The organism is Actinoplanes sp. CA-142083, from assembly GCF_050942195.1.
GTDB lineage: Bacteria > Actinomycetota > Actinomycetes > Mycobacteriales > Micromonosporaceae > Actinoplanes.
The window spans coordinates 7,841,837-7,954,810 of sequence record NZ_CP192076.1 but is presented as its reverse complement, the minus strand read 5'-3'; the positions used below and the strand labels follow the sequence as shown (position 1 = coordinate 7,954,810).

The window sequence follows — 112,974 nt, the reverse complement described above, 5'->3', positions numbered from 1 at the left end:
GACGGCTGGTTCGTCGATGGAGGATCTTGATCCGGTCTCCAAACCGCGTGGCGGATTCCGCTTGTCGCGCGTGGCTGGCGGCGGAAAGCGCCCTCATCGTGCCGCTGGCTGGGTCTTTTGGCCCGCGCTAGCCGATCGTGGGAGCCGTCAACAAGACTTCTCGAAGGAAGTAAGACCCATGCGCAAATGGTGGCCGCTGGTGACCGTGTGTCTCGGCACCTTCATGCTGCTCATCGACGTGACCATCGTGAACGTGGCGCTGCCGCAGATGGCCACCGACCTGAGCACCTCGTTCAGCTCGCTGCAGTGGGTGGTCGACGGCTACGCCCTCGCGCTCGGCGTGCTCCTGCTCGGCGCGGGCGCGCTCAGCGACATGCACGGGCATCGCCGCTTCTACGTCGGCGGCCTGATCGTCTTCGCGCTGGCGTCGCTGGCCTGCGGTCTCGCCGCCGATCCCGCGCTGCTGGTCGCCGCCCGGGTGGTGCAGGGCGCCGGCGCCGCCGCGATGTTCACCACCACGTTCGCGCTGCTCAACAGCTCCTACCAGGGGCGTGACCGCGGCATCGCGTACGGCGTCTGGGGTGGTGTCTCCGGCGCCGCCACCGCGATCGGCCCGATCCTGGGCGGCCTGCTCACCGAGGCGTTCAGCTGGCGCTGGATCTTCCTGGTCAACCTGCCGATCTGCGTGGCCGCCGTGATCATGTGCTTCACCACCCTGCGCCGCGACGGCGCCCGTGGCCAGGGCCGCTTCGACCTCCTGGGCACCGTGACCTTCACGATCGCCGCCGCCGCGCTGACGTTCTCGGTGATCCGCGCCAACGACGAGGGCTGGTCGTCGATCCGGACCTGGGGCCTGCTCGCCGTCTCCGCCGTGGCGCTGGCCGCCTTCGTGCTGATCGAGTGGCGCTCCGCCGATCCGATGTTCGACCTGCGCCTGCTGCGCAACCGTTCCTTCACCGGCATCCTGATCGCGGGCCTGCTGGTCAACTTCGCCGCGTTCGCGGCCTTCACCTACACGTCGATCTGGCTGCAGTCGGTGACCGGCCTCTCCCCGCTGCGCGCCGGCCTGGTCGGCCTGCCCATGTCGATCGCCGCGATGCTCGCCTCCGGCATCGCCGGCGCCCGCCTGCACGGCAAGTCCCCACGCCTGATCATCGGCGGCGGCATGGTCCTGATCGGCCTCGGCAGCCTACTGCTGGCCCTGCTGGTCGGCCCCGACTCGGGCTGGCCCGCGCTGCTCCCCGGCTACGCGGTGATCGGCCTCGGCGTTGGCCTGGTCATGCCCTCCCTGGCGTCCTCGGCGATGGCCGCGGTGCCGCACCAGCGCGGCGGCATGGCGGCCGGCGCGCTGAGCACCGCCCGCCAGCTGGGCTTCGCGATCGGCATCGCCGTCCTCGGCACCCTCTTCGCCTCGCGGGCCGCCGACCACCTGGGCTCGACGGAGGCCGCCCACGCGGTAGCCGCCGGCCAGGCCGGCCGCTTGGCGGGCGCGATCCCCGAGTCCGCGATCCGAGCGGCCTCGGCGGCAGGCCTGGACGCGGGCTTCCTGATCAGCGGCGCCGTAGGCCTGCTGTGCGCCGCGGCGGTGTTCTTGCTGGTACGCCCGGCGCAGACCCCGGAGCCGGCCACCCGCGAACTCGTCGAGGCCGCCTGAAGCCCGCCGCCCACGCAGCGCGGACGCTTGGGTCGCGCCGCCCCACAGTTGGGGGCGGCGCGACCGGCTTGCGCGTGTCGCCGCCAGGCCCGCCGAGACGACGCAACCGGCGGCGAAGCGTTGCGGCTGGCGGCGGGGCGTTGCGGCTGGCGGCGGGGCGTTGCGGCTGGCGGCGGGGCGTTGCGGCTGGCGGCGGGGCGTTGCGGCTGGCGGCGGGGCGTTGCGGCTGGCGGCGGGGCGTTGCGGCTGGCGGCGGGGCGTTGCGGCTGGCGGCGGGGCGTTGCGGCTGGCGGCGGGGCGCTGCGGCTGGCGGCGGGGCGCTGCGGCTGGCGGCGGGGCGCTGCGGCTGGCGGCGGGGCGCTGCGTCGCCGGATATTTCCCGATATTTCGGGCGCTTGCGCGTTGAGCGGTGCCGCGTTGATGAGTTTCCGTTCGCCGCGGACTGGGACTTATCAAGATCTGTGAGGCGCCGGGTGCCAGGTCCGCGCCCGCCTAGGTTGTGCGGCGGGCGTACACCTCTATCTCGATCTTCATGCGGGGGTCGGAGAGGCCGCACACCATCATGGTTGCGGCTGGGCGAACCTCGCCGAACGTGCGGCGTAGCGCCGGCCAGCAGGGCTCGAAATCGGCACGGTCGGGAAGCAGGTAGCGGACCCGGACCACGTCGGCGAAGGTGCAACCCGCCTCTGCCAGCGCGGCGCCCACGTTGCGTAGGCACTGCTCCGCCTGTTCCACGACGTCGTCCGCGATGGTCATCGTTGCGTAGTCGAAGCCCGTGGTGCCTGACACGTGCACCCAGTCGCCGTCGATCACCGCCCGGGCGTAGCCGATCTGCTCCTCGAACGTCGAACCACTCAAGATCGCGCGTCGCTCCGTCACGAGGACGACCCTAAGGGTTTGCCGGCGGGAGTAACGTCCGATTTGCCGATGTCGATCTGAGGGGGAGATCATGCGTCTCGTCGGGATCACCGTGGTCGTGGTTCTCGTCGCCTTTGCGGGGGCCGCGCCGGCCCAGGCCCGGCCGCGCGACGCCATCCCGGTGATCTACGACAGCGACATGGACTTCGACGACGCGTCGACCCTGGCCTACCTCTGTGAGGAGCACAAGCTCGGCCGCATCGACCTGCGGGCGGTGACCGTGGCCGAGGACGGCTTCGGGGTGCCGTCGCGCACGCTGCGGCACGCCCACAGCGTGCTCGCCCAATGCGGCCTGCCGGGGGTGCCGATCGCGGCCGGCGCGGCCGGCGAGGGAGTGCACCCGGCCCCGGCCGAGCTGGTCGCGACGATCGAGACGGTGCTCAGCGGGGCGCTGGGCGACGGCGACCTGCCGCCGGTGGTCTCCGAGCTGACGGCCACCGAGCTGATCGCACGCACGGCGCGGCGCTCTCCGGTCACGATCCTGGCCACCGGCCCGCTCACCAACGTCGCCGCCGCGCTCGCCGACCCCCGCACCAGCAGGCGGATCACCAAGGTCCAGCTGATGGGCGGCGCGCTGCACGTCCCCGGCAACCTGTACGGCTCGGCCCTGCCCGGCTACGACAACTCGCAAGAGTTCAACATGTGGATGGACCCGGCGTCGGCCCGGGACGTGCTGCGACGCGCAGCGATCCGGATGGTCCCGCTGGACGCCACCGCCGCCGTGCCGATCACCCAGGACTACATCGCCCGGATCGGCGCCGATCAGCAGGCCCCCGGCGCGCGCATAGTCCACCGGATCGCCACTCAGCCCGACCTCGCGGCGCTGATCGACCTGGGCATCATGTACTGGTGGGACGCTCTGGCCGCGGTCTCCCTGGCCCACGACGACGTCACCACGTTCCGCCCCAGCCGCATCGACGTCGTCCAGGAGGGCGTCCAGTCCGGCCGCACCGTGGTGACCCCGCACGGCTATCCGGTGCGGGCCGCCCAAGAGGCCGATCGGGCCGCCTTCGAGCAGCGCTTCCTGGACTCGCTCAACGGCCGGCGGTGACCAGGGCGGCGCCGGTGCGCTTCGCCTCGTACATCGCCTGGTCGGCGCGGCTGATCAGGGTGGCGGGGTCGCCGCCGGCCACGCCGATGCTGGCCCGCGCGCCGAGCCCGTCCGGAGTCGGCACCCGGGCGAGTCCCTCCTGCAGGCGGGCGGCGACCTGCTGCGCCCCGGCGACCGGGTCGGCGCCGCGGACCAGCACCACGAACTCGTCGCCGGCCAGGCGGCACGGCAGATCGTCGGTGCGGACCGCGTCGCGGATCGCGCCGGCCACGCCGGTCAGCACCTCGTCGCCGGCCTCATGGCCGTAGCGGTCGTTGATCGCCTTGAAGCCGTTGAGGTCGACGAAGAGCAGCGCCGCCTCGCCGGTGGTCTCGCGCAGCGCGCGGTCGAGGACCCGCCGGTTGGGCAGGCCGGTGAGCCGGTCGTGGCCGGCCATCCGCTCCAGCTCCTCGCGGGCCGCGCGCAGCACCTCGGTGCGCCAGGCCAGGACCTCGCCGACGGTCACGTAGAGCGGCACGGCGTAGATCACCGAGAGCAGCGCGGGCGCGGACGCGCCGGTCAGGACCAGTGGCAGCAGATAGCAGGCGGCGACGAACGGGGCCAGCTTGACGCTCCAGCCGCGGCGCTCGAACAGCCCCAGCCAGAGGAAGATCATGAAATAGAACATGCCGTACTTGAACGGGTCGAGGCCGGCGGCGATGTTGTGCCAGGTGATCAGCAGCGCGGAGGCCGGGCCCAGCAGGAGCCGCGGCCAGTCCGGGAGCCGGTCCCACGGGGTCAGCCAGACGGCGGCGCTGCCGACCAGGGCGACGATCGCGACCAGCAGCACGGAGAACGCGTGGAAGCCGTCGGGCCGGGGCAGGACCAGCGTGAGAAGCGTGTACACGCCGCAACAGGCCATGATGATCGCGCCGGTGTGCCCGGCGCTCAGCGCCGGGTGAGCCGTCTTGCCTGTCGCCTTCATCGCCGTTCCATCGACGCGACTCCGGCGAGCTTGAGCATTTCCCCGTGGTAATGCCCGGCGGTCGCGCTACGGCCTTCCGCGGCAAGAGGTCGCGTGGCGCGGCGGCGACGGTCGCCCTGCGTTTTTCAAAGGCGCTTTCCTCGTACGGGATGAGGAAGCGTGAGAAAGCCGCCGCGAGTGACCAAACGGCGGCTTTCCCCTTCGCGGTGATGACCTACTTGAGGAGGCGCTTGTCGGGGTGCAGCGAGCCCGGCAGGTCGATGGTGATCCACTCGTTGTTGTCGGCGACGTTCGCGGTGCGGCCGCTCGAGAACGGGAAGTTGTTGTCGTTCAGGACGGCGATGGTGTTCTCGTCGAGGATCACGACGTCCTCGATGGTCTGGAACGGGAAGGTGAACGTCGTGCCGAAACCGCCGAGGCGGCGCGGGTTGGCGATGTTCATGAGGTCGACCACGAGGGTCTTGTCCATCAGGCCGTCGTGGTTGCGGTCGCGCTTGTCGGCGAGGTAGATGCGCTTGATGACGGCGGTGCTGCCCTGGCCGCCGTCGCGCTCGATCACCAGGAAGCGGTTCTCGTCGACGGCGATGGCGTCACCGATGGCCAGCGAAGGGTCGCCGAGCTGGTAGAGGTAGCGCTTGCCGGTGAACTTGCCGTAGCGCTTGTCGAACTCGTTGAAACGCAGTTGCCCGGCGGTGTCGCCCTGCACGGTGCCCTCGAGCAGGCCGTAGAGGTAGCGGCCGTCGGGGGTGGCGGCGAGGCCCTCGAAGCCCTTGCTGCTGATCGTGGTGGCCGGGACGCCGAGCAGGGCCGCCTGCTCGGGGGCGATCACGCCGGGCGTCGGGACGGGCGCGTCGAGGAGCTGGCCGCCGCGGTCGAAGTGCAGGATGTAGGGGCCGAACTCGTCGCCGATCCAGTAGGTGCCGTCGACGCCGCGGGTGATCGACTCGACGTCGAAGTCGGAACCGGTGAGGACCCGGTCGGCGCGGGTCAGCGGCCAGGTGACCTTCTTGTTCGGGTCGCTGAGCGTGATGCCGCCGACGACGTCGACCGTGCCGGTGGCGAAGGCGGGCGCGAGCCGCTGGACGCGCAGCAGGAAGTCCCCGGAGTTGGCCTGGTTGCCGTAGCCGTTGTCGGAGAGGACGTCGTAGCTGCCGTCGCCGTTGTCGAGGATGCCGGAGAAGCCCTGGATCGGCTGGTCGGCGAACGGGACCGGGTAGCCGTTGGTGTTGCCGGTGACCTTGGCGCCGGACGGCTCGCTGCCGAGCACGAAGGTGGCGGCGGGCAGCGCGGCGAACCCGGTCAGGGTCGGGGTCTTGATCCGGTCGTGGCCGCCGGCGACGGACGCGGTGCCGGCCAGGGTGAGGGTCAGCGTAAGAGCACCGGCCATCGCGAGGCCGGATTTGATCTTTGCCATGTAGGCCGACGTTAGGCACCGTCGATGAACCTGGATCGACGCCGCCCGAAACAGCGTGCGGCAACGGGCTAGCGTGGGGGCTCGCGCACGAGGCCGCCGATCATCAGCGAATGCGACTGCTTCACCCGGGTCACGTGCGGGACGATCTCCACGTTCTGGATGCCCTCGATCGCCGCCACCTTCGTGGTGATGTAGCGGTACAGCGCCTCGGCGTCGACGGCCCGGGCGGCCGCCATCAGGTTGGCTGTGCCGGTCGTCGCGGCGACGAACGCGAGCTCGGCGTGGTCGGCCAGCCGCGCGCCGACCGACTCCAGGTGCGCCGGCGCGACGGTGAACCACAGGTTGGCCGCCGACCCCATCCCGACCAGCGCGTCGGCGATGTCGAGGTGGTAGTAGATCGCGCCGCTGGCGACCAGCTCGCCGACCCGGTGGGCGACCTGCCGCTGGCTCCAGCCGGTCGCCGCGGCCAGCGACGCCCAGCTCGCCCGGCCGTCCCGCTCGAGCGACTCGATCAGCGGCACGTCGGCGGTCTGCAGGCGGGCGTCGCCGACCTTCGTCGTGGCCGTGCGCTCGGTGCCGTCGGCCAGGAAGTGCCGCTGCTCGGCGGTGACGTCGTTGTCGGGCAGGATCCAGTCGATCTCGCCGCGGCCCGGGAAGTGGTGCAGCATCTGGTGGGCGCCGAAGGTCAGCACGTTGGAGGCGCGGGGCACGTGGTCGAGCAGGCCGATCTGGTCGCTCAGGATCTCGATCTGGCAGGTGATCTCGGCGCCGCCCGCGCCGATGCTGATCCACGACGTGTCGGGGCGCCGCGCGAGCGCCTCGGCGAGGGCGGTGGCGGTGCCCGGGCGGCAGCCGATGCGCAGCGACCAGTACGAGCCGTTGGGCCGATGGGTGACCTGGGGCCGGGCCGTCACCCGCACGATGCCGTTGCCGCGCATCCGCTGGTAGCGCCGGGCCACGGTCTGCTCCGAGACGCCGAGCACGGTGGCGATGCGGGCGAAGGGCGCGCGCGGGGCGATCTGGAGCGCGTGGAGGATCTGGCGGTCTATGCGCTCGAGCGTGTGGGATTCCGGCGCCATCTCGCGAGTCTACGGCGGAGTGGTCCGCAGGTGAGTCCCCTCGGCGAGGGATGGGATCAAGCGATGAGGCTATATATCCTCCTGTTCACGCCTTTGCCGGACAAAACCCCGGAGCCGCCTCATGTCCGTCTTCCGCGCCGCGAACAACCTCAACAAAGGGCCGGGCGACCGCTCGTACGCGATCAATCACTCACCCCGGGACGAGACCATCCCGGACGGACCCACCGAGCGCATCCACGATCGGAAGTCCCGGCTCCGCCGGGACCGTCTCGCCTGGCTCGGGGTGGTCGTCGCGGTCTTCGCGCTGATCACCTCGTCGATCGCGGTGCTCGCCTCGTGGCGCGCGATGAGCGTGGCCCGGCTGGTCGCGATGAGCATGCCCGCCGTGGCCGGCGCCACCGCGCCCCCGACCACCACCGGCTTCTCCGTCACCTACGCCCAGGAGCCGCTGCGCGTGCAGGTCGGCTGCTCGGCGGTGCTCTTCGTCGACCTCGACGAGCCGCGGGCCAACGCCGACGAGAAGCTCAGCGACCTGCGGTACGACAGCCGCTGCGGGCAGGACGTGCCGCGGCTGACGCTCGGCCCGGGCGCGGCGGCCGGCGCGCAGGTGAAGGACTCCGACACCGACGCCGTCGGCTGCCAGCAGGCGATCCGGACCACCCCGATCGGGCCCGGCGGCGGCGTGCAGGTGCGCAAGGGCGCGGTGCTCTGCGTGCTGACCGCGGCCATCCCGGCCTCGATCTCGCTGGTGGAGATCACCGACGTGGGCACCACCGGCACCGCCGGCATGCGGGCCACCTCCTGGAAAGTGACCGGTTGACTCCTGACAGAATGGCCGTTGCGCCTTTGATTCATCTGTGAGGAGACGAGTTCCCGATGATCCGTACCCATGACGCCGGCAGCCTGCGCGCGAGCGACGCCGGCACGACGGTGACGCTCGCCGGGTGGGTGGCCCGCCGGCGCGACCACGGCGGGGTCATCTTCGTCGATCTGCGGGACGCCTCCGGCGTGGTCCAGGTCGTCTTCCGCGAGGAGGACGCGCACGCGCTGCGCAACGAGTTCTGCATCCTGGTCACCGGCGAGGTGTCAGCGCGTCCCGAGGGCAACGAGAACCCGGAGCTCGCCACCGGCGCGATCGAGGTGGTCGCCCGCGAGCTGACCGTGCTGAGCGAGGCCGCGCCGCTGCCGCTGCCGGTCGACGACGCCATCACCGCGTCCGACGACCTCCGGCTGAAGTACCGCTACCTCGACCTGCGCCGCTCGGGCCCGGCGAACGCGCTGCGCCTGCGCAGCCGCGCCAACCAGATCGCCCGCGAGGTGCTGCACGCGCGCGACTTCAACGAGATCGAGACGCCGACCCTGACCCGGTCGACGCCCGAGGGCGCCCGCGACTTCCTGGTCCCGGTCCGGCTGCAGCCCGGCACCTGGTACGCGTTGCCGCAGTCCCCGCAGCTGTTCAAGCAGCTGCTGATGGTGGCCGGCATGGAGCGGTACTACCAGATCGCCCGCTGCTACCGCGACGAGGACTTCCGCGCCGACCGGCAGCCGGAGTTCACCCAGCTCGACATCGAGATGTCCTTCGTGACCCAGGACGACATCATCGCCCTCGGCGAAGAGATCGTGTCCCGCCTGTGGGCCTCGCTCGCCGATTACGAGATTCCGCGCCCGATTCCGCGGATCACCTGGCATGACGCGATGAACCGGTACGGGTCGGACAAGCCGGATCTGCGCTACGGGGTGGAGCTGGTCGAGCTCACCTCCTACCTGGCCGGCACCTCGTTCCGCGTTTTCGCCGGCGCGATCGACGCGGGTGGTTACGTCGGGGCCGTGGTCATGCCGGGCGGCGCCTCGCAGACCCGCAAGGAGCTCGACGGCTGGCAGGACTGGGCCAAGGCTCGGGGTGCTCGCGGCCTGGCCTATGTCGTGCTCGACGCTGAGACGGGCGAGCCGCGCGGACCGGTCGCGAAAAATCTTTCAAATGAGCATTTGTCCGGATTGGCCGACGCGGTGGGCGCCAAGCCGGGCGACGCCATCCTCTTTGCGGCGGCGGGCGAGCGCCGCGAGGCGCAGGAACTGCTCGGCGCGGCCCGCATCGAGATCGCCAAGCGCTCGGGCCTGATCGACGAGTCCGCCTGGGCGTTCTGCTGGGTCGTCGACGCCCCGATGTTCGAGAAGACCGAGGAGGGCGGCTGGACCGCGGTCCACCACCCCTTCACCTCGCCGAACGCGGAGTGGATCGACAACTTCGAGACCGCGCCCGACCAGGCCCTGGCCTACGCCTACGACATCGTCTGCAACGGCAACGAGATCGGCGGCGGCAGCGTCCGTATCCACCGGGCCGACGTGCAGAGCCGGGTCTTCGACCTGCTCGGCATCACGCCCGAGGAAGCGCAGGACAAGTTCGGCTTCCTGCTGGAGGCGTTCAAGTACGGCCCGCCGCCGCACGCCGGCATCGCCCTCGGCTGGGACCGCACCTGCATGCTGCTCTCCGGCAACGAGTCGATCCGCGAGGTCATCGCCTTCCCCAAGACCCGCGGCGGCTACGACCCGCTGACCACCGCCCCGACCCCGATCACCGCGCAGCAGCGCCTCGAGGCCGGCATCGACGCCAAGCCCAAGGCCGCGGCCGGCGCCCCCGGCACCGGCGGCCAGGCCGCCCCGGTCGAGCACTCCAACTGATCCCTTGGTCTCCGGGCAGGAGCCTTCCCGCCGCGACGACGCCGACGACACGCGGCCGGCCTGGCGGCGGCACACCGATGCCGAGCGCCGCTGGCCGGCCGCGGTCGCCATCGCGGGCCTGATCGCGCTGCAGTGGCTCCTGCCCGACCGGCTCACCCCGGGCCCGCGCTGGCTGCTGCCGGGCGGGCAGTTTCTGCTGGTGGTCGTCCTGCTGGCGGCCGATCCGGGCCGGATGAAGAAGGACACCCCGACGCTGCGCATGGTCGCGCTCGGGCTGATCGCCGTGGCCAGCCTGGGCACGGCCTGGTCGGTGGCGATGCTGATCCGCGACATCACCACCGGCTACGACACCGGCAGCGCCGCCCAACTGCTCGCGACCGGCGCCGGGATCTACCTGATGAACGTGCTGACGTTCGCGGTCTGGTTCTGGGAGCTCGACCGCGGCGGCCCGGTCGCCCGGGCGCAGGGCACCGACCCGTACCCGGACTTCCTCTTTCCTCCGATGACCTCGCCCGACATGGCCCACAAGGACTGGGAACCCCGGTTCGGCGACTACCTCTATGTGTCCTTCACCAACGCGACCGCGTTCAGCCCGACCGACACCCTCCCGATGACCCGCGGGGCCAAGGCGGGCATGGCGCTCGAGTCGGCGATCGCGCTCGTCACGGCCGCCCTGGTGGTGGCGAAGGCGGTCAACGCGCTCGGGTAGATCCAAGGTGGAGTTTGGCGAACGCGTGCCTCTGGGTATCTCGCACCCATCCAACCGCCCCGCCCACCACCCAAAGCTCGACTAAAGGCTTCCCCAAGGCTCTTACCCCCGGAGGATCCCCATGCTTGCCATCGCCGCAGCGATCGTTTTCGGTATCTGGCTCGTCCTCGACCTGCTCGACACCAACCTCGGCGCCCCCGACCTGTTCAACTTCCCGACCATGGCCTCGATCGGCTTCCTGCTGCTCTCGCTGTACCTGGCCGGCATCGGCAGCGGGCCGCGCACCGGCTCGGGCTCCGGCCGCCGCTTCTACGGCCGTCGCCCCGGCCGCGGCTGATCCTGTACAGGCCCCGGCCCGCCTCTGACGTCGCATTTCGGGCATCGCGGGGCGGGCCGGTACTGTCGGTGCCGATGGAAATGGACGGGCTTTTCTCGCTGACTCAGCCGGGTGGCGTTCAGGTCGCATCGCCGGCCGCGGCCTTCACCCCGCCGTCAGCCGATTCGCCGTTGCCCGTCCGCATGCGCCCCGCCGGCCTCGACGAGCTGGTCGGCCAGGGCCATCTGCTCGCGCCCGGCAGCCCGCTGCGCCAGCTGGTCACCGGCGCCAGCCCGATGTCGGTGATCCTGTGGGGCCCGCCCGGCACCGGCAAGACCACCATCGCCCACCTGGTCGCCGCCGCCACCAACCGCAAGTTCGTCGCGATGTCGGCGCTCTCGGCCGGCGTCAAGGACGTGCGCGCGGTGATCGACACGGCCCGCCAGGAGCGGCGTCGCGGCGGCCCGCCCACGGTCCTGTTCATCGACGAGGTCCACCGCTTCAGCAAGACCCAGCAGGACTCGCTGCTGGCCGCCGTCGAGGACCGCACCGTCACGCTGCTCGCGGCCACGACGGAAAACCCGTACTTCTCGGTCATTTCGCCTTTGCTCTCGCGCTGCGTCCTGCTGACCCTGCAGGCGCTCGGCGACGAGGACGTGCGCCAGCTGGTGCGCCGCGCGCTCACCGATCCCCGCGGCCTGGGCGGTGCCGTCACGCTTTCCGACGAGGCAGAGGACCATCTCGTACGCCTGGCGTCGGGCGACGTCCGCAAAGCACTCACCGCTCTCGAGGCCGCCGCGTCCACCGCCCAGGCCCAGGGCACCCCGGAGATCGACCTCGCCACGGCGGAGAAAGCCGTCGACGTGGCGGCCGTGCGCTACGACCGCGACGGAGACGCCCACTACGACGTGATCAGCGCCTTCATCAAGAGCATGCGCGGCAGCGACCCCGACGCCGCGCTGCACTGGCTGGCCCGCATGCTGGTGGCGGGGGAGGACCCGCGCTTCATCGCCCGGCGCATCGTCATCTTCGCCAGCGAGGACGTCGGCATGGCCGACCCGCAGGCCCTGGTCGTGGCCTCGGCGGCGGCCCAGGCGGTGCAGCTGATCGGCCTGCCCGAGTGCCAGCTCAACCTCGCCCAGGCGGTGGTGCACATGGCGACCGCCCCGAAGTCCAACGCGGTCACGACGGCCCTGGGCGCCGCGATGGCCGATGTGCGCGCGGGTCGCGGCGGCGCCGTGCCCACCCATTTGCGCGACGCCCACTATCCGGGCGCACGTGGTCTTGGTCACGGTCGCGGCTACAAATACCCGCACGACGACGCACGGGGAGTAGTCACCCAGCAGTACGTGCCGGACGACCTGACAACCGCGGAGTACTACCGCCCGACCGACCACGGCGCCGAACGCGCAGTCAGCGAGCGTGTCCCGCGCCTGCGCCGCATCGTCCGGGGCCTGCCCGCACCCTCATCGGCGGGGTCGGCGGCCGCCGGTGGGCCACGCACACCCGACCGCGCGGCGGGTGGTGGATCGGCCGCCGATGCGTCACGCTCTTCGGTTAGCACCGGGCCAACAACGCCCTCCGGCGCCGCTGAAGAGCCGCAGCCAGCGGTTTCCGCGGTTCAGCCGTCGTCGCAAGCGGTAGCGGCAAGCGAAGAGCCGCCGTCGCCGGTACCGTCGACGCCGGCCCGCAACGAGCCGTCACCGGCCGAGCCGGTAACGGTTGGTGAAGTGTCGTCGCCGTCCGTGGCGCTAGCCGCAGCGACGAGCGGCGAATTTTCGCCGCCCGAGTTGGCGGACGGCGAGTCGTCGTCGAGGCCGTCGGCTTCGGCGGGCAAGAAGGCGTCGCGGTCCCGGACCGCGGCGGGCAAGAAGCCGTCGCGCGCAGCGGCGGCCGGCGAGGACGAGCCGTCGGCGACGCCACCGGCGGGGGACAGGAAGACGGCGGCCGGCAAGGCCGCGGGCAGGGCAGACGACAGCGGCGACGCCGCCGGAGAGGAACAGCCGTGAATTCGCGCGGTGCCGAACGGCCCGACGACGAGGCCGACCTGCGCAAAGACACCGGTTCCCGGAAGGGACGCCGGTTCGGACGAGGCCGTCCCGAGCCGGAGGTGCCCGAAGAGGTGCCCCAGGAGGAAACCGGCTGGCTGGACGACCTCCGCACCGCCAAGCAGCAGCGCGGCGCGATCGGCCCCGGAACCTTGGCCGGCGAGACCCGCTTCAGCAAGAGCGGCCGCCTGGCCCCCGGCCCCGACGACCACCCCAGCGACGAGGACCTCCCCTTCGGCGGAGGCGCCGCCGGCTGGCAGTCCCCGAGCGGCGCCTACCCGTCCGGCGTGGCCCCCACGTCTCCCGCGCAGCCGACCCGCCCCGTCAGCGGCCCAGCCAACCCCGTCAGCGGTCCAGCTCACCCCGTCAGCGGTCCGGCTCAGCCCACCTACCCCGGCCCGGCTCAGCCCACGCGGCCGGTCAGTGGCCCGGCCCAGCCCATTTACCCCAGCGGCCCGGCCCAGCCCACCTATCCCGGCCCGGCTCAGCCCGCTCGTCCGGTCAGCGGGCCGGCCCAGCCCACCTACCCGGCCAACGGCCCGGCCCAGCCCGGCCGCGCCGTCCCGCCGCAGGCCTCACCTGGTCGCGCTGTCCCGCCGCAGGGTCAGCCCGGTCGCGCGGTTCCGCCCGCGCAGCCCGGTTGGCAGTCGCCGAGTGGCGCTCACCCGGCGGCCCACTCCGGTCCCGCGCAGCCGCCGACCGGACGCCCCGCGCCCGGTTGGCAGGACGGCAGCGGCACCCACCCCGCCACCGGCTGGCGCGACGACGCTCCGCCCGCTCCCGGCCCGGTGAGCCCCGCGGGCGGTCGAGGTGGCCGTTCCGCTCCGGTGCCGCGGCAGGCGTCCTCGTCGCCGGTGTCCCCGGCACATCAGAACCCACCCGGCCGCATGGCGCCAGGTCAGCACTCGGGCCCGGCAATTCCGGGTCAGCAGTCCGGACCGGCGGCGGGTCAGCGGTCTCGACCGATCGCGCCGGGTCAGCAGTCCGGACCGGCGGCGGGTCAGCAGTCTCGACCGATCGCGCCGGGTCAGCAGTCCCGACCGATCACGTCGGGCCAGCACTCCGGACCCATCGCGCCGGGTCAGGCCCCGGGCCCGATGGGTCCCGGCCAGTACCCGCCCGCAGGCACACCGCAGGTGCCCGGCCAGGCGCGCGGGCGTGCCGATCAGGCGGCCTACGCGACCCGGCACGGCGCCGCCGAGGAGGGTCGTCGCCCACTCGACCCGTCGACCTCCGGCCCGATCCCGTCCGTGCCCCTCTCCGGCAACGCGCCTGAGGTGCCGATGCCGCGCCCGGTGTCCCCGGCGTCGCGCCCGGTGTCCCCGGCCTCCCGGCCCACGTCGTCGGCAGGCCCGCGCGACCGCTTCCGCACCGAAGGCCCATCCGGCGGCGGCGCCCCGATGCCTTCGTCGCCGGCCGGTCCGCCTCTTAGGCGTTCTCCCGGTGCCGCGACGCCTTCGTCGCCCGCTGGTCCGCCTTCTGGGCGTTTTCCCGGTGCCACGGCGCCTTCGTCGCCTGCCGGTCCCCCTCCTGGGCGTTTCGCCGGCGGCGCGGGCGGCCCGGCCTTCTCCGGCGGCGGTCCCGGCTACCCGGGCGGCGAGCAGACCGGTCGGCATGGTGGCGGCGGTCCCGGTTACGGCGACTCGGCTGCCCGGCACGGCGGTGACGGCTATCCCGGTGGCGAGTCCACCGGGCGGCATGGCGGCGACGGCTATCCCGGCGAGTCGACGGGCCGCCACGGCGGTGGCGACTTCTCGAACGATGACCCTGCTGGACGGCGCGCAGCCGACGGTCAAGGCGGTGGGCCGGGTTTTTCCCGGGGTGGCGAGTCCACCGGACGGCATGGCGGCGACGCGGGTGACTTCCCCGGCGAGCCCGGATATCAGAGCGAATCGACCGGACGGCACGGCGCGGCCGCACGTCGCGGCGAAGGCGGCCGGCGCGGCGCCGACGCGGGCGAGGGCACGGGCCGGCGTGGCGACGCGGGCGAGGGCACGGGCCGGCGTGGCGACGCAGGTGAGCGCACAGGTCGGCGTGGCGACGCGGGTGAGGGCACGGGCCGGCACGGCACGCCCGACGATGGTCGCGCGGGTGGTCGCCGGCGACCACAGGATCTGACCGGCGCCAACGGGCAAGGGCCGCGTGGCCGTGGTGGCCGCCCCGCGCAGGGCGCCGACAACGGTGACACGACCGGGTTCCGCGCGGGCGGTCCAGGCGCTGGTGGGCCGGGTGGCCCGGGTGCGGGTGGCCCGGGTGGCGGTCCTGGTGCGGGTGGCGGTCCTGGCGCGGGCGGGCCGGGTATGGGCTCGGCGCCCAGTTCGGGTGGGCCTGCGGGTGGTCAGCCTGTTCGCGCGGCGGCCAAGGTCGTGGTGGTGCCGGGGCGTCAGGGTGCCCGCACTCCGGCTGTCCCCGGTCGTGCCGGTGCGATGGCGGGCGGGGCTGTGCAGCGGCCCGGCGAGACTTCCGGTCCGATCAACCCACCGCGCGGCGGGCGCGGCCCGCGCAACGGGTCGGCGACCGGCGCGATGCAGGGCGCGGACGGTATGCCGTCCGGTCCGATCGGGCGGCCGGGATCCGACGAGATGCCCTCCGGGCCCATCCGGCGTGGTCCCGCGGGGATGCGTCCAGACTCGGATGACATGCCTTCCGGCCCCGTCGAGCGGCCGGGTCCGGGTGGGGTGCGTCCCGGTGTGGATGACATGCCTTCCGGGCCGATTGGTCGGCCGGGTCCGGGTGGGATGCGAACCGGTGTGGATGACATGCCGTCCGGTCCGATCGGGCGGGGTGGGATGCGGTCCGACGTGGATGACATGCCGTCCGGGCCGATCGGGCGGGGTGGGATGCGGCCCGACGTGGATGACATGCCGTCGGGGCCGGTTGGGCGCGGTGGGATGGCGCCCGGGCCGGTTTCGCCGGGGCGGCCGCCTGCGCCGGGGGCGCCGCAGCACAGCCAAGCTTTGCCGGCTCGGCCGGTTTCGGGGCCTCAAGGGCAGCCGCTGCCGGGGCGGGTCGGGGCGGCGCAGGCCGGGCCTGGTCCGGCCGGGCGTGGACACGGCGCCGGGCCTGGGCGTAACGGCGGGCCCGGTGGCGGATCGGGGCCGATGGGGGCCGCGTCGGTGGGTTCGGCTTCGCTGGGTGCGGCCTCGGGTGCTGCCTCGGTGGGGAGTGCCGCTGCGGCCGGGTCGGCGTCGATGGGAAGTGCTTCCGTAGGCGCTGCCTCGGTGGGCGCCGCGTCTGTCGGCGCCGCTTCCGTGGGCGCTGCCTCGGTGGGTGCCGCGACGGGCGCCGCGAGTGTCGGCGCCGCGAAGGTGGGTTCCGCGTCAGTGGGCGCCGCCGGCGTGGGTGCCGCATCCGTTGGCGCCGCCGGCGTGGGAACTGCCAGTGCGGGAGCTGCCGGCGTCGGGGCCGCCTCGGTGGGCGCCGCCAAGGTCGGCGCGGCGGCGCGGTCGGGGACGCTCAACGGTGCGAACCCGCGTACGAGTGCTTCAGGCGTACCCCCAAGGGGTGAAGAACGTGCGGCAGCTCCTGTTGTGGGAGCAAGGGCCGGCGCGGCGAAAGCCGCCGCCGGGCCGCAGGAGAACGCGGCGGGCCTTCGTGGCGCGGGCAGCGAGCTTCGCAACAAGATGCGGACCCAGCGCCGGCTTCGGGTGGTGACGCTGCTCTCCCTCGCGGTTGTGGTGCTGCTGGTGATGCCGGCGTTCTTCGGGCTGCGGTCGGCCGGCAGCGATCCGGTGTTCGGCTCGCTGGACTCGCTCGGCGTGCCCTCGTGGGCGGCGCAGGACGTGAAGGACAACGGGAGCGGTAGCCGGTGGTGCTTCATCGATTGCCGGTTCCGGGAGCGGGTCGCGCAGTCCTCGAAGCCGATCAAGGAGACCGCGGGGGCCTATTCGACGGCGCTCGCCAAGGCGGGCTGGGCGTCCTGGAAGGTGAGCGAGTGCCCGGAGACGCCGGTCGAGGGCACGTATACCTGCTGGAAGCGGGACGAGCTCACATTGGACCTCTGGGTGCGGCAGCCGGAGTGCGCCGTGGACCAGGTCGCCGCGCAGGATCCGACGGCGGTGCTGCCCTCGTCGGCGGTCACGCCGGCGCCGAAGAACTGCGAGGGGTCGACGATCAGCATCAAGGTCTACAACGCGATCTCCGACACCCGCGGCAAGACCGAGCCCAAGCAGGACAAGCCGCTGGTCGGCGAGACGCCGGAGCCGGAGCTGTCGAACGATCCGCTCTTGGAGCCGACACCCGCGGCGTCGTGAAGCGGGGCGAGGTCACGGACGGTAGGGTCTGCACGTTGACCCGCCACCCGTAGAGGAGTTGCGCCAGATGGACGCCGGAGAAATCGCAGGACTGATCGCGGCGGGCGCCTTCCTGATGCTCGTCATCGTGCTGGCCGTGCCGATCCTCAAGCTCGGCCGGACCGTGGACGCCGCGACCCGCGCGATCAACGACCTGACCGACCGCACCGGCCCGCTGCTCGGCAACGTCAACGAGACGGTGGAGAATGTGAACACCACCCTCGGCCAGGTGCAGGTCTCTTTGGACGGTGTCAACATCCAGCTCGCCAAGGTCGACACGATCACCGAGCACGCCGCCCACGTCACCGCCAACGTGGCCAACCTGTCCACCGTCGTCGCCGCAGCCGCGGCGAACCCGCTGGTCAAGGTGGCCTCGTTCGGGTACGGCCTGCGCAAGGCCGTGAACAACCGGCGCCGTGCCGAGGACGACCGCGAGGTCCGCGAGACGATCAAGCAGCGCCGCAAGGCGCGCCGCTAACACACCGGAGGGGCACTAAAGATGAAGCGCCTGCTGTGGCTGGGCGTCGGCCTGGCCGTCGGCGCCCTCGTCGTTCGCAAGCTCACCCGCAAGGCGAACGAATTCACCCCGTCGGGCATCGCGACGTCCCTGTCGCAATCGGCTGGCGGCCTGGTCGAGTCGATGCGTAGCTTCGTGGATGACGTCCGCGACGGCATGACCGAGCGGGAGGAGCAGATTCACCAGGCGTTCGCCGAGGGTGAGCTGTTCGAGGACGGGCTGACTGAGCTCAATCAGGACGGCCAGGAGGGGAACCGATGAAGACGGCGGAAGTCAAGCGGCGCTTTCTCGCGCATTTCGAGGCCAACGGGCACACGGTGGTCCCGAGCGCCCCGCTGCCGGCCATCGACGACCCGAACCTGCTGTTCATCAACGCCGGCATGGTGCAGTTCGTCCCGTTCTTCCTGGGCCAGCGCACCCCGCCGTACTCGCGTGCCGCGAGCGTGCAGAAGTGCATCCGGACGCCCGACATCGACGAGGTCGGCAAGACGTCGCGGCACGGCACGTTCTTCCAGATGAACGGCAACTTCTCGTTCGGCGACTACTTCAAGGCGGGCGCGATCCCGCTGGCGTGGGAGCTGTCCACCAAGCCGGTGGAGCAGGGCGGCTTCGGCCTCGACCCGGAGAAGATCTGGGCGACCGTCTACCTCGACGACGACGAGGCCATCGAGATCTGGAAGCAGACCGGCATGCCGGCCGAGCGCATCGTGCGCCGCGGAAAGAAGGACAACTTCTGGTCGATGGGCATCCCCGGGCCGGCCGGCCCGTGCTCGGAGCTCTACTACGACCGCGGCCCCTCGTACGGCCCGGAGGGCGGCCCCGAGGTCGACGAGGACCGGTACCTGGAGTTCTGGAACCTGGTCTTCATGCAGCACGAGATCACCGACGTGAAGTCGAAGGAGGACTTCACGATCGTCGGTGACCTGCCGAAACAGAACATCGACACCGGCATGGGCCTGGAGCGGATCGCCTCGATCCTGCAGGGCGTCGACAACCTGTACGAGATCGACGAGGTGCGCCCGATCCTGGCGCGCGCCGCCGAGATGACCGGCAAGAAGTACGGCGCGCACAGCGGTCACGCGGCCAACCAGAGCCACCCCGACGACGTACGCCTGCGGGTGATCGCCGACCACGTCCGCACCGCCCTGATGCTGATCGGCGACGGCGTGATCCCCTCCAACGAGGGCCGCGGCTACGTGCTGCGGCGGATCATGCGCCGGGCGATCCGGGCGATCCGCCTTCTCGGCTGGCAGGCGCCGGCGCTGCCCGAGCTGCTGCCGGTGGCCCGCGACTGCATGGCGCCGTCCTACCCCGAGCTGGCGACGGAGTTCCAGCGGATCTCCGACTACGCGTACGCGGAGGAGGACTCGTTCCTGTCGACGCTGCGGGCGGGCACGACGATCCTCGACACCGCGATCACCGACGCTCGCCGCGCCGGGGAGAAGAGCCTGTCCGGCTCGCAGGCTTTCCAGCTCCACGACACGTACGGCTTCCCCATCGACCTCACCCTGGAGATCGCGGGCGAGCAGGGCCTGTCGGTGGACGAGGACGGCTTCCGGCGGCTCATGGCCGACCAGCGGGCCCGCGCGAAGGCGGACGCCGCCGCGCGCAAGACGGGCCACGCCGACCTCAGCGCCTACCGAGGCGCGCTGGACGAGGGCGGCCCGGTCGAGTTCACCGGCTACCAGGAGGTCACCCGCGAGTCGCGCGTGCGCGCGCTGCTCGGCGACGGCGGCCGCTTGCAGGCGGCGGGCGAGGGCGACTTCGTCGAGATCGTCCTCGACACCACCCCGTTCTACGCCGAGGGCGGTGGCCAGCAGGCCGACACCGGCATCATCCGGGTCGGCGGCGGCCAGCTCGAGATCGTCGACGTGCAGCAGCCGCTGCCCGGCCTGATCGTGCACAAGGCGCGCGTGATCCGCGGCGAGGTGCGCGCGGGCGAGTCGGCCGAGGCCGAGATCGACGTGACACGGCGCAAGGCGATCTCGCGCTCGCACACGGCGACCCACCTGATCCACCAGACCATGCGGCACTTCCTCGGCGAGTCGGCGACCCAGGCGGGCTCGCTCAACGCGCCGGGCCGCCTGCGGTTCGACTTCAACACGCCGGGGGCCGTCTCGCCCGCGGTGCTGCACGACGTCGAGCAGCAGGTCAACGAGGTGCTCCTGCGCGACCTCGAGGTGCACGCCTTCATCACCTCCCAGGACGAGGCGCGCCGGCTCGGCGCGATGGCCCTCTTCGGGGAGAAGTACGGCGATGAGGTCCGGGTGGTTGAAGTCGGCGACTACGCGCGTGAGCTCTGCGGCGGCACGCATGTGGCCCGCTCCGGCCAGCTGGGCCTCGTGAAGATCCTCAACGAGTCGTCGATCGGCTCCGGCGTGCGCCGGGTCGAGGCGCTCGTCGGCATCGACGCGTTCGGCTTCCTCGCCAAGGAGCACCTGCTGGTCACGCGCCTGGCCGAGCTGTTCCGGGTGCCCGGCGACCAGGTCGCCGAGCGGGTCGAGCAGACCGTCACGGCGCTGCGCGACGCCGAGAAGGAGCTCGAGAAGATGCGGGCCCAGATGGTGCTCGGCGGCGCGGGCGCGCTGGCCGGCCAGGCCCGCGATCTGCACGGCGTGGCGTACGTCGGCGTCGAGGCACCCGAGGGCGCCGCGGGCAACGACGTGCGTACCCTTGCCCAGGAGATCCGAGGCAAGATCGACTCCGCTCGACCGGCGGTGGTCGCGGTCGCGTCCCGGGCCAACGGCAAGGCGTCACTTGTGGTGGCCCTTAATTCTTCGGCGATCGGCCGGGGGATCTCGGCGGCCGATCTGGTCAAGGGAGCGCTGTCCGGCCGGGGTGGCGGCAACAAGGAGCTTGCGCAGGGTGGCGGCGTTCCGGCGGACCAGGTTGCGGCCTTGCTGGCGGCCGTCGAGAAGGCTGTGGTGGACACGGCGGCATAACGGGGACTACGGAGGGTGGCCGGATGAGCGCGCTGTCGCGGGGTAGGCGGCTGGGCGTCGATGTCGGTAAGGTGCGCGTCGGGGTCGCCATAAGCGACCCTGACGGGATCCTGGCCACCCCCCTGGTCACGGTGCCCCGTGACATGGGCGCGGCACCCAACGCCGTGCCTGGCGACATAGCCGAGCTCGTTCGTCTCGTGGGGGAACACGAGGCGGTCGGGATCGTGGTGGGGCTTCCCGTGCGCCTCAACGGCGCCGAGGGTCCTGCCGCCATCGACATTCGTGCGTACGCTGGGCGACTGGCGGAGGCGGTCGGCGAGATGCCGGTCGTCCTGGCGGACGAAAGGATGTCAACCGTGGTCGCAACTCGACGGCTCGCCGAGCGTGGCGTCCGGGGCAAGCGGCAGCGGGCGGTCGTCGACCAGGCGGCCGCGGTGGAGATCCTGCAGAGCTGGCTGGACGCGCAGCGGAGGCAGAGATGATCGACGAGCTGGACCTGGCGTTCGACGAACACGCCGATCGCACGAGGCCGCGCCATCGGCGGGGCCGCGGTGGCAAGAAAGGCTCGGGTAAGTCCGGCGTCGCCTTTTTGATGGCTTTCATCCTTTTGGCCGTTCTGGGCGGCGGCGTCTACTTCGGCTACAGCAAGGTGAAGGACTTCTTCGTCGCGGCCGATTACAGCGGGGAGGGAACCGACCCCGTTCAGGTGACGATCGCCAAGAACTCGACGCTCACCGAGATCGGCAACACGCTGGTCGATTCGGACGTCGTGAAAAGCACCAAGGCGTTCGTGAATGCGGCCGGCGAGAATCCCCGCGGAAAGAACATCCAGTCCGGAACGTACAAGTTGCGCAAGCAAATGGCGGCGAAGAGCGCGGTTACCCTGCTGCTCGACCCGAAGTCGCGCATCACCTCCGGCGTCACGATCACCGAGGGCCAGACCTCGATGCAGATCTACGCGACGCTGTCGAAGGCGACGAACATTCCGGTCAAGGATTTCCAGGCCGCGGCCAAGAAGCCGGTCGAGGATCTCGGTGTGCCCGATTACTGGTTCAAGCGGCGCGACAACAAGCCCGCGGCGACCGGCAGCATCGAAGGCTTCCTGTTCCCCGATACGTACGAGTTCGACCCGAAGCTGAACGCGGAACAGATTCTCAAGGTCATGGTGGACCGGTTCCTGACGGTCACCGGGGACATGCAGTTCGCCGACAACGTGCAGAACAATCTGTCCGTTTCGCCGTACGAGGCGCTGATCGTGGCCTCCCTCTCGCAGGCCGAGGCGGGCGTCCCCAAGGACCTGCCCAAGATCTCCCGGGTGGCGTACAACCGGGCCTACAAGGCGAACATGCCGCTCGAGTTCGACGTGACGGCCAACTACTGGCTGGAGCTCAACGGCAAGGGCGCCAAGCATTCCGGCAAGCTCACCGCGGCCGAGATCGACGACCCGAAGAACCCGTACAACACCAAGAGCAAGCGCGGGCTGCCGCTCGGGCCGATCGACAACCCCGGTCAGGCGGCGCTGCAGGGCGCCATGCAGCCGGCCGCGGGCAACTGGCTGTACTTCGTGGCGATCGACAAGGCCGGCAACTCGATCTTCACGAACGACTACGCGCAGCACCAGAAGAACATCACCCAGGCCTGCAAGAACGGCGTGCCGCTCTGCTGAGCCGCTCGGCTACCGTGTGTCGGTGACTTCCGCCGACACACGGACACGCCGGGCCGCCGTGCTCGGCCGGCCGATCGCGCACTCGCTCTCCCCGGTGATCCACAACGCGGGCTTCGCGGCGGCGGGCCTCACCGGCTGGAGTTACGTGGCGATCGAGTGCGGGGTCGCCGGTCTCGCGGGTCTGCTCGACGGTCTCGACGCCACCTGGGCGGGCCTTTCGCTGACCATGCCCCTCAAGGAGGAGGCGCTGCGCCTTTCGGCGACAGCGACGAGGGTCGCGCAGGCGACGGGTGCGGCCAATACTCTCGTACGCCGTGGGCACGGCACCTGGCACGCCGACAACACGGACGTCGCCGGCATGGTCCGGGTCCTCCGCGACGCGGGCCTCGGCACGTCGCCGTCGGTGACCGTGCTCGGCGGCGGCGGCACTTGCCGCGCGGCGCTGGGCGCGGCGTCGCAGCTGGGCGCGACCGAGGTGACCGTGGTGACCCGCCGCCCCTCGGTGCGCGAGGAGTTGGAGCCGGCCGCCGACGCTCTCGGCATCAAGCTGCTCGGCGCGTCCTGGGACGAGGCCGCCTCGCTGTTCGCCGCGGATGCCGTGATCTCCACAGTCCCCAAGGGCGCCGCCGACCACCTGGCCGCCGAGGTCACGTGGCGGCCCGGCACGGTGCTCTTCGACGCGATCTACGACCCGTGGCCGACCCCGCTCGCCGCCGCGGCGACCGCCGCCGGGGTGCCCGTGGTGTCGGGTCTCGACCTGCTGCTGGGCCAGGCGCTGAGCCAGTTCGAGCAGTTCACCGGCGTCACGCCCGCTCCCGAGGCGGCGATGCGAGCCGCGCTGTTCGAGGCGGCCAGCCGCCGCTGAAGTCCGGAAGGCGGGACGCGGGCGGGGCCGCGGCCGGGTGAAAGACGAACGTGGGAGACTTGCGCCGTGTTGCGCTGGCTTACTGCAGGTGAATCCCATGGACCGGCGCTCGTCGCGATGCTCGAGGGCGTGCCCGCCGGCGTCGAGGTGACGAGCGCGGAGATCGGCCGCGATCTGGCTCGGCGGCGGCTCGGCTATGGCCGGGGTGCGCGCATGTCCTTCGAGCAGGACGTGGTCGAGGTCATCGGGGGGATCCGGCACGGCGTGACGCTGGGTAGCCCGGTGGCGCTCCGCATCGGGAACTCGGAATGGCCGAAGTGGCAGACCGTGATGGCGGCCGACCCGGTCGACCCGGCGGAGCTGGCCGCGCAGGCGCGCAACGCGCCGCTGACGCGCCCTCGTCCGGGGCACGCCGACCTAGCCGGCATGCAGAAATACGGGCACACCGACGCCCGGCCGATCCTCGAGCGTGCCTCCGCCCGCGAGACCGCGGCGCGGGTGGCCGTGGGCGTGGTGGCGAAGGCGCTGATCAAGCAGGCGCTCGGCATCGAGATCGTGTCGCACGTGATCGAGCTCGGCTCGGTGGGAGCCAAGACCGGGCTGATTCCAAAGCCCGAGGACGCCGAGCGCATCGACGCCGACCCTCTGCGCTGCCTCGACCCGGAGGCGAGCGCGCGCATGGTCGCCGAGGTCGACGCGGCCAAGAAGGACGCCGACACGCTGGGCGGCATCGTCGAGGTGCTGGCCTACGGCGTGCCGCCGGGCCTCGGCTCGCACGTGCAGTGGGACCGCAAGCTCGACGGCCGGCTCGCCGCCGCGCTGATGTCGATCCAGTCGGTGAAGGGTGTGGAGATCGGCGACGGTTTCACCCAGGCCCGCTCGCGCGGCTCGGTCGCCCACGACGAGATCATCCCGACCGCCGACGGTGTGCGGCGCGTCACCGACCGTGCCGGCGGCCTCGAGGGTGGCATCACGAACGGTGAGCCGCTGCGGGTGCGCGCCGCGTTGAAGCCGATCTCGTCGCTCAACCGCGCCCTGCAGACCATCGACGTGACCACCGGCGAGCCGGCCACCGCGATCAACCAGCGCTCGGACGTCTGCGCCGTCCCCGCGGGCGCGGTCGTCGCCGAGGCGATGGTGGCGCTGGTGCTGGCCGAGGCCGCGGTCGAGAAGTTCGGCGGCGACTCGGTCGCCGAGATCCGCCGCAACCTCGAGGGCTACCTGTCGACGCTGGTGATCCGCTGATGGCGCCCGTCGCCGTGTTCGTCGGCGCGCCCGGCGCCGGCAAGACCACCATCGGCGAGGCGGTGGCCGGGCTGCTCGGCGTGCCGTTCAGCGACACCGACGCCATCATCGAGGCCCGCGCCGGCAAGCCGATCCCCGAGATCTTCTTCGACGACGGCGAGGACGCGTTCCGCGCTCTCGAGCGGGAGGCGATCGCCGCGGCGCTGGAGGAGTTCGACGGGATCCTGGCCCTCGGCGGCGGCGCGATCCTCCACGAGGGCACCCGCGAGCTCTTGAAAGACCACACCGTCATCTACCTGTCGGTGGAGCTGTCGGACGCGGTGAAGCGGGTCGGGCTGGGCAGCGGGCGCCCGCTGCTGGCGGTCAACCCGCGGGCGACGCTGAAGTACCTGCTCGACCAGCGGCGGCCGCTGTATGCGTCGGTGGCCACCCACACGATCGTGACCGACGGCCGTGAGCCCGAGGAGATCGCCGCCGAGGTAGCGGCCCTGCTGAAGGTGTGACGGACGAGACCGCCTAGGCGGCGCCCCGGCGGGTTAAGACTGACCGCATGACACGAGCGGTGCGTTTCGATCAGTACGGCGACGTCGACGTTCTCCGGATCGAGAACGTCGAGCGTCCGCAGCCGGCGGCCGACCAGGTCCTCGTCGAGGTGGTCGCGGCCGGGATCAATCCCGGGGAGATCGCCATCCGGAGCGGGCTCATGCACGACCGGTGGCCGGCGACGTTCCCGTCCGGCCAGGGCAGCGACTTCGCGGGCCGGGTGGTCGAGGTGGGCGGCTCGGTCACCGAGTTCGCGGTCGGTGACGAGGTGCTCGGCTGGTCCGACGAGCGGTCGTCGCACGCCGACTACGTTCTGTCGCCGGCCGACCACCTGACCCGCAAGCCGCTGGCGCTCGACTGGATCCGGGCCGGCGGCCTTTTCGTCGCGGGCGTGACCGCCTACGCCTCGGTGCGCGCCGTGCAGCCGGTGGCTGGCGAGACCGTCGTGATCAGCGGCGCGGCCGGCGGTGTCGGCTCGATCGCGGCGCAGCTGGCCCGCAACACCGGCGCCGACGTCATCGGCATCGCGAGCGAGAGCAACGCGGCCTGGTTGCGCTCCGTGGGCGTCACGCCCGTCGCCTACGGCGACGATCTGGGGGCGCGGTTGCGCAAGGTGGTTCCGTCCGGCATCGACGCCTTCATCGACACGTACGGCAATGGCTATGTCGATCTGGCCGTCGGGTTGGGTGTGGACCCGTCCCGGATCAACACGATCATCGACTACGCGGCCGCCCAGAAGGCCGGCGCCAAGGCCGAGGGCAGCTCGACGGCGAGCGACGCCGAGGTGCTGGCGTTCGTGGCCGGCGAGATCGCGTGGGGGCGGGTCGTGCTGCCGATCGCCGCGATCTACCCGCTCGAGGCGATCCGCGAGGCGTACACCGAGCTGGCCGCCCGCCACACCCGCGGCAAGATCGTCCTGTCGACCGAGCTGCCCTCGAACGCCGGTCGCCAGCCCGCGCAGTGATCAAGCAAGCGGAGTGGCCTTCTCGACCTTGACCGACGGGGGAAGGCCGCTTCGCCCGAGCACCCGCTGCCTCGGTCCGACGACGACCCGCAGCGGGCCACCGGTCCGGCGACGCAGGGTGGAGAGATCCACGGCCGTGCCGGCGCGCGAGAGGTCGACCGACGTGACGCCCGGGTGGGCGGACAGTGGCGCGAGGTCGAGCCGGTCGAAGTTCACGATCTCGATCGTCCGGAGGCCGGCCGGGCTGCGCAGCGTGCCGAGCCGGGCCGCCATCAGACCGTCGATCCGCAAGGTGGTGAGGTCGGCGAAGTCACCCACCAGGGCCAGGCTGTCCGGCCACCGCACGTTGTGCAGTTGCAGCCACTGCAGCCGGGGGAAGACCTCCGCCAGGTCCTTCGTGCCCGCGCGCGGCGGCTCCTCCAGGTCGACGAGACCGAGTCGGCCGATCGGCAGGCCCGCGAAGGCGTCGAACGAGTCGACCCGGCCGTCCTCGACGTACAGTGCCCGCAGCTGCGGCATGCCCGCCAGCATGTCGATGTCGGTTGCGTCGCCGAGTCTGATCCGGACGTCGCCGACCTGGGTGAGGGCGGCCGTCGCGGCCACCACGTCGTCGTCCGCGCCACAGCCGGGCGCGATGTAGAGGATCCGGAGACCGCGCAGGTGCCGCAGCCGCCCGATCTCCCCGGCGGTCACCTGACGATGCGGCGTGACCAGCTCCAGCCATTCCACCCGGGTAAACCGTTGCAGCGTGCCGAGGTCGCCGTCCCAATCCCGGCCCAACGCCAGCATGGTGAGGCGCGGCTCGTCGGGCAGCTCGGTCAGATCGACCTTCGTGCCGAAGTCCCCGAAGATCTCGGACACGTGGCGAAGGTGCCGGGCCTCGACGAGGAGCGCCGGCTCCTCGATGGTGATCCGTCCCTTGGCGAGCGGCGCGTCGGCGAGGACGTCGCGCGCATATTCCGCGGGGTCGAAATGGCGCCAGGCCCGCAGCAGCTCGCGCTGCACCTCGAGCCTCGTGTCGTGCGCGTAACCGGCGATGAGCCGCATGGCGCGCGGCCCGTTCACCAGGGCCGCGGTCCGGACGACGGCGGCCGCCTGGTTCTCGGTGAGGCCGGACGGATCGCCGGGGAGCCGGCTCAGCACCGGCTCGCCGAGCGCGTGCAGCGAGGCGGCCTCGGCGAGCGACCGCGGCGGCACGACCCGCGTCAACCGGCGGTCGATCTCGGCCAGCAGGGCCGGGTCCAGTGACGGCATCGTCTCGAGGCAGGCGCCGGCCAGCAGCACCAGCGCGCGCCGCCGGCGGGGCTCGCGGTCGGCGCGCCGGAGGAGGCTTTCGATCAGGTCGGCGCGCATCGGGCTGTTGCCGTGGCCCGCGGCCATGATGATGATCTCGCGCCACGTGTCGAGATGGGCGTGGCCGGCCAGCATGCCGCCCATGTTCTGCTCGGCGGCCTCCCGCGCCGCGAGGTATTCCTGGAACGTACGGTGGACGAAGTCGATCCGGCCCGCCGCCGGCTCGCGGAGGATGCCGCTGCGCTCGACCAGGTGGGTGAGGACGTCCTCGGCCGAGGCCGGCACGCGGGGCATGCCGGGGAGTCGCCGCGCCAGGAAGGCCTCGGCATCCGGCCGGGTCAGCTCGGACTTGCCGTTCAGCGACAGCCGCCACGCGAGGTCCTGCAACAGCTGCAGGCGTTCGCGGGCCGCCATCGCGGGCATCGTCGACGACACGCCGCGCTCGGTGTCGCGGCGCTGCAACAGCATGTCCACCGCCGCCTGATAGATGCCCATGCGGTCGGGCGGCAGGTGGGTCTCGCGGTCCAGGTTCAGCGCGCACAGCATCGCCGCCATCAGCGGGTTCCCGGCCAGGCGGTACAGGTGACGGTTCGCGGCGAGCTGGGTGAGCAGCGACTGCTCGTACCGCTGCAGCTCGTGCGGCGGGCAGGGCAGCGACGGCGACGTACGGGCGGCCCGGTGCCATTGGTCGATCAGCGCGCGCACGTCGGCGGGCGTCAGCCGCTCCAGAGTGAGCGACTCGAACCCCTCGGCGTCGAGCCACCGCACAGGCGCCGCCGGTGGGCGTGAGGTCACCACGACCAGCGACGACGGGTACGTGTCGAGCAACTCCTTGAGCCAGGCCCGGACCCGCGGCCGGCGCTCGGCCGGCAGCTCGTCCACCCCGTCGACGAGCAGCAGGCCGCGGCCCTCCTCGAGCTGCCGGTGCACCCAGCCGGGCGGCATCGTGCCGGCGATCGGATCGGCCACTCCGGAGAGGAACTGCTCGGGCGCGGGCAGAGCCGCCGGCCAGCTGCGCAGCTTGATCAGGAACGGGATGCGGCCGTTCCACTCGGAGAGCGCGCCGGTGAACCCCCGCCGCGCCGCGTTGACCGCCAGCCAGCGCAGCAGCGTCGACTTGCCGGCGCCGGCCTCGCCCCGGATCAGCGTGCGGGTGCGGCGGGCCAGCGCCTGCTCGACCCGCGCGGCCCCGGCGTCGACCCGGGCGTGCCGGAGCAGGCTCGGGTCCCACATCGACGACCGCTCCCGGGTTGTGCCGTCGCCGGTGACCGAGAGGCTGACGTAGGCGACGCTCAGCGTGGTGCGCGGCCGGAACTGGGTCTCCACCCCGACCAGCTCCAGCACGTTGAGCTTGTTGGCCAGCACCTCGGCGTACCGGGGGAGGAACTCGGCCGGGGCCAGGCCGGCCACCGCGAGCTGCCGCAGGACCGCCGACATCTGGCCGGTCAGGTCGGTGAGGCGGCTCAGCATCTCGACCGAGGCGCGGTTGGCGAACGGCGCCGTGCGCACGACGAACTGGGTGAAGCAGCGGCTGCAGTCCTCGAGCGCGAGGTCGTACAGCCGCTGCGCCAGCTCGGACAGCGCGGCCGGCGGGGCGGCGGCACGCAGGTGCTCGGCGAGGCGGCCCGGGTCGACGTCGGCCGCGAACAGCGCCTCGTCGGAGAGGTCAGCCCGGCGGAACGTGTCGGCCACCGCGTCGAGAGCGGCCACCGCCTCGTTCGCGGGCAGGGCCGCGAACCGGGTGGTGATCAGCGGCTCCAGGCGCTCGGCCACCTCGTCCACGACGGACTCGATCTGACGCTCGCCCCGGCGCCTGGTGAACTCGTCGGCCGCCTTCTGTTGCAGCAGCTCGCTCAGCGGCAGGGTGCGCTCGCGAGCCTGTCGCCGCCCGCCCAGCCAGCGGGTGACGAACGGCGTGACCACCGCGCGGCCGACATTGAGCAGTGCCGTCTCGATCCCCGTCAGAGTCACCACCCCCCCACCGTGGACGGTAGCTAATTCGCCCGGCTTTCCAATCGCTCGATGCGCTGGATCAGCGGGGTCAACTCGGCGCGGAAAGCTGCCAGGACGGCCGGGGGAATGGCCGGCGCGCCCGCGGTGGCGCGCAGGTGGGCGTAACCGGCGAGGGCGGCCGCGACGGCGCGCCGGGTGGAGCGGGCGTCGGCGCCGCGGGTGCGGAGCAGCTCGCCGGCGGCGCCGTCGGGCTCGGCCGCGAGGGCGATCAGCATGTGCTCGCAGCCGACGTAGTTGTGGCCCAGCCCGATCGCCTCGCCGACGGCCAGCTCCAGCGCGACCGCGGCCGCGTTGCTGAAGCGCAGGCCGGGCTCGGCCGGGCCGGGCTCGGCGGCGGCGGGCACGTCGAGGGCGCCCGGGTCGATCTCGAGGGCGCCGAGGATCTGCAGGGCCAGGTTGCCGCCCTCGGCAAGCATGCCGGTGAGCAGGTCGGCGGTGGTGACGTGCGGGTTGCCGGCCGACTTGGCGCGATCGGCCGCCAGCGTCACGGCGGTGACCAGCCGCGCGGTGAAGCTGGGCAGGCGGGCGGTCAGCTGATCCGGCCGGACGTCGTCGAGCAGGGCCTGGCGGATCGCGGTGGTGCGGCGGACGGCCTGCTCCAGGGCGCGCTGGCAGATGTTCGAGACCGGCAGGCCCGCGTCGCGGACGGCGTCGGCCAGATCGTCCGGCAGGTACACGTTGATTTTCGGCATGGCACAGTTATAACCCGTATGGGGGTAGAAGAATATAACCCCAAAAACCGCCGATAGGGTTGCGGCTGTGGTGACACGCATACATGTGGGCGGTGACCGGCCGTACGAGGTGCTGGTCGGGCACGACCTGGCCGGGGAGCTTCCGGGGCTGGTCGGCGACGCCGCGCGGGTCGCGGTGCTCTACTCGGCGCCGTTGCGTTCGCGCGCCGAGGCGATCGCGGGCGCGCTCCCGGCCAAGGTCACGCCGATCGAGGTGCCCGACGCGGAGAGGGGCAAGACCGTCGAGGTCGCGGCCCGGTGCTGGGACGCGCTGGGCGAGGCCGGCTTCACCCGCTCCGACGTGGTGGTCGGCGTCGGCGGGGGAGCGGTCACCGACCTCGCGGGCTACGTCGCCGCCTCCTGGCTGCGCGGGGTGCGCTGGGTGCCGGTGTCGACGTCGCTGCTCGGCATGGTCGACGCGTCGGTCGGTGGCAAGACGGGGGTGAACATCGCGGCCGGCAAAAACCTCGTCGGCGCGTTCCACCCGCCGGCCGGGGTGCTCTGCGACCTCGACGCGCTGGCGACCCTGCCGGCGGACGACCTGACGGCCGGCATGGCCGAGGTGATCAAATGCGGCTTCATCGCCGATCCGCGCATTCTGGAGCTGGTCGAGGAAAGCGGGACGGCCCAGCTGCGCGAGCTCGTCGAGCGGGCGATCCGGGTCAAGGCCGAGGTGGTCAGCGTCGACCTCAAGGAGTCGGGGCTGCGCGAGATCCTCAACTACGGGCACACGCTCGGCCACGCGATCGAGAAGCGCGAGAAATACACCTGGAAGCACGGGCACGCGATCTCGGTGGGACTGATCTTCGCGGCCGCATTGTCGCGGCTGTCCGGGCGGCTCGACGACGCCACGGCGGCGCGGCACCGGACGGTCCTGGAAAAGACGGGGCTCCCCACGGCGTACGGGAAAGACGCCTGGACCGATCTCCTGGCCGCCATGCGCGTCGACAAGAAGGCGCGGGCCGACACCTTGCGGTTTGTTGTTCTTGACGGCCTGGCCAAGCCGGGCATTCTCACCGGCCCCGACGAGGGGCTGCTGCGCGAGGCGTACGCGGAGGTGGCGCGATGATCTACGTGCTGAACGGGCCGAACATCGGACGGCTGGGCACGCGGGAACCGGAGATCTACGGCCGGACGACCTACGCCGACCTTGTCCAGCTATGTCAGGACACGGCCAAGCAACTCGGCCAGGAGGTCGAGGTGCGGCAGACCGAGGCCGAGTTCGAGATGATCCGGTGGCTGCACGACGCCGCCGACGAGGGCGCCGATGTGGTGATCAATCCGGGCGCCTGGACGCACTACAGCATCGCGGTCCGGGACGCCTGCTCCATGCTGCGCGGGCGCCTCATCGAGGTGCACATCTCGAACATCCACCGGCGCGAGGAGTTCCGCCATAAATCGGTCATCACGGCCGTCGCCACCGGCGCGATCATCGGCCTGGGCGTGGACGGTTACCGCTTGGCGCTGGAGCACCTGGCCCAGGTGGGCGACGGGGCGTAGCCGCCGGTAAGCTCATCCGGTCACCGATACGTACTTGATGAAGGCAGACAGGGCTTAATAACAAATGGCAACCACGAACGACCTGAAGAACGGCCTGGTGCTCAACCTCGACGGCGATCTGTGGTCCGTCGTGGAGTTCCAGCACGTCAAGCCCGGTAAGGGTGGGGCGTTCGTGCGCACCACGCTGAAGAACGTGCTCTCCGGCAAGGTCGTCGACAAGACCTTCAACGCGGGCACCAAGGTCGACACGGCGACGGTCGACAAGCGCACGATGCAGTACCTCTACCTCGACGGCGAAGACTTCGTCTTCATGGACCTGGACACCTTCGACCAGATCACCGTCCCCGCCGGCACCGTCGGCGAGAACGCGAACTACCTGCTGCCCGAGGCCGAGGCCACGGTCGCCACGCACGAGGGCGTCCCGCTGTACATCGAGCTCCCGACCAGCGTCTTCCTCGAGGTCACCTACACCGAGCCGGGCCTGCAGGGCGACCGCTCCACCGGCGGCACCAAGCCGGCCACGGTCGAGACCGGCGCCACGGTCAACGTCCCGCTGTTCATCACCACCGGCGAGAAGATCAAGGTCGACACCCGCGACGGCCGCTACCTCGGTCGTTCCTGACCATGGCGGAGGCCCCCAAGACGCAGATGCCCGCGCGCCGTAAGGCACGCAAGCGGGCGCTGGATGTCCTCTACGAGGCCGACCTGCGCGATCTGCCGCCGAGCGAGGTGCTGCGGACTTACCTCGACCGCATCGAGAAGCCGCGCCCCGACCACATGGACTACGCGATCAGCCTGGTCGAGGGCGTGGCCAAGAACCTCGACCGGATCGACGAGCTGATCGCGAGCTACGCCGAGGGCTGGACCCTCGACCGCATGCCCGTGATCGACCGCAACCTGGCGCGCATCGCCGTCTTCGAGCTGCTCTACGTCCCCGAGATCGACGACCCGGTCGCCATCACGGAGGCCGTCGAGCTGGCCAAGCAGATGTCCACCGACGACAGCCCGCGCTTTCTCAACGGCATCCTCGGCCGCATCGCGGAGTTCGCCACCCGGTAACGCAGATCACGTCAAAGCCGCCCGCCGTGGTTGAGGTGGGCGGCTTTGTTGCGCTTTTTCCAATCCCCATCGGATACGGCTCGACGACTCCGCAAACCGCACAAACGCCACAACCCGGCTCCGCCGCTGCCACGGCGACGTAGCTGCGGCCGCACGGCCGTAGCGCCCGCCCGGCCCGCCGGCCCCTCACGGCCTTGATGACTTGCCGCGCGTGGCGTGCCGCAGTTCACCAAGATTCGCGCGCTTCGCCCGCCGCCGCGCGCTTCGCCCGCCGCCGCGCGCTTCGCCCGCCGCCGCGCGCTCCGCCCGCCGCCGCGCGGATCTTGATGACTTGCCGCGTGTTGCTCGCCGTATGTCATCAAGGTCTGGGGGCGAATGTGAGGGGCGGGTTTGAGTTTTCGCGTTCGCTCACTGTGCGAAAACGGGCGATGGTGTGTGGGTGCGAAACGTCAGTCCGCACGGTCGGTGATATCGAGCATCGTCGGGTCCGCGGCAGGGTCACGGGCAGTGGCCGAGGCACGCGAAAGGCCCGCGGGATGACCGCGGGCCTTTCGGTGAAAAGGGACTTCTGAGTCAGAGGTCAGCTGGCGAAGAAGGCGCGCGGGTCGGCCACCAGGACACCCTGCTCGGTCAGGCGCTCGATCAGGCCCGAGGGCGAGATGTCGTAGACGATGGCGAGCGCGCGCAGGTCGTCGGCTCGGATGGAGAGGACGCGGCCGTTGTAGTCGCCGCGCTGCTGCTGGATGGCCCGGGCGTACCGTGCGACGTAGGCGAGGTCCTCGCCGGTGGTGTCGTACAGCTTTTCCAGGTCGAGCACGATCTTGTTGGTTGCCTCGAGGCGGACGCCGCTGCCGTCGGGCAGCAGCTCCGAGACGGGCACGCGGTAGAAGTCGGCCAGCTCGGCGAGGCGCGAAACGGTGACCGCGCGGTCACCACGCTCGTACGAGCCCACCACCACGGCCTTCCACCGGCCGTTCGACTTCTCTTCCACACCCTGCAGGGACAGGCCCTGCTGCTGGCGGATGGAGCGCAGGCGGGCGCCCAACGACTTGGCGTACTCAGACGGCATTCGGAACACTCCCATGTGCTGGCCCGGAGGGTTCTTCCTCCGCGATCGCTACGCAGCGTGACGGTACGCAGTGTGAGTCCGCCGGTCAAGTGTTGGTTACCGATGAGTCGTGCGGCCCACGGGGGTTCTGCCGGATTCGTCCCACTGATCCCAGGGGTTGGGCAGGTCACCATGGTCATCGGGGCCGCCGCTGGTAACGTAGCGTCAGCCATCGGGCAGCCTCCCCTGGAGGGTTCCCGTCGACGTCCTTTAACGACCCGTCCCGTGAGGCGGGGAAGGAGGTCCGCCGTGGCGTCGCCGCGCGCTGACACGAGTACGAAGATCATCTTGACCGGGTCCGACCTGCATCGGGTCGTCGACCGGATCGCTCACCAGATCCTCGAGAAGACGTCGGGCGCCACCGGCACCGTGCTTCTCGGCATCCCCACCCGCGGCGTCCCGCTCGCGAAGCGGCTGGCCGCCCGCATCCACGCCTTCGAGGGCATCGACGTGCCGGTGGGCTCGCTCGACATCACGCTCTACCGGGACGACCTGCGGCTGCACGCCACCCGCGCGCTCGGCAAGACCGAGCTGCCCGGCGGCGGCATCGACGGGCGTCGCGTCATTCTGGTCGACGACGTGCTCTTTTCCGGGCGTACGGTCCGGGCCGCGCTCGACGCGCTGAACGACGTCGGCCGTCCCAGCTCCGTGCAGCTCGCCGTCCTGGTCGACCGCGGCCACCGCCAGCTGCCGATCCGCGCCGACTACGTGGGCAAGAACATCCCGACCGCGCTGACCGAGAGCGTGCGGGTCTCGCTGACCGAGACCGACTCCCTGGACGAGGTCAAGCTGACTGGGGGCGACAGGTGATCAAGCATTTGCGATCGGCGGCCGATCTCGACGCGGCCACCGCCACCCTGATCCTGGACACCGCCGGCGAGATGGCCGCGCTGGCCGGCCGCGAGGTCAAGAAGCTGCCGACGCTGCGCGGCCGGACCGTGGTGAACCTCTTCTACGAGGACTCGACCCGGACCCGGATCTCGTTCGAGGCGGCGGCGAAGCGGCTCTCGGCGGACGTCATCAATTTTTCCGCGAAAGGCTCGAGCGTCTCGAAGGGTGAGAGCCTGAAGGACACGGCTCTCACCCTGCAGGCGATGGGCGCGGATGCCGTGGTGATCCGGCACTCCGCGTCGGGAGCGCCGCACCGCCTCGCCGCCTGGGTCGACGGCTCGGTCATCAACGCCGGGGACGGGACGCACGAGCATCCGACCCAGGCGCTCCTCGACGCGTACACGATGCGGTCTCGTCTTGGTCGTCTTGACGGCCTGAAAGTCGCGATTGTCGGCGATGTTCTGCACAGCCGAGTCGCGCGCTCCAATGTGCTGCTGCTGACGACGCTGGGCGCGCACGTGACCCTGGTCGGGCCGCCCACGCTGATCCCGGTGGACATCTCCGCCGCTCTCTCGCCCGCCACAAAAGTGTCGTACGACCTCGATAGCGTTCTGCCCGACATGGACGTCGTGATGATGCTGCGGGTGCAGACCGAGCGCATGCAGGACTCGTACTTCCCGTCTGCCAGGGAATACAGCCGGCGCTACGGTCTCGATCTCGCGCGCATGCGCAAGCTGCCGGAGCACGCGATCGTCATGCACCCGGGCCCGATGAACCGGGGCATGGAGATCACGCCCGAGGTCGCCGACTCGTCCCGTTCCACGATCGTCGAACAGGTCGCCAACGGGGTTTCCGCCCGCATGGCGGTGCTTTATCTGCTGCTTGGGGGGAAGGCATGAGCTCGTATCTGCTTCGCGGCGTCTCCGTTCTCGGTGGGGCGCCGACTGACCTGGTGATTCGCGACGGGGTGATCTCTTCCGAGGCCGCACCGGATGCCGAGGTGATCGACGCTGCCGGGCTCGTCGCGCTGCCGGGCCTGGTCGACCTGCACACCCACCTGCGCGAGCCGGGCCGCGAGGACGCCGAGACCGTCGAGACCGGCTCGCGGGCGGCGGCCCTGGGTGGTTACACGGCGGTCTGCGCGATGGCCAACACCTCGCCGGTCGCCGACACCGCGGGCGTGGTCGAGCAGGTCTGGCGCCTGGGCCGCGAGGCCGGCCTGGTCGACGTGCAGCCGATCGGCGCGGTGACCGTCGGGCTGGCCGGCAAGCAGCTCGCCGAGGTGGGCGCGATGGCCACCTCCGCGGCCAACGTGCGGATCTTCTCCGACGACGGCTTCTGTGTCGCCGACCCGCGCCTGATGCGCCGCGCCCTGGAGTACGTGAAGGCGTTCGACGGCATCATCGCCCAGCACGCCGAGGAGCCGCGCCTGACCGAGGGCGCGCAGATGCACGAGGGCGAGGTCAGCACCCGCCTGGGCCTCACCGGCTGGCCGGCCGTCGCCGAGGAGGCGATCATCGCCCGCGACGTGCTGCTGGCCGAGCACGTGGGCAGCCGCCTGCATGTCTGCCACGTCTCCACCGCCGGTTCGGTCGAGGTGCTGCGGCAGGCCAAGGCCCGCGGCGTCCGGGTCACGGCCGAGGTGACGCCACACCATCTGCTGCTCACCGACGAGCTGGCCGCGTCCTACGATCCGGTTTTCAAGGTCAACCCCCCATTGCGTACGGCCGCGGACGTGGCCGCCCTGCGCGAGGCGCTCGTGGAGGGGGTCATCGACGTGGTGGCGACCGACCACGCCCCGCACGCGGTCGAGGACAAGGAATGCGAGTGGGCGTACGCCCGGCCCGGCATGCTGGGGCTGGAGACGGCGCTCTCGATCGTGATCAGCGTCCTCGGCGAGCGGTGGGACCTGATCGCCGACCGGATGTCGCGCACCCCGGCCCGCATCGCCGGGCTGACCGGGCACGGCACCGACCTCGCGGCGGGCTCGCCGGCCAACCTCACGCTGGTGGACCCGTCCGCCCGCCGGGTCGTCGACCCGAGCGAGCTGGCGAGCCGCAGCCGCAACACGCCGTACACGGGCACCACCCTGCCGGGTCGCATCGTCGCGACCTTCCTCCGGGGAGAGCCGACGGTCCTCGACGGGAAGGCTGTGAAATGAGCTCTATACCTCCTCTTGCAGTGCGGCGAAGCCGCCTTGGTGGCTCAGCGATCCTCGTGCTCGAGGATGGGCGGACCTTCTACGGGAATGCCTTTGGCGCTCTCGGAGAGACGTTCGGGGAGGCGGTCTTCACCACCGGCATGACCGGCTACCAGGAGACGCTGACCGACCCGTCCTATCACCGGCAGGTCGTCGTGCAGACCGCCCCGATGATCGGCAACACCGGGGTGAATGACGAAGACGACGAGTCCTCCCGCATTTGGGTGGCCGGCTATGTCGTACGGGATCCGGCTCGTCGCCCCTCGAACTGGCGCTCCACGGGAGACCTCGGTGAGCGGCTCGCCGCCGAGGGCGTGGTCGGGATCAGCGGAATCGACACCCGGGCGCTGACTCGGCACCTGCGGTCGCGGGGCGCCATGCGGGTGGGCATCTCCAGCATGGATCTTGACCCTGCGTCGCTCCTCTCCCGAGTTGTTGACTCGCCGCAGATGATCGGTGCCGACTTGTCCGCCGAAGTCACGACATCGGCGAAATACACGGTCGATGCGGTCGGCGAGCACCGGTACACGGTCGCGGCCCTCGACCTCGGCATCAAGCGCAACGTGGCCCGCCGGCTCGCCGCGCGCGGGGTGACCACGCATATCTTCCCGGCCTCGTCCTCGATCGAGGATCTGCTCGCCGTCAGCCCCGACGCGGTCTTCTTCTCGCCCGGGCCCGGCGACCCGGCCACCGCCGACGGCCCGGTCGCGCTGGCCCGCGAGGTCATGCGCCTCCGCAAGCCGCTGTTCGGCATCTGCTTCGGCAGCCAGATCCTCGGCCGCGCGCTCGGCTTCGGCACCTACAAGCTCGGGTACGGCCACCGCGGCATAAACCAGCCGGTGTTCGACAAGACCACCGGCAAGGTCGAGGTCACCTCGCACAACCACGGCTTCGCGGTCGACGCCCCGCTGAACACCGTGATCGACACCGACTTCGGCGGCGTCGAGGTGTCGCACGTCTGCCTCAACGACAACGTGGTCGAAGGGCTGCGGGGGATCGACGTCCCCGCGTTCACCGTCCAGTACCACCCCGAGGCCGCCGCCGGCCCGCACGACGCCGACTACCTGTTCGACCGCTTCGTCGAGCTCGTGGAAAAGAAGGGCTGACCACACATGCCTAAGCGCGAAGATCTGAAGCATGTGATGGTGATCGGCTCCGGGCCGATCGTCATCGGGCAGGCCTGCGAGTTCGACTACTCCGGCACCCAGGCGTGCCGGGTGCTGCGCGCCGAGGGGCTGCGCGTCTCGCTGGTCAACTCCAACCCGGCGACGATCATGACCGACCCCGAGTTCGCCGACGCCACCTACGTCGAGCCGATCACCCCGGAGTTCGTCGAGCTGGTCATCGCCAAGGAGCGGCCCGACGCGATCCTGCCCACGCTGGGCGGGCAGACCGCGCTGAACACCGCGGTCGCCCTGCACGAGAGCGGCGTGCTGGACAAGTACGGCGTCGAGCTGATCGGCGCCAACATCGACGCGATCCGCCGCGGCGAGGACCGGCAGCTCTTCAAGGACATCGTGGCCAAGGCCGGTGGCGAGACGCCGCGCTCGCGGGTCTGCCACTCCATGGACGAGGTCTTCGCCACGGTCGAGGAGCTCGGCCTGCCGGTGGTCATCCGGCCGTCGTTCACCATGGGCGGGCTCGGCTCGGGCATGGCGCACACCCGCGAAGACCTGGAGCGCATCGCCGGCTCCGGCCTCGCGGCGTCGCCGGTGCACGAGGTGCTCATCGAGGAGAGCGTGCTCGGCTGGAAGGAGTACGAGCTCGAGCTGATGCGCGACAAGCACGACAACGTCGTGGTCGTCTGCTCGATCGAGAACATCGACCCGATGGGCGTGCACACCGGCGACTCGGTCACCGTCGCGCCGGCCATGACGCTGACCGACCGGGAGTACCAGGCCCTGCGCGACCTCGGCATCGCCGTGCTGCGCGAGGTCGGCGTCGACACCGGCGGCTGCAACATCCAGTTCGCGGTCAACCCGCGCGACGGCCGCCTGGTCGTCATCGAGATGAACCCGCGGGTCTCGCGCTCGTCGGCGCTCGCCTCCAAGGCCACCGGCTTCCCGATCGCGAAGATCGCGGCCAAGCTGGCCATCGGCTACACGCTCGACGAGATCCCGAACGACATCACGCTCAAGACGCCGGCCGCCTTCGAGCCGGCGCTCGACTACGTGGTCGTGAAGATCCCGCGGTTCGCGTTCGAGAAGTTCCCGGGCGCCGACCCCGAGCTCACCACCACGATGAAGTCGGTCGGCGAGGCGATGTCGCTGGGCCGCAACTTCGCCGAGGCGCTGAACAAGGCGATGCGGTCGATGGAGACGTCGGCGGCCGGCTTCTGGACGGTTCCCGATCCGTCCGATTCCGTCGAGTCAGCTTTGTCGGATTTGCGGATTCCGCACGACGGCCGGCTCTACACCGTCGAGCGTGCCCTGCGTCTGGGCGCCACCATCGACCAGGTCTTCGAGGCCAGCGGCGGGATCGACCCTTGGTTCCTGGAGGAGATCCAGGCGCTGGTCGATTTGCGTCGGGACATTTCGGACGCGGCGGTGCTCGACGAGGAGCTGCTGCGCCGGGCCAAGCGCTCCGGCCTCTCCGATCGGCAGCTCGCCGCGCTTCGGCCCGAGCTGGCCGGCGAGGACGGCGTGCGCACGCTGCGGCACCGGCTCGGCGTCCGGCCGGTCTACAAGACCGTCGACACCTGCGCCGCCGAGTTCGAGGCGAACACGCCGTACCACTACTCGTCCTACGACGAGGAGACCGAGGTCGCGCCGTCGGACCGGCCCAAGGTGCTGATCCTGGGCTCGGGACCGAACCGGATCGGCCAGGGCATCGAGTTCGACTACTCGTGTGTGCACGCGGTCATGGCGCTGCGGGGCGTCGACTACGAGACCGTCATGGTCAACTGCAACCCCGAGACCGTGTCGACCGACTACGACACCGCCGACCGGCTCTACTTCGAGCCGCTCACCTTCGAGGACGTCCTCGAGGTGTTCCACTCGGAGGACTCGTCGGGCAAGGCGGCCGGCGGGCCCGGCGTGGTCGGCGTGATCGTGCAGCTGGGCGGACAGACCCCCCTCGGCCTCGCGAACCGGCTCAAGAAGGCCGGCATCCCGATCGTCGGCACCTCGCCCGAGTCGATCGACCTGGCCGAGGACCGCGGCCTGTTCGGCGCCGTGCTGCACAAGGCCGGCCTGCGCTCGCCCGACCACGGCACCGCCACCAGCTTCGACGAGGCCAAGGCGATCGCCGACACGATCGGCTACCCGGTGCTGGTCCGCCCCTCGTACGTGCTCGGCGGCCGCGGCATGGAGATCGTGTACGACGAGCCGACGCTGGCCGGGTACATCGAGCGGGCCACCCAGATCTCGCCCGACCACCCGGTGCTGGTCGACCGCTTCCTCGACGACGCCATCGAGATCGACGTGGACGCGCTCTGCGACGCCACCGGCGAGGTCTACCTCGGCGGCGTGATGGAGCACATCGAGGAGGCCGGCATCCACTCCGGCGACTCGTCCTGCTCGCTGCCGCCGGTGACCCTGGCCGGCTCGCACCTGGCCGAGGTGCGCCGCTACACCGAGGCGATCGCCCGCGGCGTCGGGGTGCGCGGCCTGCTCAACGTCCAGTACGCGCTCAAGGACGACACCCTCTACGTGCTGGAGGCCAACCCGCGCGCGTCCCGGACCGTCCCGTTCGTGTCGAAGGCGACCGCGGTCCCGCTGGCCAAGGCCGCGGCCCGCATCATGCTCGGCGCCACGATCGCTTCGCTCCGGGAAGAGGGCCTGCTGCTCGCCGAAGGCGACGGCGGCACGGTCCCGGACCACGCGCCGATCGCGATCAAGGAGGCGGTGCTGCCCTTCAAGCGGTTCCGTACTCCCGCCGGCAAGGGTGTGGACAGCCTGCTCGGCCCCGAGATGAAGTCGACCGGCGAGGTGATGGGCATCGACGCCGGCTTCGGCCAGGCGTTCGCCAAGTCGCAGGCCGCCGCCTACGGATCGCTCCCGACCGGCGGCAAGATCTTCGTGTCGGTCGCCAACCGCGACAAGCGCACGATGATCTTCCCGATCAAGCGGCTCGCCGACCTCGGCTTCACGATCGTGACCACGGCCGGCACCGGCGAGGTGCTGCGCCGGCACGGCATCGACTGCGAGGTCGTGCCCAAGCACTTCGAGAGCCCCGGCCAGAACGCGGTGGCCCTGATCCTGGCCGGCGAGATCGCCATGATCATCAACACTCCGCAGGGCTCGGGCGCGAGCGCCCGCTCCGACGGGTACGAGATCCGCAGCGCCGCCGTCACCGCCGACATCCCGAGCATCACCACCACGCAGGGCGCGGCGGCCGCGGTCATGGGCATCGAGGCGCTGATGCGCGGCGACATGTCGGTTCGTCCCCTGCAGGAGCTGCACGCCGCCCTCCGGGGTGGCGAGTGACCAGGGCGCGTCGCCCGGCCTCGCGTCGCCCAGCCGGGCGTTGGTCGGCTGGGCGTCGCCCGGCTGGGCGTCGCCCGGCTGGGCGTTGGTCGGCTGGGCGTCGCCCGGCTGGGCGTTGGTCGGCTGGGCGTTGGTCGGCTGGGCGTTGGTCGGCGGCGCCGCGTGAGGGGGCGGCGTGACCGCGTTCGAGCGGGCGGTGCGGCCCGTGCTCTTCCGCTTGGGAGGCGGCGACGCCGAGAAGGCGCACGAGTTCACTCTCGGGCGCCTCGCGCGGCTGGGGGAGCGGACCCGGTCGGTGCTGCGGGCGCGGTATGCGACGGCCGATCCGGTCGAGGTGTTCGGCGTGCGGTTCCCCAACGCGGTCGGGCTCGCGGCCGGGATGGACAAGAACGGGGTGGCGCTGCCCGCGTGGCCGGCGCTCGGGTTCGGGTTTGTCGAGGTGGGGACCGTCACCGCCAAGGCGCAGCCGGGCAATGACAAGCCTCGGTTGTTCCGGTTGCGGGACAGCGAGGCGATCATCAACCGGATGGGCTTCAACAACGCCGGGGCCGCGGCGCTGGCGGCCCGCCTCGCGGCGCTGGGGCCGATCGGGGTGCCGCTCGGCATCTCCTTGGGGAAGTCCAAGGTGACGCCCCTCGAGGAGGCGGTCGAGGACTACCTGGCGTCCTACGAGCTGCTGCATCCCTATGCCGACTACATCGCGGTCAACGTGTCGTCGCCGAACACCCCCGGGCTGCGCAACCTGCAGGACAAATCGGCGATCGCCGACCTGCTGGGCGCGCTGGTCGGGACGAAGCCGGTGCTCGTGAAGATCGCGCCCGACCTCAGCGAGCCGGCGATCGCCGAGCTGCTCGAGGTCTGCCTGAGTCACGGCGCGGCCGGTGTGATCGCCACGAACACGACCCTCGCCCGCGACGGCCTGGCCACCCCCGACCAACCGCGGGCCGCCGAGGCGGGCGGGCTCTCCGGCAAGCCGCTCACCGAGAAGGCGCGCAAGGTCGTCCACTTCGTGCACACCGAGACCGACGGCCGCCTCCCGATCATCGGGGTCGGCGGCGTGATGTGCCCCGACGACGCCGCTCGGCTCCTGGACGCAGGGGCTTCGCTGGTGCAGCTGTACAGCGGCTTCATCTACCACGGCCCGGCCCTGGTGCGCGGCACGGCGAGGGCGGCCGCGGCCCACCGGGCACTAGTGGCATGAGTAACGGGCGGGATCTGCTTGCGCTCGACCGGGCGCACGTCTGGCATCCCTACGGGCCCATGCCGGGGAAGAATGAGCCGTATCTCGTCGAGAGCGCTGAGGGCGTGCTCCTGAAGCTGGCCGGTGGGCGGGAGGTCGTCGACGGGATGTCGTCGTGGTGGGCGGCCATCCATGGGTATCGGCATCCGGTGCTGGACACGGCGCTTGCCGAGCAGGCCGGCAGGATGAGCCATGTCATGTTCGGCGGGCTCACCCACCAGCCGGCCATCGATCTTGCCACCAACCTGGTCGAGCTGGCACCCGACGGGCTCGAGCACGTCTTTCTGGCGGACTCCGGGTCTGTCAGCGTCGAGGTCGCGATCAAGATGGCGCTGCAGGCTCAGCTGGCGCTCGGGCGTCCGCGGAGGCGCCGGCTGCTGACCTGGCGCGGGGGGTATCACGGCGACACCTTCCACCCGATGACCGTGTGCGACCCGGTCGGGGGGATGCACTCGCTGTGGACGGGTGTGCTGCCGGTTCAGGTGTTCGCTGACGTGCCGCCGGTCGAGTTCGATCAGGGCTATGCCGACGGGCTGCGGGCGCTGATCGCGGAGCACGCGGACGATGTGGCGGCCGTGATCGTCGAGCCGGTCGTGCAGGGGGCGGGTGGGATGCGGTTCCACCATCCGGAGTACTTGCGGGTGCTTCGGGAGGCGACCGCCGCGTACGGAATCTGCTTGATCTTTGATGAGATCGCCACCGGATTCGGGCGCACGGGCGAGTTCTTCGGGGCGGACCATGCGGGCGTCAGCCCGGACATCATGTGCATGGGCAAGGCGCTCACGGGCGGCTACCTGACGCTCGCGGCGACGCTCTGCACGACCGCGGTCGCCGAGGCGATCTCCGCGGGGGAGGGCGGCGGGCTCGCGCACGGGCCGACCTTCATGGGCAACCCGCTCGCCTGCGCGGTCGCCAACGCCTCGCTCGGGCTGCTGCGCGACACGGACTGGCGATCACACGTACGGGTGATCGAAAGCGGTCTCAGGGGCGGCCTGGAGCCCTTGCGCGGGGTTCCGGGGGTCGACGATGTCCGGGTCCTGGGCGCGATCGGCGTGGTGCAGCTCGACCGTCCGGTGGACATGGCGAAGGCGACCGCCGCGGCCGTCGACGCCGGGGTCTGGCTGCGGCCGTTCCGGGACCTGATCTACACGATGCCGCCCTACGTGGCGTCGCCCGACGACGTGGCCCGGATCGTCGCCGGGATCACCGCCGCGGTCGCGGCGACCTGAGAAGTGACGGCCGGGCGGGCCGTCGGTCTGCGCCGCCGAGTGGGAATCGGAGCGGCGCGGATCGTCGCGCCGGGGCGGAGGCGGCCCGCGTCGCCGGCGGCCGCGAGCGAGGACGGCGGCCGCGAGCGAGGACGGCGGCCGCGAGCGAGGACGGCACGGCACGGCACGCGAATGTGAAGAGCGGCGTGGCTCGCATTACCGCGGGGATCGTCGCGGTGGTGGCGGCTACCTGACACGGAAGAGGTATCGCAGCGATGGAGACCTTCGGACAGCGGCTCACGGATGCCCTCGGGAAGCGGGGGCCGCTGTGTGTCGGCATCGATCCGCACCCCGCCCTGCTGACCCGCTGGGGGCTCGCCGACGACGTGGCCGGCCTGGAACGCTTCGCCCTTACGGTCGTCGAGGCACTGGCCGATCGGGTGGCCGTGGTGAAGCCGCAGTCAGCGTTTTTCGAGAGATTTGGGTCACGTGGCATCGGCATTCTTGAGTCAACTATCCGACAGTTGCGCGAGGCCGGAGCCCTCGTCCTGCTGGACGTGAAACGGGGCGACATCGGCTCGACGATGGCCGCGTACGCCTCCGCGTACCTCGATCCTAAGAGTTCGCTGTGTGCCGACGCGATTACTGTGAGTCCCTACCTCGGAGTCGGGTCGTTGCAGCCGGCATTCGACCTCGCGGCCGCCAACGGGGCCGGCGTCTTCGTCCTCGCGCTGACGTCCAACCCGGAGGGAGCGAGCGTCCAGCATGCGGTCGCTTCGGACGGCCGGACCGTCGCGCAGACCGTGATCGATGAGATTTCCCAGGTCAACGCGGGTGCCCAGCCGCTCGGCAACCTTGGTCTCGTGGTCGGCGCGACGATCGGACGGACCGGGCACGACCTGTCCCAAGTGAACGGTCCGCTGCTCGCTCCGGGGCTCGGAGCGCAGGGCGCGACCCCCTCCGACCTGCGCTCCGTCTTCGGCGAAAGCCTGCGCAACGTGCTGCCGTCGTACTCACGGGAAGTTCTCAACGCGGGACCTAGCGTGGCCGCGCTGAGGGACGCCGCGGAGCGCGCCGTCGACGAGTGCCGCGCCGCTCTCGGGTGAAACGGGCCTGCTTATCAGGCCGCCGGACAGCCGGGTCGGGGGTACCCCCACGTTGCCGAAAGCGCCGTTGACCGCTAGTTTTCCCCGCGCCGGGAACCACATGCCCCTTTGGTTCCCTGGCACACCACGTTTCACAGAAGCGCCGGTATTCGACTACCGCCGCGATAGGGACCTGAGGAGAACTGGTGCCGCTCCCGTCACTGAGCCCCGAGCAGCGCGCTGCAGCGCTGGAGAAGGCCGCGGAAGTTCGCAAGGCTCGGGCTGAGCTGAAGGAACAGCTCAAGTCCGGCAAGACCACCCTCGCCGCTGTGCTTGACCGCGCGGAGGAGGACGAGGTCGTGGGCAAGCTGAAGGTCTCGGCCGTGCTTCAGGCGCTGCCGGGCATCGGCAAGATCCGCGCAACCCAGATCATGGAGAAGCTGAAGATCGCTGACAGCCGCCGGCTGCGCGGTCTCGGCGACCAGCAGCGCAAGGCCCTCCTGGGGGAGTTCGCTGCCAACTGACTCATGGGCTCGTGTTGAATGAGCCTGTGAGCATGGATGACGACGCGCGCCCGGCAGCCCGCCTCACCGTCCTTTCCGGTCCCTCCGGGGTCGGGAAAGACAGTGTGATCGAGCTGATCCGGGCGCGCTCGCCTTGGATCAAGCTGTCCGTGTCGGTCACGACCCGGAAGAAGCGCGACTACGAGACCGACGGCGAGCACTACCACTTCGTGACCAGGAGTGAGTTCCAGCGGCTGATCGACGGCGGTCAGCTGCTCGAGTGGGCGGAGTTCGCCGGCAACCTCTACGGCACGCCCCGGGCGCAGGTCGAGGGCTGGCTGAGCCAGGGCCAGCCGGTCCTGCTCAAGATCGATCTCCAGGGCGCCCGCCAGGTGCGGGCCGCGATGCCCGAGGCGCAGCTGGTGTTCCTCGCGCCGCCGAGCGTCGAGGAGCTCAAGCGTCGCCTGATCGGGCGAGGCACGGACGACGAGGAGACGATCCGCCGTCGCCTGGCCCACGCCGACGAGGAACTGGCGGCCGAGAAGGAATTCGACCGGACGGTGGTCAACGACTTCGTCGAGCGTGCCGCGGACGAGCTGGTAGGATTGCTCGGTTCATCGTTTCTGACGCCCGCGCAAGCTCCAGAACATTAAGGATTTTTGAACTGTGGGAACCGTAGCCAACCCCGAAGGCATCACCAACCCGCCGATCGACGAGCTGCTCGACAAGACCTCGTCGAAGTACTCGCTGGTGATCTTCGCGGCCAAGCGCGCCCGCCAGGTCAACGCCTACTACAGCCAGCTCGGTGAGGGCCTCCTCGAGTACGTCGGCCCGCTGGTCGAGACGACCCCGCAGGAGAAGCCGCTCAGCATCGCCATGCGTGAGATCAACGCCGGCCTGCTGACCGCCGAGGCGACTGATCAGCCGTAGGGTGAAGTCTGTTCGCGGAAAGCGCGAACCAAAGACGGCACGATCAGGTATCTGCTCCGGGGGCCGAGCCCCCGGACACCCCATGGCGAGGTAGCTCGTCACAGTTGTCGCACGTGCTCCCGCGTCCCGGTTCGGGGCGCGGGATCATTGCATTCATGACTGAGGTGGTGCTGGGAGTCTGCGGCGGGATCGCCGCCTACAAGGCGTGTGAGCTGCTGCGGCTCTTCACCGAGTCGGGGCACAGCGTGCGGGTGGTGCCGACGGCGTCGGCGCTGAAGTTCGTGGGGGCGCCGACGTGGGCCGCGCTGTCCGGCAAGCCGGTGGCCACCGAGGTGTGGGACGACGCACACGAGGTGCCGCACGTGCGGATCGGTCGCCACGCCGACCTGGTCGTGGTGGCGCCGGCGACGGCCGACCTGCTGGCCAAGGCGGCGCACGGGATCGCCGACGATCTGCTGACGAACACCCTGCTCACGGCGACCTGCCCGATTGTCTACGCGCCGGCGATGCACACCGAGATGTGGGAGAACGCCGCTACGCGTGCCAACGTGGCCACGCTGCGTGAGCGCGGCGCGATCGTCATCGAACCCGCGGTGGGCCGGCTGACCGGGGCGGACACCGGTAAGGGCCGGCTGCCTGACCCCGAGTCGATCTTCGAGCTTGCTCTGCGCGTACGAAATCATGGTCTTGATCTGGATCTTGTTGGTCGGCACGTCGTGGTGACCGCCGGTGGAACGCGCGAACCGCTCGATCCGGTGCGATTCCTCGGAAACCGGTCGTCCGGAAAACAGGGATATGCGCTCGCCAAGGCCGCGGCGTCGCGAGGCGCGCGGGTCACGCTGATCGCGGCGAACGTCACGCTTCCCGACCCGGCCGGCGTCGAGATCACCCGGGTGGGCACGACCGAGGAACTGCGGGTCGCGACCGTGAAGGCGGCCGCCGACGCGGACATCGTGGTGATGTCGGCCGCGCCCGCCGACTTCCGTCCGGCCACGATTGCGTCACAGAAAATCAAAAAGACCGATTCGGGTACGCCTGAGTCAATCGTCCTCGTGACCAACCCGGACATTGCCGCCGAACTGGGCGCGGCGAAGCGGCCCGGCCAGGTCCTCGTCGCGTTCGCGGCCGAGACCCACGACGCGTTGGAGCACGCCAGGACTAAGTTGACTAAGAAGCGCGCCGATCTGATCGTGGTGAACGAGGTCGGTGTGGACCGGGTCTTCGGAGCCGATCACAACGACGCGACTATCCTCGGTTCGGACGGATCTACCGCCACTCTCGGTGAACTCCGCAAAGAAGACGTGGCCGATAGGATTTTGGACCGCGCCGCCGCTCTGCTGGAACAGCAGGTGGGCGGCAGTGGGACGGCATAGCACCCAGGCGACTTCTGTCGTGCGTGGTGACTACACTCTCGCGATACGTTGAACTTCGAACAGCTGAGGAGCACCGTGGCACGCCGCCTGTTCACCTCCGAGTCGGTCACGGAAGGCCACCCGGACAAGATCGCTGACCAGATCAGCGACGGCATTCTTGACGCCCTGCTGGCCCAGGACCCGCGCAGCCGTGTGGCGGTGGAAACGCTCATCACCACCGGCCAGGTCCACGTGGCCGGTGAGGTCACCACCCAGGCGTACGCCGACATCCCGAGCATCGTGCGCGACACCATTCTGCGCATCGGGTACGACTCGTCGAAGAAGGGCTTCGACGGCGCCTCCTGCGGCGTGAGCGTCTCCATCGGCGCGCAGTCGCCGGACATCGCGCAGGGCGTCGACAGCGCCATCGAGCTGCGCGAGGGTGACTCCGAGCACGTCCTCGACTCGCAGGGCGCCGGCGACCAGGGCATGATGTTCGGCTTCGCCTGCTCGGAGACCCCCGAGCTGATGCCGCTGCCGATCGCGCTCGCCCACCGGCTGGCCCGCCGCCTGTCCGCCGCGCGCAAGGACGGCACCATTCCGTACCTTCGCCCGGACGGCAAGACCCAGGTCACCATCGAGTACGACGGCCTCAAGCCGGTCCGCCTCGACACGGTGGTCGTGTCGTCGCAGCACGCCGCCGACATCTCGCTCGAGTCGCTGCTCACGCCCGACATCCGCGAGCACGTGATCCAGCCCGAGCTGGAGGGCCTCGGCATCGACACCGAGGGCTACCGCTTGCTGGTAAACCCGACCGGCCGCTTCGAGATCGGCGGCCCGATGGGCGACGCCGGCCTCACCGGCCGGAAGATCATTGTCGACACGTACGGCGGGTACGCGCGCCACGGCGGCGGCGCGTTCTCCGGCAAGGACCCGTCCAAGGTGGACCGCTCGGCGGCGTACGCGATGCGCTGGGTCGCCAAGAACGTCGTGGCCGCGGGCCTGGCGGAGCGGTGCGAGGCGCAGGTCGCGTACGCGATCGGCAAGGCGCACCCGGTGTCGCTGTTCGTCGAGACGTTCGGCACCGAGAACGTGCCGGTCGAGCGGATCGAGAAGGCCATCGGCGAGGTGTTCGACCTGCGTCCGGCCGCGATCATCCGCGACCTCGACCTGCTGCGGCCGATCTACCAGCAGACCGCGGCGTACGGTCACTTCGGTCGCGAGATCCCGGAGCTGCTCTGGGAGAGCACCGATCGGGCTCAGGACCTGAAGAACGCTGCTGCCTGATTTTTTGCGGGTGCCCCGGCTTTGGCCGGGGCACCTTTTTCATGCCTTTTGCGCCACGACTGTCAGGGTGCTGTAGTGCATCGTCACGGTGCCGCCGTGGGCGTCGATGGCCTCGCCGGTGGCGGTGAGCAGGTCGCTGAGCTGCTGCGGAGTGATGTGGGCGGCCAGGCCGCCGTGGGTGGGGACCAGGTCGAGCCAGGCGTCGCGGGTGTAGGTGAAATCCCAGTCGGTGCGCCATTGCTCGGGCTCGGTGAAGGCTTTGCTTTGCTTGAGGCCGGCTATCGCCTTGTCGGGGATGGCCTGGTAGGCCTCGACCATCGGGACGGTGCCGGCCGAGGAGAAGGGCAGTCCCGGGAGGATCCTGGCGTTGATCTCGGCGAAGGCGCTTTTCAGCTCGGGCGACGGCTCAAAGACATTCCACAGTAGAGCAACAATGCCCTGATTTTTCAGGATTTTTGCCGCTTTGGCGGCGCCGAGGTTCGGGTCGATCCAGTGCCACGTCGTGGCGGCGACCACGCCGTCGAAGTGGCGGTTTTTCGAGTCCCAGTCTTCGAACTTGGCGACCTCGACCTCCAGGCCTCGCCGTCGGGCCTGTGCGGCCATGCGGTCGTCGACGTCGAGGCCCAGGACGTCGGCGCCGGCGGCTTGGAGCTGGCGGGCGGCTATCCCGGTGCCGGTGCCGACGTCGAGGAAGGCGGGGCCGGGCGCGGCCTCCACGATTCGCTCGATCACCGCGTCGGGGTAGCTCGGGCGGCTGCGGTCGTAGCGCTCCGCGTCGGTGCCGAAAGACTCCGCTACCTGGCGTTGCTGGTGGATGTCACTCATCGTCGGTGGTCCCTTCCCGGTTATAGTGGGCGCGCGCCCACTTTAAGTGGGCAAGCGCCCACTCTTCAACGTGTGCGGGAGGTCGTGTGCCGACGGGTGTGGCGTACCGGGACGTACGGGAGCAATTGTTCGCGGCCGCGGAGCGGGTGTTGTTGCGCGACGGGCCGCATGCGCTGACCAGCCGGGCGGTGACCACCGAGGCGGGGTTTGCCAAGGGCGTGCTGCATCGGCATTTCGCCGACTTCGACGAGTTTCTGACCGAGTTGGTCTTCGATCGGATCGGCCGGCTCAAGTTGGAGACGGAGCAGCTCCTCTCCATCGCGGGCACCGGCACGGTGGCGGAAAACTTGCGGGAGGCGCTGCGGGAGTTGTTCGGGTCGGTTGCGGTCGCGATCGTCAGCTTGATCACGTTCCGCGACGACCTGCGGGCCCGGCTGCGGGCGGTGCGGTCCACCCCCGGGGTGCCGGTGCTGGCGGAGGCGGCCGTGATGATCACGTCTTACCTCGCGGCCGAGCAGAAGCTCAGACGGGTGAAGCCGGACGCGGACCTGCAGATGGTGGCGGGGATGCTGATCGGGACGGGGCATTTGATGTTCGCCGACCGGGATGGGACGCCGCCCTCGGACCGAGAGGTGGAGCGGGCCATCACGGCGGCGCTGGCCGGCGTGCTTCGGTGACGGTTCTTGTCGGGGGTGCCGGGCAGAATGTTCGGCGATGACTAGCAAGAGCACGCGCGGCGAGAGGGTCCCGGCGGAACGGCTGCCGGTGGCCCGGGTGTGCGTGGATGTGCCGTTGGCCCACCTCGACCGGCCCTTCGACTACCTCGTGCCGGCAGATCTCGACTCGGTCGCCCGGGCGGGGGTGCGGGTCAAGGTGCGGTTCGCGGGGCAGCTGATCTCGGGCTTCCTGCTGGAGAGGGCCGAGTCGTCGCCGCACGGGGGCAAGCTGGCTTATCTCGACAAAGTGGTCTCGGGGGAGCAGGTCCTCGACCCCGAGGTGGCGCGGCTGGCCCGGGCGATCGCCGATCGGTATGCGGGGAACCTGTGCGACGTGCTGCGGCTGGCGGTGCCGCCGCGCCATGCGCGGGTCGAGGGGCAGGCGTCTGCGGCTGCGGCATCGTCGCCGGCTTCGGCCGACGCGGATGACTCGGCGGCGTTGGCGGCTGCGACGGGTGACTCGGCGGCGTCGGCGGGTGGGCCGGCTGAGCTGGCGGTTGCCATGGGTGGCTCGGTGGAGTCGGATGCCGATGGCGCCTCGACCGCCGCCTCGTCTGGGAGCGTGCTGGTGAGCGGCTCGGCGGGCGATGCGGTGAGAGGCTCCGCGGGTGGCGCGGTGGGCGACGTGGCGAGCGGCCCCGCAGGTGGCGCGGTGGGCGACGTGGTGAGGCGCTCGGCGGGCGATGCGGTGAGCGAGTCCGCGGGTGACGTGGTGAGCGGCTCGGCTGGTGACGCTCGTGGCGGCCTCGCTGGGGACGGCTTCGCGGGTGGCGGGCTGGGGGAGATTCGGGGGCCGGCACCTGGTGGGTGGGATTCGTATGTGGCCGGGCCGGCGTTTCTGAAAGCGCTCGAGGACGGGCGCGGGGCTCGAGCCGTCTGGAGTGCTCTGCCGGGGGAGGACTGGGCGCTGCGGATCGCCGAGGCGGCGGCGGCCACGGCTCGGGGCGGGCGCGGGACGGTCATCGTCGTGGCGGATGCGCGGGACCTCGAGCGGGTCGACCGGGCGCTGGGCGAGGTGCTGGGGGCGGGACGGCACGTCGCGCTGAACGCGGCGCTGGGGCCGGCCGAGCGGTACCGGCGGTTCCTGCGGGCCAGCCGGCATCAGGTGCCGGTGGTGGTGGGCACGCGGGCGGCGATGTGGGCGCCGGTCGCCAAGCTCGGGCTGGTCGTCATCTGGGACGACGGGGACGACCTGCACGCCGAGCCGCGGTCGCCGTATCCACATGCCCGGGAGGTGCTGCTGACAAGGGCCCGGCTGGCGGAGTGCGCCGCGATGGTGGCGGGGCACGCTCGTACGGGAGAGGCGCAGCTGCTGCTGGAAACCGGGTGGGCCAAGGAGATCTCGGCGGCCCGCGACGTGCTTCGGGCGCGGGCGCCGGGGGTGGCGCCCACCGGGGACGACCCGCAGCTGGCGCGGGACCCGGGTGCGGCCACCGCGCGGCTGCCCAGCATCGCGTGGGAGACGGCGCGCAAGGCGTTGCAGGCCGGCGCACCGGTGCTGGTGCAGGTGCCGCGGCGGGGGTACCTGCCGTCGGTGGCCTGTGCCGAGTGCCGGACGCCGGCGCGGTGTCCGCACTGTTCGGGGCCGCTCGCGCTCTCCGGGTCGCGGGACGTGCCCAGCTGCCGGTGGTGCGGGCGGGTGTCGCCGGCCTACACCTGCCCGGCCTGCGGGGAGCGGCGACTGCGCGCCTCCGTGATCGGGGCGCGGCGCACGGCCGAGGAGCTGGGACGAGCCTTCCCGGGCGTCACGGTACGCACGTCGGGGCGCGACGAGATCATCGGCACGGTCCCGCAGGCGCCCTCGGTGGTCGTGGCCACGCCGGGGGCCGAGCCGCACGCCGAGGGCGGGTTCGGCGCGGTGCTGCTGCTCGACACGTGGGCGCTGCTGACCCGTTCCGACCTGCGGGCGGCCGAGGAGACGATGCGGCGGTGGTTCAACGCTTCGGCGCTGGCCAAGCCCGGCTCGCAGGGCGGGCGGGTCGTGGTGGTGGCCGACGGGTCGCTGACGACGGTGCAGGCGCTGATCCGGTGGGAGCCGGGGTGGTTCGCGGCCCGGGAGCTCGCCGAGCGGCGCGAGCTGGGCTTCCCGCCGGCGGCGCGGATGGCGAGCCTCACCGGCAAGCCCGAGGCGGTGGCCGAGCTGCTCGCGGCGGCCCGGCTGCCCGACGGCGCCGAGCTGCTCGGCCCGGTCCCGGCCGACGACGACCAGGAGCGGATGCTGGTACGGACATCCCGCTCCCAGGCCGCGGCGATGGCGCACGCGCTGCACGAGGCCGCCGCGGTGCGCAGCGCCAAGAAGGCGGCGCTGACCGTCCGGACGGAGGTCGACCCATTGACGATCTTCTAAGTCAAGAGTGAGCTCCGATCGGGTGACCGGATTTGCCCGGGCACCGGGATGGCCCTCTAATGGCGCCGTGACGACGACGGGACGCCCCGTGGGCGGGATGACCGTCCACGCCGCGGGAGCTGGGGCGGTCGGTGTCGGCGGCGACGTGTACGCCCCGATCACGACGAACATCTTCGGGGCGGACGGGCCGCCGTTCACGGTGGAGAGCCTGCCGGACGAGGCGCCGCCCGAGCTTGCCGACCTGGTCGCGTTGCGGGAGCAGCCGAGCAAGTTGCTCAACACCCGGCGGCGGGTGATTCCGTTCGCCGGGCGGCGAGGCGAGCTCGCGTGCCTGGCACGGTGGCGCGACGAGGGGCCCCGGCGGGCGGCGTGGCTCGTGCACGCGCCCGGCGGCCAGGGCAAGACGCGCCTCGCGGTCCGAGCCGCCGAAGAGGCCGCCGCGCACGGCTGGACGGTCGGCTGGGCCCGCCATCGGGCCGACACCCCGCTCGGCGGACGCCCGCTGCGCGACTTGCCGCCGGATGGGCTGCCGTTGGGTGGGCAGCCGCTGGGCGAGGTGCCGATGGGCCGGGCGCCGGGCGGCCAAGCGCCGGCGTGGACGGGCGCGGCGTGGACGGGCGCGGCGGGGACAGGCGCGGCGGGGACAGGCGCGGCGGGGACAGGTGGGGTGGGGCTGCTTGTCGTCGTGGACTATGCGGAGCGGTGGCCGCCGCAGGACCTGCAGGCGCTGCTGGCATGGGTGGCTGGGCGTCGCGGGCGTCTTCGGGTGCTGCTGCTCGGGCGGTCGCTCGCCGGGTGGGGAGCTGCCGACGCGGTGTGTGAGGAGCTGGGGATCGTTGCGGAGCGGCCTCTGGCGCTGGAGCCCGTTGCGATCGGAGAGGACGGGCGGCGGGAGCTGTTCGAGGCGGCGTGCCGGCGGTTTGCGCAGGTCTATGGGGTTCGGGCGCCGGAACCGGTGAGGCTGCCGGGTGGCGCGGAGGATCTGGCCTACGGGTCGGTGCTGACTGTGCACATGGCTGCCCTTGCGGTGGTGGACGCGCACGCTCGTGGGGATCGGCCGCCGGAGCGGGCGGGAGAGCTGTCGCGGTGGCTGCTGCATCGGGAGCGGCGGTACTGGGGGGTGCTGCACGGGGAGAAACGCGCGCTGGGCATGGCTCGGGCGGCGTTCGTGGCCGCTGTCACGGGGGCGCTGCCGTCACGAGATGGGGTGGGACTGCTTGACCGCGTCGGGCTGCCGGGCGCCTCGGGGATGACGGCGCAACAGATTGTTGACGGGCATTCTCGCTGCTATCCGGCCGCGGTCGCGGGGATGGTGCTGGAGCCGTTCACGCCGGACCGGCTTGCGGAGGACTTCATCGGGCTGTGCCTGCCGGGGGACCAACCTGAGAGCCTCGCCGATCCGTGGTGTGCCGACGTCCTGGCCGGGCTCTTCGAAGAGGCGCCCAGGTACACCGGGCGAGGACTGATCGTGCTGGCCGCCGCGGCGGTGGGGCGGCCGCACGTGGTGGAGGCGCTGCGGCAGCTGCTGCGCGGGGATCCGGGGCTGGCCGTCGCGGGCGGCGGCGCGGCGCTGCTGGCGGTCACGCCGCTGGCCGATGTGGGGCTGGCCCGGGAGATCAGCGGGCGGGTCCTGGCGGCGGGGATGCGGCTCGATCCGAGTGTCGCGGTGCACGCGTGCGGGATTCATCAGCTGGCCACGCTCGTCCGGAAGCGGGGTTGCGACCGGAGCGGATGATCGACGGCATGGACGCCTATGAAGCCGCGGAGATGGTGTTCTCGGGGAGTGGGCAGGAGCCGCACGAGGCGTACGCGGCGCTGCATGCGCACGGGCCGGTGCTGCAGTTCGCCGACCGGGCGTTTCTGGTGGGCGGTTACGACGCGGTCGATCGGGCGCTGCGCGACCCGGCGACGATCACCTATGACCGTGAGCTCTTCGACGCCGGCTCGCCGGGGTGGCGGGAGAGCAAGGCGCTGGCCCTGTTCGCCGACTCGATGCTGCAAGCCAATCCGCCACGGCACACGCGCATGCGACGGCTTGCCGCCGGCGTGTTCACCGCGCGGCGGGTGGTGGGCCTGCGGGACGTGATCGCGGAACAGGTCGATACCGCGCTGGACGCCGCGGAGGCGTACGCGTCGGAAATTGATCTTATGGATCGCCTGGCCTATGCCCTCCCGATCGGGGTGATCACCGCCTTGCTGGGGGTGCCGGAGGCGGATCGCGGGCGCTTCCGATGGCTGGCGCGCGCGCTCACGGGGGTGCTGGAGCTCAGCTGGGACGAGGAGGACCGGCGGCTGGCGGACGCGGCGGCGGGGGAGTTGACCGAGTATTTCCGGCAGTTGGTGGCGCTGCGGCGGGAGGATCCGCGGGACGACCTCGTCACGGCGCTGGCGCAGGCGCACGAGGCGGACGGCGAGCGGCTCACGGCCGACGAGTTGCTGGCGAACCTGGCGTTGCTGCTGGTGGCGGGCTTCGAGACGACGACCAACCTGATCGGCAACGGCGTGGTGCTGCTGCTCGACCATCCGGAGTACGCGGAGAAGTTGCGCGACGATCCGGCGCTGGCCCCGGCGTACGTCGAAGAGGTCTTGCGCATCGACTCGCCGGTGCAGGTCACGACGCGGCGCACCACCCGCCCAGCCGAGATCGGCGGGACGCGCGTTCCGGAAGGCAGCGAGCTCGTCCTGCTGCTCGGCGCCGCCAACCGTGACCCTTCGCGCTTCCCGCGACCGGACGCGTTCGAACCGGGACGCGCGGGACCGCAGCCGCTGTCGTTCGGCGCGGGCGTGCACTACTGCCTCGGCGCGCCGCTCGCTCGGCTGGAAGCCCAGGTCGCGCTGCCCACGCTGCTGCGACGCTTCCCGCGGATGGCCCTCGCGCGGCGGCCCGAGCGACGCCCCCGGATGAACCTGCGCGGCTGGCGGGAGCTCCCGGTCACGCTGGCGCGATGACCCGGCGCGGCACTCCGTAGACTGGTCGGGTGCCGCACCGGAATGTCAGGAGTACCGCCGCGTGACCGTTCAGCCCATCCGTCTCTTCGGTGATCCGGTCCTGCGGACGCAGGCCGACCCTGTCGTGGATTTCGACAAGGAACTGCGCAAGCTCGTGCGCGACCTGGTCGAGACGATGCAGGACGAGGGGGGCGCCGGCCTGGCCGCGCCGCAGCTCGGGGTGGGCCTGCGCGTGTTCACCTTCGACGTCGACGACGTGGTGGGCCACATCGTCAACCCGGTGCTGTCGTTCCCCGACGAGGAGGAGCAGGACGGTCCCGAGGGCTGCCTGTCGATCCCGGGCATCTACATCGACACCAAGCGCCGGCAAAATGTGGTGGCCAACGGCTTCAACGAGCACGGCGACCCGATCCAGCTGGTCGGCACCGGGCTGATGGCGCGCTGCGTGCAGCACGAGACCGACCACCTCGACGGGGTGCTCTTCCTCGACCGGCTCGACGCCTCCGGGCGCAAGGACGCGATGAAGCAGATCCGCGCCGCCGAGTGGTACAACGTCGACAAGCCACCCGTGGTCAAGGAGAGCCCGCACGGCCGGGGCATCTTCGGGCTGGGGCGGTGAGCGGGTTGCGCCTCGTCTTCGCCGGCACGCCGGCCGTCACGCTGCCCGCCCTCGACGCGATCGCCGCTTCGAGCCATTCCTTGGCCGCCGTGGTGACCAGGCCCGACGCTCCGGCTGGGCGGGGCCGTCATCTGGTGCGCTCGCCCGCCGGGGCCTGGGCCGACGAGCGGGGCATCGAGGTTCTGACGCCGCTCAAGCCCCGGGAGCCAGCGTTCCTGGAGCGACTCGAGCAGATCGCGCCCGACTGCGTGCCGGTCGTTGCCTATGGCGCGCTGGTGCCGCCGAGCGCTTTGGAAATACCACGACACGGGTGGATAAATCTGCACTTTTCTCTTTTGCCGGCCTGGCGCGGAGCGGCGCCTGTGCAGCACGCGGTGCTGCACGGCGACGAGGTGACCGGCGCGAGCGTCTTCGAGCTGGAGGCAGGGCTCGACACCGGGCCCGTCTACGGCACGCTGACCGAGGAGATCCGGTCGTCGGACACCTCCGGTGACCTGCTGGAACGGCTGTCGTTGTCGGGGGCCGGGCTGCTGGTGGCGGTGCTCGACGCGATCGAGGCCGGGACGGCCCGGGCCCATCCGCAGCCGGCCGACGGAGTGACCTTCGCTCCCAAGATCACTGTTGAGGACGCGCGGGTGCGCTGGGACGATCCGGCCTTCGCGGTGGATCGGCGGATCCGGGCGTGCACGCCGGCGCCGGGAGCATGGACGACTTTCCGGGAAGACAGGGTGAAATTGGGGCCGGTCACGCCGATCGCCAACGCGGCCGCGCTGAAGCCGGGCGACCTGCTCGTCTCGCGTGATCAGGTACTGGTCGGCACGGCGACGACGCCGGTCGCGCTCGGCGAGGTGCGCGCGGCGGGCAAGAGGGCGATGCCGGCCACCGACTGGGCCCGCGGCCTGCGGATCGACTCGTCGGAGCGGTTCGCATGACCGATCATCGGGCCGGTCGGCCGCACGGCTCTGGGCGTCCGCCGCGGGCCGCCGGGGGTCCGGGTTACTCACGCGACGCCCGCACGGGCCGGGCTCCGCGAGGCGGTCGCCCTCCGTCCGATCCGGCAAGGCAGGCCGCGTACGAGGCGATCGCCGCGGTCCACCGGGACGACGCGTACGCGAACCTCGTGCTCGCCGACATCCTCCGCGGCATGGGCCTCGGTGGCCGGGACGCCGCGTTCGCCACCGAGCTCACCTACGGCACGCTGCGCGCGCTGGGCACCCTCGACCTGATCGTCGGGGCGGCGGCCGGGCGCGAGGTGGCCCGCATCGACCCGCCGGCCCGCGACGCGCTGCGGCTCGGCGCCTACCAGCTGCTGCACACCCGGGTGCCGGCGCACGCCGCGGTAAACCAGACCGTCGACCTGGTGCGCTCGGTCGCGCCCGGCGCGGCCGGCTTCGCCAACGCGGTGATGCGGACGATCAGCGAGACGCCGCTGGAGAAGTGGCTCGAGCGGCTCGCCCCGTCCTACGACGAGGACCCGGTCGGCAACCTCTCGGTGCTGCACAACCACCCGCAGTGGATCGTGCGGGCGTTCTCCGAGGCGCTCGGCGGCAACCTCGAGGAGACGGCGCGGCTGCTGATCGAGGACAACCAGGCGCCGGTCGTGCACCTGTGCGCGCGCCCGGGACGGGCCGAGGCGGTCGAGCTCGCCGACGAGGTCGACGGGGTGCCGGGGGCGTTCTCGCCGTACGCGGTCTATCTGAACGGCGGCTCCCCGCGCGAGCTGGCGGCGATCGCCGACGGCCGCGCGCACGTACAGGACGAAGGCTCCCAGCTGGTGGCGGCGGCGCTGCTGGCCGCGCCGATCGAGGGCCGCGACACCCGGTGGCTCGACCTGTGCGCGGGCCCGGGCGGCAAGGCCGGGCTGCTGGGCTCGATCGCGGCGCTGCGCAACGCCGAGGTGACCGCGGTCGAGGTGCAGGAGCACCGGGCGCGGCTCGTGGAGCACGCGACCGAGGGCATGCCGGTGACGGTGCTGCCGATGGACGGCCGCTCGGTGGGCCGCGACCCTGACCTGCCGGAGGAGTCGTTCGACCGGGTGCTGGTGGACGCGCCGTGCACGGGCCTGGGCTCGCTGCGGCGGCGGCCGGAGTCGCGCTGGCGGCGGCAGCCGTCCGACCTGCCGGCGCTGACCAAGCTGCAGCGGGAACTGCTGGTGGCGGCGTTGCGGGCGGTGCGGCCCGGCGGCTTGGTCGCGTACGTGACCTGCTCGCCGCACATGGTCGAGACGCAGGTGACGGTCACCGAGGGGGCGCGGCGCAGCGGGGTCGAGGTGGACTTCGTCGACGCGCGGCCGCTGCTGCCGCCTGGCATGCCGGGTCTCGGGCCGGGCCCGACGGTGCAGCTGTGGCCGCATCGCCACGGGACCGACGCGATGTTCCTCGCCGTGCTGAGGCGTACGGCCTAGCGCTTCTTGTAGTGGATTTTGAGCTTGGCGGTGCCGGCGTCGCGGTAGGAGCCCTTCATCTTCTCGCCGTTGAGCCACAGGAAGCAGCGGATCGCCCGGTCGCCCATCGTCCACGCCGCGTCGTCGGGCGGGAAGCCCAGCCAGCCGATCCGGCTCGGCAGGGTGTCGTCGTCGGGCAGGCCGGTGAACTTCGCGATCGCCGTGTCGCAGCCCTCGGCCAGCTCGTCGCTGGAGAGCTGCGACGACCTGGCGCGGTCGGTGGCGAACAGGCCGGCGAACTCGGCGGTGTGCGTGCCGGCGCAGGCCACCGGGTGCATCTCGGTCACCGAGTCGCCGTCGATCGTCGGGTTCGCGCAGGCCATCCGCAGCTTGCCGCCCGCCTTGACGGCGCCCTTCATGCTGCCCTGACGGCGGACCAAGGCGCCGTCGACCGGTGAGGTCTCGGCGACGTCGCAGCGCACCCAGCGGGCACCGCCCGACCACGCCTCGCGGGTCGGGAGCACCGGTTGCAGCACCACCCAGCCGGTGCGCCAGTCGCCGCCCAGGAAGGCGCTGGCCTTCTTCGAGCAGGTGGCGTAGGCCTGGCTCTGCTTGCTCACCTCGGCGACCGCCACGGTCTCGGCCAGGTGCGCGCCGGTGCACGGGACGGGCTCGTAGTCGTCGGGCGTCGCGTTCTTTGCCAGGTCGGCGTGGCAGGCGCCGGCCTGCGGGCGGAACTGGGCGGCGGCGGCCATCGGCTTCCAGTTGTTGGTCAGATCGCCGTCGACACCGCGGGGGAGATCGACGCCGCAGCCGGCCAGGGCGGTGCACGCGATCATGGCAATGGCAGCCATCCACCGTCGCATGATCGCCTCCCCAGGCCGCCCGGACGGGTCACTCTAACGTGTGCTTCGCGTCCGTCCGTTTTGCCGCCCGGCTCAACCCATAGACTGCGTCCGTGGAAGCAAATCCGATCATCGCGCCGAGCATCCTGGCCGCCGACTTCTCCCGGCTCGCCGACGAGGTGGCCGCCATCGAGCTCGCGGCCGACTGGGTGCACGTCGATGTCATGGACAACCACTTCGTGCCCAACCTGACCATCGGCCTGCCCGTGGTGCAGAGCCTGCGCAAGGCGACGAGCATCCCGTTCGACGTGCACCTGATGATCACCGACCCCGAGCGCTGGGCGCCGGGGTACGCGGAGGCCGGGGCGTACAACGTGACCTTCCACGCCGAGGCCTGCGAGAACCCGGTGGCCCTGGCCAAGACGCTGCGGGCCGCGGGATCCAAGGCGGGCCTCGCGATCGACCGGGACACTCCGGTGGAGCCCTACCTCGAGCTCCTCCCGTACATCGACACGTTGCTGATCATGACGATCAAGGCAGGTTTCGGCGGGCAGCGGTTCATGCCCGAAATGCTCGACAAGGTGCGCGACGTGCGCCGCCGCATCCGGGCCAAGGATCTCGAGGTGCGCCTCGAGGTCGACGGCGGCATCGCGGCCGACACCATCGCCCAGGCCGCCGAGGCGGGCGCCGACGCGTTCGTGGCGGGCACGGCGGTCTACGGGGCCGCCGATCCGGCCGAGGCCGTTCGCCACTTGCGGGCACTGGCCGCCGCGGCGCAGTCGTCGCATGATTGAGCGGCATTTCCTCGGGCTGGATGCGGGCAGGCGGGAGCGGGGTCAGGGATGAGCACCGGCGTGGTGCGTGACGAGGTGGACGGGCTCGGTCCGGAGCCGGAGGAGCGGCCCGATCTGATCCTCGTCGTCGACGACGATCAGGACATCGCGGGTTTCGTCGAGTTCAACCTGAAGGTGCACGGCTACGACGTGATCCGGGCCAAGGACGGCGAGGACGCCCTCGAGATCATGCAGGACAACCGGCCCGACCTGGCCGTCGTCGACTGGATGATGCCCCGGATGGACGGGGTCGAGCTCACCCGCCGGCTGCGCGCCGAGCCGCTCACGTCGGCCCTTCCGGTGATCATGCTGACCGCCAAGAGCATGACCGTCGACAAGGTGGTCGGCCTGACCGCGGGCGTCGACGACTACCTGGTCAAGCCGTTCGACACGGCCGAGTTGCTGGCCCGGGTCACCTCCACGCTGCGGCGCAACAAGGAGTTCCGCGAGGTCTCCCCGCTCACCGGCCTGCCCGGCAACGCCCGGGTCCGGCGCGAGATCGCCGACCGGATGAAGGCGGGCGGCGAGTACTCGGTCGGTTACATCGACATCGACAGATTCAAGAGCGTCAATGACGTGTACGGCTTCGACCGCGGCGACGAGTTCATCACCGCCCTCGCGCGCAGCCTGCACAAGGCGGTGACCTCGGTCGGCCAGCCGTCGATCTTCCTGGGCCACATCGGCGGCGACGACTTCGTCTTCATCTGCGCGCCCGACCAGGTGCTGCCGCTCACGAAGAAGACGGTGACCGATTTCGAACAGGCTGCCGACCAGCTGTACGACGCCTCGGACGCCGAGCGCGGCTACATCGAGGTCCCGGACCGCCGCGGCAACAAGAACCGGGCGGCCCTGGTGACGCTCTCGATCGGCGTGGCCCAGGCAACGTTGGACGGCCGCATGTTCGCCGACCCGCGGGTGGTGATCGCGGTGGCCTCCGAGATGAAGAAGGTCGCCAAGTCGCAGCCCGGCTCCTACGTGGCGATCGACCGCCGCCGCACCGTCGCCGACCCCGGCGAGTAACGCCACTGCCGCGCTGCCTGTGGGTGCGCCGCGCCACGCCGGCCCGCCTCGCCCGGCGCGGTCGTCGTTGGCCGATCTTGATGAATTGCTGTTTGCTGCGAACAGCACGTCATCATCCTTCGACGTTGTGATCAACTGGCGCCTGGCTAAAAGCGGATATTTCCGGTGCCGTGCGGGGGTGGTCCGAGGCGGGGCGGTGCCCTTGCCGGTGGTTCGTTCGGTGAGCGGGGCAGTCGAGCGCGGATCCCGCTATGTGAGCGTTGTTGCCGCTTTGCGGGAATCGGTGGCGGGCGCCGATGGCGGTGGCGACAGCGGTTCGCCGGCGGCCGGGCGCGGTGGGGTGGGCGGCGCGCGTCGCTGAGCTGCGGTTTTCCGGGTGGATGTGAGATGGCTCGCGGAGATGGTGGCAAAGCCGATCGCTCGTGACAGACTCGGGGGTAACCCACCACGCGCTGGCGGGACTCGGTGAAATTCCGAACCGGCGGTGATCCGACGCGCAAGCGTCGGTAAGCCCGCGACCCGGACGTCGACCATGACGGACGGTGGACCTGGTGAAAATCCGGGGCCGACGGTTGATCGAGCGGCGAGGCAACGAGCCGCACGGTCAGACAGTCCGGATGGGAGACAGCGCGCGGAATCGGACCGAGGGCTCGCGTAGGCGTGCCTGATGTCGGCCGGGGTGCGCGCAGCGTACCCGGTTGTCCGATTCTTGGCGTTATCTCCCGCTTCTCTTCAGCGCGTGACCGTACCGCGCTCGAGAGGAACGAAGCGGATGGTGACCGAGGACGAGGCGATGCGCCGCGCGATCGCGCTGGCCGCCCGGGGCCTCGGCACGACCAGCCCCAACCCGGTCGTCGGCTGCATCCTGCTCGACGGCGACGGCGAGATCGTCGGCGAGGGTTTCCACGCCTACGCGGGCGGGCCGCACGCCGAGATCGTGGCGCTGGCGCAGGCCGGCGAGCGGGCGCGCGGCGGCACCGCCGTGGTCACCCTCGAGCCCTGCAACCACACCGGCCGGACGGGGCCGTGCAGCCATGCCCTGATCAACGCGGGTGTCCGGCGCGTGGTGATCGCGGTGGACGATCCGACGCCGGTCGCGGCCGGTGGGGCGACCACGCTGCGGGCCGCCGGTGTGCAGGTCGAGACCGGCGTGCGGCGCAAGGAGGCGGAGCAGGGCAACGTCGCCTGGCTGACCGCGGTGCGTCGCGGGCGGCCGTACGTGACCTGGAAGTTCGCCGCGACGCTGGACGGCCGCTCGGCGGCCGCCGACAACACCAGCCAATGGATCACCTCGGCGCCGGCGCGCACCGACGTGCACGTGCTGCGCAGCACGATGGACGCGATCATGGTGGGCGCCGGCACGGTGATCGCCGATGACCCGCAGCTGACCGTGCGCGACCTCAAGGACGGCACCCTCGCGATCAAGCAGCCGTTGCGTGTGGTTGTCGACTCCTCCGGGCGTACGCCGGAAAAAGCTCGCGTCCGCGACGTCGCCGCTCCCACCTGGATCGTCACCACGGCCGAGGTCGGCGCGGGGCCGGACGGCCGCGTCGACCTGCATTCCCTGCTCGCCGGCCTCTTCGGCCGCGGCATCCGCTCGGTGTTGCTGGAGGGCGGCCCGACGCTGGCCGGCTCGTTCCTGGCCGCCGGGCTCGTCGACCAGGTGATCGGGTACGTCGCGCCGAAGCTGCTCGGCGCCGGCAAGCCGGCGCTGGTCGACGCGGGCGTCACCACGATCGGCGACGCCATCGAGCTGGATCTCACCGACATCGCGCAGATCGGCCCCGACCTGCGCTTCACAGCTTCGCTCCGGCAAAAGGAGAGCTGATGTTCACAGGCATCGTCGAGGAGTTGGGTGAGGTGGTCCGCCTCGTCGACGCGGGCGGCGACTCCGCCGTCATCGCGGTACGCGGACCTGTCGTCACCTCCGACGCAGGGCACGGCGACTCGATCTCGGTCAACGGGGTCTGTCTCACCGTGATCGAGAACGTCGACGGCGTGTTCACCGCCGACGTGATGGGCGAGACGCTGCGGCGGTCGTCGCTCGGCGCGCTGCGGGTGGGCAGCCAGGTCAACCTGGAGCGCGCGGCGACCGTGGGCAGCCGGCTCGGCGGACACCTGGTGCAGGGGCACGTGGATGGGGTCGCCACGATCCTCGACCGCACGCCCGAGTCGGAGTGGGAGGTGCTGCGCTTCTCGCTGCCGGAAAACCTGGCCAAGTACGTGGTGGAGAAGGGCTCGATCACCGTCGACGGGGTCTCGCTGACCGTCATGGCGGTGGACGACGAATCGTTCAGCGTCGGACTGATCCCGACCACGCTGAAGCTGACCGTCCTGGGATCCAAGACCGCCGGCGACCCGGTGAACCTCGAGGTCGACGTGATCGCCAAGTACGTGGAAAAGATGCTGGGGAGCCGATGATGTTCGAAGACATTGAGCGGGCGATCGCCGACATCGCCGCCGGCCGGGCCGTGATCGTGGTCGACGACGAGGACCGGGAGAACGAGGGCGACCTGATCTTCGCGGCCGAGAAGGCCACGCCGGAGCTGGTCGCGTTCATGGTCCGCTACACCTCGGGATACATCTGCGCGCCGATCACCGAGGAGGAGGCCGACCGCCTCGACCTGCCGCCGATGTACCACACCAACCAGGACCGGCGCGGGACCGCGTACGCGGTGGCGGTCGACGCGGCCTCGGGCGTGAGCACCGGCATCTCGGCCGCCGACCGCGCCCGTACGCTGCGGTTGCTCTCCTCGCCGGACACCCGCCCCACCGACCTCTCCCGTCCCGGCCACGTCGTGCCGTTGCGTGCCAAGGCAGGCGGCGTGCTGCGCCGGCCGGGGCACACCGAGGCCGCGATCGACCTCGCCGAGCTGGCCGGGCTGCGGCCGGCCGGCGTGCTCTGCGAGATGGTCAACGACGACGGCACCATGCAGCGGCGTCCCGACCTCGAGCGGTTCGCCAAGGAGCACGACCTCTCGCTGATCACGATCGCCGACCTGGTCGCCTACCGGCGGCAGCAGGAGCGGCAGGTCGAGCGGGTGGTCGAGACCAAGCTGCCCACCGAGCACGGCGAGTTCACCGCGGTCGGCTACCGCGCGCTGGTCGACGACGGCGAGCACGTGGCTCTGGTCTACGGCGAGATCGGCGACGGCGCGGACGTGTTGGTGCGGGTGCACTCGGAGTGCCTGACCGGGGACGTCTTCGGCTCGCGGCGCTGCGATTGCGGCCCCCAGCTGGACGCGGCGCTGGCGCGGGTCGCCGAGGCCGGCCGGGGCGTGGTGCTCTACATGCGCGGGCACGAGGGCCGGGGGATCGGCCTGCTGCACAAGCTGCAGGCGTACCAGCTGCAGGACAAGGGCTTCGACACGGTGGACGCCAACCTCGAGCTGGGCCTGCCGGCCGACGCGCGGGACTACGGGACCGGGGCGCAGATCCTCTACGACCTGGGCGTGCGCTCGATGCGACTGCTCACCAACAACCCCGCCAAAAGAGCAGGGCTCGAGGGGTACGGGCTGACCGTTACCGGCCGGGAGGCGCTGCCGGTGCGGCTGCACCCCGAGAACGTGCACTACCTGCGGACCAAGCGGGATCGCATGGGGCATCTTTTCGAAGCCCTCGGCTGATAGGCCCTGTCCTGTCGATCACGGGGGAGTGAGGCGAGGTCCAGGTGGTGGCTGGCGTCGGCCGCGAAGCGGTCGCATCCCGGTGTTGGATTCGGCCGTTTCGCGGACGCCGTCAGGCGCCACCTGGGCCACGCCGCAGCCCTCCGTGATCGGCAGGACAGGGCCTAGTATGAAATTCTGGGAAAAAGGGGGCAGAGATGGCCGGCTTCGGTGATCCGCATATGCAGACCGTCGACGCTGCCGGGCTCCGGCTCGGCATCGTGGGCGCCCGCTGGCACGCCGACCTGATCGATCACATGATCGAGCGGGCCAAGGCCGCGGCCGAGGCGTGCGGCGTGACGGACGTGATCGTGCACCGCGTCGCCGGCACGGTCGAGCTGCCCGTGGTGGCGCAGGCCATGGCGAAGCAGTGCGACGCGGTGGTGGCGATCGGTGTGGTGATCAAGGGCGAGACCGAGCATTTCGAGTACGTGTGTGACTCCGTCACCACCGGCCTGACCCGCGTCGCGCTCGACGAGCACACACCGGTCGCGCACGGCGTGCTGACGGTGCACAGCCTCGGGCAGGCTCGCGACCGAGCCGGCCTCGAGGACTCGATCGAGGACAAGGGCTGGCAGAGCACGGTCGCCGCCCTCGACGCGGCGCTGGTGCTGCGCGAGCTCGCCAAGCCGTAAGGGGCGTGGCGGCCGCTCAAAGGGCTGGCCGGCCGCTCAAAGGGCCGGCCAGCGGCTCAGGCGGCCGCGCGACGCGGACGGGCGGCGAGAGCGGCTGCGCGACGCGGGCGGCTACGTGACGCGGGCGGCTACGTGACGCGGGCGGCTACGTGACGCGGGCGGCTACGTGACGCGGGCGGCTACGTGACGCGGGCGGCTACGTGACGCGGGCGGCTACGTGACGCGGATGGGGATCTGCTGGGCGGAGCAGCCCGAGCCGACGCAGCCCCAGACGCGGGCGTAGGCCATGCCGGGGCGGAACGACACCGCGCCTGGGTCAGTTGGCAGCACCACGTGCCGGGACCGGCCCGCGCAGGGCTCGCGCAGGGTGGTGGCGGCGGTTGCCACGTGGGCGCCGGTTCGCTGGGCGACGGTGACTGAGAGGCCGTAGGCGCCGGTCAGGCCGGGCGGGCAGGTCGTCGTGTACTGCAGGCCGAGGCCGGCGCCGTGCACGGTTGCGGAGTCGAGTTGGAAACCGAGTGGTTCGGCCGCGTCCGCCGGTGGTGAACCGGTGAACGCGGCCGATAAGCACGCGGCAAGGACCAGAGCGTGAAGCATGGCGGTGCCCCCCAGGACAGGGCTCGGAGGCCGCCTCCCCCCGGTGGCGGTTCACCCCCGTGCCCGCGGAAGCACTGTCCCAGCCGGCGAGGACGCTGTCCGTCCGTGATCCGACGCTGTCACCTAAAGGCGACCGGCCTCGATGATGCGGGCCAGGAACTGGCGGGTCCGGGCCTCGACGGGATCGCCGAGGACCTGGGCGGGCGGGCCCTGTTCGAGGACGCGGCCCTGGTCGAGGAACGCCACCCGGTCCGCCACCTGGCGGGCGAAGCCCATCTCGTGGGTGGCCAGGACCATGGTCATGCCGTCGCCCTTGAGGTCGCGGATCATCGTGAGGACCTCGCCGACCAGTTCGGGGTCGAGGGCGGAGGTCACCTCGTCGAGCAGGAGCAGGCGGGGGGAGTTGACCAGGGAGCGGACGATCGCCACGCGCTGCTGCTGGCCGCCGGAGAGCCGGTCGGGGTAGCTGCCCGATTTGTCCGACAAGCCCACGCGTTCGAGCCACTCCATCGCCTGGGCGCGTGCCTCGGCCGCCGGGCGACCGTGCACCTTGATGGGGGCCAGGGTGATGTTGTCCAGCACCGTCATGTGCGGGAACAGGTTGTACGACTGGAAGACGAGGCCGATCTTCCGGCGTACGAGATCGGGATTGATCTTGGGGTTGGTGATGTCCTCGCCGTCCAGCGTGATCGTGCCGTCGTCGACCTCGGCCAGCAGGTTCACGCAGCGCAGCAGGGTCGACTTGCCCGAGCCCGAGGCGCCGATCAGCGCGATCACCTCATGCTCGCCGACCTCGAGGCTCAGGTCGTCGAGCACCACCGCGTCGCTGAACGTCTTGCGGACGTTCGTGCAGGTCAGCAGCATCAGGTCCCCGCGTTCTGCCGTCGGGCGGCGCGCAGCGTGACGAAGTCCGTGACCGCGATCAGCGGCAGGGCGAAAAGAACGAAGAGCACACCCGCGACGACGTACGGCGTGAAGTTGGCCGTCTGCGCCGACGCGATCTGTGCCGCGCGGATCGCGTCGATCGGACCGGCCAGCGAGATCAGCCCTACGTCCTTCTGCATCGACACGATGTCGTTGAGCAGCGGCGGGGTCGCTCGGCGCACCGCCTGCGGCAGCACCACGTGGCGCATGGCCTGGCGGTAGCTGAGCCCGAGCGACCGGGCGGCCGCCACCTGGCTCGGATGCACGCCCTCGATGCCGGATCGCAGCACCTCGGCGATGTAGGAGCCGTAAGTGATCGTGATCGCCATGCCGCCGAGCACCGTCACGTTCGGCGTGCCCTGCAGCCGCAGGCCGGGGACGCCGAAGGCGAACAGGTAGATCGTGATGATCAGCGGCAGGCCGCGGAACGAGTACGTGTAGATCGTCGCGAGCGCCCGCACCGGGAAGAAGACCGGACCGCGCAGGGTGCGCAGCACCCCGGCGGCCAGCCCGAGCAGGAGCGCGCCGGCCGCGCAGATGACGAACAGCCGGATGTTGAGCCAGAGCCCCTCGAGGATGTCCGGCAGGAACTCGCGGGCGATCGACGGGTCGAAGAACGACTGCTTGACCCGGTCCCAGCCGGGCGCGCCGGTGATGAGCACGCCGAGCAGGGTGCCGACGACCGCGGTGGACAGCGCCGCGAGGAGCACGGAACGGATCGCCTTGCCGCGCCGGTAGGCGATCCGTCCCTGCTGCAACTCACTCGGTCGGTAGGACTCCGCGCTCACTGGAGCTCGGGAGCTCCGCCGGTCTGGGTCAGCCAGGTCTTCTCCAGCACGGCGAGGGTCCCGTCCTGGCGCAGCTGGTCGACCGCGGTGCTCACGCAGCCGGTGAGCGGCGAGTCCTTGTCGAGCACGAGGCCGAACTGCTCGGGCACCCCGACCTGCGGCAGCTGACCGACGATCACGCCGTCCTTGAGCTCGGCCCCGGTCATGTAGAACGCGGTCGGCAGGTCCACCACGATGCCGTCGACCGTGCCGTTGACCAGCGCGGCCTTGGCGTCGTCGTTGTTGTTGAAGACCGACGGCTTGGTGGTGGGCTTGATCAGGTCGGTGATGGCCTGATAGCTCGTGGTGCCGACCTGGGCGCCGAGTTTCGCCGACTGGAGCTCGGCGATCGACTTGGCGCTCGCGATCTTCGAGCCCTTGGTGGTGATCACGGTCTGCCGGACCAGGTAGTACGGCGACGAGAAATCGACGGCCTTCTTGCGGTCGTCGGTGATCGAGAACTCGTTGACATCGAAGTCGAACGACTTCGGGCCGGGCGCGATGGCGTTGTTGAACGTCACAGAGACCCACGTCACGTTCTCGGCCGCGTATCCCAGACGCTGGGCGACCTGGTACGCAACGGCCGATTCGAATCCCTTGCCGTTGCTCGGCTTGTTGTCGCTGAACCAGGGCTCGTAGGCCGGGTTGTCGGTGCCGATCGTGAGCTTGCCGGCCGTCTTCGTCTGCAGCGCGCCGGGCGCGCAGGAGTTCGTGGACGCCGAGGCGGTGGGGGTTGCGCCGTCGGTCTCGTCGGCGGGCGCGCAGGCCGCGAGGGCGGCGATCATGAACGCCGCGCCGCCGACGGTGGTGAGGGTGTTTCGGCTGACCATGACCGGCAGCCTAGGGCACGTCTCACCTGGCGGGGCCGTTCGTATCGATCCCGTGATGAGTTGTCACAATGCTTGCCGTGAAGACGTTCGAAGAGCTGTTCGCCGAGCTTCGGGAGAAGGCGGAGACGCGCCCGGAGGGTTCGTCCACCGTCGTGGCCCTGGAGCGCGGGGTCCACTTCATCGGGAAGAAGGTCGTCGAGGAGGCGGCCGAGTCCTGGATGGCCGCCGAGCACGAAGGCCCCGAGCGGGCCGCCGAGGAGATCTCCCAGCTGCTCTACCAGGCCCAGGTCCTGATGATCGCGACAGGGCTCGACCTCGAGGACGTGTATCGACATCTCTGACGTGCCCACTTTTGTCGACCTAGCCGAAGAAGGAGCACGTCCGAAATGCTGCGCATCGCCATCCCGAACAAGGGCACCCTCTCCCAGCCGGCCTCGCAGATGCTGCGCGACGCCGGGTACCGCCAGCGCACCGACCCCAAGGACCTGATCTGCCGGGACGAGCCGAACAACGTCGAGTTCTTCTACCTGCGGCCGCGTGACATCGCGACGTACGTGGGCACCGGCGACCTCGACCTCGGCATCACCGGCCGCGACCTGCTCGTCGACTCCGGCGTCGCCGCCGAGGAGCTGCTCGACCTCGCGTTCGGCGGGGCCACGTTCCGCTGGGCCGCGCCGGCCGGCACGATCGAGTCGGCCGACCAGATCGGCGGGCGGCGCATCGCCACCGCGTACCCCGGGGTGGTCGAGCGCTACCTCGCCGACAACGAGCTCAAGGCCGATGTGGTGCGGCTCGACGGCGCCGTGGAAAATGCGGTCCGCCTCGGCGTCGCCGACCTCATCGCCGACGTGGTCGAGACCGGCGCGACGCTGCGCCAGGCCGGCCTGGTGACGCTGGGCGAGCCGCTGCTGCGCTCGTCGGCGATCCTGATCGGCCGCCCGGGCCACCACGCGGCGGGGGCGGCCCAGCTGATCCGCCGGCTGCAGGGGGTCCTGGTCGCCCGCAGCTACGTGATGCTTGCTTACGACGTACGCGCTGATCTGCTGGAAAATGCGACAGCCCTGACCCCGGGCATCGAATCGCCGACCGTGTCGCCGCTGCACCGCGAGGGCTGGGTGGCCGTGCAGGCGATGGTTCAGCGCGCTTCCGTTCACCGCATAATGGACGAACTCTACGAATTGGGCGCTCGTGCCATCCTTGTCACCGATATCGCCAACTGCCGGTTGTAATGTCATGGCCGTGGTGACTTATCGGCCGCGCAAGATCCGGTGGATCGCGGGACCCGCGGCGCTCGGGGTCGTGTTGCTGTTCACCGTGATCAGCTTCGGGCTGCACGGGTCCAAGGGCTTCGACAACTCGGGCCAGTTCGAGCGCGGCGACCAGAGCGCGATGATCGGCCTGGGCGTCCTGATCGGCCTCGGCATCCTCGCGTTCTGCCGGCCGCGGGTGACCGCCGACGCCGACCACATCAAGATCCGTAACGTCGTGGGCGGCTACGACCTGCCCTGGTCGGTGGTGCGGGCGGTGCGCTTCGACCGCAACTCGCCGTGGGCGCAGCTGGAGCTGCACGACGACGAGCAGGTGTCGATCCACGCGCTGCAGGCCGTCGACAAGGACTACGCGGTCGAGGGAGTGCGCGCGTTGCGGGCCCTGCACTCGGCCACTGTCAAGGCCTGATAGACTTCACGGCAGTCGACCACGCCCTGGTGTCAATCGGGGCGCGAAAGAGGAGCCCGCAAGCTCCCACCCGCCGCCTTCGAGGCATCGGGTCCGGTCACCCGGCTCGGGGGGAATATCTTGAGCGCGGGGAGCGTCCTCATGGGCGCCGATGACCGGTCGAGCGGGCCCTGGCATGCGCCGGGGCCTTCTGCTTTCTCGGCGTGCCCGCACCAAGGGGCCCGTGACGAGGCCGACCGACATTGGCAGCGCCTGGCCTCCGGCCGGGCGAGAAACGCAACTGAGGAGGCCCCATCAGCGTCGAACCACGCGTCAACGAACAGATCCGGGCACGTGAGGTCCGTCTGGTCGGTCCCGAGGGTGAGCAGGTCGGCATCGTGCCGCTCGAGCGCGCCCTGCAGCTGGCCGCGGACGTAGATCTGGATCTGGTCGAGGTTGCTCCGATGGCGCGGCCGCCGGTGTGCAAGCTCATGGACTTCGGCAAGTTCAAGTACGAGAGCGCACTGAAGGCCCGTGAAGCGCGGCGCAACCAGCAGCAGACCGTCATCAAAGAGATGAAGCTCCGCCCGAAGATCGACCCGCACGACTACGAGACCAAGAAGGGTCACGTGGTGCGGTTCCTCAAGGCGGGCGACAAGGTCAAGGTGACGATCATGTTCCGCGGTCGTGAGCAGAGCCGCCCCGAGCTGGGGTTCCGGCTTCTGCGCCGGCTCAGCGAGGAGATCTCGGAACTGGGCTTCGTGGAGTCCAGCCCGAAGCAGGACGGCCGAAACATGATCATGGTGCTGGCTCCGCACCGGGCGACCAAGGCTGCTGCCGTCGCCGCCAACGCCACGGGCAAGCCCGCCCGGGAGCCGCGTGAGGGCGATGGTGCCGACGCGACGCCGGCCCCTGTAGCCGACACCACCGCAGAGTAATTCAGCTTTTCCGTACGGCCCCCGGGCCGTGCTGAAAGATCAGAAAGAGGCTTCAAGTGCCGAAGTTCAAGCCCCACACCGGGACCGGCAAGCGGGTGAAGGTCACCGGCAAGGGCAAGCTCCTCACCGAGCAGGCCGGCAAGCGTCACCTGCTGGAGGGCAAGTCCTCCAAGGTCACCCGCCGGATGACCGGCACGGTGACCGTGGCCAAGGCCGACACCAAGCGAGTGAAGAAGCTGCTGGGCCGCTGACGCGCGCGCCACACACGTAACCCCGTTAGGAGTACCGAAATGGCACGCGTCAAGCGTTCTGTCAACGCCCAGAAGAAGCGCCGCACCCTGCTCGAGACCGCGAGCGGCTACCGCGGGCAGCGCTCGCGGCTGTACCGCAAGGCCAAGGAGCAGGTGCTGCACTCGATGCAGTACTCGTACCGTGACCGCCGTGACCGCAAGGGCGACTTCCGCCAGCTGTGGATCACGCGGATCAACGCGGGCGCCCGGGCCAACGGCCTGACCTACAACCGCCTCATCCAGGGCCTCCGGCTTGCCGAGGTCGAGGTGGACCGCAAGATCCTGGCCGACCTGGCCGTCAACGACCCCGCGGCGTTCGCGGCGATCGTCGAGGTCGCGCGGGCTGCCGTCGCGGCCGAGGGCACCGGCGGCGCGGCCGCCCAGGCTGCCTGACAGCCCGGCCTGCCTGATCCACGCGTTACCCGTAGACGCCTCCCGAGCTTTCGGGGGGCGTCTCGCTTTCTCTTGAGGGGCGATGACTTTCACGACGCGTACGCCGAGGGTTGTCGCGGCCCGGCGCCTGCAGCGGCGCAAGGATCGCGACCAGACCGGCCGATTTCTCGCCGAAGGACCGCAGGCCGTGCGGGAGGCGCTGGCCGCCGGAGTGGTGCTGGAGCTGTTCGGCACGGATGCCGCGCTGACCCGGCACGGCGATCTCGCGCTGCTGGCGCCGGAGGTGTCGGCGGTCGACGAGGAGGCCCTCGCGGCGCTCACCGAGACCGTGCAGCCGCAGGGCCTGGTCGCGGTGTGTGAGCAGATGGACGTCACGCTTCGCGACGCGCTCGCCAAGCGGCCCCGGCTGGTGGCGGTGGTGGCCGAGATCAGGGATCCCGGGAACGCGGGGACGGTGATGCGGACCGCCGATGCGGCCGGGGCCGGCGCGGTGATCTTCGCGGGCGACGCGGTGGATCCCTACAACGGGAAATGCGTGCGTGCCTCGGCGGGATCGCTCTTCCATCTCGATGTGGTGCGCACCGGGCTCTCGGTGATCGGTGAGCTTCGCGAGGCCGGCCTGCGGACCCTGGCGACCAGCGGGTACGGCGCGGATGACCTCGATTCGCTGCTCGATGACGGCGTGCTGGACGTGCCGACAGCGTGGATCTTCGGGTCGGAGGCGCACGGGCTGCCCCGGGAGGTGCTCGACGCGGCCGATCGGCAGGTGCGGGTGCCGATCTACGGCGCGGCGGAGAGCCTCAACCTGGCCGCCGCGGCCGCCGTCTGCCTCTACGCGTCGGCGAGGGCGCACCGATGAAGGCGCTGGTCTTCGAGTCGGTCGGCGGCCCTATTTCGCTTCAAGAGATGAAAAACCCGGTTTGTCCGGATGGCGGCGCGGTCGTCGAGGTACGCGCCACCGGGGTGTGCCGGTCGGACTGGCACGCCTGGCGCGGGCACGACCCGGTTTCGCTGCCGCACGTGCCGGGCCACGAGTTCGCCGGCGTCGTGGTGGAGGGTGTCGGCGTCGGTGATCGGGTCACGGCGCCCTTCGTCAACGGGTGCGGGGAGTGCGACTACTGCCGGTCGGGCAACGCTCAGATCTGTCCTTCGCAGACGCAGCCGGGCTTCACCCACCACGGGTCGTTCGCCGAGCGGGTCGTCGTGCGGGCCGCGGAGACCAACCTGGTGCGCCTGCCCGACGAGATCGACTTTGTCGCGGCGGCCGCGCTGGGCTGCCGGTTCGCCACCGCGTTCCGGGCGCTGCGCGACCTGCCGCCGCGGGCCACCGTAGCGGTGTACGGCTGCGGCGGCGTCGGCCTGTCCGTCGTCATGATCGCCGTCGCCCTGGGCGCGCGGGTGCTCGTGGTGGACCCCTCGCCGGCCGCCCGCGCCGCGGCGGCCGACCTCGGCGCGGTGCCGAAGGCCGAGATCGTCGGCGAGGCGGACGTGGCGGTCGACGCGTACGGCTCGGCCGCGACCGCGATGGCCTCGGTGCGCAGCCTGCGCCGGGGCGGCCGGCACGTCCAGGTCGGGCTGATGCTCGGCGACAACGCCCGCGCGCCGCTGCCGTGGGACCTCGTCGTCGCCCACGAGCTGTCGATCGTCGGGTCGCACGGGATGCCGGCCGCCGACTACCCGGCGATGCTCGATCTCGTCGTGTCCGGAAAGCTGAACCCGCGGCGCCTGGTCGGCTCGACGATCCCCCTCGCTTCAGCGGGCGAGGCGCTGATGGCGATGGACGACCCGGTTGCGCGGGCTGGAGGCATTGTCGTCGCGGTCAACGAGTATGCTGGCTGACGTGTCGGACCCGATGACGCTGTTTAGCCGGCCCGCTGGTCGCGGGCGCCGGATCTGACCTTCTGCGCGTTCACTCCCTGACCGGCGGGCTGCGGCTCAGCCGCCTCTCCGTAGACTGCCCGATGGCCCGGATTTTGGGCTGGCATAGCCGGTGTTAGGGAGACCATGTCCTACCGCAACGATCCATACGATCCCAAGCAGGCGTCCCTGCTCTCCGCCGAGGCGCTCGACGCCGCCGCCTCCGAGGCGCGCAAGGCCTTCGCCGCCGCGTCCGACCTGGACGCACTGGGCGCGCTGAAGCCAGCCCATCTCGGCGACCGTTCCCCGATCTCGCTCGCCCGCCGGGAGATCGGCTCCCTGCCGCCGGCCGCCAAATCGGACGCGGGTAAGCGGGTCAACATCGCGCGCCAAGCGGTTCAGGCCGCGTTCGACGAGCGTTTCGCCGAGCTCGAGGTCGAGCGGGCCGACAAGGTCCTGGTCGAGGAGCGCGTCGACGTCACCCTCCCGTGGGACCGGCGGCCGCGCGGCGCCCGGCACCCGATCACCTCGCTCATGGAGCACATGGGCGACCTGTTCGCCGGCATGGGCTACGACGTGGTCGAGGGTCCCGAGCTGGAGCTGGAGTGGGCGAACTTCGACGCGCTCAACATCGGGCCGGACAACCCCGTCCGCGGCGCGATGGACACCTTCTACGTCGACCTGCCCGGCCTCGTGATGCGCACGCACACCTCGCCCGGCCAGGTCCGCTCGATGCTCACCAAGCAGCCGCCGATCTACGTGGTCTGCCCGGGCCGGGTCTACCGCTCCGACGAGCTCGACGCCACCCACAGCCCGGTCTTCCACCAGATCGAGGGCCTGGTCGTCGACGAGGGCATCACGATGGCCCACCTGCGCGGCACGCTCGACCACTTCGCCAAGGCGATGTTCGGTCCCGACGCGCGCACCCGCTGGCGGCCGCACTACTTCCCGTTCACCGAGCCGAGCGCCGAGTTCGACGTGTGGTTCGCGCAGCACCGCGACGGGCCGCGCTGGGTCGAGTGGGGCGGCTGCGGCATGGTCAACCCGCGGGTGCTGGTGGCCTGCGGCATCGACCCCGACCGGTACTCCGGCTTCGCGTTCGGCATGGGCGTCGACCGCACCCTGATGTTCCGCAACGGCGTGGGCGACATGCGCGACCTGGTCGAGGGCGACGTGCGCTTCACCGCGAACTTCGGCATGGAGGTCTGACCCGCGATGAAGACGTCACTCTCGTGGCTCCGGGACTACGTGGAGCTGCCCGCGGGCACGACCACCGAGCGGCTCGACGAGGCGCTCACCAACCTGGGCATGGAGGTCGAGTCGATCGTCGACCAGGCCGCCACGGTCAAGGGCGACCTGGTGGTCGGCCGGGTGCTGACCATCGAGGAGCTGACCGGCTTCAAGAAGCCGATCCGCTTCTGCACGGTCGACGTCGGCCGGGACACCCCGCAGGAGATCGTCTGCGGCGCGCGCAACTTCGCGACCGGCGACCTCGTGGTGGTCATCCTCCCCGGCGGCGAGCTGCCGGGCGGCTTCAAGATCGGCGCACGCAAGACCTACGGCCACAACTCGAACGGCATGATCTGCTCGGCCGCCGAGCTGGGGCTCGGCGGTGACCACTCGGGCATCATCGTGCTGCCGCCGGGCTCCGCCGCCCCGGGCGAGGACGCCCGCCCCGCGGTCGGGCTCGACGACGTCCTGGTCGAGGTGGAGATCACCCCCGATCGCGGCTATGAGATGAGCCTGCGCGGCCTTGCCCGCGAGCTGTCCTATGCCTTCGAGGCGGCCTTCACCGACCCGGCGGCCATCGAGGCGCCGGGCGGCACCGACACCCCGCCGCACGAGATCGTCGTCGAGGACCCGGTCGGCTGTGACCGCTTCTCGGCGCGGGTGGTGCGCGGGATCGACCCCAACGCGGCCTCGCCCGAGTGGATGCAGCGCCGCCTGGTCGCGGCCGGCATCCGGACGATCTCGCTGCCGGTCGACATCACCAACTACCTGATGCTCGAGCTCGGCCAGCCGATGCACGTCTTCGACCTCAACCGGCTCAGCGGCCCGCTCGTGGTGCGCCGCGCCCGGCCCGGCGAGAAGCTGACCACCCTGGACGGCGTGGCCCGGCTGCTCGACGCCGAGGACATGGTGATCTGCGACGACACCGGCCCGATCTCGCTCGCCGCGGTGATGGGCGGCGAGACCAGCGAGTGGGCGCCCGAGACGGTCGACGTGCTGCTCGAGGCCGCGCACTGGGACCCGATCATGGTGGGCCGCACCGCCCGCCGCCACAAGCTGTTCAGCGAGGCCGCCAAGCGCTGGGAGCGCGGGGTCGACCCGTCGCTGACGCCGGCCGCGCTCGAGCGGGCGGTGCGGATCCTCACGGCGCACGCGGGCGGCACCGTCGACGATCGGGTGCTCGACCTCGACTACGTACGCAAGCCCGATGTCATCCTGCTCGATCCGGCGCTGCCGGCGCAGCGGATCGGCGTCTCCTACCCCGTGGACCGGGTCGTCGACCTGCTCCGGCAGATCGGCTGCACGGTGGCCGGGGTGAGCCCGCTCGAGGTCACCCCGCCGACCTGGCGTCCCGACCTGCTGGCCCCGATCGACCTGGTGGAGGAGGTCGCCCGCCTCGGCGGGTACAACGACATCCCCAGCCTGCTGCCCCCGGCCCGGGGCGGCAGCGGCGTCACCGCGGCGCAGCGCCGGCGGCGCACCGTCGGCCGGGCCATGGCCGAGAACGGGTACGTCGAGGTGCTGTCCTACCCGTTCGTGGCGCCCGGCCTCGCCGACTCCCTGGGCTACCCGGCGGACGACCCGCGGCGCAGCGCGGTGCGGCTGACCAACCCGCTGTCCGAGGAGGAGCCGCTGCTGCGGACGTCGCTGCTCGCGCCCCTGCTCGGCACGCTCAGGCGCAATCTCGGGCGTGGGCAGCGCGACCTGGCGCTCTACGAGATCGGCACGGTGTTCCTGCCGTCCGGGTCCGAGGCCGCGCCCCCGGCGATGGGTGTGGACCGGCGCCCGAGCGACGAGGACTGGGCCCGGGCCAACGCGTTCGTGCCGCACCAGCCGTGGCACCTCGCGGCGGTGCTGACCGGCGAGATCGAGCCCTCGGGCTGGTGGGGCGGCGGCCGTACGGCGATGTGGGCCGACGCGGTCGAGGCGGCACGGATCGCGCTGTCGGCGTCGGGCATGGCTTCGACCCGGGTGACCGTGGAAGCGGCCGAGCTGGCGCCGTGGCACCCCGGGCGGTGCGCGGCGATCTCGGTGGACGGCGAGGTCGTGGGCCACGCGGGCGAGCTGCACCCGGCCGTCGTGTCGGCGCTCGAGCTGCCCAAGCGGACGGTGGCGATGGAGCTCGACCTGAGCGCGATCCCGGCGGCACCGGTCGTGCAGGGGGTGCGGATCTCGTCGTTCCCGCCGGCGCTGATCGACGTGGCGCTCGTGCTCGACCGCGCGGTCCCGGCCGAGGAGGTCGAGGCGGCGCTGGCCACCGGCGCGGGAGACCTGCTCGAGTCGGTCGCGCTCTTCGACGTGTACGAGTCGGACCAGCTGGGGGAGGGCAAGCGGTCGCTCGCCTACAAGCTGACGTTCCGCGCGCCCGACCGGACGCTGACCTCCGAGGAGGCCCTCGCGGCCCGCGACGCGGCGGTGGCCGCGGTCGCGTCTCGCTTTGGGGCGACACTCCGCGGGGCCTGATGGACCCGATCATCGAAGCGGTGCTGGACGCCGCCGCCCGGGACGACCGGGCGGCGCTCGTCCAGCTCCTGCATCCCTACCTGCACTGGACGTCGGGCGGGCGGACGATCCGGGGGCGTAACAACGTTTTCGTTTTGCTGGCCGAAGCTTCCGATTTGTCCGAGCCGGAAAGCTACGAGCTGCGCGACGGCCAGATCTATCGCTGGAGCTCGCTCCGGTAATACGCGATCTTGCCGCGGACGTGCTCGCGCTGCCGCAGCAGGATCTCGATCCGCTCCTCGACGTCGCGGTCGTGCTCCTCGAGCAGCGCGATCCGGTCGGCGATCGTGCCCGCGTCGCGGGTGAGCTCGGCGAACTCCAGCATCCGCGCGATCGGCATGCCGGTGTCGCGCAGGCAGCGCAGCATCTCCAGCCAGCCGACGTCGTCGTCGCGGTACTGCCGGCGGCCGCCGGAGGTGCGGCCGACGCTCTCCAGCAGGCCGATCTTCTCGTAGTAGCGGAGCGTGTCGAGGCTGAAGCCGGTCTTCTCGACGACCTGTCCCGGGGTGTAGGTGGTGGTGGACATGCTCGTCAGGCTACGACGTCACCTCAGTCGATGGTGTGCCCTCCGTTGACCGTGATCCGCTCGCCGTTGACGAACCGCGACGCGTCGGACGCGACGAACGCGACCACGTCGGCGACCTCGGCGGGCGTGCCCATGCGCCGCAGCGGGATCTCCGAACGGTAGTCGCCGCTGTTCTCGTCGGTGATCTCCCCGTGCCGCTCGACCGGGATCCACCCCGGCGCCACGATGTTGGTGGTCACTCCGAACGGGCCCAGCTCCCGCGCCCACGTGCGGGCCAGGCCGATCTGGGCGCCCTTGGCCGCGTTGTAGGCCGAGGCTCCTGGCAGCGCCCGCTCGAACATGTCGGATCCGATATGGATGAAGCGGCCGGTGCCGAGCCGCTTCATGCCGGGCAGGGTGGCCTGCATCAGCAGGGTCGGGCTCTTCACGAAGAACACCAGTTGGTCGAGGTGCTGCTGCCAGGTGACCTCGTCGGCCGGGATGAAGGGCTGCGGCCCGGTGGCGTTCGCGACCACCACCTGGATCGCCCCGAGGCTCGTGAAGACGGCCTCGACGAGCCCGCGGACGGAAGCCTCGTCGGTCACATCCGCCTGAAAAGCCTGCGCTTTACCGCCTTTGTCGTTTATTTCGGACACCACCCGCGCAGCGCCGGCCGGATCCGAGCGGTAGTTGACCGCCACGGGCCATCCGTCAGCAGCGAGCCGCCGGGCGAGATGCGGTCCGAGCCCACGTGAGGCGCCCGTCACCAGAGCGCTGCCGAAGATCGTCACCCACGAAACGTACTATCCGTGCCAGGCTAGATCTTGTGCAGCAGCGACCTGGTTACCACGGCACCGGCCCCGGCGAGTTCACCCCCGACGGCTGCTCCGTCGAGTTCTACCGGCGGCTGCCGGTGCGCGACGAGCCGCAGATCATCGCGGCCGCCTCGCCACCGCCCGCCACCCTCCTCGAGCTGGGCTGCGGCACCGGCCGGGTCAGTGGCCCGCTCGCCGAGCTCGGCTATCGGGTCACGGCGGTCGACGAGAGCCCCGAGATGCTGGCCGCCGTCGAGGGCGCCGAGACCGTCCTGAGCTCGATCGAGGAGCTGGCGCTGGGGAAGGCCTTCGACATCGTGTTCCTGAGCTCGTTCCTGGTGCACAACCCCGACCCCGCGGTCCGGCAGCGCATGCTCTCGGTCTGCCGCCGCCACGTCGAGCCCGACGGCACGGTGATCATCCAGCGCGAGGGCGCCGGCTGGCACACCAAGGTCCCCCGGCAGAACCCGATCGCCGACGGCTTCAGCCGCGTCACCGCCTCCACGGATGTCGGCGACGGCGTCCGCGAGGTCCACGTCGAGTACGACTTCCCCGACGCCCACTGGACCCAGACCTTCCGGTCCCGCCCGCTGACCGTCGAGCAGTTCGAGACGGCCCTGCGCGAGGCGGGCCTGTTCGTCGAGCGCTACCTGACCTCCGACGGGACGTGGGTCGCCGCATCCCCCATCAACTGAAGGACGCGCCCATGCTGCGCAAGCTCGGCTTCCTCACCATCGGGCTGTTCGACGGCAACGACCCGCGTCCCGGCCACGAGTCGACCCTGGAGGTCATCAAGCTGGGGGAGGACCTGGGCTTCGACAGCGCCTGGGTGCGGCACCGGCACCTCCAGTACGGCATCTCGTCGCCGGTCGCCGTGCTGGCCGCCGCCTCCCAGCGCACCTCCAAGATCGAGCTGGGCACCGCGGTGATCCCGCTGGGCTGGGAAAACCCGCTGCGCCTCGCCGAGGACCTGGCCACCGTCGACCTCCTCTCCGGCGGCCGCCTCAATCCCGGCGTCAGCGTCGGCCCGCCGATGCACTACGAGCAGGTCAAAGGCGCGCTCTACCCCGACACGGCCGCCGCCGAGGACTTCAGCTACCGCCGGGTCCGGCGACTGCTTGATTTCGTACGCGGTGAGCAGGCCACCGATTTCAGCGGCGTCGAGGGTTTCGAGGTCTTCTCGTCCCGCGTCGAGCCGCACTCGCCGGGCCTCGGCAGCCGCATGTGGTACGGCGGCGCCAGCCTCCGCTCCGCCCAGTGGGCCAGCGAGAACGGCATGAACTTCCTGACCAGCAGCGTCGTCAAGGCCGAGGAAGGCGAGGACTTCGCCGAGATCCAACTCTCCCACATCCGCACGTTCCGCGCCCACCACCCCGACGGCGAGAAGGCCCGCGTCTCCCAGGGCCTGGTGGTGATCCCGACCGATTCCGCGACCGAGGAACAAAAGGCCAAATATCACGCGTACGCCGAGAAGCGCACCCCGCGGACCCTGGAGCCCCAAGGCCCAGCGCGGATGCTCTTCTCCCTCGACTACGTGGGCAGCTCAGCCGAGATCGCCGCCCGCCTCGCCGATCACGTGGCGTTCCGCGAGATCGACGAGGTGGCGTTCGCGTTGCCGTTCAGCTTCGAGCATGCCGACTACGTGCAGATCCTCACCGACATAGCGACGAAGCTGGGCCCGGCGCTCGGCTGGCAGCCGCGGGGCTAGGCGACCTTCCAGTCGAAACGGTATTGATTGGTCAGCGGCGGCACGGCGGTGCTCCACGAGTAGTTCGTCATGCCGTCGCGGGTGGCCGAGGTCAGCTCGGTGGGCAGGGTGCGGTCGCCGCTCCAGGTGACCTCACGGCCGGTCAGCCGCACGCCCATGCTGTCGGGGAAGCGCAGTTGCACCGACAGTTGCTCGGTGGGCCAGCGGATCTCCCTCTCGAACCAGTTGCCCCATTTCGTGGCGTGCACCCGATAGGCGCAGACGATCGTGGCCGATCGCCCCGGATAGATCGGCGCCGGGAGGCCGCGAGGTTCGAAAAAGACATAGATCTTCTTGTACGCGTCGCAGTCCTTCACCAGTTCCCAGCGGGCCGGCTCGCCGTCGAAGGTGGCTTGGAAGTCCAGCTCCGCCAGCGTGATCGGGTTGTCCCGGTAGAAGTCGCGCGACAGCGTCGGGTCGGCGGGATGGGCGTCGACCTCGATGCGGACCGGGAAGCGGGTGACCGGTTGGTCGCCCGCGTTGTGCACGTCGCGCAGGATGCGGATGCGGTAGTAGCCGTCGTCGCCGAGGGTGAGCGCCGCCTCCTCGCGGCGCACCACCAGGCCACGCGACATCTGCACGACCGTGCGGGTCGTGCGCGGTGACGGGTGGGTCTGCTGGGTGTTCGTCTCGGCGAGGAATTCCTCGAAGGCGGCCGACAACTCGCCGCCCGTCCGGAGGACGGCGTCGGCCCGGGCCGCGAATTCCAGCGTCGGGCGGTGCCGTCCGTTCTCCACGTGACTGACGTAGGACGGGTCGAAGCCCATCATCCGCGCCAGATCCTTCTTGTTCAGTCCACGGCTCGTCCGGAGCCTGGCCAGGGCGTCGGCAAACGCTGTCCGGCCGGAGAGATCGTCCGTCATGGAGTCACCTCATAGCGGGCTTACAAGTATCTACGCGGACTGTTGACGACGCAATGTGACGTGCGGTGCGCGGCGAGTCAGGCAAGTGTCACGTCTCAGCCCAGGGCGGGCACGCTCACCGGGGCGTCGCCGGACAGATCGGCGACCGGGATCAGGGCCGCCGGGCCGCCCGACATCAGCACCAGGGTGGCGGTCGGCTGGGGCGTGCCGGTGTCCTGAGCGGCCATGGTCTTCAGGCTCGCGACCTGGTCTTTCGCCACCTTGACCTGGCCGTCCTCGCGGCTCGCGCGGACCGTGCCGAGCGGCCCGTTGAGCACCAGGCACAGATGGCGGTCGCCGGCCTTCGCGTAGTGCGTGTCGGCGTCACACATGCCGAGCAGGCGGCCGAACAGGCCGGGCGGCTTGCTGACCTCGGTCGAGATGCCGTCGTTCACCGCGTACACGTCGACCTCGTGATCGCCCGGGAGCGTAAGCGGATCCCGTACGAGAAGAAATGCCGCACCTCCGGCAAGCGCGACCACCACGACAAGCGCCACCACCCACGGCCATCTCCGCCTTTTTGCCATGGCACGACCATAGGTAGTGCTGGCACCACCCTCAGGACGGGTGCCCGCCGCAGCGACTTCCGTCGTTGTCCTCAATAGCGTTCTAGGCATGACGACAACGACCATGACCAGGGCTGATGCGGCCGTCACGCTCCGCGGGGTGAGCCGGGTCTACGGCCGCGGCACCGGCGCGGTGCGGGCTGTCGACAATGTGACACTCGAATTTCCCCGCGGTGGCTGGACGGCCGTGATGGGCCCCTCCGGATCCGGCAAATCCACCCTGCTGCACTGCGCCGCCGGCCTCGAGCGGGTCGACGGCGGCCAGGTGCTGCTCGGCGACACCGACCTCACCGCCATCGGCGACCGTGCCCTCACCGCGCTGCGGCGCACCCGCATCGGCTTCGTCTTCCAGAGCTTCAACCTCATCGGCTCGCTCACCGCCGCGCAAAATGTGGCGCTGCCGCTGCGCCTGGCCGGTCGCCGCCCGCGCGGCGCCGAGGTCCGCGAGACCCTCGCCGCCGTCGGCCTGGCCGACCGGGCCAAGCATCGCCCGCGCGAGCTCTCCGGCGGCCAGCAGCAGCGCGTCGCCATCGCCCGCGCCATGGTCACCCGGCCCGAGGTGCTCTTCGCCGACGAGCCCACCGGCGCGCTCGACTCGTCGGCCGCCCACATCGTGCTCGACCTGCTGCGCCAGATGGCCGACGCGGGCCAGAGCATCGTGATGGTCACCCACGACCCCCTCGCGGCCGCTCGGGCCGACGCCGTGGTCTTCCTGCGGGACGGCCGGGTTGTCGACCGCCTGGCCGGGGCTGGGCCGCGCGAGGTCGCGGACCGGCTGGCCAGCTGGGAGGCTGGGGCTCCGGGTTCGGCTTCGGCTCCGGGTTCGGCTTCGGCTCCGCGTTCGGCTTCGGCTTCGGCTCCGCGTTCGGCTTCGGCTTCTTGGGAGGCCGGGCGATGATGGGCATGAGCCGGGCCGGCCTGGCCGAGCGCTGGCAGCTGTTCGCCGGCGCGTTCCTCTCCGTGACCCTGGGCGTCGCGCTCGTCCAGTCGTCGCTCCTGCTGCTGATCTCGGCGGCCACCTACGACCCGCCGGCCGGCCTGAGCGAGGCCGAGCGGATGGAGTTCTCCGACAACACCGCCGCGGTCGTCTCGATGCTCGGCCTGGTGCTGGGCATCGCGACGTTCCTGGCCGGCTTCATCATCAGCTCCACGTTCGCCTTCACCGTGGCCCAGCGCCGTCGCGACCTCGCCCTGCTGCGCCTGGTCGGCGGCAGCCGGGGCCAGGTGCGCCGCCTGCTCCTGGGCGAGGCGGTGCTGCTCGGCGGCCTCGGCGCGGCGGCCGGCGTGCCCCTCGGCCTGGTGGTCATGTCGGCGCAGACCCGGATGATGCGCAGCATGGGCTTCGTCCCGCCCGGCTTCGAGGGCGAGTGGCGGAAGTGGATCCTGGCCGTCTCCTTCGGCACCGGCATCGTCCTGGCCGTGGCCGGCGCGATGGTCGCGGCCCGCCGGGCGGCCCGGGTCCGCCCGCTGGAGGCCCTGCGCGAGACCGGCGAGGCGTCCCGGGTCATGACCGTGACCCGCTGGCTGGCCGGCCTGATCTTCTTCGGCGGCGCCCTGGCCCTGATCATCGTCGCCCCGCACGGCGGCCCCGCCGGCGGTCCCGCCATGGCGATGAACGTCCCGCTCCCCGCGGCCGTCGCCGCCGCCGCATTGAGCCCCCTCGTGGTGCCGCTGCTCGGCCGCCTGCTGCCCACCGGCTCCGGGGTGGCCGGCGCGCTGGCCCGGGCCAACCTGTGGGACGCGCGCCGCCGCAGCTCCTCGATCGCGGCCCCGCTGATCGTCCTGGTCGCGCTGGTCGTCGGCACGTCGGCCGCCAGCGCGTCGTTCACCGATTCCGGCATCGACGAGCTGCGCCGCCAGACCCACGCCGACCTGGTCGTCGAAACCACCGGCCCGGCCGCTGCCGCGGTCCTCGCGGCACCTGGCGTGGCGTCCGCGTCGACCGAGACCTCGGTCCCGGTCACGCTGACCACCGGCTCGGGCGAGGACATCGAGTCCGAGACCGGTTCGGCGTTGGTCATCGACCCTGCCGCCTACGCCGCGGCCCACTCCACCGGCTCGCTGGCCGCCCTGAGCGGTCGGGCGGTGGCGGCAGGGCCGGGCGGGGACGTGCCGACCCACGGCACGGTTCGGGTGAAGCTGCCCGGCGCTGACCTCGGAGCGGTGCCGGTGGTCGCGGCCGTTCCTGCCACGATGAGCGGCGGGGCGAACCTTCTGCTGCCGCCCGGCCTCGTGCCTGCCGACGTGATGGCCAAGTCGCCGACCCGTTCGTTCGTGACGCTTGAGTCCGGCACCGACGCGGGCGCCACCCGGGCCGCGCTGTCGCGGATCGGCGGGGTCTCCACCCTCGATGAATGGCTGAAATCCGACGCCAAGTCCCGCAGCGAGATCAGCGACAAGATCATGCTGGTCGTGATGGGCCTGGGCGGCCTCTACGCCCTGATCGGCGTGGTCAACTCGGTGGTGATCGGCGCCGCCGCCCGCCGCCGCGAGTTCGCCGAAGCCCGCATTACCGGCCTGACCCGGGCTCAGGTGATCCGGTCGGCGTTGCTGGAGTCCTCGGCGGTGACGGTGGCAGGCCTGATCCTGGGCGCCGTAGCTGCGGCAGGCGCCGTCCTGGCCGCCGTGGCTTCCACCGCAGCGGTGACGGGCCAGGGCACCCTGACCCTGCCGTGGCCGCTGATCGGGGCGGTGTGTGCGGTGGCGCTGGTGGTGACCGGCGCGACCAGCCTGATCACCTCGTGGTCCGCGACCCGCCGCGCGCCGATCACCTTGCTCGCCGCCCGGGAGTAGCCGCTGCGATGTCCGGCCCCCGCAACCCGCGCGGGCCGGCGCCAGCGACCCGCAATGCCTGGCCCCGGCAACCCCTGGAGGCCGGGCATCATCTCGCGTTTGCCGACATTTCGGAAATGTCGGCTACGGGCGCGTGGGGCCGGTCAGGGTTTGGGTGGTAGGAGCACTACGTCGGCGATGACGGCGCCGTCGTTGGTCAGGCGGTGATTTGCGGGGCTGTCGTAGACGACCAGGACTCGGTCGGTGCCCAGCATGCTCAAGCCCTCGGCGTGGTCGTCGCCCTCGCCGTAGGAGAGGTCCAGCTCTCTGGTGATGAGGTTGTCTCGCACGATCGTCGGGATCTCGGAGCGGGCTGCCTCGTGCCAGCGGTAGATGCGGACGGGGCCGTCGAGGTCCATGGTGGGGCCGGCCAGGATCAGGAGGTCCTCGCCGTCGGGGCACAGGTCTCGTACGCCCAGGCCCTCCAGGTCGAGGACGTGTTTGCGGTAGGGGAGGCCGTCGGGGAAGTCGCGCAGGCGCAGGCGGTCGGGGTCGTCGTCGGAGACGTACGGGCGTAGCTCCAGGACGAAAGCCCAACCTCGCAGGACCGGGCCGCGCAGGCCCAGGTAGACGCGGTCTCCCACGACGGCTATGCCCTCGATGTCGAGGCCGTTGTCCTTGCCGGGGATGGGGAGGAACGGGGCCAGGTGCTCGTCGTCGCGCAGGAGGGAGCGGAGGTTGTCGCGGCGGCGCAGGGAGGCGGCACGGTGGCGCTTGCCGTCGACCTCGATCTCGCGGACGGGGGTGGGGACGCCAGCTACGTCGGCTATCGGTAGGCGTACGAGAATCTGGCGGTTGTCCTGGCCCTCGACGCGCGACAAGCGCTTCAGAGCCTGCTTGCCCTCGTGCTGGTCTTTGATCTGCTTGCGGCGGAGGCTGTGGGAGCCGACCGCCCAGAGGAAGCGGCCGGCGCGCGCGAGGCCTTCGACGTCGGCTTCCTCGTTGACATCCTCGCCGGGGAGGTCCACGAAGTCGGCCAGGCGGAACGTGGTCTCGTCGCCGAACTCGGTGGCCTTCTCGGGCTGGTCGGCCAGCAGGCGCTCGACGGTCGCCGTCTCGTCGCCGGCGATCCACAGGACGTGGCCGTCCAGCCGGACCGCGGACAGGTTGGTGTGCGTGGCGGCGGCACGGGACGTCTCCCCGAAGCGCAGCCGGACCGTGTAGTCGACCGTCATGGTCGACATGGTGTCACTCCCGCGCATGCGTCATGCGGCGATCGGGTCAGCTTGACGGTTGCGGTGCGGCGACGGGGCTGCGGTTGCCGCTGCTGTCGAGGGCGCGGACGCCGAAGAACACGTTGTCCTTGGAGAGGTCGATGGTGAAGGTGGTGACGTTGCCTACCTTGCGGGAGTGGGTCCACTCGGGGGCGGTGGTCTCGCGCCAGACGATCTCGTAACCGGCCAGGTCGGGCTCCGGGTTGGGCTGCCAGCGCAGGGTGGTCTCGTTGGTGAGCTGGGTGGTGTCGATGACCACGCCCTTGGGGGTGCCGGGGGCCTGGGCGAGGGCCCAGAGGGCGGCGGCGTTCACGCGGGCGACCCGGGCGATGTAGTTGAAGTCGCAGAACTCGATCAGGTCGCCGTACTGGACGCCGTTCTCGACGCGGACGTCCTGGTGCTCGTGCGCGAAGTTCTCCCGGGGCTCGGTGAAACGGGCGGCGGGATAGCCGCGCAGCAGGAACGAGATGTGGTCGCTGCCGCGCAGGTAGCGGTCGCGCCGCCAGATCTGGCGGACCCGCATGCCGGTCTGGTCGTTGCTGGCCACGTCGTCGACGAAACGGCCGAGCTGGCGGGACGGGCCGTCGTTCTCACCGCCGACGCTCCTGCGGATGTTCGCCTCGGCGGCGGTCTCGGCGGTCGGCACGCCCTCGACGAAGAGGCGGACGGTGCGCGCGTCGTTCGCGGTGCCGTCGTGCGCGTTGCCGGTGCCCACGATGTCGTTGGAGAACATCGCTTGCACGTCCGCGGCGGCGTCCTTGAAGACCTGGGCCATATGGTCGGAACCGTAGAGGCCCTGCTCCTCGCCGGCGACGGCGCCGAAGACGATGGTGGCTTCCGGGGTACGGGTGGCGAGCACCCGGGCCAGCTCGAGCACGACCGCCACGCCGGAGGCGTCGTCGTCGGCGCCGGGGGCGTCGCTGGTCGCGTCCATCACGTCGGTCACTCGCGAGTCGTAGTGGCCGGTCACCACGTACACGCGCTGGGGTGTGACGCTGCCTCGCAGCGTGGCCACGACGTTGGTGATGCGGGTCGGCACCGGAATGCGGGAAGAGACCGGCTGGATGAAGGATTGGAGCTCGACCGTCATCCGGCCCGACGAGGTGGCGGCGTAGCGCTGAAGCTCGGCGAACAGCCAGTCGCGGGCGGCGCCGATGCCGCGCTCGGGGTCGTCCTGCACCGACAGGGTGTGCCGGGTGCCGAAGGCGACGAGGCGGCGGATGGTCGCCTCGATCCGCTTGGGATCGATCTCGCGGAGGATCGCGCGCAGCTCGGGCGCGGGGGAGGGATGGTGGCGCCCGGCCGCCAGCGCCTCACCTTCACCGGAGACGCCGGCGGCGATGGTCGCCGCGGACACCGTCAGAAACGTTCGCCTCGTCGACTTGGCCATGCCGAACACTCTCGTCCCCCGGTCGCGACATGTCCATGGGTGTCGATGGGTGATCGCGACCGGGGAGCGGAGGGGGCAGGCTGATGAGTTGGCGCGCTGGGAGGGCGGCGACTTATCAAGATCTGCGCGGTGGGCTCGGCTGCGCGGTGGGCTCGGCTGGGCGGTGGGCTCGGCTGGGCGGTGGGCTCGGCTGGGTGGTGGGCTCGGCTGGGCGGTGGGCTCGGCTGGGTGGTGGGCTCGCCGTGCGGTGGGGTGGCCCGTGCGGCGGGGGTCAGCCCGTGAGGCTCGCTCAGGAGGTGGTGCTCGGAGAGGGGGCGGCCGACGGGGCGGTCGGGGCGGGGTTGGGGTTGCCGGGGTTGGGGTTGGCGGGGTTGGGGTTCTGGCGGTTGCCGAAGCCGGGCGGGAGGCCTCGGCCGTCGCGGTTGCGCCGGCCGTTGTCGCCGCGCCAGTCGCCCGGGCCACGGCCGTTCTGGTGCATGGCGGGGCGGCCTCGGTCGTGGTTGTCGAAGTGGGAGGCGATCGCGCCTACCGCGACCACTCCGGCGCCGATGATGCAACCGGCCAGGAGGAGGGCGAAGGCCAGGAGGAGGGGGACGCGGCGGTTGTACCAGCGCTGCTGCGGCGGGGCGGCCGGCTGCCACGCCGGCTGGCCGGGCTGAGAGGGCTGGCCGGGCTGAGACGGCGGCACCTGGCCGGGCGGCACCTGGCCGGGCGGCACCTGGCCGGGCGGCACCTGGCCGGGCGGCACCTGGCCGGGCGGCACCTGGCCGGGCGGCACCTGGCCGGGCGGCACAGCGGCCGCGGCCGGGGCTGACTGCGCGGCGTGTGGCACGTCGGCGGGCTGCTCCTGCGTGTCTGCGGCCGAGGATGCAGGCGGCTGGGTGTCCGGGGCCGGGGCGGCGAGGTGCGGCTGTGCGGGGCCGGCCGGTGGCGCGCCTGCGGGTGGCTGGTTGATCGGCTGGGTGGGCTCGTCGGGGCGGGGACTATCGGTCATCGGTGAACTCCATGCCGGGGGCGACTTCAGAACCCAAGAATCGGCGCGCTCGCTGAGAACCCGGTACCGATGCGTCTAAGAATCATCTAAGAACCGGCACAGACGCGGCTGTGAGGAAAGCCGGGTATCTTCATCGGGCTCGATGCCTGATGACCCACGGGGGGTTGCCGTGCTCTGCGTTGTTTGCGGTTCCACACTCGAATCGCCGGGACAGGTCCACGCCTGCTCGGTGCCACCAGGCACCGTCACCGACTGGGCGGCCGCCACCCGGCGGCTGATCTCGGGGGCGGTCGCCTACGGGATCGTCGCGGTGGTCGGCGCGGTCGTGTCGACCGCGCTGCTGGCCATTCCGGACGGTGAACCCGCGAAGAGCTTCTGGGCGGTGCTCGGCGGGCTCCTCGGGTGGGTCGCGCTGGGCACGCTGGCCGTGGTGGTTCTGCTGAGCATCGCGTGGCTGCGAGCCACCGGGCGGATGTCCCGTGCCTACGGCGCTCCGGCGAACGGTCACCTGGGCATCTGGGCGGTCGTCACGTTCCTGGTGCTGCTCGTGGTCAGTTTCGTGCTCGGGATCATGGTCATCGTCTCGGCCGAGCTCGCCGTCTGGGCGCAGGCGGTCGTGCGCGTGGTCGCGGTGGTCCTGCTGGTCGCCGGCCTGCGGCACACGCGTGCCTGGTTCCGCGGCCGCGTCAACCCGGGCGGAGCGGTCGGCGCCGACCTGGTCAGCGGGGGCGACCCGTTCGCGCCCAAGGGACCTACGCCGACCAGCGACGACTGGGACGCCTCCAGCTGGGACCCGGACATCCAACGCGACATCGATCGTCGCCGCGGCAAGCTCCACGACTGACTCGCAGAGCGAAATGACGCGCGCGGGCCGGCGGACTGGAACGCGCACGCGCCGCGGCCAGATGGGTCAGCTCAGGCGGAGGGCCTCGTCGATGCCGGGCTCGTGGCGGCCCAGGTAGACCGGATCGCGGTGGGAGAGGGCGTCCGCGGCGGCCTTCACGATGGCGCCGCGCTCGCGGAACATCGAGTGGGCCCACGGGTCCCGGTAGATGCGGACCGAGTCGTCGCCGACGCCGGTGGCCTCGATGCCCTGGTCGCGGCACAGGGCCACGGCTCGGTCGATGTGGTAGGTCTGGGTGACCACGATGGCCTTGGTGACGCCGAAGACGCGCTTGGCGCGGGCGCACGAGTCGTAGGTGTCGAAGCCGGCGTAGTCGAGCACCACCTGCTGGGCCGGCACGCCGCGGGCGACCAGGTAGACCTGCATGGCGCCGGGCTCGTCGTAGTCCCAGCGGCTGTGGTCGCCGGAGACCAGGATGGCGCGCACCTTCCCGGCCTCCAGCAGGCGCTGGGCGATGTTCAGGCGGGCGGCCAGGAACGGCGACGGGGTGCCGCCGGGGTAGACCTCGGCGCCGAGGACGATCGCTACCGGCGCCGCGGGGACCGTCTGCTCGTCGTACACGTGACCGGCGGCCTCGATGCGCACCCAGAGTGAGCAGGACGCCATCGCGACCACCGCCAGGGCCGTGAGGAGCGCGGCCGGGAAGAGGAGGCGGCGCAGCAGGCGGATCAGCACGCGGCTGACGATGCCAGGCCGTGTCAACATGGGCGGCGTGATGGTGGCGCGGTGGGCGGCGGGACAGCCGGGGGCGAGGATCTGGGAGCGGCCGGACGCGATCGCCGTCGCCTGCGCGAACCTGAGCCGCCGCGACCGGCTGGCGATCCACGGCGAGCCGGAGGCGGTCGCGCGCCTGCTCAGCGACGAGGTGCTGGCAAATATCAAAAATACTTACCGGCCGATCGGCGCCGAGGAGGTCATCGTCTCGGTGGCCGAGCTGATCCCGGGGTTCGAGGTCGACGGCAAGTTCGGCTGGATGGATGTCACCGCGCCCGTGCCGGCCGCGAAAACCAGCGCGACGTGGCTGCACCCGGACGAGCTGCCGCGGGTTGCGGCGCTGATCGAGCAGGCATTTCCCGACTCGTACGCGAAACCGGGCGCGCCCGGAGTCGAACGTTGGGCGGGCATTCGCGGCGACGACGGAACACTGCTGGCCGTCGCCGCGGACGCCTGGTCGACCGCCGAGATCGGGCTCCTGGCCGGGGTGGCGACCCGCCCGGAGGCCCGGGGGCGCGGCCTCGCCCGGCAGCTGTGCGCGTTCGTGACGAACGAGCTGCTGGCCGGGCGGGAGCGGGTCGGGCTGATGGTGGACTACTGGAACGTGGGCGCGCTCAACACGTACGCGAAACTCGGCTTTGACTTGAAACGAGTCGCCGCGGCCCGCCTCAACGAATGCTGAAGGACGCCCGCAGCAGGTCGCGGTCGCGGGAGGACGGGCCGACCAGCAACTCGAAGTCGCCGGGCTCGACGACGCGCCGGCCGTCGGCGGTGACCAGCGAGCACGCCTCCGCCGGGACCTCGACGGTGACCGTGACCGACTCGCCCGCCGGCACGGTGACCTGCCGGTACGCCTTCAGCTCCTTGACCGCCCACGTGACGCTGGTGACCAGGTCGCTGACGTACGCCTGAACTGTTTCCAGCGACGGCCTCGCGCCGGTGTTCGTGAGCGTGACCTCCGCCCGGATCGTCCCGGTTTTCTCCACCGAAGGCGACACGGTCAGGTCGCTGTAGCCGACCGTCGTGTACGACAAGCCCTCGCCGAAGACGAACAGCGGCTCCTGCGTGAGGTCGGCGTAGCGCTTGCCGTGCTGCCCGCGGATCTGGTTGTAGTAGACCGGCTGCTGGCCGACGTGGCGCGGCACCGACAGCGGCATCCGCCCGCTCGGCTCGATCAGGCCCAGGACCAGCTCGGCGATGGCCCGCCCGCCGCGCATGCCAGGGTTGAACGCCTGGATGATCGCCGCAGCGTTGAGCGCGGAGCCGGGCAGGACGCACGGCTTCGAGTTGAGCAGCACCACGATCATCGGGGTCTTGGTGGCCGCGATGGCGTCGAGCAGCGCGATCTGGCCGCCCTGCAGCTCGAGCGTCGCCGTCGACTTGTGCTCGCCGGTGAGGTTGACCGTGTCGCCGACGACCACGATCGCGTAGTCGGCCCGGATCGCCTCGTCGCGGGCGAGCGAGATCAGGTGGCCGTCGACCGGCGCGCCCTGCGAGATCGGCGGGCGGGGCTGGCCGTCCGGGTAGGTCTCGCCTTCGGGGTCGGGGACCAGACGCTCGATGTCGGCGCCCCGGGCGTACGTAATATCCCAATTGCCCGGCGCGACCGAACGGACGCCGTCGAGCACCGTCTCGATCAGCTCGCGCGGATGGCCGTCGGGCATCCAGTCGACTTGTCCGGAATTTCCGGCCCAGTCGCCGAGCTGGGATTGCGGGTGATCGGCGTTCGGCCCGATGACGGCGATCCGTCGGAATTTTTCCTTATTTATGGGCAGAAGCCCGTCGTTGCGCAGCAGCACCAGCGATCGCCGCGCGACTTCGAGGTTCAGGTCGGCGTGTGCGGGAATGCCGATGACCTCGCGCTGGCGCTCCGACGACGGCGCCCGCGGGTCCTCGAAGAGGCCCATCTGGAACTTGAGCCGCAGGATCCGGCGGACCGCGGCGTCGATCTCCTCCTCGCGCAGCAGCCCGCGCGCGACCGCCTCCTGAGCGCCCTCGAAGAAGCCCGGCGTCACCATGACCAGGTCGTTGCCGGCCCGCACCGCGACCGCCGCGGCCTCGGCGTAGTCGGCGCAGACCTTCTGCTCCCAGACCATCCGGCCGACGTTGTCCCAGTCGGTGACCAGCGTGCCGGTGAAGCCCCACTCCCCCTTGAGCACGTCGTTGAGCAGCCACTTGTTCGCGGTGATCGGCACGCCGTCCATCGACTGGTAGCCGAGCATGAAGACCTCGCAGCCCTCGCGCGCGACCCGCTCGAACGGCGGCAGGAACCACGAGCGCAGCTTGCGCGGGCTGATGTCGGCCTCGCTGGCGTCCCGGCCGCCCTGCGTCTCGGAGTAGCCGGCGAAGTGCTTGGCGGTGGCGAGGATGCCGGTCGGGTCGGCCAGGCCCTCGCCCTGGTAGCCGCGGACCATCGCGGCGCCCAGCTCGCCGATCAGGTGCGGGTCCTCGCCGAAGGTCTCGTCGACCCGGCCCCACCGCAGGTCGCGGGTGATGCACAGGACCGGGGAGAAGGTCTGGTGGATGCCGGTCGCGGCCACCTCCAGGGCGGTGACCCGGGCGGCCCGCTCGACCAGGGCGGCGTCCCAGGTCGCGGCCATCGCCAGCTGGGTCGGGAAGATCGTGGCGCCCGGCCAGAAGGAGTGGCCGTGGATGCAGTCCTCGGCGGTGAGCAGCGGGATCTGCAGCCGGGTCTTGGCGACCAGGTCGATCGCCTCCAGCATCTTCGCCGGCGACGTGTGCAGGATCGAGCCGGCCAGCTTCTCGCTGACGATCTCCTTGACGTCGTTGCGGGCGTCCAGCTGGAGCATCTGGCCGACCTTCTCCGGCAAGGTCATGCGGGCGAGCAGGTCTTCGACGCGCTGCTCGACGGGCAGGGCCGGATCCCGGTACGGAAGAAGATCAGCGGACACTCGTGCCTCCGGTCGTCACGACCGCGGTGGCACGGTCTGTGGAACGCTAACAACCGGCAGTCTTCCAGTCCGGAACCGGTTCCGGCACCCCGCCCCGGTTCCGGAACTGTTCACTCAGCTATCTGAATCACTTTCATCGATGCTCGGCGCCTCGATACCCGCGGCCACGATGGCGTCCAGCCGGGCCTCCGCGGCCTCTTTCTCGCGCTCCACGAGCGTCGCGTACTCGACCAGGACCGAGGGGTCGTCGGTGTCCTCGACCTTGTCGAAGAAGCGCTGGGTGGTCCGGACGGCCTCGGCGTAAGCGGCCGAGGCCTCCCGGATCGCGATGATCGTCTTGTCTGCCATGCGGTCAGTCATATCACCCCTGCCCGTTTCCCCGGCCGGGGCTGCCCCCGCATACCTAGGCCAGGGCGCAGGCGGCGCCGTTCAGGGTCGCGGCGGTGGGGGCGGCATTGCTCGTACGCCAGCGGCCCAGCAGTCCGGCGCTGGCGGTGCCGCCGGCCGGGATCGTGCGGTTCCAGCGCTCGCCGGTGAGCGTGACCGTCGAGCCCGACTGGGTGAAGGTCGCGTTCCAGGCCTGCGAGACGGTCTGGTCGCCGCCCAGGGTCAGGGCCAGGATCCAGCCCTCGACCGCGGTCGTCCTCGCATTGGTCACGGTGACGTCGGCCACGAATCCGCCGGTCCATTCCGAGGTCGTCTTGTAGGCGACCGTGCAAAGTGTGGGCGGCGGCGTCGTCGTGGTCGGCGGCTGCGCCCGGACGGTCGGGGTGGCGATCGAGACGTTCCCGGCGGCGTCGCGAGCCCGCACGTAGTAGTTGCGCATGCCGGTGCTCGAGTTGCCGAACGGGACGGTGGCCGCGGTGCTGGTGGTGGAGGCGAGCAGCGTCGAGGTGTACCAGCCGTCGAAGAGGTAGACGTCGTACCCGGTGACGCCGACGTTGTCGGTGGCGGGGTCCCAGGCCAGCGCCGGGCCGTCGGGGGTGACCGCGACGATCCGGAAGTTCGCGGGCGTGGCCGGCGGCGTCGTGTCCCCGGTGGTGGAGGCCGGGGTGACGACGGTGACCGTGTTGCTGGCCGGCGAGTAGCCGCCGGCGTCGAGGGCGCTGACCCGGAACGAGTACTGCCGGGTCGGCAGGATGTAGCCGGTGACCGTCGCGGTGGTGACGTTACCGACGGGCTGTGACCAGATCACGTCGTTGAAGGCCTGGTAGTAGGTGATCTGGTAGCCGGTGGCGCCCGGCGAGGCCGTCCAGGACAGCGTGACCGAGACCGGGGTGACGGCGGTGGCCTGGAGGTCGGTGGGAGTGGGTGCGGCGAGGGCGGGGACTGCGGCCGCGGCGGCCAGGGCGGTCGCGGCGAGCCACAAGTGAGGACGAGGCATGCTTCGACCGTCCATTAGAGATAGACAGCTGTCAACGCCTGTGGCCGGGCCGGCTCGTGGGAAGCCGGCCCGGCCACAGGGGCCTAGGGGTTGACGACCTTGCCGGCGAAGGTCACCTGCAGCGTGCCGCTCGAGGCGAACGACCAGCCCAGCGCCCCGCTGTAGGTGGTGCAACGGGAGCCGTTCGTGCCCGACCAGAACTGGTTGGAGCTGTCCGAGTTGCCGATGATGCGGTCGTTGGTGCCACTCGAACTGCGGCACGAGGTGTTGTTGCGGAACACCGAGGTGCCCGCGTCGAACGAGAAGTTCCGCTCGGTGTTGTCGACCGCGACGTTGTTGGAGATCGTCATCGAGCCCGGGTTGCTGTTGTACGTGAAGCCGTGCTTCCCGTTCCGGTAGGCGATGCTGTGCGTGACGGTGTGGTTGACCGCGATGTCCTCGCCGCCCAGCTTGTAGCCGTTGCGGTCGCCGGCGCCGGCCTGCGAGCCGTCGCTGAGCGTGCCGTTGTTGTAGGACAGCGAGTACTCGATGGTGACCGGGCCGATCGCGCCGGTGTCGTCCTTCGTGTACAGGTCCCAGCCGTCGTCGATGTTGTTGTGCGAGACGTCGTACCGGAAGATGTTGCCGCTCCCGACGGTCAGCTTCGCGGCGAAGCCGTCCGCGTCCTCACCGTCCGAGTCCGCGTTGTCGTGCGACTCGGCGCTGACGATCAGGTTGTTGGCCGGCCACTGCGCCTGCGGGGTGTCCGACGCGATCCGCGAGAGCTGCAGGCCGGTGTCGTGGTTGAAACGGGTCACCGTGCGCTCGATGATGTTGTTGCTGCCACCCACGAAGATGCCGTTGTCGCCGGCCCGTTCGACCACGATCCCGTACACGCGCCAGTAGTTGCCGTTCACGGCGAGCCCGCGATTCGCCGAGTCCTCCGCCTGGGCCGAGAAATTCAAGATCGGGACTTCATTCGGGTACGCCGAGAGCGTCTTTCTGGCGCTGGAAGTGCCGTTGTTCCCGGGCGCGATGGTCACTGTCGAGGAGAGGTTGTAGGTCCCGCCGCGCAGGTAGATCGTGCCGCCCGCGGCGATCCTGGTCAGCGCGTCGGCGACCGTGGTGGGCGCCGACTGGGTGCCGGCCGCGCCCGCCGTGCCGTTGGGAGCCGCGTAGATCGCGCCGCTGGTGGGCGGGGTGGTGGGCGGTGTCGTCGGCGGGGTTGTCGGCGGCGTCGTCGGTGGGGTGGTGGGCGGCGTGGTCGGGGTGGTCGTGGGCGGCGTGGTCGGGGTCCCGCCGCCGCCGTTGTCCACGATCACGTCGTCGAAACGGCCTGCGGCGTGCTCGGTGAGCAGGCCGATCCGCCCGGCGCTGATCGTCGAGTCGGTCGCGCTGCCGACCGTGGCGCCGTTGACGCTGCCGCTGATCGTGGTGCCGTTGAGCGTCAGCTTGAGCGTATAAAACGTACTCGTGGAGATTGTCTGGTTTATGCTTGCAAGAACCGAAATTGTCGAGCCGTTCATGGTCTCGAGCTGGATCTTGTTGGCGCCCGTCAGCGACAATCTGTACATTTTGGTCGCGCCGCTCGCGCGCGCGGTCAGCGACACGACGCTCGCGGTGGAGGCGAACGACGTGGCCTTGACCCGGGCCTGCACCGAGTAGTTGGTCCAGCCGGAGTCGCCGGCGAACTCGCGGGCGCGCTCGCTGCCGGTGTCGGACTGCTGCAGGACCTGCGAGCCGTCGGCGACGACCGACCAGGTGCCGCCGGACTTGGACCAGCCGCCGGCGCTGCCGTTCTCGAAGTCGGCGCTGAAGACGGTGGCCGCCTCGGCGTTCGTGACGGTGACGAACAGGCCCGCCGTGACCAGCGTGACCAGGCCGCCGACACCGGCGAGACGCCGCAGGCGCCGCGCGCGAGGGTGGGGTGCCATGCGCATTTCTCCTTGTCGCAATTCGGAACCGCGAAAATGCACAGGCAAATGTGCCGCGGCCGGAGGGGAACGGATCCGGGGCGGTTCCGAGGGGACGGTATTCCGTGCTGAAAATCCTTGTCCCGCCAAATACTCGGGTCAATGAGTTCCGTTTGCAGGTTTGTTGCATTGATCTTGAGTAAGCTCCTTGCCCGGCGCCCTTGAGCGGTCGTAGCATCGGCGCCAAACCACATTGATGCTCGTGAAACTTTGGGCCCGGCTGTCGAAGCGCTTCGACAGACAAAGTCGCGATCTTCTCGAAGCGAAGGGGATGCGAGATGCGTAGGCGAAAACTCGCCGCGTGCCTGGCCGTGAGCCTGGGCATCGCGGCCGGCGCCGGGGTCGTCACGGCCGTGCCGGCCTCCGCGGCGGCCGGCTGCACCGTCACCTACCAGGTGAGCAGCCAGTGGCCCGGCGGCTTCGGCGCCAATGTCACCATCAAGAACCTCGGCGACGCGATCGGTTCCTGGACGCTGGTGTGGTCCTTCGGCGCCGGCCAGACGGTGACCCAATCGTGGAACACCGCGCTCACCCAGAGCGGCGCGACAGTGACGGCGAAGAACGCCGGCTACAACGGCTCGATCGCCACCAACGGCACCCAGTCGTTCGGCTTCAACGGCTCGTGGACCGGCAGCAACCCGGTGCCGTCCGCGTTCACCCTCAACGGCGTGTCCTGCACGGGCGGCGTGACCAACCCGACCACCTCGCCGACGACACCCCCACCCACTGGTAGTTCTGGTGGCGTCCCGTCCGACGCGGCCTGGGTGGCAACCGGTCAGTACGACTCGTGGACCAACAACGGCTACACGCTGAACAACGACGTGTGGGGCGGCGCCGCGGGCTCGCAGACCATCTGGGCCCGGACCGGCACCAACTGGGGCGTCGTGTCCAACCAGCCGCGCACGAGCGGCGTCAAGTCGTACCCGCACACCGGCAAGACTTTGAACCGCACCCTGAGCTCGCTGAGCTCGATCTCCAGCTCGTTCAACGTCACGGTGCCGGCGGACGGCGATTACGAGACGGCCTACGACATCTGGGCCAACAATTACGCGTACGAGGTCATGATCTGGACCAATCAACATGGCGCGGTGGGTCCGATCGCCGAATCGTATGACGCCAACGGCGCGGTCCCGTCGGCCCGCAACGTCTCGGCCGGCGGCCACACCTGGAACGTCTACCGCGGATCCAACGGCAGCAACCAGGTGTACTCGTTCATCCGCACCAGCCAGACGAACTCGGCCACGATCGACGTCCTGTCGGTCCTGAACTGGCTGCGCACCAACGGCTGGTACGGCGACGTGACGGTCGGCGACATCCAGTTCGGCTTCGAGATCTCCGGCACGGCCGGGCAGTCCAACTTCGTCTGCAACACCTTCAACATCTCGTACGCCTGATCCCGTCTTTTCGGTCGGCATGCCGACGGTGACCTCCTCGCCGTCGGCATGCCGGCTCTAGCGTGTTCGCATGGACGGCTTCCTGCCCTCGAAGCACGGCTTCGCGTTCAACAACTCGTGGCCCTCGCAGCCCGCTGTCGTCCTGCCCACCCCGTTCGGCGACCTGCGCCTCGGCAACGCCGCCGGCGGCCTGTGCGGCGGCATGGTCTTCGCCGCGATGGACTACTTCCTCGACGGCCGGGAGCCGACGCTGGACCGCCCGCCCGCCGGCGACCCCCTCTACAAGTTCATCGTCTCCCGCCTGATCGACTCGTGGCATGTCCCCGCCGGCGTCGCCCAGTACTACCAATGGATGAGCCTCCCGGACGGCGACCACACCATGAAGGTGTTCGGCCGCCAGGTCATCGTCGAGCGCGGGCTGGGCTGGCGCACCGTCCGCGTGCAGTGGCCGCAGATCAAGCGAGACCTCGACCGCGGACTGCCGGTCCCGCTGGGCGTGGTGACCGTGGCGTCGCGCAACCCGAAGGACTTGGCGCTCAACCACCAGGTGCTGGCCTACGGCTACGAGACGGACGGCACCCGCCTGACCATCCGGGTCTACGACCCGAACCGAGGCCGCCGCGACGACACCACCATCCGGCTGGACACCGCGGCGCCGGCCAAGCCGGTCGCTTTCGAGCACAACCTCGGCCTGGGCCAGAAGCCGGTCCGCGGCCTCTTCCGGGTCGCCTACACGCCGCGCATGCCCGGCTAGCCGACGGCGGTGCCCGGCGGACGGAGCCGCTGGAGGGCGTCATGGATCGTCGGATCGTCGTCCTCGTCATGCCAGACCACCACCTCGACACGTGGGCCGTGCTTTCTTGCCAGGAACTCGTCGACCGCGGGCCTGTTCGGCGGCGCGTTGAGGACGAGGATCCCGCCGATCGCGTGGTAGTCGGCGGCAATGTCGATCTCCAAGCGCTCGATCGCCAGGAAGACCGCTCCGTTCGACAGATTCTTCTCGGCGTGGTGGATCCGGACGAGGATGTCCCGTGCCGACCAGGTCGCGACGACATCGCCGTGACGACTGGCGCCGGTGGTCGCGCCGAGAAGTTCCGCCTCCCTTTTGATGACCTTTTTCGCGGCTTCCATGAAGCGCAATTGTTCGGCTCTCGCCATCAGTTCCGCGTCGGTGCTCAATTTGTCCCGCAACTCGTCCAGCAGGGCCATTGCCGACGGGTCGGACACCTGGAACGTCTTTCCGGCCGTTGCGGCTGACGCCGCCTGATCGCGGTCGCCGGCCCCAGCCGGCTCGAACATCGACAGGATCGACCGGATCGCGCTCTGCTGCAGACGGTCCTCGGGCGGCAGCTGAGCGCGCTCCGCCAGTTGGGACAGCATCGCGAAAGTGACGTGATGCGGTAGGGCGGCGCGCTTGTCGCCATCCACGACGGCGCGGTCGTATACCCAGGTCAGCGTGCTCCACCAGCGCTCATGCTGCTGCTGCGACTTGGTGTGGCGCAGTTGCATGGCGGCTATCCGCGCGGCGATCAGGGCGGCGGTGAGAGCCATGAGACCGCCGAAGCCGGCAGACGTCAGGAATCGCTGCCAGAATGGATCTCCGGCCGGCGTCCCGGTCGCCGCCAGCAGCCCGTCGAATATCGGCCTCAGGGTGCTCAATGGCGCGTCCCCACGAATTGATCTCTTTCCCCGGTGAGAAAAGTAAATATACCTGCGCCGCGCAACGGATGGCCGAATTTTGATCAACAGATGTCGATGTCATTGGTCCGGAGGTAGCGTACGGAAATGGCCTCGGCGCTTCCTCCCCGGCACGCGCACGCCAACGTGCCGATCGCCTCGGCCGCCGACCTGTCCCTGACTGATTCGCCGGTCGTCGAAGGGGCGTGGCACCCGCCGTTCGATCGGCTGCCGATGGTCGTGCGCGGGCGTGCGGACATGGTCGACGGGCTTCGCCGTCACGTGGGCGGCGTGGTCGTGCTCACCGGTCAAGCGGGCTGCGGCAAGACCACCGTCGCCCTCGCCGCGGCGCACCAGCTCGCCGGCGACCACCGCGTCTTCTGGGTGGCGGGTCACCATCGCGCCTCCTTCGTCGAGGGGATGGCAGCGGTCGCCCGGGAGGTTCATGCGAGCGACATCGAGATCGCGCGAGCCCGGGAGGAGGCTTCGGCGGCACTGGTCTGGCGCCTCCTGACGACCCAGTCGAGGGTGGACGAGAGCCCGGCGCGCGTCGTGCTGGTCATCGACAACGTGGACGATCCCGAGCTCGCATCCGACGTCGTACGTCAGGCACAGGCTCTTCCGTCACGGTGGCTGGTCGTGGTGACCACCCGCGTCAAGCCGCGCCGCCCCGCGTCGAACCTGGCCGTCGCCGTGGAGGTCGACCGGCTGTCCGTGGATGCCGGCGCCGACCTTCTTCTCGACCGGATTCCGGAGATGGACCGTGCCCGCCGGCTCCTGGAGTTGCCGCACGCACGGAGGGCGGCCGAGCTTCTCGGCTACCTGCCGTTGGCGCTCCACATAGCGGGGTCCTACCTGGGCAGTCCGGTGGTGCGGCACAGTGTGTCGAGCTACGTCGGCGAGTTGAGCGGTTCTCCCGTACGGCGGCCGGGTCTGCATGTGGACGAGCCCGCCTACCACGTGCTGCCCGGCATCAACCTGACCCTCAAGGCGTTCGGCCCCGAGGAACGAGACCGCGCGCTCCGGCTGCTGGGTCTGCTCGCCGCCGGTGCGCCCGGACAACCGTTTCCCCTCGGCGCGCTACTCACCCCGGTCGAGGCCCTGACCGAACGCAGCCTCCGGCTCCTGGCCGTCACCGGCTTGGTGGACATCATCTCCTACGACAATCTGCCCGTCGCCGCGCTTCACCCGCTGATCGCCCGCGCGGCCGGCCACACCGAGGGCATGCGCGCCGTGCTGGAACCCGGCACGAGGCTGCTCGACACCATCACCGAGGCGGTCGACGGAGGTTCCGCGGCGTACCTCGAACCCAGCGCCGACGTGTGGCCGTTATGGCGGCTGCTCACTCCGCATGTCGCGCACGTCCTGTCCAATCCGGCCTCTCGCGGCAACGCCGGCGCACTGCGGGCAGCTCATCGCGTGGTCCGCCAGCTGATGCGCCGGGGCATGTACCGCACCGCCGCCGAACTGGCGGTGCTGGCCGCCGACCGCACCGCGGGCCTGGCGGAGCAGGACGAGGCGCTCCGGCGTTCGGCAGTGTTGGATCGCGGTCTGGCTCTGCAGGCCCGCGCCCTGGTCAGTCGCCCGGAGCCGGACACGGAGAACGACCTGGACCGCGCGTTCCACGACATCAACGACGTCGCGCTGGCCACCCGCCAGGTCTGTCATCCCGACGACCCGGAGGTGATGGAAGCCAGCCATCGCCTGGCGGTGATCCTGCACGAGAAGGGCGAGCCGGCCGAGGCCGAGCAACTGTTCCGGCAGGTGCTGGAGGCTCGCGAGAGGGTGCTCGGCCGGGATCACTCCGACACCTTGACCACCATGCACAGCCTCGCCACCGTGCTGCAGGTCGCGGGGCGAGCCGCGGAGGCCGTGCAATTGCTGGAGGCGGTTCTGGCCGGTCGTGTGGGCCGGTTGGGCAGGGCCGATCCGGCGACCCTCTCCACCCGTCACAGCCTTGCCTACGCCCGGCAGGCGGCGGGCGGCCGCGACTGGTTGCAGGCGGCCGAGCGTGACTTCGGCGAGGTGCTGGCGAGCCGCAACGCCCTGTTCGGGCCCGCGCATCCGAACACCCTGATCACCAGCCACAACGTTGCCTGGCTCGAACAGGCGAAGGGTCATTTCGGGGTCGCGGAGGACGGCTTCCGGGCGGTGCTCGCGACGCAGATCAGGCGGCTGGGAAAGGCGCACCCCCACACGATCGCCGTGGCGGCCAACCTGGCGTGGGTTCTGCTCCTGCAAAAAGAGTTTCCGACGTCCCGGCAGATCTTCACCCAGGTGCTCAAGATCCGTGCCACCCGACTGGGTGTCCTGCATCCGGACAGTCAGACCACGCGTGGGAACCTCGGCTGGCTGACCTACGAAGAGGGCGACTTCCACCGCGCGGAGCACCGATTCCGCAGACTCTACGACGATCGGGTGCGCCTGCTGGGCCCGGACCACCCGCGAACCCTCACCACCCGCCACAACTTGGCGCTCAGCCTGCGCTCGCAGCGCGAGCTCCATCGGGCACGCGACGAGTTCATCGCGATCCGCGACGATCAGGAGCGGGTCCTTGCCCAGTCACACGATTCCACGCTCGCCACCAAATACAACCTCGCGGTCACCCTGCGGATGCTCAACTCCCCGGCGTGGCTGCAGGAGGCGATGACCCTGCTGGACGAGGTGCTGGGGACGCTGCGCGGCCGTCAGGATCCGCACAATCCGCTCCTGCGTCAGACCAAGCGCGAGATCGTCATTCTCCTGGCGATCGAGAGCGGCCGCGCCGATGTGCACGAACTGGTCGACGACGACGACGAGCTCGCCGAGACCCCGTCGACACTCATCGACGACCCCCTGATCCAGGACTTCGTCGACGACGACATCGACGACTTCCCCGACCCCGATCTCGTGGACTACCCGAGTCCGGCATCGTGACAGTGCCCCGACGCCCGGTAGGATCATTGGCGAACTCCGTACTCCAGGCTCTGGAACCATGTCGCAGATGAGCCTGGGACTCCGCTTCTGAGCGCGGGGAGGAGGTGGCGACTCGCATGTTGCTGCCTACCTTCGGAGAAGTCTCATGGAAATCGGCCTTGGGCTGCCCATCAGTGATCCCGCGTGCCTGCTCGAGTGGGCGCGCCGCGCGGAAGAGTGCGGATTCGGCACGGTCGCGATGCTCGATCGGCTCGCCTTCGACAACCCGGAACCGCTGACGGCGCTCGCCGTGCTGGCCGGGGCCACCACTCGGATCCGGCTGCAGACCGAGGTGCTGCTCGGGCCGCTGCGGGGGACCGCCCTGCTGGCCAAGCAGGTGGCCACGCTCGACCGCATGTCGGGCGGGCGCTTCGTGCTCGGGATCGGGATCGGTGGGCGGGAGGACGACCACGCCGTGGCCGGGACACCGATCAATCAGCGCGGGCGGATGCTCGACAAGCAGTTCGGGGCGCTGCGGGAAATCTGGCGCGGCGAGCCCTATCGGGGCGCGATCATCGGGCCGCGGCTCGAGAAGGCGCCGCGGATCCTCATCGGCGGGTTCGCGCCGGCCGCCTTGAAGCGGGTCGCCGCCCATGCCGACGGTTTCATCTGCGCGGCGCCTGCCTCGTGGGCCGGCGGCCTCATCAATACCGTGCGGGAGCAGTGGGCCGAGGCGGGGCGCGCCGGGAGGCCGCGGATCGTGTGTCAGGTCAACGTCGCGGCGGGACCGCCGGAGACGATTGAGCGGGCGCGCCGGGCGGTGGCCGGCTATTATGCCTTCACCGCCCGCGAGGGCTGGGGCGAGCCGCTGAGCGACCCGGGCCGGATCGCGGCGGCGGTGGCGGAGTACCGCGAGTTGGGCGCCGACGAGGTGGTCATGTACTGCTACGGCGACGACCCCGGTCAGGTCGAGCGGCTCGCGGCGATCGTCGGGAGCATTGAGTAGGCGTACCCATGGATCATCGGTCGCCGGTCCAGCAGGCTGGGCCGGTGACCGAAAATGGGCGGCGCCGGGAGCCGGTCGTGTTGCTGGGGATCGGCGTGGTGGCTCTGGTCGTCTCGGCGATCGGGGCCAAGTCGCTGGGTACCTGGTTCATGGAGGTGCTGGCGGCGCTCATCGCCGCGCCGATCCTCATCCTTACGTATCGGCGGTTTCCGCTTACGCCTCTTGCCTATCGGCTGATCCTGGGGCAGGCGCTGATCCTGATGATCGGCGGGCACTGGACGTATGCCGAGGTGCCGGCGGGGGACTGGGTGCGGGACGCGCTGGGGCTGGCGCGTAACCCGTACGACCGGCTGGGGCATCTGGCTCAAGGGTTCGTGCCGGCGATCGTGGCCCGGGAGATTCTGCTGCGCCGCACGCCGCTGCGACCCGGCGCGTGGCTGAGCGCGCTGGTCTGGTGTGTGGTGATGGCGGTCAGCGCTACCTGGGAGCTGTTCGAGTGGGTTTCGGCTCTCATCGGCGGGTCGGCGGCCGACGACTTCCTGGGGGCGCAGGGGGACATCTGGGACACGCAGTGGGACATGTTCATGGCGGCGGTCGGGGCGGTCCTCAGTTTGTTGCTGCTCAGCCGGGTGCACGATCGGCAACTATCCGTTGTGACGTCCGCTACAGGGGGTATGCGGTTGCCGCTCGGCGGGCGGGCTTGATACGGTTCTCTGCATAGTCATGCGGAGGTTGGTATGGGAATCCGGGTTGCGGTCGCGGGGGCCAGTGGGTACGCGGGGGGCGAGCTGCTCCGCCTGCTCGCGGGGCACCCGGAGTTCGAGTTGGTGGCGGCGACCGCGCATTCGCAAGCGGGTGCGCACGTCACCTCCGTACACCCGCAATTGACCGGTCTTGATCTGACGCTCGGCGCGACCGACGCGGCCGGCCTGACCGACGCTGACCTGGTGTTTCTTGCTCTTCCGCACGGGCAGTCGGCGGCGCTGGCGGCGCAGCTGCCGGCGGGCGTGAAGATCGTCGACCTGGGCGCCGACTTCCGGCTCGAGGACGGGGAGCTCTGGCGGCGGTACTACGGCGGCGAGCACGCGGGGACGTGGACCTACGGGCTGCCCGAGTTGCCGGGTCAGCGGGAGCTGATCGCGACCGCCGACCGGGTGGCGAACACGGGTTGTTATGCGGCCACCGTCACGCTCGCGCTCGCGCCGCTGATCGCCGCGGGGCTCGCCGACCCCGCCGACGTGGTGGTGGTCGCGAGCTCGGGCACCTCCGGCGCGGGGCGCAACGCCAAGGTGAACCTGCTGGGCAGCGAGGTGATGGGTGATCTCTCGCCCTACAAGGTGGGTGCGCACCAGCACGTGCCGGAGATCAAGCAGGCCACCGGCGCGACGTCACTCTCGATGACGCCGATCCTCGCTCCGATGCCGCGCGGCATCCTCGCTACCGTCACGGCCCGTTTCCGCGAGGAGGGGGATCCCCGCGCGGTGCTCACGGAGGCGTACGCGAACGAGGCCTTTGTGCATGTGCTGCCCGAAGGGCAGTGGCCCCACACGGCGGCCACCTCCGGATCCAATTCCTGCCACCTGCAGGCCACGGTCGACGTCGACTCCGGTCGGATCGTCGTGGTGAGCGCCCTGGACAACCTCGGCAAGGGCGCCGCGGGCCAGGCCGTGCAGTGCGCCAACCTCATGTCCGGCCTGCCCGAGACCATGGGCCTGTCCGTGTTCGGAGTCGCACCATGACCGTCACCCACCCCAAAGGTTTCCGGGCCGGCGGCGTCGCCGCGGGACTGAAGGCCACCGGCAACCCAGACGTAGCGCTCGTCGTCAACGACGGGCCCGACTTCACCGCGGCCGGCGTGTTCACCGGCAACCGCGTCAAGGCCGCGCCCGTGCTGTGGAGCCAGCAGGTGCTCAAGGGCGGCATCGTCCGCGCGGTCGTGCTCAACTCGGGCGGCGCCAACGCGTGCACCGGCTCGCAGGGCTTCCGCGACACCCACACGACCGCGGAGCATGTCGCCACCGTGCTGCGCGGCGGCGCCAAGCCGCTGATGATCGGGGCGGGCGACGTCGCGGTCTGCTCGACCGGTCTGATCGGCGAACTGCTGCCGATGGACAAGCTGCTGCCGGGGGTCACGGCCGCGGCCAAGGCTTTGACGTACGACGGGGGCACGCGCGCCGCCGAAGCAATCATGACGACCGACACGGTGGCGAAGAACGCCCTCGTGCAGCGCGACGGCTGGTCGGTCGGCGGGATCGCCAAGGGCGCGGGGATGCTGGCGCCGGCGCTCGCCACGATGCTCGTGGTGGTCACCACCGACGCGTCGGCCGACAACGAGGTGCTGGACGCGGCGCTGCGCGAGGCGACCCGGGTCACCTTCGACCGGATCGACGCGGACGGCTGCATGTCCACCAACGACACCGTGCTGCTGCTGGCCAGCGGGGCGTCCGACGTGCAGCCCTCGCTCGAGGAGCTGACGGCGGCGGTCACCGAGGTCTGCCACGACCTGGCGCAGCAGCTGATCGCGGACGCCGAAGGGGCGACCAAGCACATCTCGATCACCGTGGAGGGCGCGGCCAGCGAGGGCGACGCGGTCGAGGTGGGTCGCGTGGTGGCGCGGAACAACCTGGTGAAGACGGCGCTGTTCGGCAACGACCCGAACTGGGGACGGATTCTCGCGGCGGTGGGGACGACCCAGGCGGCCTTCGAGCCGGATCGCGTGGACGTGGCGATCAACGGGGTGTGGATCTGCAAGGGCGGGGCGGCGGCCGAGGACCGGTCGAAGGTCTCGCTCGAAAACAGGGACGTGACGATCACGATCAACCTGCGCGAGGGGGAGATGGCGGCGACCATCTGGACGACCGATCTGTCGCACGCGTACGTGCACGAGAACTCGGCGTACTCGTCGTGACCCCGCATGACAAGGCCGCGGTGCTGATCGAGGCGCTGCCGTGGCTGGAGCGTTTTCACGGTTCGACCGTGGTGATCAAGTACGGCGGCAACGCCATGATCAACCCTTCACTCCAGGAGGCCTTCGCCGCCGATATCGTATTTATGCGATATGTCGGTATTAAGCCGGTGGTGGTGCACGGGGGCGGGCCGCAGATCAGCCGGATGCTCGATCGGCTCGGTATCGAGAGCGAGTTCCGCGGCGGGCTGCGGGTCACCACGCCCGAGGCCATGGACGTCGTGCGGATGGTGCTGACCGGGCAGGTCGGGCGGGAGCTGGTCGGGCTGATCAACCAGCATGGGCCCTTTGCGGTGGGGCTCTCCGGTGAGGATGCCAAGCTCTTCACCGCCGTCAAGCGGACCACTCTGGTCGATGGTGCCTTCGTGGATCTCGGCCAAGTCGGCGACGTGGACAAAGTGGACACGTCGGCGGTGGACGATCTCATCGCGGCGGGGCGAATCCCGGTGATCGCGAGCGTCGCGCCCGACATTTCCGGAATTGTCCATAATGTGAACGCGGACACGGCCGCCGCGGCCCTCGCCGAGGCGCTCGGCGCCCGCAAGCTGGTCGTGCTCACCGACGTGCCGGGGCTCTACACCAACTGGCCGGACACCTCGTCGCTCACCACCCGCATCGACGCCGACGCGCTCGAGAAGCTGCTGCCCAGCCTCGAAGCGGGGATGGTGCCCAAGATGGAGGCGTGCCTGCGCGCCGTCCGCGGTGGCGTGCCGGCCGCGCACGTCGTCGACGGCCGCGTCGCCCACTCCACGCTGCTCGAAGTCTTCACCTCGGAAGGGATCGGAACCATGGTGGTGCCGTCATGAGCTCGCTGGTCGACCGGTGGTCGCAGTCGATGATGAACAACTACGGGACCCCGCAGATCGCCCTCGTCCGAGGTTCCGGCGCGGTGGTGGAGGATGAGAACGGCAGGGAGTACGTCGACTTCCTCGGTGGCATCGCGGTCAACGCGCTCGGGCACGCCCACCCGGCGGTGGTCAAGGCCGTCACCGAGCAGATCTCGCAGCTCGGCCATGTGTCCAATCTGTACATCGCCGAGCCGTGTGTTGCCCTCGCCGAGCTGCTGCTCGCCCTCGCGGGTCGCTCCGGCCGGGTCATTTTCGGCAACTCGGGGGCCGAGGCGAATGAGGCTGCCTTCAAGCTTTCCCGCCTCACCGGGCGCAGTCATGTCGTGGCCACGCACGGCGCTTTCCATGGCCGGACGATGGGTGCCCTTGCCCTGACCGGCCAGCCGTCGAAGGCCGATCCCTTCCGGCCGCTACCGGGCGAGGTCACCCACGTGACATTTGGGGATTTGTCCGAATTAAACGCGGCGGTATCGGACGAAACGGCGATGGTCATCATCGAGCCGATCCAGGGGGAGAACGGCGTCGTGGTCCCGCCGGCCGGTTACCTGGCCGGGGCGAGGGAGATCTGCACGCGCAACGGCGCCCTGCTCGTGCTCGACGAGGTGCAGACCGGCATCGGCCGCACCGGCCACTGGTTCCACCACCAGAGCGAGGGCGTCGAGCCCGACGTCATCACCCTGGCCAAGGGTCTCGGCGGCGGCCTGCCGCTGGGCGCCTGCATCGCCTTCGGTCCCGCCGCCGACCTGTTCACCCCCGGTTCGCACGGCACCACCTTCGGCGGCAATCCGGTCGCCTGCGCGGCCGGCCTCGCGGTGGTCCGCACGATCGCCAACGAGGGCCTGCTCGACCACGTCAAACGGGTAGGCGAGCAGCTGCGGCGCGGCCTGGAGAACCACCCACTCGTGGATCATGTGCGCGGCGCCGGCCTCCTGCTCGGGGTCGTCCTTCGCCAGCCCGTGGCCAAGGATTGGCTCGCCGCGCTGGCCGCCGAGGGCTTCCTCGTCAACGCCCCTCAACCCGACGTCATCCGCCTCGCCCCGCCGCTGATCATCAGCGCCGAGCAGGCCGACGCCCTCATCAACGCCCTGGATGGCCTCAAATGACTCGCCACTTCCTGCGCGACGACGACCTCACCCCGGCCGAGCAGAGCACAGTCCTCGACCTCGCCGCCGAGATGAAGGCCAACCGCTTCCAGTACCGCCCCCTCGAGGGCCCCCGCTCGGTAGCGGTCTTCTTCGACAAGGTCAGCCTGCGCACCCGGCTCTCCTTCGAGGCCGGGATCGCCGAGCTGGGTGGCCAGCCGATCATCGTGGACACCCAGCTCACCCACTTCGGCCGCGGCGAGTCGCTGGCCGACGCCGGCAAGGTCGTCGCCCGCTACGTGGCCGCCATGGTCTTCCGCACCACCGGCGACGAACGGCTCACCGAGCTGGCCTCCGGCGTCGCCGTCCCGGTCGTGAACGCGCTCACCGACGGATTCCACCCCTGCCAGTTGCTCGCCGATCTGCAGACGATCCGCGAGAGGTTCGGCAAGACCCAAGGGCTCAAGCTCGCGTACGTGGGGGATGCGGCCAACAACATGGCGCACTCCTATCTGCTGGCGGGTGCGACCGCCGGGATGCACGTCCGGGTGGCCGGGCCTTCGGGGTTCGACCCGTCGCCGACCGTCGTCTCCCGGGCGGCCGAGATCGCCGCCTACACCGGTGGCTCGGTCGAGATCCTGCGCGACCCGTTCGAGGCCGTCGACGGGGTGGAGGTGCTGGCCACCGACACCTGGACGTCGATGGGTCAGGAGGGCGACGGGAAGGACCGGATCACGCCCTTCCTGCCGTACCAGATCAATGCCAAACTCCTGGCCGCCGGCGCGCCGAATGCGATCGTCCTGCATTGTCTTCCCGCGCATCGCGGGGAGGAGATCACCGACGAGGTGATGGACGGTCCGCAGAGCGCCGTCTTCGACCAGGCCGAGAACCGGCTGCACGCACAGAAGGCGCTGCTCGCGTGGCTGCTGGCGGTGAACGGCGAATGACCGGCCCGATAACCCGCGCCGGGCGCCATGCCCGGATCGTCGAGCTCATCCGCGAGCACGCCATCCGGTCGCAGACCGAGCTGGCCGAGCTGCTGGCGGGCGAAGGCGTGCAGGTCACCCAGGCCACGCTCTCCCGCGACCTGGAGGAGCTGAACGCCGTCAAGGTGGGCGGCGCCTACCTCATCCCCGAGGACGGCACGCGCCCGCTGCGCGAGGCCGAGAACGCTCCGGCCCGCCTCCTGCGACTGCTGCGGGAACTGCTCACCGGCGTGGACGCCAGCGGCAACATCGCGGTGCTGCGCACCCCGCCGGGGGCGGCGCAGTTCCTGGCGAGCGCCCTGGACCGCTCCGGACTCACCGACATCGTCGGCACCATCGCCGGCGACGACACGATCCTCGTCGTGGCCCGCGACGTCACCGGCGGCAAGGCCCTGGCCGAGAAGCTCGCCGACTGGGCCGGCCACACCCACGACACCAACGAAGGGAGCCACCCGTGACCGAGCGGGTCGTTCTGGCGTACTCCGGAGGCCTCGACACCTCCGTCGCCATTCCCTACCTCGCCGAACAGCTCGGCGGGGAAGTCATCGCCGTCGCGCTCGACGTCGGCCAGGGCGGCGAGGACATGGAGGTCATCCGGCAGCGCGCCCTCGACTGCGGCGCCGCCGAGAGTGTCGTGGTGGACGCCCGCGAGGAATTCGCCGCCGACTTCTGCCTGCCGGCGCTGCGGGCCAACGCGCTCTACATGGACCGCTACCCGCTGGTGTCGGCGCTGAGCCGGCCGCTGATCGTGCGTCACCTCGTCGAGGCGGCCAAGCAGCACGGCGGCACGGTCGTCTCGCACGGCTGCACCGGCAAGGGCAACGACCAGGTCCGCTTCGAGGTCGGCATCGGGGCGCTCGCACCCTCTTTGAAGGTCGTCGCCCCGGCGCGCGACTTCGCCTGGACGCGGGACAAGGCGATCGCGCTCGCGGAGGAGAAGGGCCTTCCGATCGACGTATCGCACAAGTCGCCGTACTCGATCGACCAGAACTTGTGGGGGCGCGCGGTCGAGACCGGGTTCCTCGAAGACATCTGGAACGCGCCGATCGAGGACATCTACTCGTACACGTCCGACCCTTCCCTCGTGACGGACCCCGACGAGGTCGTGATCACCTTCGACAAGGGCAACCCGGTCGCGATCGACGGCGAGACCGTCACGCCGTTCCAGGCGATCACCGAGCTCAACCGGCGCGCCGGCGCTCAGGGCGTGGGCCGGCTCGACATGGTCGAGGACCGTCTCGTCGGGATCAAGAGCCGTGAGGTGTACGAGGCCCCGGGCGCGATCGCTCTGATCACCGCCCACCAGGAGCTGGAGAACGTGACGGTCGAGCGCGACCTGGCCCGGTTCAAGCGGTCGGTCGACCAGAGGTGGGGCGAGCTCGTCTACGACGGCCTCTGGTTCTCGCCGCTCAAGCAGGCCCTCGACGCCTTCATCGACGAGTCCCAGCAGCACGTCTCCGGCGAGGTGCGACTCACCCTGCACGGGGGCCGCGCGGTCGTTACCGGCCGCCGGTCCGAGGCGAGCCTGTACGACTTCGGCATGGCGACTTACGACACCGGCGACACCTTCGACCAGTCCCTGGCCAAGGGCTTCGTGCAGCTCTGGGGCCTTCCGTCGCGCATGGCGTCGGCCCGGAACAAGCGACTGGCAGACTGAGCCCGTGACCGAGAAGACTTCATTGTGGGGTGGCCGGTTCTCCGGCGGTCCCGCGGACGCCCTCGCCCGGCTCTCGGTGAGCGTTCAGTTCGACTGGCGGCTCGCCCCGTACGACATCGCCGGCTCCCGGGCCCACGCCCGGGTGCTCGCCGCCGCCGGGCTGCTCGACCCCGACGAGCTGGGCCAGATGCTGGCCGCCCTCGACGACCTCGAGGCGGCCTGCGCGTCCGGCGAGTTCCGGCCCACCATCGACGACGAGGACGTGCACACCGCGCTCGAGCGCGGCCTGCTCGAACGGCTCGGCGCGCTCGGCGGCAAGCTGCGCGCCGGCCGGTCCCGCAACGACCAGGTCGCCACCGACCTGCGGCTCTACCTGCGCGACCACGCCCGCGGCGTGGCCCAGTCGGTGGTCGAGCTGGCCGACGCGCTGACGGAACAGGCGGCTCGCAACGTCGACACCGCCGCGCCCGGCATGACCCACGTGCAGCACGCCCAGCCGGTCACCTTCGGGCACTGGCTGCTCGCCCACGTGCACCCGCTGCTGCGCGACCTCGACCGGATGCGCGACTGGGACGCCCGGGCGGCCATCTCGCCGCTCGGCTCCGGCGCCCTCGCCGGCTCGTCGCTGCCGCTCGACCCGGCGGCGGTGGCCAAGGAGCTGGGCTTCACGGCCCCCGCGGCCAACTCGATGGACGCCGTGGCCGACCGCGACTTCGTGGCCGAGTTCCTCTTCGTCACAGCGCTGATCGGCGTGCACCTGTCCCGCCTGGGCGAGGAGGTGGTGCTCTGGACCTCCACCGAGTTCGGCTGGGTGGAGCTGGACGACGCCTTCGCCACCGGCTCGTCGATCATGCCGCAGAAGAAGAACGCGGACATCGCCGAGCTGGCCCGCGGCAAGAGCGGCCGCCTGGTCGGCGGCCTGGTCGCGGTGCTGACCATGCTCAAGGGGCTGCCGCTCACGTACGACCGGGACATGCAGGAGGACAAGGAGCCGGCGTTCGACGCGATCGAGACGCTCGAGCTCCTGCTGCCCGCCCTGGCCGGCATGATCTCCACGATGACCGTACGCGTCGACCGCCTCGCCGCGGCCGCGCCGGTCGGTTTCTCGCTGGCCACCGAGGTCGCCGACTGGCTGGTCCGCCGCGGCGTCCCGTTCCGCGACGCGCACGAGATCACCGGCCAGCTGGTGGCACTGTGCTCGGTGCGCGGCTGCGAGCTGGAAGACCTCACCGACGACGACTTGGCGAAGGTCAGCGAACACCTCGACCCGTCGGTACGCCAGGTCCTGTCGGTCGAGTCGGCCCTCGCCAGCCGCACCACGCCCGGTTCGACGGGCCCGGGCCCGGTGGCCGAGCAGCTCGCGCTGGTCCAGCACCGCCTCGACAGCTGGCGCGAGTGGGCCGTGGAAAAGGTCGTGCCCCGCTAGCGCGGCCGTCCCGCATAGAGCGCGGTGACCACATTGATCGCCAGATCGAGCAGTGCGCCGGCGAGTTTAATGGCGGCCTGAGGCTATCCTCCCCGGTCGTGGAGATCCTCGACCTGCATGCCGTCCCCGCCGTCCCGATCCCCGCGCATGGCAGCACCGGTTTCACCGCGGCCCACGTCCTCCGGGGCGAAACGGCCGCGGTGACGGTGCTGCGCGTGGCCGCGGGCGGCGAGATCGGCACCCACCCGGCGGTGGGCGACCAGCTGCTGATCGTGTTGTCCGGCGAGGGCGAGGTCCGCGCGGCCGGCGGCCCGTGGTTCCCGGTCGGGCCGGGTCAGGCGGCCCTGTGGAAGTCCGGCGAGCCCCACACGACCCGGGCCACTTCCGACCTCACCGCTGTCGCCGTCGAGTCCGACCATCTGATCACCGGGGCGTGATTCGATCGCGTCAGGGTGGGTATCGCGGCGGGATGCGATTGCGCACGCTGGTCAAGACGTCCGCGGCGGTGGCCGCCGCCGCGGTGGCCGGGTCGCTGGCCACCAAGCCCGACTCACGGTGGTACAAGTCGCTGAAGAAGCCCAGCTGGCAGCCGCCGCCGGCGGCGTTTCCGATCGTGTGGACCTCGTTGTACGCGCTGCTGGCGGTCGCGGGGGCGCGGGTCCTGGACCGTGCGCCGGAGTCGGCCCGTGCCGG

General features: G+C 71.0%; 107 protein-coding genes, 1 pseudogene and 1 riboswitch (2 of these 109 only partly in view). Of the genes and pseudogenes, 82 read left to right on the top strand and 26 right to left on the bottom strand.

Annotated features, from left to right (window positions below; all coding sequences use genetic code 11):
- Both ACQPZX_RS36300 and ACQPZX_RS36295 read left to right on the top strand, forming a co-directional pair.
- Window positions 1–30, top strand: the final stretch of a protein-coding gene (locus ACQPZX_RS36300) for a 2-phosphosulfolactate phosphatase (RefSeq protein ID WP_433365684.1). Its footprint begins 888 nt before the window's first position; only the last 30 of its 918 coding nucleotides appear in the window; the start codon falls outside the window, past its left edge; the stop codon is at window positions 28–30.
- Between the two features lie 148 nt (window positions 31–178).
- Window positions 179–1,654, top strand: a complete 1,476-nt coding sequence (locus ACQPZX_RS36295; protein ID WP_433365681.1) for an MFS transporter — start codon at window positions 179–181, stop codon at window positions 1,652–1,654.
- A gap of 492 nt (window positions 1,655–2,146) precedes the next feature.
- On the opposite strand, the gene ACQPZX_RS36290 is transcribed toward ACQPZX_RS36295, so the two are convergent.
- Window positions 2,147–2,533, bottom strand: coding sequence for a RidA family protein (locus ACQPZX_RS36290; protein WP_433365678.1), 387 nt, complete (start codon window positions 2,531–2,533; stop codon window positions 2,147–2,149).
- Between the two features lie 70 nt (window positions 2,534–2,603).
- On the opposite strand from ACQPZX_RS36290, the gene ACQPZX_RS36285 reads away from it, so the two are divergent.
- Complete coding sequence (locus tag ACQPZX_RS36285) at window positions 2,604–3,623, top strand: nucleoside hydrolase (RefSeq protein WP_433365675.1); 1,020 nt, start codon at window positions 2,604–2,606, stop codon at window positions 3,621–3,623.
- Here ACQPZX_RS36285 and ACQPZX_RS36280 read toward each other — a convergent pair.
- The 3 genes from ACQPZX_RS36280 to ACQPZX_RS36270 form a co-directional block, all read right to left on the bottom strand.
- Window positions 3,607–4,587, bottom strand: coding sequence for a GGDEF domain-containing protein (locus tag ACQPZX_RS36280; RefSeq protein WP_433365672.1), 981 nt, complete (start codon window positions 4,585–4,587; stop codon window positions 3,607–3,609). The two genes, ACQPZX_RS36285 and ACQPZX_RS36280, sit on opposite strands and share 17 nt — an antisense overlap.
- 214 nt (window positions 4,588–4,801) lie before the next feature.
- Entirely contained in the window at window positions 4,802–6,001 is a 1,200-nt protein-coding gene (locus ACQPZX_RS36275; protein ID WP_433365669.1) for an esterase-like activity of phytase family protein, read from the bottom strand.
- A 68-nt stretch (window positions 6,002–6,069) separates the two neighbouring features.
- On the bottom strand, window positions 6,070–7,080 hold the full coding sequence (locus ACQPZX_RS36270) for an AsnC family transcriptional regulator (protein WP_433365666.1): 1,011 nt from the start codon (window positions 7,078–7,080) through the stop codon (window positions 6,070–6,072).
- Between the two features lie 121 nt (window positions 7,081–7,201).
- Here ACQPZX_RS36270 and ACQPZX_RS36265 point away from each other — a divergent pair, with 121 nt between their 5' ends.
- The 16 genes and pseudogenes from ACQPZX_RS36265 to ACQPZX_RS36190 all read left to right on the top strand — a co-directional run bounded on the left by ACQPZX_RS36265 (window position 7,202) and on the right by ACQPZX_RS36190 (window position 25,866).
- Window positions 7,202–7,900 carry a hypothetical protein gene (locus tag ACQPZX_RS36265; protein WP_433365663.1) on the top strand — a complete coding sequence of 233 codons (699 nt, stop codon included), beginning with the start codon at window positions 7,202–7,204 and terminating at the stop codon, window positions 7,898–7,900.
- A 56-nt stretch (window positions 7,901–7,956) separates the two neighbouring features.
- Window positions 7,957–9,759, top strand: a complete 1,803-nt coding sequence (gene aspS, locus ACQPZX_RS36260; protein WP_433365660.1) for an aspartate--tRNA ligase — start codon at window positions 7,957–7,959, stop codon at window positions 9,757–9,759.
- Window positions 9,760–9,763: 4 nt separating this feature from the next.
- Window positions 9,764–10,468, top strand: coding sequence for a hypothetical protein (locus tag ACQPZX_RS36255; RefSeq protein WP_433365657.1), 705 nt, complete (start codon window positions 9,764–9,766; stop codon window positions 10,466–10,468).
- A gap of 121 nt (window positions 10,469–10,589) precedes the next feature.
- Window positions 10,590–10,805 (top strand): hypothetical protein, encoded by a 216-nt coding sequence (locus tag ACQPZX_RS36250; protein WP_433365654.1) that lies wholly within the window; start codon window positions 10,590–10,592, stop codon window positions 10,803–10,805.
- A 74-nt stretch (window positions 10,806–10,879) separates the two neighbouring features.
- A pseudogene (locus tag ACQPZX_RS36245) lies at window positions 10,880–12,331 on the top strand (replication-associated recombination protein A); the annotation flags it as partial.
- A gap of 2,262 nt (window positions 12,332–14,593) precedes the next feature.
- Window positions 14,594–14,950 carry a hypothetical protein gene (locus tag ACQPZX_RS36240; protein WP_433365652.1) on the top strand — a complete coding sequence of 119 codons (357 nt, stop codon included), beginning with the start codon at window positions 14,594–14,596 and terminating at the stop codon, window positions 14,948–14,950.
- Window positions 14,951–16,362: 1,412 nt separating this feature from the next.
- On the top strand, window positions 16,363–17,085 hold the full coding sequence (locus tag ACQPZX_RS36235; RefSeq protein ID WP_433365649.1) for a hypothetical protein: 723 nt from the start codon (window positions 16,363–16,365) through the stop codon (window positions 17,083–17,085).
- Between the two features lie 67 nt (window positions 17,086–17,152).
- A complete protein-coding gene (locus ACQPZX_RS36230) occupies window positions 17,153–17,602 on the top strand; it encodes a DUF948 domain-containing protein (RefSeq protein ID WP_433365646.1) in 450 nt (149 codons plus the stop codon).
- A 21-nt stretch (window positions 17,603–17,623) separates the two neighbouring features.
- Window positions 17,624–17,902: a hypothetical protein gene (locus ACQPZX_RS36225; protein ID WP_433365639.1), complete on the top strand. Its 279-nt coding sequence runs from the start codon at window positions 17,624–17,626 to the stop codon at window positions 17,900–17,902.
- Window positions 17,899–20,583, top strand: a complete 2,685-nt coding sequence (gene alaS / locus ACQPZX_RS36220) for an alanine--tRNA ligase (protein ID WP_433365636.1) — start codon at window positions 17,899–17,901, stop codon at window positions 20,581–20,583. Before ACQPZX_RS36225 ends, alaS begins: the two co-directional genes overlap by 4 nt.
- Before the next feature lie 23 nt (window positions 20,584–20,606).
- Window positions 20,607–21,065, top strand: coding sequence for a Holliday junction resolvase RuvX (gene ruvX, locus ACQPZX_RS36215; protein ID WP_433365633.1), 459 nt, complete (start codon window positions 20,607–20,609; stop codon window positions 21,063–21,065).
- Complete coding sequence (gene mltG / locus ACQPZX_RS36210; protein ID WP_433365630.1) at window positions 21,062–22,249, top strand: endolytic transglycosylase MltG; 1,188 nt, start codon at window positions 21,062–21,064, stop codon at window positions 22,247–22,249. The genes ruvX and mltG overlap by 4 nt, the downstream gene beginning before the upstream one ends.
- A 16-nt stretch (window positions 22,250–22,265) precedes the next feature.
- Complete coding sequence (locus ACQPZX_RS36205; RefSeq protein ID WP_433365627.1) at window positions 22,266–23,114, top strand: shikimate dehydrogenase; 849 nt, start codon at window positions 22,266–22,268, stop codon at window positions 23,112–23,114.
- A 66-nt stretch (window positions 23,115–23,180) separates the two neighbouring features.
- On the top strand, window positions 23,181–24,359 hold the full coding sequence (gene aroC, locus ACQPZX_RS36200; RefSeq protein ID WP_433365625.1) for a chorismate synthase: 1,179 nt from the start codon (window positions 23,181–23,183) through the stop codon (window positions 24,357–24,359).
- Window positions 24,359–24,862 (top strand): shikimate kinase, encoded by a 504-nt coding sequence (locus ACQPZX_RS36195; RefSeq protein WP_433365622.1) that lies wholly within the window; start codon window positions 24,359–24,361, stop codon window positions 24,860–24,862. The genes aroC and ACQPZX_RS36195 overlap by 1 nt, the downstream gene beginning before the upstream one ends.
- Window positions 24,863–24,909: 47 nt before the next feature.
- Entirely contained in the window at window positions 24,910–25,866 is a 957-nt protein-coding gene (locus tag ACQPZX_RS36190) for an NADP-dependent oxidoreductase (protein WP_433365619.1), read from the top strand.
- Here ACQPZX_RS36190 and ACQPZX_RS36185 read toward each other — a convergent pair whose 3' ends face one another.
- Window positions 25,867–29,133, bottom strand: a complete 3,267-nt coding sequence (locus tag ACQPZX_RS36185; RefSeq protein ID WP_433365616.1) for an NACHT domain-containing protein — start codon at window positions 29,131–29,133, stop codon at window positions 25,867–25,869.
- A gap of 20 nt (window positions 29,134–29,153) precedes the next feature.
- On the bottom strand, window positions 29,154–29,864 hold the full coding sequence (locus tag ACQPZX_RS36180) for a Clp protease N-terminal domain-containing protein (RefSeq protein WP_433365613.1): 711 nt from the start codon (window positions 29,862–29,864) through the stop codon (window positions 29,154–29,156).
- 67 nt (window positions 29,865–29,931) lie between these two features.
- Between ACQPZX_RS36180 and aroB the strand changes: the two genes are divergently transcribed.
- From aroB to nusB, 4 genes are all read left to right on the top strand, one after another.
- On the top strand, window positions 29,932–30,972 hold the full coding sequence (gene aroB / locus ACQPZX_RS36175; protein ID WP_433365610.1) for a 3-dehydroquinate synthase: 1,041 nt from the start codon (window positions 29,932–29,934) through the stop codon (window positions 30,970–30,972).
- The gene (gene aroQ / locus ACQPZX_RS36170) at window positions 30,969–31,403 is read left to right on the top strand and encodes a type II 3-dehydroquinate dehydratase (protein WP_433365608.1); all 435 of its coding nucleotides are present in this window, start codon (window positions 30,969–30,971) and stop codon (window positions 31,401–31,403) included. Before aroB ends, aroQ begins: the two co-directional genes overlap by 4 nt.
- A gap of 64 nt (window positions 31,404–31,467) precedes the next feature.
- Window positions 31,468–32,025 carry an elongation factor P gene (gene efp, locus ACQPZX_RS36165; protein ID WP_020517565.1) on the top strand — a complete coding sequence of 186 codons (558 nt, stop codon included), beginning with the start codon at window positions 31,468–31,470 and terminating at the stop codon, window positions 32,023–32,025.
- Between the two features lie 26 nt (window positions 32,026–32,051).
- The gene (nusB, locus tag ACQPZX_RS36160; protein WP_433385617.1) at window positions 32,052–32,462 is read left to right on the top strand and encodes a transcription antitermination factor NusB; all 411 of its coding nucleotides are present in this window, start codon (window positions 32,052–32,054) and stop codon (window positions 32,460–32,462) included.
- A gap of 580 nt (window positions 32,463–33,042) precedes the next feature.
- Here nusB and bldD read toward each other — a convergent pair.
- Complete coding sequence (gene bldD / locus ACQPZX_RS36155; RefSeq protein WP_020517563.1) at window positions 33,043–33,531, bottom strand: transcriptional regulator BldD; 489 nt, start codon at window positions 33,529–33,531, stop codon at window positions 33,043–33,045.
- A gap of 288 nt (window positions 33,532–33,819) precedes the next feature.
- Between bldD and pyrR the strand changes: the two genes are divergently transcribed.
- The 14 genes from pyrR to metK all read left to right on the top strand — a co-directional run bounded on the left by pyrR (window position 33,820) and on the right by metK (window position 48,633).
- Window positions 33,820–34,380, top strand: a complete 561-nt coding sequence (gene pyrR, locus ACQPZX_RS36150) for a bifunctional pyr operon transcriptional regulator/uracil phosphoribosyltransferase PyrR (protein WP_433365604.1) — start codon at window positions 33,820–33,822, stop codon at window positions 34,378–34,380.
- Window positions 34,377–35,300, top strand: a complete 924-nt coding sequence (locus ACQPZX_RS36145) for an aspartate carbamoyltransferase catalytic subunit (protein ID WP_433365602.1) — start codon at window positions 34,377–34,379, stop codon at window positions 35,298–35,300. Before pyrR ends, ACQPZX_RS36145 begins: the two co-directional genes overlap by 4 nt.
- A complete protein-coding gene (locus tag ACQPZX_RS36140; RefSeq protein ID WP_433365600.1) occupies window positions 35,297–36,562 on the top strand; it encodes a dihydroorotase in 1,266 nt (421 codons plus the stop codon). Before ACQPZX_RS36145 ends, ACQPZX_RS36140 begins: the two co-directional genes overlap by 4 nt.
- Window positions 36,559–37,707 carry a glutamine-hydrolyzing carbamoyl-phosphate synthase small subunit gene (carA, locus tag ACQPZX_RS36135; protein ID WP_433365597.1) on the top strand — a complete coding sequence of 383 codons (1,149 nt, stop codon included), beginning with the start codon at window positions 36,559–36,561 and terminating at the stop codon, window positions 37,705–37,707. The genes ACQPZX_RS36140 and carA overlap by 4 nt, the downstream gene beginning before the upstream one ends.
- Before the next feature lie 6 nt (window positions 37,708–37,713).
- Entirely contained in the window at window positions 37,714–41,028 is a 3,315-nt protein-coding gene (carB, locus tag ACQPZX_RS36130; protein ID WP_433365594.1) for a carbamoyl-phosphate synthase large subunit, read from the top strand.
- Window positions 41,018–41,194 carry a hypothetical protein gene (locus ACQPZX_RS36125; protein WP_433365591.1) on the top strand — a complete coding sequence of 59 codons (177 nt, stop codon included), beginning with the start codon at window positions 41,018–41,020 and terminating at the stop codon, window positions 41,192–41,194. The genes carB and ACQPZX_RS36125 overlap by 11 nt, the downstream gene beginning before the upstream one ends.
- Before the next feature lie 9 nt (window positions 41,195–41,203).
- Window positions 41,204–42,229, top strand: a complete 1,026-nt coding sequence (locus ACQPZX_RS36120; RefSeq protein ID WP_433365588.1) for a quinone-dependent dihydroorotate dehydrogenase — start codon at window positions 41,204–41,206, stop codon at window positions 42,227–42,229.
- Window positions 42,226–43,497: an adenosylmethionine--8-amino-7-oxononanoate transaminase gene (locus ACQPZX_RS36115; protein ID WP_433365585.1), complete on the top strand. Its 1,272-nt coding sequence runs from the start codon at window positions 42,226–42,228 to the stop codon at window positions 43,495–43,497. The genes ACQPZX_RS36120 and ACQPZX_RS36115 overlap by 4 nt, the downstream gene beginning before the upstream one ends.
- A gap of 254 nt (window positions 43,498–43,751) precedes the next feature.
- On the top strand, window positions 43,752–44,582 hold the full coding sequence (gene pyrF / locus ACQPZX_RS36110; protein ID WP_433365583.1) for an orotidine-5'-phosphate decarboxylase: 831 nt from the start codon (window positions 43,752–43,754) through the stop codon (window positions 44,580–44,582).
- 185 nt (window positions 44,583–44,767) lie between these two features.
- Window positions 44,768–45,085, top strand: coding sequence for an integration host factor, actinobacterial type (gene mihF, locus ACQPZX_RS36105; RefSeq protein WP_020517554.1), 318 nt, complete (start codon window positions 44,768–44,770; stop codon window positions 45,083–45,085).
- A 32-nt stretch (window positions 45,086–45,117) separates the two neighbouring features.
- Window positions 45,118–45,717 (top strand): guanylate kinase, encoded by a 600-nt coding sequence (gene gmk, locus ACQPZX_RS36100; RefSeq protein ID WP_433365580.1) that lies wholly within the window; start codon window positions 45,118–45,120, stop codon window positions 45,715–45,717.
- A gap of 13 nt (window positions 45,718–45,730) precedes the next feature.
- A complete protein-coding gene (gene rpoZ / locus ACQPZX_RS36095; RefSeq protein ID WP_433365577.1) occupies window positions 45,731–45,994 on the top strand; it encodes a DNA-directed RNA polymerase subunit omega in 264 nt (87 codons plus the stop codon).
- 155 nt (window positions 45,995–46,149) lie between these two features.
- Window positions 46,150–47,367, top strand: coding sequence for a bifunctional phosphopantothenoylcysteine decarboxylase/phosphopantothenate--cysteine ligase CoaBC (gene coaBC, locus ACQPZX_RS36090; protein WP_433365574.1), 1,218 nt, complete (start codon window positions 46,150–46,152; stop codon window positions 47,365–47,367).
- Window positions 47,368–47,442: 75 nt separating this feature from the next.
- Window positions 47,443–48,633 (top strand): methionine adenosyltransferase, encoded by a 1,191-nt coding sequence (gene metK / locus ACQPZX_RS36085; RefSeq protein WP_433365571.1) that lies wholly within the window; start codon window positions 47,443–47,445, stop codon window positions 48,631–48,633.
- A 39-nt stretch (window positions 48,634–48,672) separates the two neighbouring features.
- On the opposite strand, the gene ACQPZX_RS36080 is transcribed toward metK, so the two are convergent.
- The gene (locus ACQPZX_RS36080) at window positions 48,673–49,458 is read right to left on the bottom strand and encodes a class I SAM-dependent methyltransferase (protein ID WP_433365569.1); all 786 of its coding nucleotides are present in this window, start codon (window positions 49,456–49,458) and stop codon (window positions 48,673–48,675) included.
- Between the two features lie 86 nt (window positions 49,459–49,544).
- Between ACQPZX_RS36080 and ACQPZX_RS36075 the strand changes: the two genes are divergently transcribed.
- The 7 genes from ACQPZX_RS36075 (at window position 49,545) to ACQPZX_RS36045 (ending at window position 58,493) form a co-directional block, all read left to right on the top strand.
- Complete coding sequence (locus tag ACQPZX_RS36075) at window positions 49,545–50,135, top strand: TetR family transcriptional regulator (protein ID WP_433365566.1); 591 nt, start codon at window positions 49,545–49,547, stop codon at window positions 50,133–50,135.
- A 103-nt stretch (window positions 50,136–50,238) separates the two neighbouring features.
- Window positions 50,239–52,521: a primosomal protein N' gene (locus ACQPZX_RS36070; protein WP_433385614.1), complete on the top strand. Its 2,283-nt coding sequence runs from the start codon at window positions 50,239–50,241 to the stop codon at window positions 52,519–52,521.
- Window positions 52,522–52,588: 67 nt separating this feature from the next.
- Complete coding sequence (locus tag ACQPZX_RS36065) at window positions 52,589–54,256, top strand: hypothetical protein (RefSeq protein ID WP_433365563.1); 1,668 nt, start codon at window positions 52,589–52,591, stop codon at window positions 54,254–54,256.
- A gap of 8 nt (window positions 54,257–54,264) precedes the next feature.
- A complete protein-coding gene (locus ACQPZX_RS36060; protein ID WP_433365560.1) occupies window positions 54,265–55,470 on the top strand; it encodes a cytochrome P450 in 1,206 nt (401 codons plus the stop codon).
- A 61-nt stretch (window positions 55,471–55,531) separates the two neighbouring features.
- Window positions 55,532–56,089: a peptide deformylase gene (gene def, locus ACQPZX_RS36055; RefSeq protein ID WP_433365557.1), complete on the top strand. Its 558-nt coding sequence runs from the start codon at window positions 55,532–55,534 to the stop codon at window positions 56,087–56,089.
- A gap of 5 nt (window positions 56,090–56,094) precedes the next feature.
- A complete protein-coding gene (gene fmt / locus ACQPZX_RS36050; RefSeq protein WP_433385611.1) occupies window positions 56,095–57,021 on the top strand; it encodes a methionyl-tRNA formyltransferase in 927 nt (308 codons plus the stop codon).
- Window positions 57,018–58,493, top strand: coding sequence for an RsmB/NOP family class I SAM-dependent RNA methyltransferase (locus ACQPZX_RS36045; protein ID WP_433365554.1), 1,476 nt, complete (start codon window positions 57,018–57,020; stop codon window positions 58,491–58,493). Before fmt ends, ACQPZX_RS36045 begins: the two co-directional genes overlap by 4 nt.
- Here the strand turns inward: ACQPZX_RS36045 and ACQPZX_RS36040 are convergent.
- Window positions 58,490–59,338 (bottom strand): septum formation family protein, encoded by an 849-nt coding sequence (locus ACQPZX_RS36040; RefSeq protein ID WP_433365551.1) that lies wholly within the window; start codon window positions 59,336–59,338, stop codon window positions 58,490–58,492. The two genes, ACQPZX_RS36045 and ACQPZX_RS36040, sit on opposite strands and share 4 nt — an antisense overlap.
- Window positions 59,339–59,430: 92 nt before the next feature.
- On the opposite strand from ACQPZX_RS36040, the gene rpe reads away from it, so the two are divergent.
- From rpe to ribH, 6 genes are all read left to right on the top strand, one after another.
- Complete coding sequence (gene rpe / locus ACQPZX_RS36035; RefSeq protein ID WP_433365548.1) at window positions 59,431–60,111, top strand: ribulose-phosphate 3-epimerase; 681 nt, start codon at window positions 59,431–59,433, stop codon at window positions 60,109–60,111.
- Window positions 60,112–60,159: 48 nt separating this feature from the next.
- A complete protein-coding gene (locus ACQPZX_RS36030; protein WP_433365545.1) occupies window positions 60,160–61,170 on the top strand; it encodes a GGDEF domain-containing response regulator in 1,011 nt (336 codons plus the stop codon).
- A 447-nt stretch (window positions 61,171–61,617) separates the two neighbouring features.
- Window positions 61,618–61,803: riboswitch (FMN riboswitch) on the top strand.
- Between the two features lie 139 nt (window positions 61,804–61,942).
- Complete coding sequence (gene ribD, locus ACQPZX_RS36025) at window positions 61,943–62,998, top strand: bifunctional diaminohydroxyphosphoribosylaminopyrimidine deaminase/5-amino-6-(5-phosphoribosylamino)uracil reductase RibD (RefSeq protein ID WP_433365542.1); 1,056 nt, start codon at window positions 61,943–61,945, stop codon at window positions 62,996–62,998.
- Window positions 62,998–63,591: a riboflavin synthase gene (locus ACQPZX_RS36020; protein WP_433365539.1), complete on the top strand. Its 594-nt coding sequence runs from the start codon at window positions 62,998–63,000 to the stop codon at window positions 63,589–63,591. Before ribD ends, ACQPZX_RS36020 begins: the two co-directional genes overlap by 1 nt.
- Window positions 63,591–64,796: a bifunctional 3,4-dihydroxy-2-butanone-4-phosphate synthase/GTP cyclohydrolase II gene (locus ACQPZX_RS36015; protein ID WP_433365536.1), complete on the top strand. Its 1,206-nt coding sequence runs from the start codon at window positions 63,591–63,593 to the stop codon at window positions 64,794–64,796. Before ACQPZX_RS36020 ends, ACQPZX_RS36015 begins: the two co-directional genes overlap by 1 nt.
- A gap of 197 nt (window positions 64,797–64,993) precedes the next feature.
- Entirely contained in the window at window positions 64,994–65,470 is a 477-nt protein-coding gene (gene ribH / locus ACQPZX_RS36010) for a 6,7-dimethyl-8-ribityllumazine synthase (protein WP_433365533.1), read from the top strand.
- A 213-nt stretch (window positions 65,471–65,683) separates the two neighbouring features.
- On the opposite strand, the gene ACQPZX_RS36005 is transcribed toward ribH, so the two are convergent.
- The 4 genes from ACQPZX_RS36005 to ACQPZX_RS35990 form a co-directional block, all read right to left on the bottom strand.
- Window positions 65,684–66,067, bottom strand: coding sequence for a hypothetical protein (locus ACQPZX_RS36005; protein ID WP_433365530.1), 384 nt, complete (start codon window positions 66,065–66,067; stop codon window positions 65,684–65,686).
- 123 nt (window positions 66,068–66,190) lie between these two features.
- Window positions 66,191–66,931, bottom strand: a complete 741-nt coding sequence (locus ACQPZX_RS36000) for an amino acid ABC transporter ATP-binding protein (protein WP_433365527.1) — start codon at window positions 66,929–66,931, stop codon at window positions 66,191–66,193.
- Window positions 66,931–67,749, bottom strand: a complete 819-nt coding sequence (locus tag ACQPZX_RS35995) for an amino acid ABC transporter permease (protein ID WP_433365524.1) — start codon at window positions 67,747–67,749, stop codon at window positions 66,931–66,933. Before ACQPZX_RS35995 ends, ACQPZX_RS36000 begins: the two co-directional genes overlap by 1 nt.
- Before the next feature lie 26 nt (window positions 67,750–67,775).
- Window positions 67,776–68,648 carry an ABC transporter substrate-binding protein gene (locus ACQPZX_RS35990; RefSeq protein ID WP_433365521.1) on the bottom strand — a complete coding sequence of 291 codons (873 nt, stop codon included), beginning with the start codon at window positions 68,646–68,648 and terminating at the stop codon, window positions 67,776–67,778.
- 77 nt (window positions 68,649–68,725) lie between these two features.
- Here ACQPZX_RS35990 and ACQPZX_RS35985 point away from each other — a divergent pair, with 77 nt between their 5' ends.
- The 11 genes from ACQPZX_RS35985 (at window position 68,726) to ACQPZX_RS35935 (ending at window position 77,696) form a co-directional block, all read left to right on the top strand.
- Window positions 68,726–68,989 (top strand): phosphoribosyl-ATP diphosphatase, encoded by a 264-nt coding sequence (locus tag ACQPZX_RS35985; protein ID WP_030440099.1) that lies wholly within the window; start codon window positions 68,726–68,728, stop codon window positions 68,987–68,989.
- Window positions 68,990–69,034: 45 nt separating this feature from the next.
- A complete protein-coding gene (hisG, locus tag ACQPZX_RS35980; RefSeq protein WP_433365518.1) occupies window positions 69,035–69,877 on the top strand; it encodes an ATP phosphoribosyltransferase in 843 nt (280 codons plus the stop codon).
- A 4-nt stretch (window positions 69,878–69,881) separates the two neighbouring features.
- On the top strand, window positions 69,882–70,325 hold the full coding sequence (locus ACQPZX_RS35975; RefSeq protein ID WP_433365515.1) for a PH domain-containing protein: 444 nt from the start codon (window positions 69,882–69,884) through the stop codon (window positions 70,323–70,325).
- A 293-nt stretch (window positions 70,326–70,618) separates the two neighbouring features.
- Complete coding sequence (gene infC / locus ACQPZX_RS35970) at window positions 70,619–71,242, top strand: translation initiation factor IF-3 (protein ID WP_433385608.1); 624 nt, start codon at window positions 70,619–70,621, stop codon at window positions 71,240–71,242.
- Window positions 71,243–71,298: 56 nt separating this feature from the next.
- Window positions 71,299–71,493, top strand: coding sequence for a 50S ribosomal protein L35 (gene rpmI, locus ACQPZX_RS35965; protein WP_213013297.1), 195 nt, complete (start codon window positions 71,299–71,301; stop codon window positions 71,491–71,493).
- Window positions 71,494–71,532: 39 nt separating this feature from the next.
- Window positions 71,533–71,925, top strand: coding sequence for a 50S ribosomal protein L20 (rplT, locus tag ACQPZX_RS35960; protein ID WP_433365512.1), 393 nt, complete (start codon window positions 71,533–71,535; stop codon window positions 71,923–71,925).
- An 82-nt stretch (window positions 71,926–72,007) separates the two neighbouring features.
- Window positions 72,008–72,784, top strand: coding sequence for a TrmH family RNA methyltransferase (locus ACQPZX_RS35955; RefSeq protein WP_433365509.1), 777 nt, complete (start codon window positions 72,008–72,010; stop codon window positions 72,782–72,784).
- The gene (locus ACQPZX_RS35950) at window positions 72,781–73,764 is read left to right on the top strand and encodes an alcohol dehydrogenase catalytic domain-containing protein (RefSeq protein ID WP_433365506.1); all 984 of its coding nucleotides are present in this window, start codon (window positions 72,781–72,783) and stop codon (window positions 73,762–73,764) included. The genes ACQPZX_RS35955 and ACQPZX_RS35950 overlap by 4 nt, the downstream gene beginning before the upstream one ends.
- A gap of 165 nt (window positions 73,765–73,929) precedes the next feature.
- Window positions 73,930–74,991: a phenylalanine--tRNA ligase subunit alpha gene (locus ACQPZX_RS35945; RefSeq protein WP_433365503.1), complete on the top strand. Its 1,062-nt coding sequence runs from the start codon at window positions 73,930–73,932 to the stop codon at window positions 74,989–74,991.
- Window positions 74,992–74,997: 6 nt separating this feature from the next.
- A complete protein-coding gene (pheT, locus tag ACQPZX_RS35940; RefSeq protein WP_433365500.1) occupies window positions 74,998–77,475 on the top strand; it encodes a phenylalanine--tRNA ligase subunit beta in 2,478 nt (825 codons plus the stop codon).
- Window positions 77,475–77,696: a nuclear transport factor 2 family protein gene (locus tag ACQPZX_RS35935; RefSeq protein ID WP_433365497.1), complete on the top strand. Its 222-nt coding sequence runs from the start codon at window positions 77,475–77,477 to the stop codon at window positions 77,694–77,696. Before pheT ends, ACQPZX_RS35935 begins: the two co-directional genes overlap by 1 nt.
- Here the strand turns inward: ACQPZX_RS35935 and ACQPZX_RS35930 are convergent.
- Together ACQPZX_RS35930 and ACQPZX_RS35925 are read right to left on the bottom strand one after the other, a co-directional pair.
- On the bottom strand, window positions 77,672–78,040 hold the full coding sequence (locus tag ACQPZX_RS35930) for a MerR family transcriptional regulator (protein WP_433365494.1): 369 nt from the start codon (window positions 78,038–78,040) through the stop codon (window positions 77,672–77,674). The genes ACQPZX_RS35935 and ACQPZX_RS35930 overlap by 25 nt on opposite strands.
- A 23-nt stretch (window positions 78,041–78,063) precedes the next feature.
- Window positions 78,064–78,810 carry an SDR family oxidoreductase gene (locus ACQPZX_RS35925; protein WP_433365491.1) on the bottom strand — a complete coding sequence of 249 codons (747 nt, stop codon included), beginning with the start codon at window positions 78,808–78,810 and terminating at the stop codon, window positions 78,064–78,066.
- A gap of 35 nt (window positions 78,811–78,845) precedes the next feature.
- Between ACQPZX_RS35925 and ACQPZX_RS35920 the strand changes: the two genes are divergently transcribed.
- Both ACQPZX_RS35920 and ACQPZX_RS35915 read left to right on the top strand, forming a co-directional pair.
- The gene (locus ACQPZX_RS35920) at window positions 78,846–79,529 is read left to right on the top strand and encodes a class I SAM-dependent methyltransferase (protein ID WP_433365488.1); all 684 of its coding nucleotides are present in this window, start codon (window positions 78,846–78,848) and stop codon (window positions 79,527–79,529) included.
- 11 nt (window positions 79,530–79,540) lie between these two features.
- On the top strand, window positions 79,541–80,542 hold the full coding sequence (locus tag ACQPZX_RS35915) for an LLM class flavin-dependent oxidoreductase (RefSeq protein WP_433365485.1): 1,002 nt from the start codon (window positions 79,541–79,543) through the stop codon (window positions 80,540–80,542).
- On the opposite strand, the gene ACQPZX_RS35910 is transcribed toward ACQPZX_RS35915, so the two are convergent.
- Complete coding sequence (locus ACQPZX_RS35910; protein ID WP_433365482.1) at window positions 80,539–81,444, bottom strand: helix-turn-helix domain-containing protein; 906 nt, start codon at window positions 81,442–81,444, stop codon at window positions 80,539–80,541. The two genes, ACQPZX_RS35915 and ACQPZX_RS35910, sit on opposite strands and share 4 nt — an antisense overlap.
- A 95-nt stretch (window positions 81,445–81,539) precedes the next feature.
- Window positions 81,540–82,010: a hypothetical protein gene (locus ACQPZX_RS35905; RefSeq protein WP_433365479.1), complete on the bottom strand. Its 471-nt coding sequence runs from the start codon at window positions 82,008–82,010 to the stop codon at window positions 81,540–81,542.
- Window positions 82,011–82,098: 88 nt separating this feature from the next.
- Between ACQPZX_RS35905 and ACQPZX_RS35900 the strand changes: the two genes are divergently transcribed.
- Together ACQPZX_RS35900 and ACQPZX_RS35895 are read left to right on the top strand one after the other, a co-directional pair.
- Complete coding sequence (locus tag ACQPZX_RS35900; RefSeq protein WP_433365476.1) at window positions 82,099–82,947, top strand: ABC transporter ATP-binding protein; 849 nt, start codon at window positions 82,099–82,101, stop codon at window positions 82,945–82,947.
- Between the two features lie 5 nt (window positions 82,948–82,952).
- Window positions 82,953–84,842, top strand: coding sequence for an FtsX-like permease family protein (locus ACQPZX_RS35895; protein ID WP_433365473.1), 1,890 nt, complete (start codon window positions 82,953–82,955; stop codon window positions 84,840–84,842).
- A gap of 143 nt (window positions 84,843–84,985) precedes the next feature.
- Here ACQPZX_RS35895 and ACQPZX_RS35890 read toward each other — a convergent pair whose 3' ends face one another.
- The 3 genes from ACQPZX_RS35890 to ACQPZX_RS35880 all read right to left on the bottom strand — a co-directional run bounded on the left by ACQPZX_RS35890 (window position 84,986) and on the right by ACQPZX_RS35880 (window position 88,479).
- The gene (locus ACQPZX_RS35890) at window positions 84,986–86,056 is read right to left on the bottom strand and encodes a DUF3616 domain-containing protein (protein ID WP_433365470.1); all 1,071 of its coding nucleotides are present in this window, start codon (window positions 86,054–86,056) and stop codon (window positions 84,986–84,988) included.
- Between the two features lie 46 nt (window positions 86,057–86,102).
- Window positions 86,103–87,485, bottom strand: coding sequence for a M20/M25/M40 family metallo-hydrolase (locus ACQPZX_RS35885; RefSeq protein ID WP_433365467.1), 1,383 nt, complete (start codon window positions 87,483–87,485; stop codon window positions 86,103–86,105).
- A gap of 289 nt (window positions 87,486–87,774) precedes the next feature.
- A complete protein-coding gene (locus ACQPZX_RS35880) occupies window positions 87,775–88,479 on the bottom strand; it encodes a hypothetical protein (protein WP_433365465.1) in 705 nt (234 codons plus the stop codon).
- 229 nt (window positions 88,480–88,708) lie between these two features.
- Between ACQPZX_RS35880 and ACQPZX_RS35875 the strand changes: the two genes are divergently transcribed.
- Window positions 88,709–89,323 (top strand): hypothetical protein, encoded by a 615-nt coding sequence (locus ACQPZX_RS35875; RefSeq protein WP_433365462.1) that lies wholly within the window; start codon window positions 88,709–88,711, stop codon window positions 89,321–89,323.
- A gap of 66 nt (window positions 89,324–89,389) precedes the next feature.
- Here the strand turns inward: ACQPZX_RS35875 and ACQPZX_RS35870 are convergent, their stop codons facing one another.
- Window positions 89,390–90,088 (bottom strand): SanA/YdcF family protein, encoded by a 699-nt coding sequence (locus ACQPZX_RS35870; protein ID WP_433365459.1) that lies wholly within the window; start codon window positions 90,086–90,088, stop codon window positions 89,390–89,392.
- Between the two features lie 10 nt (window positions 90,089–90,098).
- Between ACQPZX_RS35870 and ACQPZX_RS35865 the strand changes: the two genes are divergently transcribed.
- Window positions 90,099–90,779 carry a GNAT family N-acetyltransferase gene (locus ACQPZX_RS35865; RefSeq protein ID WP_433385605.1) on the top strand — a complete coding sequence of 227 codons (681 nt, stop codon included), beginning with the start codon at window positions 90,099–90,101 and terminating at the stop codon, window positions 90,777–90,779.
- On the opposite strand, the gene ACQPZX_RS35860 is transcribed toward ACQPZX_RS35865, so the two are convergent.
- The 4 genes from ACQPZX_RS35860 to ACQPZX_RS35845 form a co-directional block, all read right to left on the bottom strand.
- Window positions 90,766–93,009, bottom strand: a complete 2,244-nt coding sequence (locus ACQPZX_RS35860) for a glycoside hydrolase family 3 N-terminal domain-containing protein (protein WP_433365456.1) — start codon at window positions 93,007–93,009, stop codon at window positions 90,766–90,768. The genes ACQPZX_RS35865 and ACQPZX_RS35860 overlap by 14 nt on opposite strands.
- A 114-nt stretch (window positions 93,010–93,123) precedes the next feature.
- Window positions 93,124–93,357, bottom strand: coding sequence for a hypothetical protein (locus ACQPZX_RS35855; RefSeq protein ID WP_433365453.1), 234 nt, complete (start codon window positions 93,355–93,357; stop codon window positions 93,124–93,126).
- Between the two features lie 55 nt (window positions 93,358–93,412).
- The gene (locus ACQPZX_RS35850) at window positions 93,413–94,393 is read right to left on the bottom strand and encodes a cellulose binding domain-containing protein (protein WP_433365450.1); all 981 of its coding nucleotides are present in this window, start codon (window positions 94,391–94,393) and stop codon (window positions 93,413–93,415) included.
- An 83-nt stretch (window positions 94,394–94,476) separates the two neighbouring features.
- Window positions 94,477–96,306: a cellulose-binding protein gene (locus ACQPZX_RS35845; RefSeq protein ID WP_433365447.1), complete on the bottom strand. Its 1,830-nt coding sequence runs from the start codon at window positions 96,304–96,306 to the stop codon at window positions 94,477–94,479.
- A gap of 317 nt (window positions 96,307–96,623) precedes the next feature.
- Between ACQPZX_RS35845 and ACQPZX_RS35840 the strand changes: the two genes are divergently transcribed.
- Together ACQPZX_RS35840 and ACQPZX_RS35835 are read left to right on the top strand one after the other, a co-directional pair.
- Window positions 96,624–97,739 (top strand): cellulose binding domain-containing protein, encoded by a 1,116-nt coding sequence (locus ACQPZX_RS35840; protein WP_433365444.1) that lies wholly within the window; start codon window positions 96,624–96,626, stop codon window positions 97,737–97,739.
- Window positions 97,740–97,809: 70 nt separating this feature from the next.
- On the top strand, window positions 97,810–98,493 hold the full coding sequence (locus tag ACQPZX_RS35835) for a hypothetical protein (RefSeq protein ID WP_433365442.1): 684 nt from the start codon (window positions 97,810–97,812) through the stop codon (window positions 98,491–98,493).
- On the opposite strand, the gene ACQPZX_RS35830 is transcribed toward ACQPZX_RS35835, so the two are convergent.
- Entirely contained in the window at window positions 98,490–99,398 is a 909-nt protein-coding gene (locus ACQPZX_RS35830; protein WP_433365439.1) for a hypothetical protein, read from the bottom strand. The two genes, ACQPZX_RS35835 and ACQPZX_RS35830, sit on opposite strands and share 4 nt — an antisense overlap.
- Window positions 99,399–99,524: 126 nt before the next feature.
- Here ACQPZX_RS35830 and ACQPZX_RS35825 point away from each other — a divergent pair, with 126 nt between their 5' ends.
- The 13 genes from ACQPZX_RS35825 to ACQPZX_RS35765 all read left to right on the top strand — a co-directional run.
- Window positions 99,525–102,332: a tetratricopeptide repeat protein gene (locus ACQPZX_RS35825; RefSeq protein ID WP_433365436.1), complete on the top strand. Its 2,808-nt coding sequence runs from the start codon at window positions 99,525–99,527 to the stop codon at window positions 102,330–102,332.
- A 145-nt stretch (window positions 102,333–102,477) separates the two neighbouring features.
- A complete protein-coding gene (locus ACQPZX_RS35820) occupies window positions 102,478–103,317 on the top strand; it encodes an LLM class flavin-dependent oxidoreductase (RefSeq protein ID WP_433365433.1) in 840 nt (279 codons plus the stop codon).
- A gap of 44 nt (window positions 103,318–103,361) precedes the next feature.
- Window positions 103,362–104,021: a DUF2238 domain-containing protein gene (locus ACQPZX_RS35815; protein ID WP_433365430.1), complete on the top strand. Its 660-nt coding sequence runs from the start codon at window positions 103,362–103,364 to the stop codon at window positions 104,019–104,021.
- Window positions 104,022–104,054: 33 nt separating this feature from the next.
- Window positions 104,055–105,056 (top strand): N-acetyl-gamma-glutamyl-phosphate reductase, encoded by a 1,002-nt coding sequence (argC, locus tag ACQPZX_RS35810; RefSeq protein ID WP_433365428.1) that lies wholly within the window; start codon window positions 104,055–104,057, stop codon window positions 105,054–105,056.
- On the top strand, window positions 105,053–106,225 hold the full coding sequence (gene argJ / locus ACQPZX_RS35805) for a bifunctional glutamate N-acetyltransferase/amino-acid acetyltransferase ArgJ (protein ID WP_433365425.1): 1,173 nt from the start codon (window positions 105,053–105,055) through the stop codon (window positions 106,223–106,225). The genes argC and argJ overlap by 4 nt, the downstream gene beginning before the upstream one ends.
- Window positions 106,222–107,088, top strand: coding sequence for an acetylglutamate kinase (argB, locus tag ACQPZX_RS35800; protein WP_433365422.1), 867 nt, complete (start codon window positions 106,222–106,224; stop codon window positions 107,086–107,088). Before argJ ends, argB begins: the two co-directional genes overlap by 4 nt.
- Window positions 107,085–108,233 carry an acetylornithine transaminase gene (locus tag ACQPZX_RS35795; protein ID WP_433365419.1) on the top strand — a complete coding sequence of 383 codons (1,149 nt, stop codon included), beginning with the start codon at window positions 107,085–107,087 and terminating at the stop codon, window positions 108,231–108,233. Before argB ends, ACQPZX_RS35795 begins: the two co-directional genes overlap by 4 nt.
- On the top strand, window positions 108,230–109,159 hold the full coding sequence (gene argF / locus ACQPZX_RS35790; RefSeq protein ID WP_433365416.1) for an ornithine carbamoyltransferase: 930 nt from the start codon (window positions 108,230–108,232) through the stop codon (window positions 109,157–109,159). Before ACQPZX_RS35795 ends, argF begins: the two co-directional genes overlap by 4 nt.
- Window positions 109,156–109,656: an arginine repressor gene (locus ACQPZX_RS35785; RefSeq protein WP_433365413.1), complete on the top strand. Its 501-nt coding sequence runs from the start codon at window positions 109,156–109,158 to the stop codon at window positions 109,654–109,656. The genes argF and ACQPZX_RS35785 overlap by 4 nt, the downstream gene beginning before the upstream one ends.
- Window positions 109,653–110,855, top strand: a complete 1,203-nt coding sequence (locus tag ACQPZX_RS35780; protein WP_433365410.1) for an argininosuccinate synthase — start codon at window positions 109,653–109,655, stop codon at window positions 110,853–110,855. The genes ACQPZX_RS35785 and ACQPZX_RS35780 overlap by 4 nt, the downstream gene beginning before the upstream one ends.
- Window positions 110,856–110,859: 4 nt before the next feature.
- Window positions 110,860–112,281 (top strand): argininosuccinate lyase, encoded by a 1,422-nt coding sequence (argH, locus tag ACQPZX_RS35775; protein ID WP_433365407.1) that lies wholly within the window; start codon window positions 110,860–110,862, stop codon window positions 112,279–112,281.
- Between the two features lie 98 nt (window positions 112,282–112,379).
- On the top strand, window positions 112,380–112,718 hold the full coding sequence (locus tag ACQPZX_RS35770) for a cupin domain-containing protein (protein ID WP_433365404.1): 339 nt from the start codon (window positions 112,380–112,382) through the stop codon (window positions 112,716–112,718).
- A 32-nt stretch (window positions 112,719–112,750) separates the two neighbouring features.
- Window positions 112,751–112,974: the beginning of a TspO/MBR family protein gene (locus tag ACQPZX_RS35765; protein ID WP_433365401.1), read on the top strand. It continues 277 nt past the right edge of the window; the window shows 224 of its 501 coding nt (coding positions 1–224); it begins with the start codon at window positions 112,751–112,753; its stop codon lies off the right edge, out of view.

Excerpts from the sequence above, each read along its gene's own strand:
- ACQPZX_RS36295 (WP_433365681.1), top strand. The coding sequence starts at position 179 with ATGCGCAAATGGTGGCCGCTGGTGACCGTGTGTCTCGGCACCTTCATG.
- ACQPZX_RS36285 (WP_433365675.1), top strand. The coding sequence starts at position 2,604 with ATGCGTCTCGTCGGGATCACCGTGGTCGTGGTTCTCGTCGCCTTTGCG.
- ACQPZX_RS36280 (WP_433365672.1), bottom strand. The coding sequence starts at position 4,587 with ATGAAGGCGACAGGCAAGACGGCTCACCCGGCGCTGAGCGCCGGGCAC.
- ACQPZX_RS36275 (WP_433365669.1), bottom strand. The coding sequence starts at position 6,001 with ATGGCAAAGATCAAATCCGGCCTCGCGATGGCCGGTGCTCTTACGCTG.
- ACQPZX_RS36270 (WP_433365666.1), bottom strand. The coding sequence starts at position 7,080 with ATGGCGCCGGAATCCCACACGCTCGAGCGCATAGACCGCCAGATCCTC.
- ACQPZX_RS36265 (WP_433365663.1), top strand. The coding sequence starts at position 7,202 with ATGTCCGTCTTCCGCGCCGCGAACAACCTCAACAAAGGGCCGGGCGAC.
- aspS (WP_433365660.1), top strand. The coding sequence starts at position 7,957 with ATGATCCGTACCCATGACGCCGGCAGCCTGCGCGCGAGCGACGCCGGC.
- ACQPZX_RS36250 (WP_433365654.1), top strand. The coding sequence starts at position 10,590 with ATGCTTGCCATCGCCGCAGCGATCGTTTTCGGTATCTGGCTCGTCCTC.
- ACQPZX_RS36240 (WP_433365652.1), top strand. The coding sequence starts at position 14,594 with ATGACCCTGCTGGACGGCGCGCAGCCGACGGTCAAGGCGGTGGGCCGG.
- ACQPZX_RS36230 (WP_433365646.1), top strand. The coding sequence starts at position 17,153 with ATGGACGCCGGAGAAATCGCAGGACTGATCGCGGCGGGCGCCTTCCTG.
- ACQPZX_RS36225 (WP_433365639.1), top strand. The coding sequence starts at position 17,624 with ATGAAGCGCCTGCTGTGGCTGGGCGTCGGCCTGGCCGTCGGCGCCCTC.
- alaS (WP_433365636.1), top strand. The coding sequence starts at position 17,899 with ATGAAGACGGCGGAAGTCAAGCGGCGCTTTCTCGCGCATTTCGAGGCC.
- ruvX (WP_433365633.1), top strand. The coding sequence starts at position 20,607 with ATGAGCGCGCTGTCGCGGGGTAGGCGGCTGGGCGTCGATGTCGGTAAG.
- mltG (WP_433365630.1), top strand. The coding sequence starts at position 21,062 with ATGATCGACGAGCTGGACCTGGCGTTCGACGAACACGCCGATCGCACG.
- ACQPZX_RS36195 (WP_433365622.1), top strand. The coding sequence starts at position 24,359 with ATGGCGCCCGTCGCCGTGTTCGTCGGCGCGCCCGGCGCCGGCAAGACC.
- ACQPZX_RS36190 (WP_433365619.1), top strand. The coding sequence starts at position 24,910 with ATGACACGAGCGGTGCGTTTCGATCAGTACGGCGACGTCGACGTTCTC.
- ACQPZX_RS36180 (WP_433365613.1), bottom strand. The coding sequence starts at position 29,864 with ATGCCGAAAATCAACGTGTACCTGCCGGACGATCTGGCCGACGCCGTC.
- aroQ (WP_433365608.1), top strand. The coding sequence starts at position 30,969 with ATGATCTACGTGCTGAACGGGCCGAACATCGGACGGCTGGGCACGCGG.
- efp (WP_020517565.1), top strand. The coding sequence starts at position 31,468 with ATGGCAACCACGAACGACCTGAAGAACGGCCTGGTGCTCAACCTCGAC.
- nusB (WP_433385617.1), top strand. The coding sequence starts at position 32,052 with ATGCCCGCGCGCCGTAAGGCACGCAAGCGGGCGCTGGATGTCCTCTAC.
- bldD (WP_020517563.1), bottom strand. The coding sequence starts at position 33,531 with ATGCCGTCTGAGTACGCCAAGTCGTTGGGCGCCCGCCTGCGCTCCATC.
- ACQPZX_RS36140 (WP_433365600.1), top strand. The coding sequence starts at position 35,297 with ATGAGCTCGTATCTGCTTCGCGGCGTCTCCGTTCTCGGTGGGGCGCCG.
- carA (WP_433365597.1), top strand. The coding sequence starts at position 36,559 with ATGAGCTCTATACCTCCTCTTGCAGTGCGGCGAAGCCGCCTTGGTGGC.
- carB (WP_433365594.1), top strand. The coding sequence starts at position 37,714 with ATGCCTAAGCGCGAAGATCTGAAGCATGTGATGGTGATCGGCTCCGGG.
- ACQPZX_RS36115 (WP_433365585.1), top strand. The coding sequence starts at position 42,226 with ATGAGTAACGGGCGGGATCTGCTTGCGCTCGACCGGGCGCACGTCTGG.
- pyrF (WP_433365583.1), top strand. The coding sequence starts at position 43,752 with ATGGAGACCTTCGGACAGCGGCTCACGGATGCCCTCGGGAAGCGGGGG.
- gmk (WP_433365580.1), top strand. The coding sequence starts at position 45,118 with ATGGATGACGACGCGCGCCCGGCAGCCCGCCTCACCGTCCTTTCCGGT.
- coaBC (WP_433365574.1), top strand. The coding sequence starts at position 46,150 with ATGACTGAGGTGGTGCTGGGAGTCTGCGGCGGGATCGCCGCCTACAAG.
- ACQPZX_RS36080 (WP_433365569.1), bottom strand. The coding sequence starts at position 49,458 with ATGAGTGACATCCACCAGCAACGCCAGGTAGCGGAGTCTTTCGGCACC.
- ACQPZX_RS36060 (WP_433365560.1), top strand. The coding sequence starts at position 54,265 with ATGGACGCCTATGAAGCCGCGGAGATGGTGTTCTCGGGGAGTGGGCAG.
- ACQPZX_RS36045 (WP_433365554.1), top strand. The coding sequence starts at position 57,018 with ATGACCGATCATCGGGCCGGTCGGCCGCACGGCTCTGGGCGTCCGCCG.
- ACQPZX_RS36040 (WP_433365551.1), bottom strand. The coding sequence starts at position 59,338 with ATGCGACGGTGGATGGCTGCCATTGCCATGATCGCGTGCACCGCCCTG.
- ACQPZX_RS36030 (WP_433365545.1), top strand. The coding sequence starts at position 60,160 with ATGAGCACCGGCGTGGTGCGTGACGAGGTGGACGGGCTCGGTCCGGAG.
- ribD (WP_433365542.1), top strand. The coding sequence starts at position 61,943 with ATGGTGACCGAGGACGAGGCGATGCGCCGCGCGATCGCGCTGGCCGCC.
- ACQPZX_RS36020 (WP_433365539.1), top strand. The coding sequence starts at position 62,998 with ATGTTCACAGGCATCGTCGAGGAGTTGGGTGAGGTGGTCCGCCTCGTC.
- ACQPZX_RS36015 (WP_433365536.1), top strand. The coding sequence starts at position 63,591 with ATGTTCGAAGACATTGAGCGGGCGATCGCCGACATCGCCGCCGGCCGG.
- ribH (WP_433365533.1), top strand. The coding sequence starts at position 64,994 with ATGGCCGGCTTCGGTGATCCGCATATGCAGACCGTCGACGCTGCCGGG.
- ACQPZX_RS36005 (WP_433365530.1), bottom strand. The coding sequence starts at position 66,067 with ATGCTTCACGCTCTGGTCCTTGCCGCGTGCTTATCGGCCGCGTTCACC.
- ACQPZX_RS36000 (WP_433365527.1), bottom strand. The coding sequence starts at position 66,931 with ATGCTGCTGACCTGCACGAACGTCCGCAAGACGTTCAGCGACGCGGTG.
- ACQPZX_RS35990 (WP_433365521.1), bottom strand. The coding sequence starts at position 68,648 with ATGGTCAGCCGAAACACCCTCACCACCGTCGGCGGCGCGGCGTTCATG.
- hisG (WP_433365518.1), top strand. The coding sequence starts at position 69,035 with ATGCTGCGCATCGCCATCCCGAACAAGGGCACCCTCTCCCAGCCGGCC.
- ACQPZX_RS35975 (WP_433365515.1), top strand. The coding sequence starts at position 69,882 with ATGGCCGTGGTGACTTATCGGCCGCGCAAGATCCGGTGGATCGCGGGA.
- rplT (WP_433365512.1), top strand. The coding sequence starts at position 71,533 with ATGGCACGCGTCAAGCGTTCTGTCAACGCCCAGAAGAAGCGCCGCACC.
- ACQPZX_RS35955 (WP_433365509.1), top strand. The coding sequence starts at position 72,008 with ATGACTTTCACGACGCGTACGCCGAGGGTTGTCGCGGCCCGGCGCCTG.
- ACQPZX_RS35950 (WP_433365506.1), top strand. The coding sequence starts at position 72,781 with ATGAAGGCGCTGGTCTTCGAGTCGGTCGGCGGCCCTATTTCGCTTCAA.
- ACQPZX_RS35945 (WP_433365503.1), top strand. The coding sequence starts at position 73,930 with ATGTCCTACCGCAACGATCCATACGATCCCAAGCAGGCGTCCCTGCTC.
- pheT (WP_433365500.1), top strand. The coding sequence starts at position 74,998 with ATGAAGACGTCACTCTCGTGGCTCCGGGACTACGTGGAGCTGCCCGCG.
- ACQPZX_RS35935 (WP_433365497.1), top strand. The coding sequence starts at position 77,475 with ATGGACCCGATCATCGAAGCGGTGCTGGACGCCGCCGCCCGGGACGAC.
- ACQPZX_RS35930 (WP_433365494.1), bottom strand. The coding sequence starts at position 78,040 with ATGTCCACCACCACCTACACCCCGGGACAGGTCGTCGAGAAGACCGGC.
- ACQPZX_RS35915 (WP_433365485.1), top strand. The coding sequence starts at position 79,541 with ATGCTGCGCAAGCTCGGCTTCCTCACCATCGGGCTGTTCGACGGCAAC.
- ACQPZX_RS35910 (WP_433365482.1), bottom strand. The coding sequence starts at position 81,444 with ATGACGGACGATCTCTCCGGCCGGACAGCGTTTGCCGACGCCCTGGCC.
- ACQPZX_RS35905 (WP_433365479.1), bottom strand. The coding sequence starts at position 82,010 with ATGGCAAAAAGGCGGAGATGGCCGTGGGTGGTGGCGCTTGTCGTGGTG.
- ACQPZX_RS35900 (WP_433365476.1), top strand. The coding sequence starts at position 82,099 with ATGACGACAACGACCATGACCAGGGCTGATGCGGCCGTCACGCTCCGC.
- ACQPZX_RS35895 (WP_433365473.1), top strand. The coding sequence starts at position 82,953 with ATGAGCCGGGCCGGCCTGGCCGAGCGCTGGCAGCTGTTCGCCGGCGCG.
- ACQPZX_RS35890 (WP_433365470.1), bottom strand. The coding sequence starts at position 86,056 with ATGACGGTCGACTACACGGTCCGGCTGCGCTTCGGGGAGACGTCCCGT.
- ACQPZX_RS35885 (WP_433365467.1), bottom strand. The coding sequence starts at position 87,485 with ATGGCCAAGTCGACGAGGCGAACGTTTCTGACGGTGTCCGCGGCGACC.
- ACQPZX_RS35880 (WP_433365465.1), bottom strand. The coding sequence starts at position 88,479 with ATGACCGATAGTCCCCGCCCCGACGAGCCCACCCAGCCGATCAACCAG.
- ACQPZX_RS35870 (WP_433365459.1), bottom strand. The coding sequence starts at position 90,088 with ATGTTGACACGGCCTGGCATCGTCAGCCGCGTGCTGATCCGCCTGCTG.
- ACQPZX_RS35865 (WP_433385605.1), top strand. The coding sequence starts at position 90,099 with ATGGTGGCGCGGTGGGCGGCGGGACAGCCGGGGGCGAGGATCTGGGAG.
- ACQPZX_RS35855 (WP_433365453.1), bottom strand. The coding sequence starts at position 93,357 with ATGGCAGACAAGACGATCATCGCGATCCGGGAGGCCTCGGCCGCTTAC.
- ACQPZX_RS35850 (WP_433365450.1), bottom strand. The coding sequence starts at position 94,393 with ATGCCTCGTCCTCACTTGTGGCTCGCCGCGACCGCCCTGGCCGCCGCG.
- ACQPZX_RS35845 (WP_433365447.1), bottom strand. The coding sequence starts at position 96,306 with ATGGCACCCCACCCTCGCGCGCGGCGCCTGCGGCGTCTCGCCGGTGTC.
- ACQPZX_RS35840 (WP_433365444.1), top strand. The coding sequence starts at position 96,624 with ATGCGTAGGCGAAAACTCGCCGCGTGCCTGGCCGTGAGCCTGGGCATC.
- ACQPZX_RS35835 (WP_433365442.1), top strand. The coding sequence starts at position 97,810 with ATGGACGGCTTCCTGCCCTCGAAGCACGGCTTCGCGTTCAACAACTCG.
- ACQPZX_RS35825 (WP_433365436.1), top strand. The coding sequence starts at position 99,525 with ATGGCCTCGGCGCTTCCTCCCCGGCACGCGCACGCCAACGTGCCGATC.
- ACQPZX_RS35820 (WP_433365433.1), top strand. The coding sequence starts at position 102,478 with ATGGAAATCGGCCTTGGGCTGCCCATCAGTGATCCCGCGTGCCTGCTC.
- argC (WP_433365428.1), top strand. The coding sequence starts at position 104,055 with ATGGGAATCCGGGTTGCGGTCGCGGGGGCCAGTGGGTACGCGGGGGGC.
- argJ (WP_433365425.1), top strand. The coding sequence starts at position 105,053 with ATGACCGTCACCCACCCCAAAGGTTTCCGGGCCGGCGGCGTCGCCGCG.
- ACQPZX_RS35795 (WP_433365419.1), top strand. The coding sequence starts at position 107,085 with ATGAGCTCGCTGGTCGACCGGTGGTCGCAGTCGATGATGAACAACTAC.
- argF (WP_433365416.1), top strand. The coding sequence starts at position 108,230 with ATGACTCGCCACTTCCTGCGCGACGACGACCTCACCCCGGCCGAGCAG.
- ACQPZX_RS35785 (WP_433365413.1), top strand. The coding sequence starts at position 109,156 with ATGACCGGCCCGATAACCCGCGCCGGGCGCCATGCCCGGATCGTCGAG.